The following is a 109,738-nucleotide window of genomic DNA, read 5'->3' as shown; positions in this document are numbered from 1 at the left end:
CCCCCACCGGCTGCATATTTCAGGCTGGAGATGTCCGCATTGCCAGGCGGTACCGCGAGCGTCGCGGCGAGTACCGTGGGGACGCTCGACAGCGCCTCCGGCTTGAAGCGCTCGACCAGTTGCCAGATGTTCTTCACCGCACTCGGGTTGCGCCATCCGCTCGGCGACAGCACGACCAGCGAACCGCCAGCCGACAGCGTCGTCAGCACCTGCGTCAAGGAGCCCCCGACGTGAAACAGCGGCATGCCGAACAGCATGTTGGCGCCCGGCTTCGACTTCAGCAGCAGATTGAGCGCCCAGGCCTGATAGACCTGGTTGGCATGCGTGTGCCGCACCAGCTTTGGCGTGCCGGTGGTGCCGCCGGTGTGGAAATAGGCGGCGATGTCGCTGCCGAGAATCTTGCGTCCGCTGATAAGGCGGTCCGAAGGCTGCGGCTTGATGAGGTCGTTGAAGGCAAAGATTCCTCTCGCCGGATCGCCAGCACCGAACACCTGCACGATCGCCTTGAGCTGCTTGAGTTGCGGCCTGATCTGCTCGACTTTCTGCCAGATGTCGGTGCCCGGCATCGGCCCGAGCGCCACCAGGATTTTCGTATTCGTGGCCTCGAGGATCTCCGCGATCTGGTGCGGCTCCAGGAGCGGATTGACGGGATTGGCGATGCCGGCGGCTTCCGCGCCGAACAGCGTTACAAAGGCGTCCGGCACCAGCGGCAGCATGAAGCTGACGACGTCGCCCTTCTCCACGCCCAGCGCGTGAAGCATGTTGGCGGCCTGCGTGACGCGCGCGATGAAGTCGCGGTACGTGACCACGACAGGCGTGTCGGCGGGATCGGCATTTTGCAGGAACTGGATCGCCGGCCCGTTGGGGTTGCGGACCGCACCCAGCCTGATGGCGTCATAGGTGCTGTCGGCCGCGACGCGATCGGCGTAAGGGACCTGCTCGAAGGCTCGAACCTCGGCGTCCGTCGCCAGGTCCGGATAGTCGCTGCCGATGAGCCGATCGAGCGCGTGGATGCCCGCCATGGAATTCCGTCCTCCCTCAGATGCATGTCCGCGCCCCCTGTCTTTTGACATTTTGGTTTGGCGTGGCCTCGACCGATGGGCCGGCCGAGCACGGGCAGAATGATGGATGATTTGGCGTTCGTCCATGACCTAACGGCCTCGGGCTGTGGTGAGAGGCTTTTGAACCTGCGCGCCCGATCCGGGGACCAAGAACTGGCATAGGACTCACATGCCGGCGTCCTCGCCAGCGCCCTGGCGCAAGACTGAGGTGATCATGACTACGCCCCCGCGGGATTGCGCTACCCGGCTGTTCATCGCGCTCGCCGTGACAGCGGGGATCATGACATCGGTGATCGCCCTGCCCCGCGCGGCACTCGCCGAGGACGGCCAGCTCGACAAGATGCGCGCCAAGATCTCGGCCTTCATCGGCGACAAGATGGAGAAGCTCGGCGGGTCACGCATCGTCTACAAGGTGGACACCGATGGCCTGCGCGAGAGCGTAGTCACGGATTTGCGCGACGACGTCTACAAGAACCTGCGCGAGGGCAAGATCGCCTTCTCCGGTCTTGCGATCCGCGACGGCGGCGTCGAGTTGAAGATTGCCGACGTCAAGGGCCGCGAGCAACTCGCGCGCAAGCTCGCGTCGGCCGCGGAAGGATTGCCGTCGCATGCACTCGCCGTGACCGACGGCGACGGACTGGTCAGGCTCGTGCCGACCAATGCGGCATCCGCCGCGCGGTTGCACGAACTCGTCGAAGATGCCATCGCCATGATCGAGCAGCGTCTGAAGGAGGCCGGCGTCCAGCTGGCCAGCGTCCAGCCCGATGGGACCGACCGCATCCGCATCTTCCTGCCCGGTGTGATGGAGCCCGAGCGCGTCACCGCGGTCTTCGCCCGCAGGGTCAAGGTCGGCTTCCGCCTGATCGACCTCTCGGTGCCGCCGGAGCAGGCGCAATCCGGCACGCCACCGGCAGGCACGGAAGTCCTGCCCGGCTTCAAGGACAAGAGCCTTTATCTGGTCGCCAAGGACAGCGTGCTCGACGGCGACGACATCAGCTATGCGGGCCCGGGGTTTGCGAGCGCCACGAAAGAGCCGATCGCCTCGTTCCGCTTCAACGGCCGCGGCACGCGGCGCTTTGCCCACATCACCGAAGAGAATATCGCAAAGCCCTTCGCCATCGTGCTCGACGGCAAGGTGATCTCCGCCCCCATCATCCGCGAGCCCATCACCGGCGGCTCGGGCCAGATCTCCGGCAATTTCACCCTGGAGGAAGCAAACAGCGTCGCCATGCTGCTGCGCGCTGGTTCACTGCCGGGGCACCTCGGCTTGGTCGAGCAGGAGGTCGTGCCGCCCGCCAAGCCCTAAGGCGGGGGATCGCCCCACGCCCACGCCTGGTCCCCCTCGCCCGGTCGGCCGCCGAGGTCGACCACGCCGAGGCTCGTACCCACTGGCCCCCGAATCGCGGGCGCGCCACGGCCATATGCACCGCCAAACAGGCAATTGCCGAAACGCCCGATCAGGCTAAAATTTGCCTCTTGCGGCACGGCGGCCCAAAACTTCATTCAAGCGGTCGTCGTTCGATTTCGGCTATAGGTGTCGAGAATACCGACCGGGACTGAAGGCCTTACGCGGGGATAGTACCATGCCGTCCGGCAGCGCAGACATTTCGTCGATCCTCGACCGCATTCTCGAGGCGGCGACGGATAACCTCAGGATCGCGAAGATCCTGGTCCAGATGGGCCTCGATCCGAACAACGTCACCTATGACTCGATCTTCAATCGGATGCTGGAGATCTTCGTCCAGAATATCACGTTGGCCAATATGTTCGCCGCGGTCGGCGCCGGCTTCTTCGTCGCTACCCTTCTGATGCGGACCATGGTGCCGCTGCGCGTCGCTAACATGGTCGGCTGCGCGTTCTTCGCCGTCTTCGGCGCGCTCTCCGCCAACGTGTCGACCTTCCTGCTCTATCTCCTGCTGCTACCGATCAACGCCTTGCGCCTGCGGCAGATGCTCAAGCTCGTCAAGAAGGCGCGCCATGCAGCCGAAGGCGACATGTCGATCGAATGGCTCAAGCCGTTCATGACCGAGCGCAAATATCGTCGCGGCGATACGCTGTTCAAGCTGCGCGATCCGGCTAACGAGATGTTCCTCACCGTCACCGGCAAGTTCCTGGTCAAGGAGATCAACATCGAGATCCTGCCCGGAACGCTCATGGGCGAACTCGGCTTCCTCACGCCGGACAACCGGCGCACCGGAACGGTCGAGTGCATCGAGGACGGCCAGGTGCTGACGATCACCTACGACCGGCTGCTCGAGATCTACTTCCAGGACCCGCAGTTCGGCTATTACTTCCTGGTGCTGACTAGCCAGCGGCTGCTGCAAAACATCGAGCGCCTGCAGAAGCAGCTGGCAACAGAGAGGGCCGCCACCACGAACAGGATCGCGTGAGCGATCGCCTCGCCGCTCAGTCCAAGAGCAGCGCCATGCCCGGGTCGCCCTTCTCCATCGCACGCCGATAGCCCGCCCGCGCACTGATGCGGCCGAGATATTTGACCACGTTCGGAGAGCGCTGGAGGTCATAGGGCTGGAAGTAGCGCATCGTGGTCAGCGAGAAAACTGTCATGATGTCGGCGGTCGTGAAGGCGCTGCCCGCAAGATATTCGGCCTCGCGAAGCCTTGCGTCGAGAAGATCGTAGGCCCGATCGAGACGCCCCTTCATCGCGAGCAGGGTCGGATTGTCCTTGGCGAGATCGAGCCGGTTCAGGATCATCATCCGTCCCATACCGGGTTGCAGGCTGCCATTGGCGAAATGAACCCAATATAGAAACTGCGCGAAGGCGGGATCAGTGGGACCGAGCACGAGTCGGCCGTTGCCATATTTTGCAACGATGTAATCGACGACGGCGCCGGATTCCGCGAGCACCAGCTCGCCATCCGTGATCACCGGCGCCGTGCCGGCCGGATGCAGCGCCTTGTACTCGGCCGGAGCCAGCATGGTGACGGGATCGCGCGCATAGCGCTTCAACTCGTAGGGAATCCCCAGCTCCTCGCACAGCCAGACGATACGCTCGGACTGCGACTTGCCGAGATGATGGACGGTGAGCATGAGGCCTCCTGCGACGCAATTGGATGTTTCGTGACCCCACACCTTACTCCGTCATTGCGAGCGCAGCGAAGCAATCGCGGGCGCGATGCTTCCTCCCATGTCCGCCCTACCCCGCCTCGTCCGTCACCATCCGCGCCACAATGCGGTCGCGGCGGATGAAATGGTGCCACACGGCGGCGATCACGTGAATCGCGATCAAGGCGAGCAGCACATAGGCAAAGAGGATGTGGCGGTCTTCATAGACGCCAGCCGCCGCGCGGTCGGGAGCCGTGAATTGCGGCACGTGAAACAGGCCGAAGAAGTTCGAATAATCAGGTGCGTGCGCACCGGAATGCGCCCAGCCGAGCATGGTGACGATGATGACGGCGAGGTAGAGCGCGCCGTGGCTGAAATGGGCGGCGACCTTCTGCCAGCGCGAGGTCCCGGCCGGCATGATCGGCGTCGGGTTGACGAGGCGCCACACCAGGCGCAGCACGGTGAGCAGCAGGATCACATAGCCGATATCGGCGTGGATCGAGCGGTAGAAGAAGCGGTCGGGACGCGCCGGGATGTGGTTCATCCACCACCCGAAGCCGATCATGCCGATGATGATCAGCGCCAGACTCCAGTGCAGCCATCGGGAAATGCTGCCCCAGCCGTGACTGGTATTTCTGATCATGTCGGTGCTCCGGAGTTTTGCGGGCCTGTCCCTATCCGCACCGCCGTACGGCAGCTGATACCGGGAACATGTGGCCGTCGCGAAATTGAATCGCTCCAAAATAGCCCTAAGTGCCCTTGCCGCAAAACCGCCCCAAAAACCGAATGGTAACGATGGCGGGCTAGAGTGTTCACGTGACCCATTCTCCGACGATTCTGGTGTTCGATTCCGGCCTTGGCGGCCTCACGGTCCTGCGTGAGGTCGTGGCTGCGCGCTCCGACGCGCATTACGTCTACGTCGCGGACGACGCCTTCTTCCCGTATGGCCACCACAGCGAGGACGAGATCATCGCCCGCGTGGTGCCGCTTATGGGGGAATTGATCGGCATGCACGATCCTGACCTCGTCGTGATCGCCTGCAACACGGCGTCCACGCTGGTCCTATCGCATCTGCGCGCCGCTTATTCCCTGCCCTTCGTCGGCACGGTGCCTGCGATCAAGCCAGCCTGCGCGCAGTCGAGGAGCCGCCGCGTGTCGGTGCTCGGCACCAGGGGCACCGTGAAGCGCGAATACACCAAGGCGCTGATCCGCGATTTCGCGCAGGGTTGCGAGGTGACACTGGTCGGCTCGCCCGAGTTGGCCGCGCTGGCTGAATCCGAGCTCAGCGGCTCTCCCGTCAGCGACGACGCCATCCTCGCCGAGCTCGCCCCTTGTTTCGTGGGCGATGCCGGGGACGCAGGCGCACGCACCGACACCGTGGTGCTCGCCTGCACGCATTACCCGCTGCTGCTCGACCGGCTGAAAAAGCTCGCCCCCTGGCCGGTCGACTGGATTGATCCGGCGCCCGCGATCGCCCGCCGCGTCTCGGATCTGCTCGGCCCGCACACCGGTGGCATCGCGCAATCCGGCGCCGAAATGATCTTCACCTCGAACCGCGTGCATGGCCTTTCGACCATGCTGACGCCGTTCTTCGGCGGCCGCATTCCAGCCTGATCTTGCGCCTCGACGCCCCGCTGCTAGGGTCCGCCGTCGTCGTTTCCTACAGGTTCTTCCCATGTCCGTCCCGACCACGCCGCTCAACCGTCTTCGCCAGCTCTGGCGCGAGGGTCGTCCTGCCTTCGGCGCGATCGCGACGATCCCGAGCGTGCAGACCGTGCAGATCATGGCGCGCTCTCTCGACTGGATCATCGTCGATCTCGAGCACGGGCCGATTGGACTGACCGAAGCACATGCGATGATCGCGGCCACCACCGGCACCCCATGCACGCCGCTGGTGCGCATCGCGGCGAACGAGCCATGGCTTGCGAAGGCACCGATGGACATCGGCGCCTTCGGCATCAATTTCCCGATGATCACCAATAGCGCGGAGGCCGAGAAAGCGGTGCGCAGCGTGCGCTATCCTCCACGCGGCGATCGGCTCTGGGGTCCGTTCCATGCGCCATTCCGCTGGGGCCAGTCGATGCCGGACTACATGGCCAGCGCCGACGACGAGATGATCTGCATGATCACGATCGAGCACGTCGACGCCGTCAACCGCATCGACGAGATCATGGCCACGCCCGGCATCGATGTAGCTGTGATCGGCCCCGGCGATCTCGCCACCTCCATCAACAAGCGCGGCCAGATGGACGATCCGGAATTGCTGGAGCTGGTGGCGCGGGCCGAGGCCGGCATCCTCAGAAGCGGTGTGCCGATCGGCGGTGTGGCCCGTACCGCGGACCAGGCCAACGCCCTGGTCGACCGCGGCTACCGCGCGATCGCGCTCGGCTTCGACTGGTCGCTATTCCAGCGCGGCATCATGGCAGCGTTCGAGGGGATCAAGCGCTAGCCATTGAGTCTTGCCGGGAACCGCGGCGCTGCTAGGCTCAGCCGTTCCAGGGAGGAAAAACCATGCTCAAAAAGACTTTGCTCGCTCTCGCCTTCACCGGCCTCGCTGTTGCGGCCTTCGCCCAGCAGCCCGGCATCAAGCGCACCCCGCTCCAGAAGGTCGAGTTTCCGGATGGCTACAACACCATCACGGCCATCGCGGAGGTCCCGGCGGGCGGCGCGGCCGGACGCCATACCCATCCGGGCATCGAGACCGGCTACGTGCTCGAAGGTGAACTCAATCTCCTCATCGACGGGCAGCCGGAAAAGAGGCTGAAAGCCGGCGATTCCTACCAGATCCCGGCGGGCGTCGTGCATGACGCCAAAGCCCACGGCGACAAGGCTATGAAAGTGCTTGGAGTTTACGTCGTCGACAAGACCAAGCCGCTGGCCTCGCCGGCGCCCTGATGCGGCGAACCGACCGGCCCCACGCGGGTTGGTTCGTGCTAGAGCAGGCGGCGAGCGGGAACCCCGCTCGCTGCACAAACTTTAATCAGGGGAAACCAAAGAGCGATGCGCGGGACGCCCAAGACCATTTCGCTGCCGCGTCGCCTGATTATCGACCTCATGCACGCCTCGATGGGCGTGCCCTTCGTGTCGCTTTCCCGTTCGCTCGATATCGGCCCCCTGCTGGAGGCCCGCGCGGGCGCGATGGCGCCAGCCGGCTGGGCGGCCATGTTCGTCAAGGCTTTTGCCCTCGTCGCCAGGGACGAGCCGGTCCTGCGTACCGTCTATGCCAAATGGCCCTGGCCGTCGCTTTACGAGCTGCCGAAGAGCGTAGCGTCGGTGGCCATTGCCCGGGTCGAGGGCGGCGAGGAATGCGTGATCCCGCAGCGAATCGCGGCTCCCGAGGCCATGACGCTGACTGCGGTCGACGCCGAGATCCGGCACGCAAAGACCGCCCCGATCGACGAAATTCCCATGTTTCGCAAGATCATGCGGGCGACCCGCCTGCCGCTGCCGTTGCGGCGGCTGTCCTGGGCGATCGGGCTGAATTTCGGCCGGCAGCGCGGCAACTGGTTCGGCAGCTTCGCGGTGAGCTCGGTGGCCGCCTATGGCGGTGGCGAGCTTCACCCGATCACGCCCGGCCCCTTCATCGTCAGCTATGGGGTGGTCGGGCCTGACCAGACCATCCATGTCGTGATCCGCTGGGATCATCGGGTCACCGACGCCGCCCCGATCGCCCGCGTCCTGACCCGGCTGGAACAGGTCCTGAACACTGAAATCGCTGCCGAATTGCGTGCGGCCGGGTCGAAGTCGATCCGGGCAGTCGGAACGTGATTCCGGGCCATTCGCATTGACAGCGAGCCCCAAATCCCCCTAAAAGCCGCTTGCTCGCGGGCCGATTTCGGCCCGCGAAGCGTTTCGCGACCCGTGGTCCTGTCCCTTAAGCTTTGGGATCGGACCTGTCAGTGCCGGGCTAGCCCGTCACACAGGAGGGCGCGTTTCCTCAAACCAAGTACCTGAAGAGGACGCGATGACTAAGCGCAGTGAGGCGAAGTACAAGCTCGATCGCCGTATGGGCCAGAACATCTGGGGCCGCCCGAAGAGCCCCGTGAACCGCCGCGAATACGGCCCCGGCCAGCACGGCCAACGCCGCAAGGGCAAGCTCTCCGACTTCGGCGTGCAGCTCCGCGCCAAGCAGAAGCTGAAGGGCTATTACGCCAACATCTCCGAGCGTCAGTTCCACAGCATCTACGTCGAGGCCAGCCGCCTCAAGGGTGACACCGGCGAGAACCTGATCGGCTTGCTCGAGCGCCGTCTCGACGCGGTTGTGTACCGCGCCAAGTTCGTCTCGACGATCTTCGCCGCGCGCCAGTTCATCAACCACGGCCACGTCAAGGTGAACGGCCGCAAGGTCAACATCTCGAGCTATCTGGTCAAGCTCGGCGACGTGATCGAGGTCAAGGAATCATCCAAGCAGCTTGCCCACGTCCTCGAAGCCAGCCAGCTCTCCGAGCGTGACACCCCCGACTATCTCGAAGTCGACCATGGCAAGATGACTGCGAAATACATTCGCATCCCGCACCTCTCCGACGTGCCGTTCCCGGTGCAGATGGAGCCGCATCTGGTCGTCGAATTCTATTCGCGCTAAGATCTGAATATCGAAAGGCCCCGGTTCGCCGGGGCCTTTTTTGCTTAAAGAGCCACACTTCAGCGGCCGTTTACCTTCAGGAGGCGTCGCATGCTCTATACCCCTCCCCCGATCGATCCCAAGGCGCCGCCGGTGCGCATCAATCTGCTCTCGGACACGCAGACAAAGCCGACACCTGCGATGCGCGAGGCGATGGCGCGGGCGGAGGTCGGCGACGAGCAGGTCGGCGACGATCCGACCGTGAACGCCCTGTGCGAGCGCGTGGCCGAGCTGCTCGGCAAGGAAGCCGCGGTGTACATGCCGTCAGGCACGATGTGCAACGTCACCGCGACGCTGGTGCATTGCCGCCCCGGCGACGAGATCCTCGCCCATGAGAGCGCCCACATCATCGCGCGCGAAGGCGGCGCGCATGCCGCGATCGGCGGCTTCCAGGTCACGCAGCTGAAGGGACCCGACGGCCAGTTCACGCCGGAGACCTTTCGCAGAGCGCTGCATCCGCGTACCCGCTACCAGCCGCCGCAGACGGTGGTCAGCGTCGAGCAGACCGCCAATATCGGCGGCGGTACGGTCTGGAAGAAGGCCGCGCTCGACGAGATCGTCGCGATCGCGAAACAACATGGCCTCGTCACCCACATGGACGGCGCGCGCCTGCTCAATGCCACAGTTGCGAGCGGCATCTCTCCGCGCGACATGACCGCGGGGTGGGATTCGGCCTGGATCGACTTTTCGAAGGGCTTGGGCGCGCCGATCGGAGGCGTGCTCGCGGGCTCGCGCGCCTTCATCGATGCGGTCTGGCAGTGGAAGCAGCGCCTCGGCGGCTCGATGCGACAGGCCGGAATCTGCGCGGCGGCTTGCATCTACGCGCTCGACCATCATGTCGATCGGCTCGCCGACGATCACGCCAACGCGCGCGCGCTCGCCCGCGGACTGTCGCAGATCGCAGGCATCGAGGTGCAGGAGCCCGAAACCAACCTGGTGTTCTTCAAGCCCGATGGTACCGGCATTCCCGGCGACAAGATGGTCGCGGCGCTGCGCCAGCGCGGCGTGACGCTTGCGATGATGGATGGCCGCATCCGCGCCTGCACGCATCTCGACGTCAATGCGAGCCAGGTCGAGGAGACGATCGGATATATCCGCGAGATCGTGCGCGGAGCGTAATCACCGCCCCATCGCCTGGTAGATCAGCGTCTTCAGCGCCAGTTGAATCCGGCCGCGCTGCGTCGGGGTCTGCACCATGAAGATCCCGAACAGATCGTCCTCGGGATCGATGAAGAAGAACGTGCCGCCGACGCCGTCCCAGCGATATTCGCCAAGCGGCCACGTTGTTCCAGGAGGCACCGAGGTGCGCACGGCGAAGCCGAGGCCGAAGCCGGAAGACCCGCCCGGATAATAGTTCTGGTCGCGCGCGATCTTCGTCTCCGAACCGATATGATCCGACGCCATCAGCGCAATGGTCTCCGGTTTGAGATAGCGTCGGCCGTCATAGGTGCCGCCATTCAGCAGCATCTGGGCGAAGCGGGCGTAGTCGCCGATCGTACCGACCATGCCGCCGCCGCCCGATTCCCAGGTCGCAGGCCGCCTGATGTCGCGGACCTGCGTCGTCGGATTGATGTTGCGATCCTCCGGCATCGGCTCGGCGATGCGCGGGAATTTGGCGGGATCGGCGACGAAGAAAGCCGTCTCGGTCATGCCGAGCGGATCGAGCAGCCGCTCCTTCTCGAACTGCAGCAGCGTCTTTCCCGCAATGATTTCGACGACGCGGCCGAGCACGTCGGTGGAATAGCCGTAATCCCACACCGTGCCGGGCTGCTCGACAAGCGGCAGCGTGGCGATCTTGGCGGCGAATTCGGCGTTGGTCAGATCGCTGTTGAAGAGATTGGCGTTCGCATAGAGCTCGCGCACCATGCCGCCGCCGTAATAGCCGTAAGGCAGCCCCGAGGTGTGGCGCAGCAGATCCTTGATCGTGATGGGTCGCTCCAGCGGCTCCAGCACCAGGGCGACTTTGCCGTCCTCGGCCTTCTTCTCGATGCCGACCTTCATGCCGGCGAAGGCCGGAATGTATTTCGAGACGGGATCGTCGAGCGACAGCTTGCCCTCCTCGACCAGCATCATCGCCATGACTGAGGTAACCGGCTTCGACATCGAGTAGAGGCGGAAGATCGTGTCCGCGCTCATCGAGAGTTCGGTCGCGACGTCGCGGACGCCGAAATTCTGATAATAGACCGGCTTGCCGTGCTGCTGAAGCAGCAGGATGGCTCCGGGGATCTTGCCGGTGGCCACCTCGTTGCGGATGTAGTCGGAAACCTTCGCCAGCCCCGCGGGCGCGAGCGTGTGGACCGCAGGTCTCTCGGAACCTGCCTTCGCAACGATGCCGCCGGCGAGAAGGACGAGCGCCGCGATCAATGCGCGGCGCCCGAACATGTCAATTCTCCATCGCTTCATAAACCAGCTGCTTCAATGTTCGCTGCACGCGCTGGCGCTCGGTCGGGGTCTGCTCCAGCAGCACGAAGAACATGTCCTGCTTGGGGTCGACCACGAAATAGCAGCCGGAGGCGCCATCCCATTTCAATTCGCCGAGATCGCCGGGCGGCGGCGGTTTTGCGTTGCCGGGGTCGGTGCGCACCGCAAGTCCGAGACCGAAACCAAAACCGTCACCGGGGAAATAAAAATAATCGCGATCGACGCCCGACTTGAGGCCGATCTGGTCAGTCACCATCAGCTTGAACGTCTCGGGCTTGAGAATCGTCTTGCCGTCGAGATTGCCGCCCTGTAGCAGCATCTGCGTAAAGCGCTCATAATCGGCCATGGTCGTGACCATACCGCCGCTGGCGAACTGGATCTTCTTGACGACTGTCGGATCGTTGATCCGCCCGACCCGGAAATCGCTGTCGTTCGGCACCGGCTGCGCCAGCAGCTTCTGCTTCTCGGGATCGGTGACGAAGAAGCCGGTGTCGACCATGCCGAGCGGGTCGAGCAGCTTCTCCCGTTCGATCTCGATGAGCGGCTTGCCGGCCGCGACTTCCATGACCCGCGCCAGGATGTCGGTGGAATGGCCGTATTGCCACAGCGCGCCCGGCTGGTTGTGCAGCGGCAGTTTTGCGATGCGCTCGGCGAACTCCGCGAGGTCGAAATCGCCGGCATAGATGTTGGCGTCGCGATAGGCCTTGCGGACCAGGCTGTCGCCATAGAAGCCGTAGGTGACGCCCGAGGTGTGCGTCATCAAATCGTGCACCGTCATCGGCCGGTTGGGCGGCACGAGCTCGAGCGACTTGGTGCCGTCCTCGGCCTTCTTCTCGACGCCGACTTTCACATTGGCGAAGGAGGGAATGTATTTCGAGACGGGATCGTCGAGCTTGATCGTACCTTCCTCGATCAACTTCACTGCAACGACGGAAGTGATCGCCTTGCTCATCGAGAACAGGCGGAAGATCGTCTTGTCGGTGATCGGCGCCTTGCTGACGGCGTCCTGCACGCCGAAGACTTCGTGGTAGACGGGCTTGCCATGTTGCTTGATGAGGACGTTTGCCCCTGCGATCTTGCCGGTCGCGACCTCGTTCTTGAAGAACTCGGTGATCCTCGCGAGCTTGTCCGGATTGAAATGCGCGCCGGCCGGAATCTCGTAGGTGCCCTCCGCCCGCGCGAACGACATCGTACCTAACGATACAAGCGCGGCGCAGACAAGCGCGCGCAGTCCAGACTGTGAAATCATATCCCCTCCCCGGAACATGGCCCGGCGGAGTGTACCGACCACGTCATCAGGCACAAGGGCCGCCGTACCGCGCCAAAGCGTCCGCGTGCAGAGCCGCGCTCTTTTCCGAGAAACAGCAAAATATGACGTCGACGACCAACGGCGCGGCCGGCAGGGCCTCAATGGTCGCATGGACCGCAATCTTCGCGGCCTGGTCGGCTGGAAAGCCGTAAACCCCGGTCGAAATCGCGGAGAACGCCACGGAGGTCAGCTGATTGGCCCCGCAGAGCTCAAGCGCACGGCGATAACAGGAGCCCAGCGCCTCTGCCTCACCGCGAGTGCCGCCGTGCCAGACCGGACCGACTGCATGGATGACATGACGCGCAGGGAGAAGGTAGCCCTTCGTGATCTTGGCATCGCCGGTCGGGCATCCTCCGAGCTTCCGGCACGCGGCTAGAAGCTCGGGCCCGGCCGCCCGATGGATCGCGCCATCCACGCCGCCCCCACCCAGGAGCGACGTGTTGGCCGCGTTGACGATGGCGTCAACGCTCAGCGTGGTGATGTCAGCAACGATGACCTTGAGCTCCGCGCCGCCGATCCGGCGCGTCAGCTGGGTCACGTATCAGGCCGCGACAGCGACGCCCTTTTCGGAGAAGAGCTGCTGCAATTCACCGGCTTGGAACATCTCGCGGACAATGTCGCAGCCGCCGACGAACTCGCCCTTCACATAGAGCTGCGGAATGGTCGGCCAGTTCGAATAGTCCTTGATGCCGTTGCGCAGTTCGGCGGATTCGAGAACGTTGAGGCCCTTATAGCCGACGCCGATGTGGTCGAGGATCTGGACGACCTGGCCGGAGAACCCGCACTGCGGAAATTGCGGTGTGCCCTTCATGAACAGAACCACGTCGTTCGACTTCACTTCGTTGGCGATGAATTCCTCGATGCTCATATCCGTGTCCTTATGGGGCGGAGCCCACTCCAATTGCTTCGGGCTGGCTCCGCCGATCTAACCCGATACCTGGGTATATATGTAGCCCAAACCGTTGTGCATCCAAAGTAAAATGGCGGCGAGCTGCCTCTTGTGGACCGCTCTCGGCTGCACCGGCCCATTGCATGATGCCACGAATATCATCGTCAGGGAGGACTTTCATACCGTCACGGAGCCCCTATCTAGGACGAACCCGGCGTTTTGGAACCCGTCCACACCAACAACGTTCTCTTGTCCTGTCTGGAGAAAAACGTGACGAAACAAGCCTCCGCTCCGGCCCCCGCTCCGTCACTGTCGGTCGATTTGGGCGGCCTTGCCCAGAGGCTGGAAGACGCGTTTCTCGCCGTTCGCGACGAGACGGAGCGCCGGGCCGCGCCACTGTCGCCGGAGGACCAGCAGATCCAGTCCATGCCGGATGCGAGCCCGACGAAATGGCACAGGGCGCACACCACGTGGTTCTGGGAGCAGTTCGTGCTCGGCGAGCACTGTGCGGGCTACCGGCCCTTTCACCCTGACTTCGCCTTCCTGTTCAATTCCTATTACGTCAGCGCCGGTCCGCGCCATTCCCGCAATCACCGCGGCGACATCACCCGTCCGAGCGCCGATCAGGTCGGCGCTTATCGAAAACATGTCGACGCTGCCGTCGTGAAATTCTTCCGCGACGCCGGCGAGGACAAGCTTCGCGAGATCGCGCCGCTGGTCGAGGTCGGCCTCAATCACGAGCAGCAACATCAGGAATTGATGTTCACCGACATCCTGCACGCCTTCGCGCAGAACCCGATCCCGCCGGCCTATGATCCGGACTGGCGCTTCCCGGCCGCGACGCCGGCCAGCGAGGATTGGCTGACGCTGAACGAAGGCATCCACACCGTCGGTCACGTCGATGATAGTTTTCATTTCGACAACGAGAAGCCGGCGCACCGCGCCCTCGTCGGCCCGGTCAAGCTCGCACGCAATCTCGTCACCAATCGCGAATGGCTCGCCTTCATGCGTGACGGGGGCTACCGGACCGCAACGCTGTGGCTGATGGACGGTTTTGCGGCCGTGAACAACGAGGGCTGGGACTGCCCCGGTCATTGGCGCGAGATCGACGGCCAATGGCATGTGATGACGCTGGCCGGCCTCAAGCCGGTCGATCCCGACGCGCCCGTCTGCCACGTCAGCTATTACGAGGCTGACGCCTTTGCGCGCTGGGCCGGAAAACATCTGCCGACCGAGATGGAATGGGAGGTCGCGGCCCGCTCGGGCCAGCTCAACGATGCCTTCGGCATCGTCTGGCAGTGGACGCGATCGTCCTACTCGCCCTATCCCGGCTATCGCGCGATCGAAGGCGCGCTCGGCGAATACAACGGCAAGTTCATGGTCAACCAGCTGGTGCTGCGCGGCTCTTCGCTTGCAACTCCGGAGGGGCACAGCCGTATCACCTATCGCAACTTCTTCTATCCGCACCACCGCTGGCAATTCACGGGACTGCGGCTCGCCGACTACGAGTAAAATTCTCATCCGACGACAAATGCGCGCCGGACAGCGCGTTCAGGAGAGTATCATGAATGTGCACGCTAGCGCCTTGGCCGAAGCCCATCTTCCCGACGAACAGACCACCGCCTTTGCCCGCGAGGCCATCGAGGACCTGTCGCAGCAGCCTAAAAAGCTGTCGCCGAAATATTTCTACGATGCGGCCGGATCTGAATTGTTCGAGGCCATCACGCGGCTGCCGGAATATTACCCGACGCGCACGGAGCTAGCGATCCTGAAGGAGCGCGGCAGCGAGATCGCGAAAATCATTCCGGAGCACGCGGCCCTCGTCGAATTCGGCGCAGGCGCGACCACAAAGGTCCGCCTGCTGCTCAACCACTGCAAGTTCGCGGCCTATGTGCCCGTCGACATCTCCGGCGACTTCCTGACGGCGCAGGCAAACGGACTGAAGCGGGATTTTCCGTCACTCGGCATCTACCCGGTGGCGGCCGACTTCACCACGCCGTTCGAGCTGCCCAAGGCGGTGGCGACCATGCCCAAGGTCGGGTTCTTCCCAGGCTCGACCATCGGCAATTTCGAGCCGCATGAAGCGCAGGCCTTCCTGAAGAGCGCACGCGCCATTCTGGGCCGCGGCGCGCAGATGATCATCGGCGCCGATCTCGAGAAGGAGGAGCGCCTGCTCCACGACGCCTATAACGATGCCGCCGGCGTCACCGCTCGCTTCAATCTCAATGTGCTGGTGCGGATCAACCGCGAGCTCGGCGGCAATTTCGACCTTTCCGCCTTCACCCATCGCGCGATCTACAATCGCGAGCGGCACCGCATCGAGATGCACCTGATCAGCAAGAAGAGCCAGACCGTGCGCCTGCTCGGCACCAGCTTTTCGTTCCGCGCCGGCGAGAGCATCCACACCGAGAACAGTTACAAATACAGCATCGAGCGCTTCGCGACGCTGGCGCAAGGCGCGGGTTGGCGGGTGCGCGAGAGCTGGACGGATGCGGCGAAGATGTTCTCAGTGCACGCGCTGGAGGTGGCGGAGTAAGCGCTCCGGCGCCAATGGCGGCGGCTCAATGCTCCTCGGCTTCTTCCGGCGTCGATCCCAGCGAAACCGACTCCCATACCGCAACAACGATCATGATCACCGTCGCGGCGACCGACAGCCATAGCGGCGACAGTTCGGCGGCAAACCACCACAGTGCCGCGAGCGCGATGATGCCAATCCCGTGCGAGAGCTGGAGGAAGCCGCGGATCGCGTGCTTGAAGAGGATGGTGCCGACCAGGAACAGCAGCGGCCCGCCGATCGTGCTCACGATGATCCTGACATCTGAATGCCCCACCGGATGCTTCAGCACGAGTTCGTCGGAGACCGCGGTCAGGATGATGCCGGCGACGATCGGCATATGCAGGTAGGTGTAGGCGAGCCGCGCCAAGCGGCCGGATTCGGCGGATCTCGAGATGCGCTCGGCTCCGGCCTCGGCGCCCTTGTGGAAATAGACCCACCACATCGCGATGCTGCCGACCAGCGCGGAGACGAAGGCCGAAATGTTGTCCGCGGTCCAGTCAAGCTCGGCAAACGTCGCGCCGTTGACGACAACGGCCTCGCCAAGCGCGATGATGACGAACAGCGAGCAGCGCTCGGCCATGTGGCCGCCTTCGACCGCCCAGGCCTCGACCGACGAGAAGCCCAGCTTGGGGACCCAGAAGCGCACCGCCGGCGAGACATATTCGATCGTCAGCGCCACGATCCAGAACCATAGCCGCGCCTCGTCATGGGCGAGGCCGCCGAGGATCCAGAAGATCGCGGAGACCGAGAGCCACGTCAGGATGCGGATCGCATTGTGCCGGACCGCAGTTCGATGCCGCGGCGTGGCAATCATCCAGAAGGCGGTGCGCCCGACCTGCATCGTTGCGTAAGCGATCGCAAACCACAGGCCCCGCCCCTCGAAGGCGGTCGGGATCGTCGTCGACAGCACGAGGCCGCCCAGCATCATCAGGAAGAGCAGGATCCGGACCGGCGTCAGCTCGGGATCGAGCCAGTTGGTGACCCAGGCGGTGTAGACCCACACCCACCATACCGCGAGAAACAGCACCGCGACGTGCACGGCACCGAGCGGCGTGAAATGGTGCAGCAGTGTGTGCGAGACCTGCGTGATCGCGAAAACGAAGACCAGGTCGAAGAACAGCTCGGCATTGGTGACGCGGCTGTGCTGGTTTGGCAGGATGACGCGAAACATCGCGCCGCGCGGATTGTCCGCAGCCATCGTCATCCCCCCGTCACGATCAGATCAAGCGCCCGGCACCCCGGTTTGCAGCGCCAGCGCATGCAGCACGCCGCCCATTTGGCCGCGGAGGGACTGATAGACGATCTGGTGCTGCTGGACGCGGGACTTGCCGCGGAAGGTCTCCGAGATCACGGTCGCGGCATAGTGATCGCCGTCCCCGGCGAGGTCACGGATGGTCACCTCGGCATCGGGGATCGCCGCCTTGATCATCGCCTCGATATCGTGGGCGTCCATTGGCATTCGGGTCGTGCTCCTGTCTCGGCTGCAATCAGTCTTGTCGTCGAATCGCTGCCGGGGTCCGGTTCTACAAAGCCAACCTTCCGGCGCGGCCAAACTTAGCGTGAACGGCCTTCTACGTCACGCCTTCCGGCACTATATCGGTGATCCGATCTGGATAAAGCCACGACAAAGTGCCGCGCGCGGCAGAGTGATCGAAAAAGGCGTGAAATCATGAAGCTTCCAGGGCCCGACCACCCCATCACCATCACCCCAAATCCCCGGCGCGTCCGCGTCACAGCCGGCGATATCGTGATCGCCGAGACCACCAAAGCGCTGACGCTGAAAGAGGCGAAATATCCGGCGGTGCAATATGTGCCGCGGCAGGACGCCAACATGGCGCTGCTGGAGCGCACCGACCGCGTCACCCACTGCCCCTACAAGGGGGATGCGAGCTATTACAGCGTCAAGGCGGACGGCAAGACACTGGACAACGCGATCTGGACCTATGAGGCACCCTTTCCCGCGATGACCGAGATTTCGGGCCATCTCGCCTTCTATCCGGACAAGGTGAAGATCGAGGAATTGGGGTAGCTGCTTCCGTCATGGCCGGGCTCGTCCCGGCCATCCACGTTTTGGGCAATCGCGGATACAGAACAACGTGGATGCCCGGGACCCGGCTCCGCCGAGGCTTCGCCGGGCTATAATGTTGGGCCGGCGAAGCTTCAGCGAAGACGGCAAGCCCGGGCATGACGACTGTGTGCGTGGGCAGCGCCCCCGCTACGCCCTGAATATCGTCAGCCCCAGGATCAGCAGCACCAGGAAGATCGCGACGAACACGTAGAACAGGAAGCGGGCGATGTCGGCGGAGGCGGCCGAGATCCCGGTGAAGCCGAGCACGCCGGCTACGATCGAGATAAGTAAGAAGATCAGTGCCCATTTCAGGATCGTCATCGCCAGCTCCGAAATTGTACCGCCTGCCGCGGTCCTCAAGCCCTTTTGGCGAACGCTAACTTCGTCGCAGGGAACTGGTTCCTGGCGGTCTCAGGCCTGCGGGCGTCCCAAACGACCCTTGCTGAATCCGGTTCCCGGCGGCAAAGTCCGGGCGGGACAGAAGCGCGACCGGGGCGGCCACGATGACGATGTCACATTCAGCGACGATCGGGGCAGAGGCGCACGCGGCGCCGAGGGCCAAGGCGCGCAATCTGTCGCTCGATCGCGCCCGCACCTTCCTGACGCTGGTGGTGCTGCTGCACCACGCCGTGATTCCCTACACCTATTTCGGGCACACCGATCCGGCGTCCTGGGCCGGTTTCGACGTGGTCGTGCTGGCCACCGACAGCTTCTTCATGGCAATGTTCTTCTTCCTGTCGGGACTGTTCACCTGGCCGGGCATCGCGCGCAAGGCGCCGTCAGTTTTTCTCCGCGACCGCCTGTTGCGGCTCGGGCTGCCGTTCGCGATCGCGGCGCTCACCGTCATCCCGCTCGCCTATTACGCGATCGCGCTGCGGCACGATCCCGGGCTGAGCTTCACGGCGTTCTGGTGGAAGACGATCACGGTTGGCCCGTGGCCGAGCGGCCCGATCTGGTTCGTGTGGGTGCTGCTGGCATTCGACCTGACCGCGAGCCTGCTCTACCGGGTCTCCGCGCGTCTGGTCGACCCGGGCAACCGGGTGTCGCTGCGCGGATTCGACCAGCCGGCCGTATTCTGGCTGCTGCTCGTCGTCGTCACGGCAATCGCCTACGTGCCGGCGCTGCTCTATTTCGGCGGCGGCAAATGGTTCGAGCTCGGGCCGTTCTCGGTGCAGGCGAGCCGCATCCTGCTCTACTTCGCCTATTTCTTTATCGGCGTCAGCGTTGGAGCGGCCAACTTCGATCGCGGCATCCTCAGCGCCGGCGGGCAGTTGCCGAAACAGCGCTGGCTGTGGGTGATCGCCACGCTGATCGCCTACTGCCTGATGTGGGGCATGATCTACATCAAGCGCGAGATCCTCGGTAATCCCGACCCACAACCGCACTGGTATCAGGCGATCTACGGTACGTTCTTCGTGCTGTTCTCAGGCTCGATCCTGCTCGCGATTCTCGCGTTCTTCCTGCACCAGAAGTCGCCGGGCCCGAACCTGCTCGACCGCATGCAGGCGGATGCCTACGGCATCTTCCTGGTGCACTACCCGATCGCGTTGTGGATCCAGTACGCGTTGTTCGACTACAGCCTGCCGGCGATCGTGAAGGCTGCGATCGGCTTCGTGCTTACGGTGATCCTGAGCTGGGGTCTGACGGCGGCCTTACGGAAGATTCCGGGAGCGTCGCACGTGTTGTGAGGCGCGATACCCGTAGCCCGGATGAGCGTAGCGATATCCGGGAAACCTCACGACAAAGACCCGGATATCGCTTCGCTCAACCGGGCTACCGGTTCAGCCCCTCAGGCTGCCTTCCCGCCCATATATTCCGGCAGCCAGCGCTCGAACGAGGTCCGCAGCGCCTCGATCGTTACAGGCGCCTCGCCCGCGATCGCGATCGCGTCGCCGCCGGTGGTGCCGATCCGCACGCAGGGCACCTCGCAGCCGCGCATCTTGGCGAGCACGCGGCCGGCCTCGGTTTCAGGCACGGTGACGAGATAGCGCGCCTGGTCCTCGCCGAACCAATAGGCCTGAGGCACCAAGGAGGTCGGCGCCGCGAGCAGTTTGGCGCCGATGCCGCCCGCCATCGCCATCTCGGCCAGCGCAATCAGCAGGCCCCCGTCGGACAGATCGTGCACGGCGGTCGCGGTGCCCGCATGGATCATGCCGCGCACGCAGTCGCCGTTGCGCTTCTCAGCCGCGAGGTCGACCGGCGGCGGCGCGCCCTCCTCGCGACCGCAGATGTCGCGCAAGTAAACGGACTGGCCGAGCCAGCCATGAGTCTCGCCGATCAGGAGGATCGCCTCGCCTTCGGCCTTGAAGGCGAGCGACGCGGACTTGGTGAAATCATCGAGCAGGCCGACGCCGCCGATCGAGGGCGTCGGCAAGATCGCGCGGCCGTTGGTCTCGTTGTAGAGCGAGACGTTGCCGGACACGACCGGGAAGTCGAGCGTACGGCAGGCTTCCGAGATGCCCTTCAGGCAGCCGACGAACTGGCCCATGATCTCGGGCCGCTCAGGATTGCCGAAATTGAGATTGTCGGTGATCGCAAGCGGCTTGCCGCCAACCGCGGTGATGTTGCGCCAGGCTTCCGCCACCGCCTGCTTGCCGCCTTCAAACGGATCGGCCTCGCAATAGCGCGGCGTCACGTCGACGGTCAGCGCCAAGCCCTTCGGGCCGTCCTGCACGCGCACAACCGCGGCATCGCCGCCGGGACGCTGCATGGTGTTGCCGAGAATGACGTGGTCATACTGCTCCCAGACCCAGCGCTTGCTGCACATATCGGGCGTTCCGATCAGCTTTTCGAGCGCGGCACCGAGACCCATCGGCGCCGCCACCTCGCGCGCATGCACGACCGGCAGCGCGGCGGAGGGGACATGCGGGCGATCATAGAGCGGCGCCTCGTCGCCGAGCTCCTTGATCGGCAAATCGGCCATGACGTCACCGCCATGCTTGACCACGAAGCGCTTGCTCGGCGTGGTGTAGCCGACCACGGCGAAATCGAGGCCCCACTTCTTGAAGATCGCCTCGGCCTCTTTCTCCTTCTCGGGCTTGAGCACCATGAGCATGCGCTCCTGGCTCTCCGAGAGCATCATCTCGTAGGCGCTCATGCCGAGCTCGCGCGTCGGCACCGCGTCGAGATCGAGATCGACGCCGAGGTCGCCCTTGGCGCCCATCTCCACCGCCGAACAGGTCAGGCCCGCCGCGCCCATGTCCTGGATCGCGATGACGCAGCCCTTCTCCATGATCTCGAGACAAGCCTCTAACAGCAGCTTTTCGGCAAAGGGATCGCCGACCTGCACGGTCGGACGCTTCTCTTCGGACTTGTCGTCGAACTCGGCCGAGGCCATCGAGGCGCCGTGGATGCCGTCGCGGCCGGTCTTGGAGCCGAGATAGACGATCGGCATGTTCACGCCGGAGGCGGCGGCATAGAAGATCTTGTCGGTATCGGCGAGGCCGACCGCCATCGCGTTGACGAGAATGTTGCCGTCATAGCGGGTGTGGAAACGGACCTGGCCGCCGACCGTCGGCACGCCGAACGAGTTGCCGTAGCCGCCGACGCCAGCGACGACACCGGAGACGAGATGCCGCGTCCTGGCATGCTCCGGTGCGCCAAAGCTCAGCGCGTTGAGGCAGGCGATCGGCCGCGCGCCCATGGTGAAAACGTCGCGCAAGATGCCCCCGACACCGGTGGTCGCGCCCTGGTAAGGCTCGATGTAGCTCGGGTGGTTGTGGCTCTCCATCTTGAAGACCACGGCCTGGCCGTCGCCGATGTCGATCACGCCGGCATTCTCGCCCGGGCCCTGGATCACCCAGGGCGCCTTGGTCGGCAAGCCCTTGAGATGGAGGCGCGAGGATTTGTACGAGCAGTGCTCGTTCCACATCGCCGAGAAGATGCCGAGCTCGGTGAAGGTCGGCTCCCGCCCGATCAGCTTGAGAATGCGCTCATACTCGTCGGGCTTGAGCCCGTGGGCGGCAATCAGCTCGGGGGTGATCTTGGGTTCGTTCTTCATGGAATTTGGGCTTTCGACGGCGGTTGGCCGTTCTTAGGAACATCGGACGGCTTGGAAAAGCCCTTTATGGCGCATTTTCCCGCTGTCCCACGTTTTGCGGCCGGGGGCTGCGGGAACAGGAATTGCACAGCGCGGACAGATCGGATTTAAGGACAAAAGACCCGCAATTGAAGGCCCATTTCCTTGCATGAATTGACCAAAGCGCCCCCGCCTCGCCGCCCCGACCTCCACGTCGCCACCGATGGGGAATTCCAGGGCTGGCGAACCTGGATTCGTGACAGTTTTGAGAGCCATATCGGCCCGTTCTGGCACAAGATCGAGGACGACGGCAGCGTCCGCTCGGCGTTCCGGGTCGAGAAAAAGCACCTCAACGGCTCCGGAAACGTCCATGGCGGCTGCTTCATGGCGTTTGCCGACTATTGCCTGTTCGCGATCGCCACCCACGAACTGGATGGGCCGGCGGTGACCACCAATTTTGCCTGCGACTTCCTCGACGCGGCGCGCGAAGGCGAGCTGATCGAATGCGTCGGCGAGGTCTCCCGCGCCGGCGGCTCGCTGATCTTCCTGCGCGGCAAGCTGACATCAGCCGGGCGGCCTCTCTTCACCTTCTCCGGCACAATCAAGCGGGTGAAGCGGAAGCCGGCACCGCAGCCAAACGCATAGCTCGCCGCCTTCCCTTTTGGCGCCCCCTCGCCCAGACTTGTGTCCAGCGCTGTCGCGCCGGGGAGCAACATCAAGGTGCCGCAGAGCACATCGCCGACGGGGCGGGCCACAGTCTCGCAATTGCCGTCCATGCCCGCCACAGGCGCGCGCAACTGGCGCGACTATGCGCTGCTGTTCGCGCTGGCCTGCTGCTGGAGTTCAACCTATCCGCTGGCGAAGCTCGCGCTGGATACGATCCCGCCCGTGACCTTCATCTCGGCGCGCTCGCTGATCGCGGCCGCCTTCCTGTTCGCGATCCTGTGGATGCGCGGCGTCAGGATCCCGACCGACGCCAAGGCGTGGAAGTTGTTCGCGACCCAGCAATTGATCAACTCGACCTTTCCGTTCCTGATCATCACCTGGTCTCAGCAATATGTGCCGGCGTCGAACACGGTGGTGCTGGCCTCGACCACGCCGATCTTCGCCTTCCTGATCACCTCGCTGATCACGCGTCACGAGCCGGCAACGCTGTTGAAGCTCTTGGGCGCGCTCCTCGGCCTCGCCGGCACAATCGTCATCGTGGGCCTGGATGCGCTGCGCGGCTTCGGCAGCGAGATCGTGGCCGAGATCGCCATCCTGCTCGCCACCATCTCGTTCGCCTGCGCCACGATCTTCGGCCTGCGGCTGTCCGAATACGATCCGATGGTGGTGGCAGCCGGCTCGCTGCTGTTCGGCGGCCTCGTGCTGCTGCCGCCTTCGCTGATCGTCGACCAGCCCTGGACGCTGCACCCGACGCCGACCGCGATCACAGCCACCATTGTCATGGGCATAGTCTCCAGCGCGTTGGGGCTGATGCTGTTCTACATGTGCCTGGGACGGCTCGGCACGCTGACGACGAACGCACAAGGCTATTTGCGTATCCCGATTGGCGTCGGCCTCTCCGTGCTGCTGCTCGGCGAGAGCGTGCCCTCGAACCTGGCGCTGGGACTGGTGCTGGTCATGGCGGGCGTCGCCGCGATGACGGTGCCGACGGAGCGGTTGAAGCTGCGGTGACCCGCTGCTTCCGCCGTTCGGCACGAGGCACTCAATGCGGCTTGCGCAACAATCCGCTCGCCAACGCTTGGAAGGCGTCAACGGCCTTGGTCAGGACGCCTGGCGGATCGTCGGCTGCGGCGACCCACAGCGCTGCGCTCAGCGCAGCCCCGTTCAGCAAGCGTCCCGCCGCTTCGACATCGACGGGCTTCACAATCCCCTGTTCGATCAGCGACCGAATGGTTCGCATGGTAATCTCAAGACAGGCATTCTCGCCGGGCCACTTGGATGGATCACCGAGCACGGCCGGTCCATCCAGAAGCATGACGCGCTGAATTTCAGGATCGAGCGCCATCTCGATATAGGCGGTCCCCTCTGCAAGCAGTCCTTGCCACAAGCTCGGCGCTTGCTCGCGGGCCGTGCGGAGCCGTTCCGCCATTTCGCTGTCGATCTGCTCAACGACGGCCCAGAGCAGCCCCTTCTTGTCTTCGAAGTTGTGATACAGCGCGCCCCGCGTCAGTCCGACGGAAGCAGTCAGCTCGTCCATCGACGCGGCTGCATAGCCTTGTGTGGCAAACGCCCTGCGCGCGGCCCGGATGAGCTTGGCCCGACTTTCCGCCATCGCCTCGGCGCGCTTGCCCTTCGCCATGCTTCCCAACTCCATTTGCCGACCCCATTGACATACGGTCCGTATGTGATCCATATTCCACATACGCTACGTATATGAACAGCTCGTGGAAATCCAGTGGCAGGCCCTGCCCACCACAGCTGCGACCGCCATCCATCAATCAAGGATCCAGACATGCCCAAGCGCGACGCAATCTTCCCGGCCGGCCGCCACGCCCTCTATGAAGCGCACCGCTATTCGGCCGCGATCCGGTCCGGCGACCTGCTCTTCGTCTCCGGGCAGGTTGGAAGTCGCGAGGACGGCTCGCCCGAACCGGTGTTTGAGGACCAGGTCCGACGCGCGTTTGCCAATCTGCGTGCCGTTCTCGCAGCGGCCGGATGCACGCTGGACGATGTGGTGGACGTCACCACGTTCCATACCGATCCGGCCACGCAGATCGAGAAGGTGGTGGCAATTCGCGCTGCGGAGATCGGGGAGGCACCCTATCCGAACTGGACGGCAGTCGGAGTGAATTGGCTTGCCGGGTTCGACTTCGAGATCAAGGTGATCGCCCGCATTCCTGCTGCGGGGTAAGCGTTCTCGTGGCGATGATGCCAACCGTCAGGAGCCTCGCGCTATTACTTGGCGTCGTCGGCCAGCATCTTGCGGTACTTCTCGACGTCGCGCGTCACGAGCTTTTGCAGCACCTCGGGCGTGTGCTCGTCGGGATCGGGGGCAACGGTCGAGAGGTCGGCGAACCGTTTCTTCACCGCGTCGGTTTCCACGGCCGTACGCGCGGCGGCATTCAGCTTGGCAATGACCGCCGGCGGAGTGCCCTTGGGCGCGAACAGGCCGTTCCAGCCCTGCGCCTCGAATTCGGGCAGGCCGGCTTCGGCCGACGTCGGCAGATCCGGCAGGGTCGCGAGCCGCACGGTCGAGCCGACCACGAGCCCGCGCGCCAGCTTCTCGTTGATCGACTGCGAGACGGAGGCTGCCGCATCGCAGACGCCGTCGATCTGGCCGCCGATCGCATCCGTGAGCGCGGGGGCGGCGCCGCGATAGCCGACCAGCGTCGCGTCGATCCCGGCGGCTGTGACGAAGCTCTTGCAGATCAGGTAGTTCGAGGACCCGACGCCGGCATGGCCGAGATTGATCTTGCCCGGATTGACCTTGGCGTAGGCGATGAACTCTTTCAGGTCCTTTGCCGGAAAATCCTTGCGCACGGCGATGATGCCGAACGTCTTCGCCACCATGGCGATCGGCACGAAGGAGTCCGGCGTGAACGGCAGCTTTGGATAGATCGTATAGGTCGCGGCGTTGGTGCCGGCATTGCCGATCGCAATGGTGTAACCGTCAGGCTCGGCACGGGAGGCGCGCGCCAGTGCGGTCGATCCGCCGGCGCCGGCGACGTTCTCGATGACGATGGTCTGGCCGAGCGCGATGCCCATCTGCTCGGCAACCGTGCGCGCGATCACGTCGGACGTGCCGCCGGCCGCGAACGGCACGATCATGGTGACGGGACGCTTGGGGAAATCCTGTGCGAACGCGGCCGTCGCGAACGCAACGACGGCGACAGCGGCCGGCAGCCGCTTCAGCACGAACGCAATCACGCGGCTTTTTCCAGATGCGCGGTGAGGCCGGCGAACAGGCCGCGACCGTCGGTGCAGCCCATGATGTCTTCGACGTGGTTTTCCGGATGCGGCATCATGCCGAGCACGTTGCCCTTGTCGTTGACGATGCCGGCGATGGATTGCGCGGCGCCGTTGATGTTGCTGATATCGTCGATCGCGCCGTCAGCCGAGCAATAGCGGTAAAGGACGCGACCCTCGCCTTCGAGCCGCTTGATGGTCTCCGCGTCCGCCGCATAATTGCCCTCGCCATGCGCGATGGGCACGCGGATCACCTGCCCGGCATTGTAGCCGCGCGTGAATGGCGTGTCGGAGCGCTCCACGCGCAGATGCACGTCGTGGCAGATGAATTTCAGCCGCGCATTGCGCATCAGGACGCCAGGCAAGAGGCCGGACTCGCAGAGGATCTGAAAACCGTTGCAGACGCCGAGCACGAGGCCGCCGTTGGCCGCATAGTCGCGCACCGCGTCCATCACCGGCGCCCGCGCCGCAATCGCGCCGCAGCGCAGATAATCGCCATAGGAGAACCCGCCGGGCACCACCACGAGGTCGGTGCCATCAGGCAGCGACGTCTCGGCATGCCACACCATCGCGGGCTCGCTGCCCGAGATCAGCCTCAAGGCACGCGCCATGTCGCGCTCGCGGTTGATTCCGGGAAAGACGAGGATGGCGGCTTTCATGGCAGAGGTTCCGAACGAAGATTGAATGGGGCTGGCACGGCTGCCAAATCGTGAGCAGACATATCCATTTGACGGGGATTTTACCAGTGCTAGCCTCGGCCGCGAGCGTTGTGCACAGGCCATAGCCCGCCATCGGCCGATCGATTCGCCCGGGATTAAAGCCATGAATGTCCCCTCGCTGCCCGCATCCCTCTCCGAGCCGGTGTCCACCGAGGGCGTGATCGCCGCCGGTGCCTATGTCGACGGCCGGCGCGTCGCCAATATTGCCATCAGCGAGGCCTCGAGCTGGCGGGCGAAGCCCGGCCACGTGGTCTGGATCGGGCTGCACGAGCCCGACATGGCGCTGCTCAGCGCGGTGCAGAAGCAGTTCGACCTGCACGAGCTTGCCATCGAGGACGCCAACCACGCCCATCAGAGACCGAAGATCGAGCAATATGGCGAGGCCCTGTTCATCGTGGCGCGAACCGCGCAACTGATCGAGGGCCGGATCGCCTTCGGCGAGACGCACATCTTCGTTGGCGAAGGCTATCTGGTCTCGGTGCGCCACGGCGCGTCGACATCCTACACGCCGGTGCGCGAACGTTGCGAAAGCTGCCCGCGAGCGCTCGCGCGCGGCGAGGACTACATCCTCTACGCCATCCTCGATTTCATCGTCGACAACTACTCGCCCGTGCTCGAGAGCATTCACGAAGAGGTCGAGAGCATCGAGGATGACGTGCTCTCCAAGGCGATCAGCAAGGCGCAGATCGAGCGGCTCTATATGCTGCGCCGCGACCTCTTGCGGCTCAGGACCGCGATCGGGCCGCTGGTGGAGGTCTGCCGCCGTCTGGAGCACGACGAGCTTGCGATGGTGCGCGCGACGATGCAGCCGCTGTTCCGCGACGTCACCGACCACGTCCGCAACATCCAGGAGCGGATCGATTCCATGCGCGAGGTGCTGGCCTTCGCCTTCGAAGCGAGCCTGCTGGTCGGCCAGGCCCAGGAGACGGCGGTCTCCAAGAAACTTGCCTCCTGGCTCGCGATCATCGCGATCCCGACCGCGCTTGCCGGCATCTACGGCATGAACTTCAAGCACATGCCGGAGCTGGACTGGGAGTACGGCTATTACACGCTGCTCGGCGTGATGCTGACGGCGTGCGGCGCGCTGTATTGGCGTTTTCGTCGGGTCGGATGGCTGTGAGCCATCCCGTTCACCCGATCAGCTCGACCCGGTAGTTCTCGATCACGGTATTCGCCAGCAGCTTGTCGGCGGCATCCTTCAACGCCGCCTCCGCCTTCGCCTTGTCCGTGCCCGCGAGCTCGATGTCGAACACCTTGCCCTGCCGGACGCTGGCGACGCCGTCGACGCCGAGCGACTTCAACGCACCCTCGATCGCCTTGCCCTGCGGATCGAGGATGCCCGTTTTCAACGTCACGGTAACACGTGCCTTCACGTCAGATTCCTCTTAGCTCTTCACCAGCACCGGGCCGGAGCCGGCCGGACGCTCGTTCTCCATGAGAATGCCGAGACGCTTGGCGACTTCGGTATAGGCCTCGAGCAGCCCACCGAGATCCCTGCGGAAACGGTCCTTGTCGAGCTTCTCGTTCGACTTGATGTCCCACAGGCGGCAGCTATCCGGCGAGATCTCGTCGGCGACGATGATCCGCATCATCTCGTTCTCGAACAGCCGGCCGCACTCCATCTTGAAGTCGACGAGGCGGATGCCGATGCCGAGGAAGAGACCGGTGAGGAAGTCGTTGACACGGATGGCAAGTGCCATGATGTCGTCGATCTCCTGCGGTGTCGCCCACCCGAAAGCGGTGATGTGCTCTTCCGACACCATGGGATCGTTGAGCTGGTCGTTCTTGTAGTAGAACTCGATGATCGAGCGGGGCAGCTGCGTGCCCTCCTCGATGCCGAGGCGCTGCGACAGCGAGCCGGCGGCAACGTTCCGCACCACCACTTCCAGCGGCACGATCTCGACTTCGCGGATCAATTGCTCGCGCATATTGAGGCGGCGGATGAAATGGGTCGGCACCCCGATGTCGTTGAGGTGCTGAAACAGGTACTCCGAGATCCGGTTGTTGAGGACACCCTTGCCCTCGATCACCTGATGCTTTTTCGCATTGAACGCGGTGGCGTCATCCTTGAAGTGCTGGATCAGGGTACCGGGCTCCGGGCCTTCGTAAAGAACCTTTGCCTTGCCTTCATAAATGCGACGCCGACGGCTCATGGGGATGTACCGTGTTTTGTTGAAATCCATGTATTTGGTGTGCTCCGGTTGACGAGACTACGACCCACAGCGGAGCTGCCGTGAACGGCCCGGAACCCCTAGAAAACAGAACGGGAACCCAGCCTGAGGCAACCTATCCGATTGGCTGTCCCAGCACAATCGATCCGGCCGTCCGGCATCAAACTTATACCGCCTTGCCTGCGGCTTAACGGCTCGTTGTTTTGCCGATTCCTGCCCCCTATCTAGGCATGCACCGGGGCTCTCGCAACGAGGGCCAGCCGGGTCCAGTCAGCAGGGAATTGGAAAAGGCATGAGCACGTTGGACAAGCGCGAGGAAGGCTTCGAGAAGAAGTTTGCCCTCGACGAGGAGCAGAAATTCAAGGCGGAAGCCCGCCGCAACCGGCTGCTCGGGCTGTGGGCGGCCGAAAAGCTCGGCATCACGGGTGATGCCGCCACGGCCTATGCCAAGGAGGTGGTCGCGGCCGATTTCGAGGAAGCCGGTGACGCCGACGTCCTGCGCAAGGTCATGGCCGATTTCGCCGCCAAGAACGTGGCCGTCACCGAACAGGCAATTCGCGCCAAGATGAACGAGCTGATCGCGGTGGCGGCGGCCGAGGTGAAGGCCGGGAAATAAGGCGAAGCATCATTCCGGGGCCACGTCTGCGACGCGCCCCCGGAATGCCAACCAGCTATCCCTCCTTGAACCCATATTCCGGCACGTTGCCGCTGGCGCCGTAATATTTGTACGGCAGGAATTTGCCGCTCATCGTGAACTTGACGCGGTCGCCCTTCGGATTCGCCACGCGCTCGATCGCCATGTCGAAGTCGATCGCCGACATGATGCCGTCGCCGAACTCCTCCTCGATCAGCGCCTTCCAGGCCGGGCCGTTGACCATCACCATCTCGTAGAAGCGGTAGATCAGCGGGTCGGTCGGCGGCATCGGCGTGCCGGTGCCGCGCATCGGCACCTCGTTCAGCATGGCGGTCTCCGCCTTCGACAGGCCGAACAGTTCGCCGGCGTTGGCCGCCTGCGGCTTCGTCAGTTTCATCTGGCCGAGGATCGCGCCTGTTATCAGCACCTCGGAATAGCCGCCGATCTTCTCGCAGATATATTTCCAGCTCCAGCCCTTCTCGCGCTTGATGTCGAGCAGCTTCTCGGTGAGGTCTTCGCGTTTCATGTCAGGGTCTCCTTGGCTAAGACTATGTCGCGCCGGCTCATTTCCTCGAGGCAGCGGATAGACGCGACGCTTTTTGTGCCACTTTGGCAGGCACGAAACGTGCCAATGACCGGGGCTACGGATTTACGTGCCTCGCCTCATCGCCTCGGCAATGCTTCCGTAAATCCCCTGATCGCATCGAGCACCGGCTGCTGATCGCCCGCGAAGAACCAGTGATCGTTGCCGTCGAGCTCGACGAATTGCGCACCTTTGATCCGGCTCGCCACATCGCGGCCGGCCGCGATCCGTACGGCCTTGTCGTCCCGACGATGCAACACCAATGTCGGCATGGCAATTTGCGGCAAAAGCTGCCGCACGTCGGCGTCGCGAAACGCCTCGAGCACGGCCGAGATGCCGCCGGGACTGGAGGCCGCGCGCAATAGCCCCGCCCACCATGCGCGGGCCTGGGGATCGCCGGCAAGGCTGGGTGCGAAGGTCTCAATCCCCACCGGACCTCCCCATTGCGCGATGAGGTGCTTGCTCCAGGCGTCGTACTGGCTGGCGCGCAACGCGTGCGGATAGTCCTGCGACCAGCAGCCCTTGGCCAATGCACCGAACAGGATGAGTCCGGCCACGAGACGCGGCTCGTCGACGGCGAATTTGATGCAGGCCGGCCCGCACTCGGATGCGCCGAACAGCACAACGCGGCGCGCATCCGCGGCGCGCAGCACGGTGCCGATATCCTCCGCGGTGACGTCGATATCAGGCGCCGACCCAACCCGGTCGGACAACCCGATCCCGCGACGATCGAACACGATCAGACGCCCCAGCTTCGTCAGTGAGGCCAGAAAGGTTCGGCTCGCCGGATGCTCCCAGGCGCGTTCCACATGCGATACGAAGCCGGGCATGACCAGGATGTCGAGCGGACCGCTGCCATAGGTCTGATACGCCAGATGCACACCGGCGCCCTTGACGTAGCGCGTCGCTGGTACAGAGTGTGCCGCCGCAGGACTCATCAACGCCGCGGTCTCGGCTTCCGGCGTAACACCAAGCTCGTCACGCAGCCGCCGCGTCAGTGCCGCATGGTGCCGCTCTGCCGCGCTGCGGTCGCCCGCCAGCAGCAGGCTGCGGATCAGATGCCGGCCATAGACCTCGCTCAAAGGATCGAGCTCGGCCAGACGGGTCGCATGCGCGGTCGCGGCGAAGTAGTCTCCGGCAGCGGTCTTGTCCTGCACCAGACGCTCCAGCGCGTGCATCAGCCGTCCCCGCAGCGCCTCGCGGCGGAAGAACGCCCAGTCGTCGAATTCCGGACAGCCCTCCGGCGAGAAGCCTGCGAGGAAATCTCCCCGATAAGTCTGGCAGGCTTCGTCAAAGTCACCGCGATCGCAGGCGCTCTCGAAAAAATGTGCATCGACCTGCAGCGCGACTGCCGGAGACCATCGCAGACTGATGCGGTCGGTCTCGAACACCTGCTGACCGAGCGTCAGCTCGATTCGGTGAAGCAGCCGCCGCAACCGCGCAAGGCCGGTCTCGCGGTCAGTTTCAGGCCACAGCAGCGTCGCCACGATTTCGCGGGCCACAGCGCCCTTGGCCTCCGCGAGATAGATCAGCAGCGCGAGGCCCTTGCGCAAGGCCAACTTGATCGGGCGGCCGTCGGCGTGGACCTCAGGGAACCCGAATGTCCCCAGCGAGAAAGCCGTCATGAAAGTCCTCCCTCCCCTTGCGGCGCCCCCCGGGGGACGCACAGGGGACGGTCCGGCAATAGCAGTCGGGGCAGATCGAGCCTGCTCGCGGGCGAGCAATTCAGGCTCCTGAATGCGGCACGGCTGCATCAGGCACAATAGGAAAAAACATGATCTCGCGCCTCCTGATCCTGCTCTACGCCATCGTGAGCTACGTCATCTTCACGGTCTCATTTCTCTATGCGCTCGGTTTCGTCGGCAATTATGTCGTGCCCAAATCGATAGATATGTCGATCGATAAGTCGATCGATGTCGGCAGCCCGACGGACCTGAGCGTGGCCGTCGTCGTCAACCTGCTGCTGATGAGCCTGTTTGCGATCCAGCACAGCGTGATGGCGCGGCCGGCCTTCAAACGATGGTCGGCCAAATTCCTTCCCCTCGCCTGCCAGCGCAGCACCTATGTGCTGCTTTCCAGCCTGATCCTGCTGTTGCTGTTCTGGCAGTGGCGTCCGATCCCGACGCCGGTCTGGCAAACGAGCGGAATAGCGGCCTGGTTGCTGATCGGCGTGCATTGGCTCGGCTGGCTGATCGCGTTCGCCTCCACCCACATGATCGATCATTTCGATCTGTTCGGCCTCCGCCAGGCCTTCGTCGCGTTCCGCGGGAGCGAGATACCAGGTCAATCGTTCAGAACACCGCTGCTCTACAAGATCGTGCGGCACCCAATCATGCTGGGTTTCCTGCTCGCGTTCTGGGCTACGCCCGAGATGACCGCCGGCCATCTGCTGTTCGCGCTCGCGAACACGGCCTACATCCTGATCGCCCTGCAGTTCGAGGAGCGCGATCTGATCGCCGAGTTCGGCATGACCTATCAGCAATATCGCCATCGCGTTCCGATGCTGGTGCCGCGTCTCTTCACGCGCCGCCCGGCGGACGAGCGCCAGCCCCCTCGCTCCGCTGGTGCACCCCGATGAGCGCAGTGCCATGCCGCGCATTTGCGGTCGAGCGGGGGCCCGTTCAGGTGGCAGCAAACGCCGCCGTGTTCGCTGATACCCTCGATGGGCTCGACGCCAGCCTATTTCTCGTCGACACAGACGGACGTCTGATTCACGCCAATACCGCCGGGCAGGCCATGCTCGATGCGAGCGACGTCCTCCTCGAGCTCCGTGGGGTTCTGATGGCCTGCGATAGCACGGTCAGCCAGACGTTGCGGCAAGTCTTCGCGGCAGCGGGACGCGGCGACCAGGCGCATGGCATCAACGGACTTGCGATCTCGATGATCGGGCTGGACGGAGAACGCCACGTCGCCCATGTCCTGTCGCTCACATCGGGCATGCGCCGCAATGCGTCTGCCGCCTGCAGCGCGGTTGCCGCACTGTTCGTCCGCAAGGCGGCGCTGACAATATTGCCTCGTTCGGAAGCTCTCCGTAACGCGTTCAAACTGACGCCAGCCGAACTGCGTGTGATGCTCGCGATCGTCGAACTCGGCGGCGTTCCCGAAGTGGCGGCGGCACTCGGCGTCGCCAATACGACGATCAAGACGCATGTCCGGCGCCTGTTTGAAAAGACCGGTGCAGCGCGACAGGCAGATTTCGTCAAGCTTGTCGCGGGATATGCGACGCCGTTACGCAAACCTGCCGAATGCAGACAATCCGTTGGAGCGACACGATGAGAGCAATTCTATGCAGCTCATTCACCGGACCCGGCGATTTGCGCCTTAGTGAAATCGACGAGCCGAAGCCGTCCGGCGACGAGATTCTGATCGCCGTCCATGCGGCCTCGGTCAGTTTCATGGACCAATTGGTGGTCTCGGGTCTCTATCAGATGCGGCCGCCGACGCCCTTCGTGCCCGGCACGGAAGCATCCGGTGTCGTCGTCGCGGTCGGCGACAAAGTCACGGGATTCGCGCCTGGCGACCGCGTGGCGTGCAGCGCCTGGACCGGCGGCTACGCCGAACGGATGATAGCGAAGGAATCGAAAACCGTGCGACTGCCGGATGGCGTCGCATTCGAAGCCGCGGCGACGGTGCTGCACAATTACGGCACGGCCTATTATGCGCTGGTCGAGCGGGCCCGGGCGCAGCGCGACGAAACGCTGTTCGTCACCGGTGCGGCCGGCGGAGTTGGCCTTGCCGCGGTCGACCTTGGCCGCCACCTGGGCCTGCGCGTCGTCGCCGGTATCGGCTCCGATGACAAGGCGAACCTGGTGCGCGCCTACGGTGGCAGCGAGGTCATCAACTATCGCACAGAGAATCTGCGCGACGGGATCAAGGCGATCACCGGTGGCGAAGGGATCGACATCGGCTTCGACAATGTCGGCGGCGCGATATTCGAGCAGATGGCCCGGTCGATGAAATGGGGCGGACGGCTGATGCCGATCGGCTTCACCAGCGGCGAAATTCCACAGCTCCCGATGAACCTTCCGCTGCTGAAGAACTATTCCATCCTCGGCGTCTTCGTCGGCGCCTGGGCGGAGAAATTCTCAGCTGATGCCGCGCGTATGAACGCCACGCTGATGCAATTGCTGGCCGAGGGAAAAATCCGTCCGCACATCGATCGCGTCCTTCGTTTGGAGGAGGCCGGAGAAGCCATGCGCGCCGTGGCCAACCGAACGGCTCAGGGGCGAATTGTCCTCAAGATCAGGTAAGGTGAGCCGGAAAGAGAGAACAAAACCGATGACACAGATCATCATCGACAAACGCTTTTGCGGTCCTCCGAACTCCGGCAACGGCGGCTATGTCTGCGGCCGGCTCGCCCGCCACATTCCCGGCGCCGCGGAGATAACGCTGCGCGCGCCGCCGGCGCTGGACACTCCGCTCGATGCGGTCGCAACCGACGACGGCACATGGGAGCTTCGCGACGGCAACAAGATCGTCGCGACCGGGCAGCCGGCAAGCGTGGAGCTTTCGCGACTGGAGACAGCCAGCTTCGAGGACGCCTGCGCCGCCGAATTGCTGACGCCGGTCAAGCCGCACGAGCATCCATTGCCGACATGTTTCGTGTGCGGTCCGGCAAGGGCGAAAGGCGACGGCTTGCGCATTTTTGCCGGCTCGCTCCGTGGTCACAACGCCGTTCTCGCGGCGAGCTGGACGCCGGATCAGAATCTCGCCGCCGACGACGGCCTCGTCGCGCCGGAATTCCTCTGGTCGGCGCTCGACTGCCCCACCGGTTTTGCCTGCAATTGCGATCCACAGAGCGGCGGCTTCGACAAGGCACCGCTGCTGCTGGGGCGAATGTCAGCACGGATCGAAGCCCGCCCGCGCCCGGGAGAACGCTGCATCATCACGGCCTGGCCCATCGGCCGCGACGGCCGCAAACGCGCGGCCGAAGCTGCGCTTCACGATGAAGCCGGGAGATTGCTGGCGGTGGCGCGAGCGACATGGATTGCGGTCCAGCGCGAAGTGCAGCTCGGACGTCCTTCGTAAGGTGGCCGAAGGCGCGCAGCGCCATGCCCAGCACTTCCGTCTCGGTACGTGAGATGGTGGCACGCTTCGCTTTGCCCGCCTTAGGAAGCCTGATCGAGGTCAGCGGCTCGCTCGCAGCGAAAGGAGCTCAACGTCGGCCGCCTGCTTCTCGATGAAGGTCTTCGGGCAATCGGCCGCCGCCTGATCCAACAGCCTAAGCGCCTCTTCCTTGGAGCCGCCCTGCAGTGCGCGCTCGGCAATATAGAAATTTGCCTCGCAGAACTGCCACTTTCTCTTCATCGGGTCGGCGTCGTCCGCCGCGCTGAGCACTTGCTCCGGCGTCATCTTGCCGAGAAAGAGATTGACGATCGGCGCGGGCCATTTCGTCGCGTCCAGCTGCTTCGCAGCCTCGCTCAGCCGGCTCTGTTGGTCGCTGCGCTTTGCAACGATTTCGCGCCATAAAACCGGATAGGCATCCTTTGGATTGAGCTGGATTGACTGATCGAGGTCAGCCAACGATTTTGCAAAAGAAGCGCTCTGCCAATAGACCCTTGCACGATGAAAGTAGGCGCGCGCATCCCTGGCATCGAGTCGTACAAGTTGATCGTAGTCCGCAAGCGAGCGGTCGAAGTCTCCTTTGGCCCTGTACGCGTTGCCGCGAGACGATATTGCATCCTTGTCCTTGGGATTTAGGCGAATCGCCTCATCGTAATCTGCGATAGCGCGGTCAAGATCGCCTTTCGCGTAGTAGGCTACCCCGCGAGCGCGGAGCACAGGGCCGTCCCCTGAAGCGAGTGCAATTGATTCACCCGCGACGGACGTGGAAATGGGGTCACCGTCCTGACCTTGAATCCGCGTCTGCCGACCACCCGAGATCCCTTGATCCTGATGTAGCAGCCGGATCACCTGGTCGTAATCGGCGATGGCGCGATCATAGTCGCCCTTTTGAGCATAGACGACACCGCGGCAGCCGTAGGCAGTCCGGCTTTGTGGATTCAGCTCGATGACCCGGTCGTAGTCGGCGATAGCGCGGTCGAGTTCGCCCAGCTGAGAGAAGGACTCGGCTCGGAAGTAGTAGAAATTCTCCTTCGTTGGCCTGATCGGCGTGGTTTGATCGAGTTCGGCCAATGCACGTTCTCTATTGCCCTTGGCGAAGTAAACCCGACCCCGGCACAGTTGGCCGCCGCCGGTTTGGGGGCTGATCTCGACCGCTCGATCACAGTCGGCCATGGCCCGATCCGGATCCCCCTTGCTAATGTAAGCAAGGCCTCGCTCGACATACGCTATGACATTGTCCGGATGGATCAGGAGAGCCTGATCATAGTCGGCGATGGCGCGGACGAAGTCTCGTCTCGCCCAATAGACGTGAGCACGTCCGATATATGCGTAGGTACTCTTCGGATCGAGCTCGATTGCCTTGGCGTAATCTGACAGCGCGGCCTCGGGCTGTCGCTTTTGAATAAACGCAGACGCCCTCGCGATACGGGCGTTCAGATTGCCCGGATCGCGCTCGATGATCTGATTGTAGTCCGCGATCGCAAAGTCGATCTCGCCCTTCTGGCGGTAGAACATGGCGCGGCGGAAATGCGCCATGATCACAGCTGGCTGCATACCGGTCGCTGCCTCGATCATGGCGGTGCAGCCCGCAATGCGGTCATCGACACTGAAATTGCCGCCGCGTTGCACTTGGCGCTCAAGGCCATTTCCGCACGAGCGCCCGATATTTCGAGCAAGGTCGCCAACGCCAACGCGCTTACGCCTGCTGCCGCACAAACGAGCGCGCGGCCTGTCATTCCGAACATGCAGTCCCCAACTCAATTCCCGGGGACGACATTAGCAACCGGTCATGCTCTTGCACAGCCCTCGGTTGCGGCGCTCGCAAACCGGCGGCGTGCCCAAAGTTATGTTGTTTCCGCCATCATCCCTGCAACCGTACCAGCTCCGCCTCGAGATCCCGCTCCACGTCCGCAGCCCGCATCTCGATCACGCGATAATCGCGCGCCTCGAGCCACGCCCGCCGCGACGCGCGATCCGCGACGATCGTCTCATTCTCGCCCGTGTTCACCAGTTCGATCGCGATCCGTTGCGGGAACGAGACGAAGTCCGGGATATGCCGCCCCACAGGAGTCTGGCGCTTGAACTGGCCTGCGAAGCGGCGGTCGCGTGTGAGGGCCTGCCAAAGCAGCCGCTCGGCATCGGTTGGGTTGCGGCGGAGCAGACGGGCGAGGCCGCGCACGGTGGAGCCGCTGTCGGGGACGCCGCCGCCCTGACCGTGCTCGGCCAAAAGCGCACGCAGCCGCGTTGCCTGCTCGCCGTCGAGCACGCCGCCTTTGGCCGGGCCCTTGCGCCCTTCCGCGATCGCCATCACGACCCCATGGAGGGTGTGCATGTCCTGTTTGGTCGGCTCCATCCGGCTGAAGATGTTGCGCAGGTTCACCAGCATGGTGTCGCGCTTCTCGGCCGGGCGCAGAAATTCGACCCGGTCGAGTTCGCGGATCAAATTGTCGAAGAAGGCCTGCATCTGGTGCTGCGAGGCGCGCTCAGAGCGCTCCGGCATGGCGTGCGGCAGCTCGCCGGAGGTCGCCCGCTTGAACCATTCGTAGCCGACCAGCAGCACCGCTTGGGCGAGGTTGAGCGAGGCAAAGCCCGGATTGACCGGGAAGGTAATGATGCGGTTGGCGAGCCCGACCTCCTCATTGGTCAGGCCCCAGCGCTCCCGGCCGAACAGGATACCGGCCTTGCCGCCGGCGGCGACGTGCCCGGAAATCTCGCTAGCTGCGGCTTCCGGCCCCACCACCGGCTTGGCTTGGTCATGGGGGCGCGCGGTGGTGGCGAACAGCAGGTCCAGGTCGGCGACGGCCTCACCGACCGTGTCGAACAATTCGACCTTGTCCAGAATATAGTCGGCCCCGGCCGCGGCGCGCTGGGCGGCGATGTTGGGCCAGCCGTCGCGAGGGTTGACGATGCGCAATCGGCTCAGCGCGAAGTTGCCCATGGCGCGCGCGGCCATGCCGATGTTTTCGCCAAGCTGCGGCTCGACCAGGATCACGATGGGACCGTCGAGGGAAAGGCCCGCTTTGCTCTTGTCAGTCCCGGACATCTCGCTTCGCTTTCACACTGGTTCTCAAGGTCTTGGACAGGCGCTCTTCATGAACTGATTCAAGGCCGGTCCTGACCTGGTCTCGACCTGCTCTCGGGCCGGCTGCCCGTTCGCCTGTCGTTTGCCTGTCCTGACGAAATTCTCAAGGGAAATAACGGGTTGGATTCGACTTTTGAATCTTGCCTGAACCCTCTGCCCGGCCCCCGCGGCAGGGCTCCTCCCGCCCCCCATCTGCGGAGGCTGGATGAGCTAAAAGTGCATAATCCCTTGGCTTTCGCCCGCTGCTATCAGGTGCTAAGAGGCGGCGGATATTCCCGTGGCGCGCCACAAGCGCCGTTCCCAAGAGGCTTCCCCGATCATGGCAAAAATCAAGGTGTCCAACCCCGTCGTCGAACTCGATGGCGACGAGATGACCCGGATCATCTGGCAGTACATCAAGGACAAGCTGATCAACCCGTTCCTGGATGTCGAGCTGCAATATTTCGACCTGGGAATGGAGTACCGCGACCACACCAACGATCAGGTCACGATCGACGCCGCCGAGGCGATCAAGAAGGTTGGCGTGGGCGTCAAGTGCGCCACCATCACCCCGGACGAAGCGCGGGTGAAGGAGTTCAACCTCAAGCAGATGTGGAAGTCGCCGAACGGCACCATCCGCAACATCCTCGGCGGCGTGATCTTCCGCGAGCCGATCATCTGCAAGAACGTGCCGCGCCTGGTTCCTGGCTGGACCAAGCCGATCATCATCGGCCGCCACGCCTATGGCGACCAGTATCGCGCCACCGACATCAAGTTCCCGGGCAAGGGTACGCTGACGATGAAGTTCGTCGGCGAGGACGGCACCGTCATCGAGAAAGAAGTGTTCAAGACCCCGGGCGCCGGCGTCGCGATGCAGATGTACAATCTCGACGATTCCATCATCGACTTCGCCCGCGCATCGTTGAATTACGGCCTGCTGCGTAACTACCCGGTCTATCTCTCGACCAAGAACACGATCATGAAGGTCTATGACGGTCGGTTCAAGGACATCTTCCAGGACATCTACGAGCGCGAGTTCAAGAAGGAATTCGACGCCAAGGGCCTGACCTACGAGCACCGCCTGATCGACGACATGGTCGCCTCCGCGCTGAAATGGTCCGGCGGTTATGTCTGGGCCTGCAAGAACTACGACGGCGACGTGCAGTCCGACACGGTGGCGCAGGGCTACGGCTCGCTCGGCCTGATGACCTCGGTTCTCCTCACCCCCGACGGCAAGACGGTAGAAGCCGAAGCTGCCCACGGCACGGTCACCCGCCACTACCGCGAGCATCAGAAGGGCAAGGAGACCTCGACCAACTCGATCGCATCGATCTTCGCCTGGACCCGTGGCCTGTCGCACCGCGCCAAGCTCGACAACAATGCCGAGCTCGCCAAGTTCGCAAACACCCTGGAGAAGGTCTGCGTCGACACCGTCGAGGAAGGCTACATGACCAAGGACCTCGCGCTCCTGGTCGGCGCCGACCAGCGCTGGCTCTCGACAACCGGCTTCCTCGACAAGGTCGCCGAGAACCTCGGCAAGGCGCTGGCGGCGTAAGCCGTCTGCAATTTCGCCCGACTGGGCCGGACATCATCACGGGCCGCGTCGCAAACGCGGCCCGTTCGCTTATTTGGACCTTTGCGCGGAGATGCGACCATGTCGATCAAGCTTGCCGTCCCCTGCCTGTTGCTGCTCGCTGGACCGGCTGTGGCCGCCGACCCGCTTCCCGACGCCATCGCCGCGCCCGGCGAGAGCATCGTGCTCAGCGTCCACGCCGAGGGCGCGCAGGTCTATGAATGCAAGGCCGGCACCGACGGCAAGCTCGCCTGGGCTTTTCGTGAACCGATCGCCACCCTGCTCGCCGAGGGCAAGACGATCGGCCGGCACTATGCCGGACCGAACTGGGAGCATGCCGACGGCAGCGCCGTGGCCGCCAAGGCCGCCGGCAATGCGCCGGGTACCACTGCCGCCGACATTCCCTGGCTGAAGCTGGAAGTGACCGCCCACCGCGGCAGCGGCGTCCTCACGCCCGTTACCACGGTTCAGCGCATCAACACCCATGGCGGCAAGCTCGACGGCGCGTGCGACAAGGCCGGCGACTTCAAGAGCGCGCCCTATTCAGCCGACTACGTCTTCCTGAAGAAGGGCTGAGCGCTCAGCGGTCGGTGCCGTCGCGCTCCGCCTGCGCCAGCTCCGCCACCGCAAGGTCACCGCTGCCCTCCAGTCGCGCCTTTGCGGTCTTGTGGACGTGCGCGGCCAGCGTCGGCATGCGTTCGATCAGGGCGTGAAAGTCGTGGGCGTCGAGCACCAGCAGCCGGGTCTTGCGTGTCGCCGTCACCGTGCCGCTGCGTTTTGTCTTATGCAGCAGCGCGATCTCGCCGAAGAACGTGCCATCCGCGAGCCGCACCTGCTGGTTCGGCAGCGCGATCTCGACCTCGCCGGCGGTGATGAAATACATCGACGAAGCCGCATCGCCCCGCCGCACCAGGATCTCGCCCTGCTCGATCGTGCGCGCCCGCAGCAGCCGCATGATGTCGGCGATCTCGGATGCGCTGAGATGCGAGAACAGCGGCACCCGCGCCAGCATACCCCAGGTGACCACGAAGTCGCGCCGCTTCACCTCTTCCGCAAACGCCGTCGAGATAATCGCGACCGGCAGCGCGATCATGGCAAAGCCGCTGATGATGGTGAAGACGGAGATGAACTTTCCGAGCGCCGTCACCGGCACGACGTCGCCGTAACCGACGGTGCCAAGCGTCACGATCGCCCACCACATCGCCTGCGGAATGGTTCCGAGCTTGTCCGGCTGCACGTCGCGCTCGATGGCATAGAGCAGCGAGGCAAACGTCAGAACCGCGCCGATCAGGATGACGATGCAGCCGATCAGCGCCCGCCGCTCCGCGTGCACGGCCGCGAGCAGCGACCGCATCGCCGGCGAGTAGCGCACCAGCTTGAAGAACGGCAGCACGCCGAGCGCTGCCAGCGTCGCATGCCGGCCCGTGGCTAGCACGACCGCGGCCGGCAGAAACGCGAGCAGATCGATGATGCCGAGTGCGGAGAAGACATAGCTGAGCCGGTCGGACAGCGCGGACGCTGCGCGCTGGGTATGGCCCGCCACGGTCCACAGCCGCGCCGCATATTCCAGCGCGAACACGATCACGGACAGGATGGTGATCGCCGAAAACAGCGCGCCGAATTGCGCGTCCAGCTCCGGCACCGAGGCAAGGATCATCGCGGCGACATCGAGCACGATGACGCCGATGATCAGCTGGATGAAGCGCGACCCGACCGAGTAGGCCAGCGGATCATGCTCCAGCAATTCGTAGAGGCGATCCCTCAGATTGGGATCGCGAAGCCCAATTCCTCGCGGAACGGGGCGCACCTGCCTACGCGCCGGCCGATTTTTGTTCAGCCATGGCTTTCTCGATCGCCGTGAGCGCCGCGGCCGCATTGGCGCCATCAGGGCCGCCGGCCTGCGCCATGTCGGGCCGCCCGCCGCCGCCCTTGCCGCCGAGCGCTTCGGAGGCGACCTTCACCAGATTGACTGCATTGAAACGCGAAGTGAGGTCCGCGGTGACGCCGACCACGACGCCGGCCTTGCCATCCTCGGTGACGCCGACGATAGCGACGACGCCGGAGCCGATCTGCTTCTTGCCGTCGTCGGCAAGGCTCTTGAGATCCTTCATCTCGATGCCCTCGACCGCGCGCGCCATCAGCTTGACGTCGCCGACTTCGCGCACACCTGAGGCCGCGCCGTTGCTCGAAGCTGCACCGCCGCCCATCGCCAGCTTCTTGCGGGCGTCGGAGAGTTCGCGCTCGAGCTTCTTGCGCTCCTCCATCAGAGCGGCAATGCGCGCCGGGACGTCGTCGATCGAGGTGCGCAGCTCGTGGGCCGCGGTCTTCGCCAGCGCCATGGTGTCGTTGGCGTGTTTTCGCGCGTAGTTGCCGGTTAAAGCCTCGATGCGGCGCACGCCGGAGGCGACCGCGCTCTCGCCCGTCAGCGTGATCAGCCCGATGTCGCCGGTCCGCCTGACATGCGTGCCGCCGCAAAGTTCGACCGACCAGCCGAGTGCGTTGGCGCCGCGCTCGCGCGCGGTCCGGCCCATCGAGACGACGCGAACCTCGTCGCCATATTTCTCGCCGAACAGGGCGCGTGCGCCGGCCTCACGGGCCTCGTCCACGCCCATGACGCGGGTCGAGACTTCGTCATTCTCCAGCACCACCTCGTTGGCGATGTCCTCGACGCGCGCGAGCTCTTCCGCCGTGATCGGCTTCGGATGCACGAAGTCGAAACGCAGCCGATCCGGCGCGACCATCGAGCCGCGCTGGGCGATGTGGTCGCCGAGCACCTGGCGCAGCGCCTCGTGGATGAGATGGGTCGCCGAATGATGCGCGCGGATCGAAAAACGCCTGCCGTGATCCACTTCGAGCTGCAGCGCGGTGCCGAGCTTCAGCTCGCCGCTCTCCAATGTGCCGACGTGAACGAAGAAATCACCGAGCTTCTTCTGGGTGTCGGTGACGCGGAACTTGATGCCGCCCTCGCCGGTCAATACGCCGGTGTCGCCGACCTGGCCGCCGGACTCCGCGTAGAACGGCGTCTGGTTCAGCACGATCGCGCCCGTCTCGCCGGCCTTGAGGCTCGTGGCTTCCTTGCCGTCCTTGACCAGCGCAGTCACCACGCCTTCAGCGCTCTCGGTCTCGTAACCCAGGAATTCGGTTGCGCCCAGCTTCTCACGCAGCGGGAACCAGATCGCCTCGGAAGCCGCTTCGCCCGACCCCTTCCAGGACTCGCGCGCCTTGGCCTTCTGACGCTCCATCGCGTCGGTGAAGGAAGCCTGGTCGACGCTGATGCCGCGCGACTTCAGCGCGTCCTGCGTCAAATCGAGCGGGAAGCCGTAAGTGTCGTACAGCGTGAAGGCGACGTCGCCGTCGAACATGTCGCCCTTCTTCAAGGACGCGCTCTTCTCGTCGAGAATGGCGAGGCCGCGCGTCAGCGTCTTGCGGAAGCGGGTTTCTTCCAGCCGCAGCGTTTCCTCGATCAAATTTTCCGCGCGCATCAGATCCGGATAGGCCTGGCCCATCTCGCGCACCAGCGCCCAGACCAGGCGATGCATCAGCGGTTCTTGCGCACCGAGCAGCTGCGCATGGCGCATCGCGCGGCGCATGATCCGGCGCAGCACATAGCCGCGGCCCTCGTTCGAGGGCAGCACGCCGTCGGCGACGAGGAAGGCCGACGAACGCAGATGGTCGGCGATGACGCGGAACGAGGCCACGGTCTTCTCGTCCGGTCCGCTTCCGAGCGCCGACGCCGTCGCGTCGATCAAATGACGGAACAGGTCGGTCTCGAACACGCTGTCGACGCCCTGCATGATGCAGGCCATGCGCTCCAGCCCCATGCCGGTGTCGATCGAGGGACGCGGCAGCGCCACGCGCTCCTCCTTCGTCACCTGCTCGTACTGCATGAAGACGAGATTCCAGAATTCGAGGAAGCGATCGCCATCCTCCTCAGGCGAGCCCGGAGGCCCGCCCCAAATGTGCTCGCCGCGATCGATGAAGATCTCCGAGCACGGCCCGCACGGGCCGGTGTCGCCCATCGCCCAGAAATTGTCCGAGGTCGGGATGCGGATGATGCGGTCCTCGGAGAAGCCCGCGATCTTCTTCCACAGCCCGGCCGCCTCGTCGTCGGTGTGGTAGACCGTGACGAGCAGCTTGTCTTTCTTGAGCCCGAACTCCTTCGTGATCAGCGTCCAGGCCAGCTCGATCGCGCGCTCCTTGAAATAGTCGCCGAAGGAGAAGTTGCCGAGCATCTCGAAGAAGGTGAGATGGCGCGCGGTGTAGCCGACATTGTCGAGGTCATTGTGCTTGCCGCCGGCGCGCACGCATTTCTGCGAGGTGGTGGCGCGCTGATAGGGCCGCTTCTCGACGCCGGTGAAGACGTTCTTGAACTGCACCATGCCGGCATTGGTGAACATCAACGTCGGATCGTTGCGCGGCACCAATGGCGAGGACGACACGATCTCGTGGCCGTTCTCGGCAAAGAAATTCAGAAAGGTCGACCTGATCTCGTTGACGCCGCTCATGTTCATCCAATCGGGTGTGCTTGCACCCGCCTTCCAGCCATCCAAACCGCAAGTTTGGGCTGATATCTGCGGGCCAATGCGCTTTTAGACAAGGCCAGCTTGGCTGTCCAGAAACTGTGCAGCCAGATCAAGGCGTTGCCGCAGTCGCGTAATCCGTTGGAAAGCCGCCGATGCCGCGTTGACAGGCTTGGCCGGCCTGTGGTCTTTACCTATCTGTATCGTACGGCCACGTCGGGAGAGACCGGCACTGGTAGCCGGCGCCGAAGGAGCAACCGCCCCGGAAACTCTCAGGCAAAAGGACCGCGTGGCTTTGACAGCATCTGGAAAGAGGCGCCGACGGGCCAAGACCTTTTAAAGGGTAGGTTCGGACAGCGTCCGCCGACGGGATAATACTCTCAGGCACAGCGACAGATGGGGCTTCGACTGGTGTCCACGGGAAATCGTTCCCGGGGAACCGCCGAGGGCCCCCCGATGCTTGCGCGCGACGACAAAGACTCCCTGAAACGCACCCCCTTTACGACCGGCATGTCTCGCTCGGCGGCAAGATGGTGCCGTTCGCGGGCTATGACATGCCCGTGCAATATCCGGCCGGAGTCCTGAAGGAACACCTTCATACCCGCAACGCAGCCGGCCTGTTCGATGTCTCCCACATGGGCCAGATCGCACTCAGGCCGAAATCCGGCAAGGTCGAGGACGCCGCCCGCGCGCTGGAAGGACTGGTGCCGCAGGATATCTTGGCGATCGCGCCGGGCCGGCAGCGCTACGCCCAGTTCACCAATGCCGAGGGCGGGATTCTGGACGATCTGATGGTCGCCAATTTCGGCGATCACCTCTTCCTGGTCGTCAACGCCGCCTGCAAGGCCGAGGACGAGGCGCATCTGCGCGCGAATCTCTCGGACGACTGCATGATCGATTCGCTTGCCGACCGCGCGCTGATCGCGCTGCAGGGGCCGAAGGCGGGATCGGCGCTGACGAAATTGTGTGCAGAAGCACCCGCCATGAAATTCATGGATTCCGGTCCGCACAAGGTCGCCGGCCTCGACTGCTTCGTCTCGCGCTCCGGCTATACCGGCGAGGACGGCTTCGAGATTTCGGTTCCTGCCGGCGATGCCGAACGGCTCGCCAAGGCCCTGCTGGACAATCCTGACGTCATGCCGATCGGGCTCGGCGCCCGTGACAGCCTGCGGCTCGAGGCCGGGCTTTGTCTTTACGGCCACGACATCGACACCGCGACCACGCCGGTCGAGGCCGCACTGGAATGGTCGGTGCAGAAGAGCCGCCGCACCGGCGGCGCGCGAGCCGGGGGCTTCCCCGGCGCGGCAAAGATTCTCGCCCATTTCGACCATGGCGCATCCCGCCGCCGCGTCGGCCTGCGCACCGAGGGCCGCGCGCCGGTGCGCGAAGGCGCGCTGCTGTTTGCGGATGCGACCTCCGCCGAGCCGATCGGAAAGGTCACCTCGGGCGGTTTCAGCCCGAGCCTGAATGCGCCGGTCGCGATGGGCTATGTGCCCACCGCATCGAGCGCGATCGACACAAAACTCTTCGCCGAGGTGCGCGGCCAACGCCTGGCCGTGCAAATCGCCGCCATGCCCTTCGTGAAAAACACCTACAAACGCTGAGGACCGAGAAAATGACCACGACGCTGTACACCTCCGACCACGAATGGCTCGCGATCGACGGCGATGTCGCCACCGTCGGCATCACCGACTACGCGCAATCGCAGCTTGGCGACGTCGTGTTCGTCGAATTGCCCAAGCTCGGCCGCACGCTGAAGAAGGCCGAACCCGCCGCGGTCGTGGAATCGGTGAAGGCCGCATCGGACGTCTACGCGCCGGTGACGGGCGAAGTGCTCGAGACCAACGCCGCGCTCGCCGCCGAGCCCGCACTGGTGAACTCGGATGCGCAAGGCGCGGCCTGGTTCTTCAAGATCAAGATTGCCGACAAGAGCGAGCTCGGCGGTCTGATGGACGAAGCCGCCTACAAGGCCCACACGGCGTGAGATGATGCGAACTCTGACCTCATATTCGGTGTCATCGTCCGCGAAGGCGGACGATCCAGTACGCCGCGGCCAATCGGCCCTAGCCGAAGCGGCTGCGTTTACTGGATGCCCCGCCTTCGCGGGGCATGACGGCGACAAGAACATCTGAAGCGAGGACCCATGATGACCGCGCACCGCAAATCCAACGGCGACACCACCAGCTTCGTTCGCCGCCACATCGGCCCCTCCGCGCGCGACGTCACCGCGATGCTCGAGGCCGTCGGCGCGAACAGCGTCGATACGCTGATGGCGCAGACGCTGCCGGCCTCGATCCGGCAGGCCGCCCCACTCGATCTCGGCAAGCCCTTGAGCGAGACCGAAGCGATCGCGCATATGGCCGAACTCGCCGCCCAGAACCAGGTCTTCACCTCGCTGATCGGCCAAGGCTATTCCGGCACGATCCTGCCCGCGGTAATCCAGCGCAACATTTTGGAGAACCCGGCCTGGTACACGGCCTACACGCCCTACCAGCCTGAAATCAGCCAGGGCCGGCTCGAGGCGCTGCTCAACTTCCAGACCATGATCTGCGACCTCACCGGGCTCGACGTCGCCAACGCCTCGCTGCTCGACGAGGCTACCGCTGCCGCCGAAGCGATGGCGCTCGCGGAGCGGCACTCACGGGTCGAAGCAAAGGCCTTCTTCGTCGACAAGGACGTGCATCCGCAGACGCTCGCCGTGATGCGCACCCGCGCGGAGCCGCTGGGCTGGACCCTGGTCGTGGGCGATCCTCTCACCGATCTCGACAAGACCGACGTGCTTGGTGCACTGCTGCAATACCCGGGCAGTTCAGGCGCTGTGCGCGACCTCAGGCCCGCGATCGCCAGCCTGAAGGCCAAGGGCGCACTCGCGATCATCGCCGCCGATCTGCTGGCGCTGACACTGCTCGCCTCGCCCGGCGAGCTCGGCGCGGACATCGCCATCGGCTCGGCGCAACGTTTTGGCGTGCCGATGGGTTATGGCGGGCCGCACGCGGCCTATATGGCGGTGCGCGATGCGCTCAAGCGCTCGCTGCCCGGCCGCATCGTCGGCCTCTCCGTGGATCCGCGCGGAATGCCGGCCTACCGTCTCGCGCTGCAGACCCGCGAGCAGCACATCCGCCGCGAGAAGGCGACCTCCAACATCTGCACCGCGCAGGTGCTGCTCGCCGTGATCGCCTCGATGTATGCAGTCTATCACGGCCCCGAAGGCCTTTCGCAGATCGCGCGCAATGTGCATCGCCGCGCCGCGGTGCTGGCGGCCGGCCTGCGCAAGCTCGGCTTTGCGCTGCAGTCCGACAGTTTCTTCGACACGCTCAGCGTGGATGCAGGGGCGAAGCGTACCGAAGTCGTGGCGCGCGCGGCGGCCGAGAAGATCAATCTCGGCGCTGGCGAAACTGCATTGCGGATCGCGCTCGACGAGACCACCACGCCCGCAACGGTGGAAGCAGTCTGGCGCGCCTTCGGCGGGCAGCTTGCATACGCCGAGATCGACGCCACCACGCGCGAGGCGCTGCCGGAGACGCTCAAGCGTGCGACCTCTTTCCTCACCCACCCCGTCTTCCACGCGCATCGCTCGGAAACCGAGATGCTGCGCTACATGCGCAAGCTCAGCGACCGCGACCTCGCGCTCGACCGCGCGATGATCCCGCTCGGCTCGTGCACCATGAAGCTGAACGCGACCACCGAGATGATGCCGCTGACCTGGCCGGAATTCGGCAGCCTGCATCCGTTCGCCCCGCCTGAGCAGGCGAAGGGCTACTACGCGCTGTTCGCGCGGCTGGAAAAATGGCTGTGCGACATCACCGGCTATGACGCGATCTCGCTGCAGCCGAACTCGGGCGCGCAAGGCGAATATGCCGGGCTGCTCGCGATCCGCGGCTATCACGCGGCGCGTGGCGAGACGCATCGCAAGATCTGCCTGATCCCCTCCTCCGCGCACGGCACCAACCCGGCCTCGGCCGCGATGGTCGGCATGGACGTGGTGGTGGTCGCCTGCGAGAAGAACGGCGACGTCGACGTCAATGATCTCCGCGCCAAGGCCGAGAAGCATTCGAACGACCTCGCCGCGGTCATGATCACCTATCCCTCGACCCATGGCGTGTTCGAGGAGCACATCCGCGAGATCTGCGAGATCGTGCATGGCCATGGCGGACAGGTCTATCTCGACGGCGCCAACCTCAACGCGCAGGTCGGCCTTAGCAGGCCCGGCGATTACGGCGCCGATGTCAGCCATCTCAACCTGCACAAGACCTTCTGCATCCCGCATGGCGGCGGCGGCCCGGGCATGGGCCCGATCGGCGTCAAGGCGCACCTCAAGCCGTTCCTGCCCGGTCATCCGGCGACGGATGGGAAAGCGCCTGTGGGGCCGGTCTCGGCCGCGCCGTTCGGCTCGGCTTCGATCCTCACCATCTCCTACATCTACATCCTGATGATGGGCGGCGAAGGCCTCAAGCGCGCCACCGAGATCGCGATCCTCAACGCGAACTACGTGGCTGCAAGGCTCGATGCGCATTTCCCGGTGCTCTACAAGAACGAGAAAGGCCGCGTCGCGCATGAGTGCATCGTCGACCCCGGCGCGCTGAAGACGACCTCAGGCGTCACCGTCGACGACATCGCCAAGCGCCTGATCGATTACGGCTTCCACGCGCCGACCATGAGCTTCCCGGTGCCGGGCACGCTGATGATCGAGCCGACCGAATCGGAATCCAGGGCGGAGCTCGATCGTTTCTGCGATGCCATGATCGCCATTCGGAAGGAGATCGCCGAGGTCGAGGCTGGCCGCTTCAGGATCGAGGCGTCGCCGCTGCGTCATGCCCCGCACACCGTGCATGACATCGCGGACGACGATTGGAAGCGCGCCTACACCCGCGCCGAGGGTTGCTTCCCCGCGGGCACCTCACGAACCGACAAATATTGGTCCCCGGTCGGGCGCGTGGACAACGTCTATGGCGACCGCAACCTGGTGTGCTCCTGCCCGCCGGTGAGCGATTACGCGGAGGCGGCGGAGTAACCGTTTTGTAGGGTGGGTTAGCCACCGGCTGCGCGAAGCGCAGTCGCTGGCGTAACCCACCACTTCTGTCTCTGGCGAAATGGAAGAGGTGGGCTACACTTCGCTAACCCACCCTCCGGCACGGAACACGCATTTAGGGCGCAACCAACGAGCGGGTCTCGGGGTCCCACCGCCAGAGTCGCTCGTTGGTCAGGTGAGTGCCGCCCCACCAGCGATCAATCCGGTTGTGCCGGCGAAAATCCTGGTCGCCTCCCAACACCGCCTTTCCGAACTCGGTCAGCGTCAATTGCGACCGCTCGTACCGATCGAACTGACTTGAATCGTCGTGCATCTCTAGCGAAAACGGACCTTGATCCAGTCCCGACACGGCCGGCCTCTCGCACCGCGCAAGGCCGTCAAGCAGCGCTCCAACTTCCCAATAACCATACACATCCAGCCCGTTGCACTTCTGATGGCCCGGAAAGACATCGAAAGGCTGCATGCCGCCTCGCGCGATGAGCTGGAGTATCCGCGCTTCCGTGGCTCCAAGGCCTGAGGCGGGACGCGGAAGTTCGTTGAGCAGAGCCCTCACGTGAGGGGCGAGTTGTGGCAAACAGCTCAAATTGGTCTTGAAGAGATCCCTCCAACTTTGCGGGGTCGGCGCGCGATAGGCCCGCCATGCACGCTTGGCCGATTTGAGTTGACGAGGTGTGATCGCAACAGCCGGCGGGTAGAGTTCGCTTCGCGGTGGGTCGACATCCCTGACACCCAAGGACAGGGAGCGCACGACAAAGTCGGGATTTGCATCGTGTTGGCGGCCCCAATGATCGAGCAGCCAGAGCAGGATCAATTGCGCATTTGGCTCCGGCCCTCGCCAAAACTCGACCGTGTCATATTCCGCGAGCAGTTCAATCAGTCCTCGATCCTTCACGCCTGATTCCTCGAGACGCCAGGACGGCGTATCGTCGAGCCAGTGAAGCCCGCGGGGCTGTGTCGTACGCGGCGCAAAGAATGCGTCCAGCTCTGCATCGGCTGGCAACGGTCCCCAGACCAGCCGGCGCTCGATGGCAATCACGAGGTCGGCAAGGCCCGCCTGTTGAATAGCGCCGGCGATGGACGAGTCGGTCGTGACAATGAGCCGCGTCATGCCGTGGCCTCAAGGCTTCGTCAAAACATTACCGTAACGCCACAGCCGATCATTGGTCAGGTGCGTGCCGCCCCACCAGCGGTCGATCGGATTGTGGCGACTGAAATCTTCCTGATGGGCCAGGACGGCCCTGCCGAACTCGGTCAACGACAACCGGCTGCGGAGATAGACCTCGTGCCGAGCTCTTAAATTTTCGCGATCGATCGTGCGCAGTTCGTCGCCCAACCCGGCCACTACGGGCTTGGGGCCGAGCGCGAGCCCCTCGAGCAACGAACCCAACTCAAATTCTCCGAACACATATGTGCGCCGTTGCGAGCGCAGGTGAAACAACCGCAGCATCAGCAATGCACTGAGATCCTGGTGAAGGAGATCGACGCACGCCTCAGGGGTCATCGCGCGGTAGGCCGACCACGCCAACCGGGCAGTCTCGAACTCTCGAGCCGTGATACGCACGACATGAATGTGCGGCTCGGACGCAGCGAGATCCTCACCGCGTTCTGTGGTCAGCTCGGATGCCACAAGTCGAAGTTTAAGCTTTCGCACCAGCGAGGAGCAGGAGCTGAGGTGGTCCAGCAGCCAGACGAGCTGCAATTGATCCCGGGGAGCTGGGTCGAACCAAAGTTCAACCACGTCATATTGCTCGCAGAAGTTCGCAAGGGACAAGTCTTTGCGGGCCTTGATGTCCTTGGGCCACCGGATGCCCCAGTCGGACCAATGATCACCCGGCCCGAGATTCGCCGAACGCGCGGCGAAAAAGGCTGCGAGCTTCTCGGGCGAGGGCAGCGGTCCCCACTCAAAGTGAAACGAGGATGAGATGACAAGCTCCGCCAAGCCCGATCGGGCGAGCCCGCTTCCGGACGAACTGGTCAAGATCAACCGCTTCATCGCGCCCCCCGAGCATGACCAATCCCAAACGAAACAGGCGCCGAAGACGTCGGCAACTCAACGTCCTCAGCGCCCGCTCCTCGCGAAAAACTTTACTGCTGAAGCTTACTCGTCCGCCGGCTCCTCGCCGTCGGCGTCACGCTCGGGGCTGCCGGCGAGAATTTGCTCGGCGATCAGGCCGGAGTTCTGGCGGATCGAGGTCTCGATCTTGGCGGTGATGTCGGGGTTGGCCTTCAGGAACGCTTTCGAATTCTCGCGGCCCTGGCCAAGACGCTGGCTGTCGTAGGAGAACCATGCGCCGGATTTTTCGACGATGCCGGCCTTGACGCCGAGATCGAGGATCTCGCCCATCTTGGAGACGCCCTCGCCGTACATGATGTCGAACTCGACCTGCTTGAACGGCGGCGCCAGCTTGTTCTTGACGACCTTGACGCGCGTGGTGTTGCCGACCACTTCGTCACGCTCCTTGATCGCGCCGATGCGGCGGATGTCGAGGCGGACGGAAGCATAGAATTTCAGCGCGTTGCCGCCGGTGGTGGTCTCCGGCGAGCCGTACATCACGCCGATCTTCATGCGGATCTGGTTGATGAAGATCACCATCGTATTGGACTTGTTGATGGACGCCGTCAGCTTGCGCAGCGCCTGGCTCATCAGACGCGCCTGCAGACCCGGCAGCGCATCGCCCATCTCGCCCTCGAGCTCGGCCTTCGGCACCAGCGCCGCGACCGAATCGATCACCAGCACGTCGACCGCGCCGGAGCGCACCAGCGTGTCGCAGATTTCCAGCGCCTGCTCGCCGGTGTCCGGCTGGGAGATCAGGAGCTCGTCGATATTGACGCCCAGCTTGCGCGCATAGACCGGGTCGAGCGCGTGCTCGGCGTCGATGAAGGCGCAGATGCCGCCCTTCTTCTGCCCTTCCGCCACCGTGTGCAGTGCCAGCGTGGTCTTGCCCGAGGATTCCGGCCCGTAGATCTCCACAACGCGCCCCTTCGGCAGGCCGCCGATCCCGAGCGCGATATCAAGCCCCAACGAGCCCGAAGAGACCGCCTCGACATCCATCGAACGGTCGTTCTTGCCAAGCTTCATCACCGAGCCCTTGCCGAACTGACGCTCGATCTGGGAGAGCGCGGCGGCGAGAGCTTTACTCTTGTCCATGGAGGATCCTTCGACGATACGCAGGGCAGTGGTGGACATCGGGTCGTGCTCCTTATGACGAGGATTCGCGTGAGGGACAAACGATTGGCGAGGCGGCGCGGCGATAAAAGCAATGTACCCTATTTGTTCTAGGTTCGCAATATGTTCTTTTACGATTTTGGCTGCCTGAAGCGCATCAAAGACGGATGCGCTGTGCGCCGTCAGAATTCCGCAATCGTCCGGCACCGAACCTTTCGCGGTCTGCGGCCTTCTCCTCTTGGACGAGACCGCAACTCTGGGGACTTCAGTCATGACGGACAACACGCATCACGATACGATCCGGCGCACTCCGCTGCTGGAGGCGGCGCGGGAGGAGCTGAGCAAGTTCGAGCGCAAGGAAAACGAGTTCCGCAAGAAAGACCGCGAAGAGCGTGCCGCCGAACTCCGTTTGCCGCTGGACGCGATCAAGGTTCATTAGGCCGCTGGGCCCGCGCTGGCGACGGTGCCGGAGCGGCCGCCCGTTGATCTCAGGAATCGGCACGGGAATCGGGATTCGGATGGCCGTGAAAGGCAAATCCGAGCCGATATGGTATCTAAATACTACCAGTAAGCCATTGATTGGGCGGGGGAATTTGTAGGCACGCTACTGTGCATGGGGTTGTTTTCGCGTTTTTGAAAGGCGCGCACGGGCCTTTCCACCCTCGGAGCCATCTTCCGCACCCAACAGCGCCTACAGCAGAACCAGCAAGCCGATGCCGATTACCAGCACGACGAAGCCAGCCGCCGTCGCGGCGGCGAATGACCGCTCTACGTTGTCCATGATGCCACCCCGTTGCCGGCACGCCACGTTTTCCCCTATGGCAGCACCGTCGCCGCGAAATCTCGCCTGCGGTTGTGTCCTGAGTTGTGCGAACGGATGTCGAAATTGGGACCGGTGCGGGGCCAGTCTGCGGCCCCCGCGCTCCGGCTTTTGCTGCCATCATTGGGCCTTGTCAGGCTGTCGTAAGCTGAACCGGCTAGGGTCGCCCGGCTATGGTGTTGCAGCCCAGCACCTCAGCCTCCAATAACCTTCTCCCCGCTTGGTTCTCCCAAGCGGGGTTTTTTCATTCCGATTTTCATGCCGGCCGGCCGGTTTGCGAACCGCCCTCCTCCTGCGTCAGCCGCAGCGAGAAGGCGCGGATCGCCGGCGCTGCGAGCAGCACGATCGGCAGCATCGCCGCCCATGCGATCAGCCACGACACCATCCAGTGCGCCAGGAAGTCCAGCGCGTTCCCTGCGGGAAAGCTGGCGATGCCCGCGGCGATCAGCGAGGTCAGTCCGGACTGGATGATTCCGAACACGAAATGAGAATAGCGGCGGGGAATGCCCGGCATGACGCGTCCATGTTGCTTAGCCGCATCGGGCCAAGCAAGGCACATGCCGCCGCGTTCCGGAAGGCGCCCTTACCCATTCTCGGAACTCTGTTCTTGGCCGGAGAACCACGGGCATGAGGTCTCGCGCCGACGCGCGCGGCCGACGTCTTTCGAATTTCGATTTCGTATGTTCCGGAGCACGTGCGTTTGCGCGATAGCCCTGAGCGATCCGGGGCTTAACGACAGGTTTGGCTTTCCCTTGGAATATTATGCCGCCCAGCATGTTCTCAGCATCGGCGAGCAGATCAAGACCGGCAAGACCGAGACCAAGATCGATCTCTTGGCGATCCGACGGGTGCAGCTGCGCATCGATCGGGAGCTGAAGGCGATCGGGCGCAAAACCGCCTGAACGGCCGGACCGAGATCGTCGGCGGCATGGCGCCCCTGCGCGCCGCAGCCGCCATGACTTGAGCGCAGCATGGCTTGCAGGGCGCAAGCCGCGCCCATGGGGCTATTCCGTAGCCGCCCGGAATTGATCTGCCGATGGTTTGGGATTGGACTGCCCGCGATTATGGCCGAGGGGACGGAGCCATCAGGCGCGATCGGTGCGAACCATGCCGCTCTACTTCTTTCAGAATCCGGAACGGCCGCTATTCCGGCTGTGCCGACCAGGCGTCGGAATTTGCCGATCGCGATCTGGCTTGGAAGGAGATGACCAGCGTCTGCGCCGACATGGCCGCCGGCATCGCCCGCAAGCTCCAGGAAAATTCCGAATGGAACATGGAGCTGCTGGACGAGGCCAAGGAGCCCGTATTCCGGATCCGCATCACATCCGAAACCTTCGAATAGGAGCCGGCCTTAATCCGCGCTGGGCAGCCGCCGCGTCGTGAATTCGATGTCGCCGCCGGGCAGCTCGCGCCAGGTCTCGACCGCGCTCATATAGCCGGCCTTGGGGTAGCGGGCGAAGAAAGCCTGTGCCCTCTCCCGTGCCGCCGCGCGCGGCAGCGTGAAGGTCTCGCGCAGATAGCCGTCGCCGGCCGTCGGGCCGGGCTTGCCGCCCATCTTGCGCCGGCGCGCCATCCGCTCGGCGAGATCCCGCGGACGATCGGCCATGTTCTGCTCTCCTCGACGCGATACACTCCCGCGCAATGTAGGAAGCAGGCCGATCAAGAGGGTCCCGGCCGGAGGCATCAACCGCCGCCGATCGGGCGGAAGGTCAATTGGCAGTCGTGCCGGACTTCTTCTTCGGCGCACCGGTTGCGGCCGACGCCTTTGGCGCCGCCGACGGCTTCGGCGGGTCGGAGCGCATGCCACCCCAGGGATCGTTGGACGCCTTGGAGTCTGGAATCTTCTTCAGCGTTTCCTTGTAGGCCCTGTCACGCTCGGCCTCCGCGGCCTTCTCCTCGGGGGTCTTGCCAGGCCCCTCCTGCAGCAAATTGAGATTGGGCATTTGCGCATAAGCCGGTCCCGCCAGCACGGTCGGTCCCGCCAGAACAGCCAGCACCGCGGCCATACGGAAAAGCTTCATCATTGACTCCTTGATCATCCATGGCGGCGCGGGTCGCCCGCGCCTTGTCACCCCTGCCACAACCGCAGGGGCCGCTCGGCCCGCTAGAGCCGGTCCGATCTGCACGATTTCGGCGCGTGGAGCCAGTCGTCCCAGATCGGGCCGCACTTGGTGCACCCGTTCAGCAACAGGCCGAGCCCGGCCAGACAAAACACGAGGACATACCTACGCAACATCACCCACCCATACCCACTCCATGGCATCATACCGGGCGAAGTCAGGCATTTTCAAGCCGACGGGACCCGCGGCAGACCGGCGACTTTGCCGCGCCGGTCCGCTCGAAATGCCGAACATCCGGCAATACAGGAGGGAACGACAGCAATGCCATCGCAGCCAGAAGCCGAGTTCGGCATCAGTGAGGCCCGACGCATCCTCGGCGAAGTCTTTGCGCCCTGGGTCCAGGATCTCAACCTGTCGGTCGAGCGCATCGATCACCTGCCGCCGCCGGACGTGCCGGACTGGCAGCCGGCAGCGCTCCTGCGCATGCCGTTCTCGGAGCGGCTGTGCCGCAACGGTGGTGTGGTCTGCGGCCAGGCGCTGATGGCGCTCGCCGACACCGCGATGGTGATCGCGAACCTCGCCGCCAACCGCGGCTATCGTCCGATGACGACGGTCGACCAGACCACGCATTTCATGCGCGCCGTCTCCTCGTCGGACGTGCTGGCCGACGCCCGCGTGGTGCGACTCGGACGCACCATGAGCTTTGGCCGGGTCACGCTGCTCTCGGCCACCGACAACAAGCCGGTGGCGATGGTGTCGAGCGCGTTCGCGATGCTACCGGGGTGAGCATCATCCGAAAGAAGAAAGCCGCGTGAGCGCAAAGCGCACCGCGGCTCTCAATGGCGTCATGTCGAGACGGGAAGCGCGGTTGTGATCGCGCGCCGTGCCCTCACGCGGCAGAAGTTACTTGCCGAGCACTTCGTCAGCCGCGGTGACAATGCTGACGTTGGGATTTTTTTCCGCAATAGCTGCCGAACTGCTTGGCGTTCTCGACGAATACGTCGGTGTCGATGATCGCGTTCTCTTCATCGCCCTTGTACCAGCCGTCCATCCAGGTCAGCACCATCTTGATGGTGTCGTCGCCGCTCTCCAGGAACTGCTTGCAGCTCATGGTCGCGAGATCGAGCTTGGTGGCGTGGGCGGGCATGGACGAGAGCGAGAGCGCTGCGGCGAACAGAAGCGAAAACGTGGTCTTCATCAATATCTCCATCGGCGCGTAGCGCCACAAAGGAACGGCTTGGGGGAAATCCGCGGGTGACTCCGCTTCGACGTCGTAAACGAAATCTGAAGCGCTGTGCAAGTAGCGCCAGTATTGAGTTTAGTTCAACGTAATTTCTATGCACTACTTCACAAAGATCATTATGGATTAACGCGGATGATCGAGAAGCGTGCAGCGCAGCGTTACCGTGTTTTCAAGGGTGGAAAGATCACCTTTGAAAACAGCGGCATCACATGCACGGTGCGAAACATGTCGGCTGACGGCGCCGCAATCGACCTCGATGCCCTCGTCACATTGCCGCAATCATTCACACTCGCGATCGCGCGCGACAATTTCGTGCGCAAATGCCGCCCCGTCTGGCGTAGCGACAGGCGCATCGGCCTCGCCTTCGTACAGTAGTGCATACAGTGTGAACGATCATTCGCATCGCGCGCGCGATGCTGCGTCATGTTCGCACGACACGACGTCGGCGACGCCAGCGCAGGCTTGCAACCACGAGCGCGACCATCGCGAGCGCGATCGCCGATGATGCCGCAAAAAATCGTCCACCGGGGCGATCGATCGTACGCGACCACAGCGACGGCCCCTCGCCCGGCCGTGCCAGGCGAAACACAACGAAGCTGTCGCCGATTGAGGTGCCTGCCTCGGAGTGGCCGCCGGCGCCGATCGCGACATACTGCTCGCCCTTCCAGAGATAGGTCATGGGATTGGCGACGCCGGGCACGGGCAGCCGACCCTGCCACAGCTCCCTGCCGCTGCGCGCATCGAAGGCGCGCAAATAGGCGTCCATCGCTCCGGTGAAGACGAGCCCGCCTGCCGTGACCGCGAGCCCGTTGACGAGCGGCGCACCCCACGGCAGCGGCACGCCGAGCGGGGCGAGATCCTCGGTGGTGCCGACCGTCGAACGCCAGAGGATCTTGCCGGCCTTCAGATCGACCGCGACCATCTCGCCCCAGGGCGGCTTGTTGCAAAGAAGCCCGAGCGGCGACATTGCCACCGCACGCGACATCGCAAACGGCGCACCCGTCTGCTGGCCGAAATCATGACCGGGCGGAGGATCGAACCCGGCCGCCTCCGCCCGCGGAATCAGCTTGATGAGATGAACGGCCCGGCTGGTGTTGGCATAAAGGACCTGGTTGACGGGGTCGAAGGCCGCACTTCCCCCAGTTGACGCCGCCGCCGGTGAACGGAAACTCCAGCGTGCCTTGGGTTGAGGGGGCGTGTACAGGCCCTCGTTGCGTGCCTCCGCAAACTGCTTCTCGCATGCTGAGCGGCGCAGGCCCGGAACGAGCGAGAGCGCATCCTGAGCCGAGATTTTTTGCGACATCAGCTGTGGCACATGCGTCGGGAATGGCTGCGTGGGCGACAGCCGTTCACCTTCCGCGGCCCCCTGCGGGACGCTGCGCTCCTCGACCGGCCATACCGGCTTGCCGGTGTCGCGATCGAGCACGAAGACAAAGCCCTGCTTGGTCGGCTGGATCACGACATCGCGCTGACCATCGCCGGTGTCGATGCGCGTGAGCGTCGGTTGCGCCGGCAGATCGTAATCCCAGACGTCGTGATGCACGGTTTGGAATGCCCATACGAGCTCGCCCGTCTCGATGCGCAGCGCGACCACCGAATTGGCATGTTCGTTGTTGCCCGGCCGCTTGCCGCCCCAGAAATCCGGCGACGGCGAGGACGTCGGCAGGAATACCAGTCCGCGCGCCGCGTCGACCGACATCGGCGCCCAGACATTGGCGTGACCGGCTTCGATGCCGTCGCGCTTGAGCGGCTCGAACGTCCAGCGCGGCTGACCGCTACGCGCATCGAACGCACGCACCACACCGCTCGGCGCGTCGACGCGGCGGTTGTCGCCAATCGCAGAGCCGACCACGACGACCCCGCGGCCGACCGCCGGCGGCGAGGTGATCTGGAATTCGCCGGGCCATTCCAGCTTCATGCCAATGTCGGGCCTGACCTCACCGCCCTCGCCGAAGCCGGCACAGGGGATTCCCGTCTTCGCATCGAGCGCGATCAGGCGAACATCGTTGGTGCCCATGAAGATGCGCGATCGACATGCGGCATCTACAGGCGCCTCATCGTCGATCCAGTAAGTGACGCCGCGGCAGACGTAGCGGTTGGCGGGACGCTGATTCATCGCGATCCTGGGATCGTAGCGCCATTTCTGCGCGCCCGTACCGGGATCGAGCGCGATCACCTCGTTGAAAGGCGAGCAGAAGACCAGGCTGTCCTCGACGAACAGCGGCGTCGCCTGGAATTTGGTTCGCCGCATCACCCCGGGCGGCCGCGCCGCGAGATCGCCCGTGTGGAATTCGAAGGCCCGAACCAGGTTGCCGACATTGTCGGGCGTGATCTCTCGCAATGGCGAGAAGCGCGAGCCACCGGGATCGCCACCCCAGCTCTCCCAGGCGATGCCTGGCCGCGACGAAAACAAGAGGAGCGTGATGAGAGCGGCCAAATAGCAGGAGCGGGTCGCCAAGGCCCGCCTCACCTATTTCGGCTTCTTGCCAGGTTCAGGCGGACGCGCCCCGCTCCACGGATCGTACTTCTCCTTGGACTCGGGAATGCGCTCGAGTGCGGCCTTGTAGGCCTTCTCGTCGACCTTGGGCTTGTTGTCCGCCTTCTGGCCGCCCTCGTTAGGCTGACGCCTGCCACCGCCCATCTGCGCCTGCGCGGAGGCAACCGCCAGCGCAAGCACGGCGGCCGCTATGACCAAAATCCTCATGGGCGCAATCCCCCTCGTCTGGGGTACAAACTAGCCGGCAATTATGGAATAGCCAATGCCGCGGGCTCCAGGGCTTCAGGAAATCTTGGCTTCAGTAAATCTTGGCTTCAGGAAATCTTGGCTCCAAGAATCCTGGCTCCAAGGAATTCTGGCTTCAGCAAATTTTGATCGGCCGGGTCTTCGTCGGATCGCATTCGTGCCTATGTTTTGGCCCGCAGGGGACCTTCACGGATGTTACGGATTATTGCTCATGCCGCGCTGCTGGGCAGCGCGCTCGCGCTCGGGGCCTGCGGGTTTGCCGACAGCCGCGCACCGGTGCCCGAGTTCATGCGCATGAAGGAGGCCGAGCAGCCGCCGCCCGAATCGCCCCCCGACGTCAAACGCGTCGTGCGCGAGCAGATCGAAGTCGTCTTCCTCAGCACGTCCTATCCGCGTGAGGTGCATGTCGCCACACCCCATCGTGAGGTACGAGGACCGGGCTGGACAGCTTGCGTCCGCGCGCAGCTCACCTCGGCGACCGGATCGCCGCTCGGGCCACAGACCTACATCGTGACCATATCAGGCGGAAAGGTGGTCGATCGCCGCCGCGCCGAAGCGGACGACATCTGCGGATCGGAAAGCTACGAGCCGATCTAGGAAACGGATCAAGCCGACGTCCGATCCGGTTCCGGGAAAAACCTGTAATTTTGCCGGAACGATCATGGCCTCCCCTTCTTGTTACCGCCGAGGGCAGTTTCGAGGAGGACATGATGAGGACATTCACGATTGCGTTGCTGGCTGGCGTCGGAGCCTTGGCAGCGGTGAGCGGCGCGAAGGCCGCCGACGTCTATACGACCAGCGAATACACCAGCCCCGATCTCGTCCAGCAAGTGCGGCTGGTCTGCGACGATTCCGGCAATTGCTATCGCACCCGCGGCGGCTCGCGTGTGATCGTGCGCGACTCCTACGCGACGATGCCGCGTGACCGCTACTATGAGCGCCGCACCTATCGCGACTGGGACGATGGTCCGCGCGGCGGCGTCGGCATCCGCGCACCCGGCGTCAGTGTTGGCGTTGGTGTCGGCGATCGCTGGTAGTCGATGAAGCCATGAAATGCAGGACCGGACGAGATAACTCGCCCGGTCCTGTCCATGTCAGATCTCGAGCGGTTTTCCCGGCGTGACAATACGCGTTGCCGACGAGAGCTGCGCGATGAAGCGGGCGAGCACCATGCCGGCACACATCGCGGCGACGAAGATGAAGGCGGAGGCCGAGCCAAATCCGAGCGCGGTCAACGCCGGGCCTGGGCAAAAGCCTACAAGGCCCCAGCCGATACCGAAGATGGCGGGACCGGCGATAATCCTCGGATCGATGTCTTTTCGCGTTGGGACATAGAAGCGATCGGCGAAGACAGGCCGCGCCAATTTCAGGACGCGGCTGAAGCCGATGAAGGTCACCGCGACCGCGCCAGCCATCACGAATGCGAGGCTTGCGTCCCACGTTCCTGCCGGGATGCCGCCAACGTCCAGGAAATTCAGGACCTTTGCCGGGTTCGACATACCTGAGACGATGAGGCCAAGCCCAAAGACCACACCGATCCCGAATTGAATGAGGATTGTCATCGCGGTCAGCTCCAGTGCCGCATCACGAATACGGTCGCCATGCCGGCCGCCATGAAGGTCATGGTCGCGACCAGCGATCGCGCCGACAACCGCGACAAGCCACAGACGCCGTGGCCCGAGGTGCAGCCGCTGCCCCACACCGCGCCGAAGCCGGTGAGCAATCCCGCGACGATCAGAAGCGGCGTTCCGGCGCCGATCGTTTGCGCCGGCAGGCCTCCCGTGACAAGGCGCACCAGAACGGGCGCGACGATAAGGCCCGCGACGAAGGCGAGCCGGCCGGCGAATTGCCGATCCTCATAAGGCGGAAACAGCCGCGCCGCGATACCGCTGACCCCGGCGATCCGTCCCGTCGTCCACATCAGCAGCACGGCGGACAGGCCGATCAACGCGCCGCCAAGGAGCGACGCAATCGGCGTAAAAGATGTGGCGACCATGATGATCCTCCGGGTCGAGAGCAATTCTGGCGTATCCATCGGCGCATCCGGCCGGCTCGCGGCCGGATGCTCAACGAAACGTTAATATTACCACTCGAATTGAGACGGTGTCCCAACTGTATTTTCCAATCTTTGCGCTAAGCATGGCCTCCTGAACGGAGACGACGGGACGTGGTCGATATCGCGCACCAGGCTGCGATCAATCCGGCATCGGCAAAGCATGCCGCAACGGCGCGCGCGCGCGTCCCGCTCACGGCGATTGAACCCGGCCAGTGGCGCACACTCGCGCAGCGCGCGATCGAGCCGAACGGATATTACCTGCCGGGCTGGGAGCTCGCTGTCAGTGCAACCGCGCGCGGCCGCACCGATGCCTCGGCGCTTTCCGCATACGATGGATCGCGGCTGATCGGGCTGATGCCGGTGATCTCGCTCTGGCGGGCATGGAAGATCCCCCTGCCCGCGCTGGTGAGCGCGCATCCCTATGGTACGCTGTGCAGCCCGCTGATCGACCGCGATGCCCCGATCGAGGCAGCGGCGCGCCTGTTGCAGCAGGCCCGCGCAACCGGGGCGCATGCGCTCGTGCTGAACGATGTCGCGCTCGATGGGGCGGCAATGACCGCCCTCAGCCAGATTCTGAATCGCGACGGCCTGAAGCCGCGCCTCCTCAACTCCTACATCCGCGCCAGCCTCGACGCGACCCAGGACGGTGAGACGCTGCTACGCGACGCGCTCGGCACCAAAAAGCTCAAGGAGCTACGCCGCCAACGGCATCGCCTCGAAGAACACGGCGCAATCGTGTTCGACGTCGCGCGCAGCCCCGACGAGATCGGGCCGGCGCTCGAGACATTTTTGCAGCTCGAAGCCAGCGGCTGGAAGGGGAAGCGCGGAACCGCGCTGGTCCAGCATGCCGGCGATGCAACCTTCATCCGCCGCGCCGTTTCCGCGCTGGCAGAAACCGGGCAATGCGAGATCGTCACCCTTCGCGCCGGCGCGACGCCGGTGGCCGCCGGCATCGTGCTGCGCCACCAGGATCGCGCTTTCTTCTTCAAGCTCGGCATCGACGAGCGCTTTGCAAGATATTCGCCGGGCGTGCAGCTCACGCTCGAGCTCACCCGCCGCCTCTGCGCCGATCCAGCCATCGCCAGCGCGGATTCCACGGCGAGCGCCGATCACCCCATGATCAATCCGATCTGGCGCGGGCGCTTCGCCGTCGGCGACGTGCTGATACCGTTGCGGCGGAACGACCTCATCGTGGCGCTGGTTCACGGAGCGCTCGCGGCGCACGGCATCGCCTACGCGGCGGCGCGTCGCGCAGTTCGCCTGCTTCGTAAATAGATGGCTCCTACTCCGCCGCCTGGGCGTTGATCTCCGCCGAGACCTCGCGGATGGCGCGCGCGAGCATGTTGGGATCCTGCGCGCCGGAGACGGCGTATTTTTGCGCGAACACGTAGGTCGGCACGCCGGAGATGCCTTTCTCGGCGGCTTCCTGCGCGTCCGCCGATACGCGCGCGACGTCCTCGTCGGTGGCGAGGCGCCGGCGCACGTCGTCGGCATCGAGGCCGACATCGGCAGCCGCCTGCACAAGCACGTTCAAATCGGTGAGGTCGCCGCCGTCGCGGAAGTAGAGCTCCATCAGGCGCTGCTTCATCTCGGGCGCCTTGCCGATCGCCTCGGCCCAGAGGATCAGGCGGTGGCAGTCGGTGGTGTTGGGCTGACGCGCGACAAGCTCGGGCCGATAGACGAGCCCCTCTTCGCCCGCGGCCGCAACGACGCGTCCCGCAATGCCCTTGTAGGCCTCGACCGAGCCGAACTTCTTGGTGAGATACTCCTCCCGGCTGATGCCCTCGGACGGCACCCAGGGATTGAGGAAGAAGGGACGGAAATTGAGCTTGACCGGAACATCGGGCACCAGCGCCAGCGCACTCTCGATGCGGTGCTTGCCGATATAGCACCAGGGGCACACCACGTCGGAAACGACGTCGATCTGAAGCGGTTTCAACGTGCTCATGTCGGACGTCTCCTTCGGACGGTACGGGTTCGTCGGAAGATAAACCGAACCGGAGGCGGCGCAAGGCACCGGTCCTGCATGGCTCACGACTTCACCTCTGCGGTTATTGTGACAGGCCTCACCCGACCCGATACTCGCGGCCACGATCAAGCACGAGGGGAAACCGCGATGACCGCTATTTTCAAGCCGGAAGGCCAGCAGTTCCGGGCTACGGAGCATGCCGGCGGCCCGTGGTCGCCTGACATGTTGCAGGGAAGCGCCACCACCGCCCTGATGACCCGCGACATCGACCGTCTCGCCACCGAATCCGGCTTCGCGGTGCGGCGCCTGACCTTCGACCTGTGGCGACCGGCGGGCCTGCGCGTCTTCCAGACCACCACCGAATTGTTGCGCGACGGCCGCAAGGCCAAGACCGCCCAGGTGCGGCTGATGGACGGAGAGACCGAGATCGGCCGTTGCACGGCGCTCTTGACGGCGCCGAGCGGAGAATCGCCCGTCGATCCCTTCGCCAGGCCCGCGACTATCGACAAGACGCCTGAGACAGGCGCAGCACCGGCGGCCTTCGCGCAGAAATGGAGCCGGTATTTCCAGAACGTGTCGGTGCGGCTGATCGAGGGCGCGCTGGAGAAGCCCGGCCCGGCCGCCGCCTGGATGCGACTTGATGCACCCCTGGTCGAGGGCGAACCGAACACACCACTGCTCCAAGCGGTGCAGGCCGCGGACTTTTCGAGCGGCGTTGCGCAGATCGTCGACATGCGCAACTGGACCTTTATCAATCCCGAGATCAGCCTCTACTTCTTCCGACCGCCGGAGAGCGAATGGATCCTGATCCGCGCCGCCACGCGCGTCGGCACCAACGGCGCGGGCCTGACCGTGGCGACACTGAGCGATCTCAAAGGTCCGTTTGCGGAGGTGATGCAAGCCATGAGCTTTGAGCGCCGCGACGCCGAGCGAGCTCAGGCCTCCTGAGCCGCAAGCGCGATCAGAGTGGTCTCGGACACGGCATCCGCCGGCATGAACATTTCAACGCGAAGCTCCTGAAGCGTCACGTCTTGCGGGGTCCCGAGCGTCAGCACCGCACCGATCAGACCGATGCGGGCGTCGCCCTTTCGTAAGCGCACTTCGCAGAGCGGCCCCGGCGCGACGTTGTCCTCGATCCTGAGTGCGGGAAGCTCCGGCAGCCGCGTCAATTCGCGCCACGTCGATTGCAGGGCCTCGTCGAGCGGTGCAGCCATCGCTTCGTGCCGCGCACGCGACAACAACGCGGTCGCGACGATGGGCCAATTCTCGACGAACGGCTTGAGCTCGTCCGGCGCGAGGAACATGCGCATGTGATTGAGCGGCCGCTGCATGCGTTCTTGCCCAAGCAGCATCGTCATCAGCCGCGACGCGGCGCAGTTGGCCTCCATCACGTTCCAGCGCCGATCGGTCACGATCGCGGGAAACGGTTCGTGCCGCCGGAGCAGAAGATCGATCGCGCGCCGCGCGTCGGCAAGCTCCGGCGCTGAAAGATCGCGCTCGCCGTATAGTCGCGCGAAACCCCCGGCCTCCAGCAGCGCATTGCGATCACGCAGCGACAAACCGAGGGCGGTCGCGAGCTGCAGGAGGATCTCCCGGCTTGCCGCCGACTTGCCGGTCTCGACATAGCTCAGATGCTTGATCGAAATGCCGGCCTCGAACGCCAGCTCCGCCTGGCTCAATGCACGGCGCATGCGCCAGCCGCGCAAAAGGTCGCCGACCGGATTGGCCGACCGTAATGGCCGGGACGAGCGTGTCATCCGGGGATTATGCGAGCGCCACCGGCTCCTGTAAACGGCACTACTGCAAGCCAGCCGCCATCTGCTTCAGCCGCTCGGCAGTGCGCTCGTCGGCCGGGAAGAAGGTTTCCAGAGCCAGCTCCGACAGCGTGATGTCGACGGGCGTACCGAATACCATGGTGGTGGAGAAGAAACTTAGTATCTCCCCCTCGTGGCGCAGCTTGAAGGGGATCGCGACATTGTCGCTCGACAGCGGCGCCGCGCGCGCCGGGATCGGATAACTCTTCAAGTCGTTATACAGCTTGATCAGCTCGGGATCGGCCGTGGCCTCGCATTGCCGGTGCAGCCGCTCCAGGAGATGTCCGCACCATTCCGCGAGATTGACCGTGCGCGGCGCCAGCGCCTCGGGATGGAAGGCAAGCCTCAGCACGTTGAAGGGCTGACCGAGCAGCCGCTGCGGGATGCCGGCGAGCAGCGGCGCCAGCATGCGGTTGGCGGAGACCAGATTCCAGTGCCGGTCATAGGCCAGCGCCGGATTCGGCTCATGCGCCCTGAGGACGAGGTCGATCGCCTGGCGGGCTGATTTCAAGGCGGGATCCTCCAGCGTGCGTTGCGGAAAGGCCGGGGCATAGCCGGCGGCGACCAGCAGCACGTTGCGTTCGCGCAGTGGCACGTCGAGACGTTCGGCGAGTCTGAGCACCATGTCGCGCGAGGGCGCGGCGCGGCCGGTCTCGACGAAGCTCAAATGCCGCGCCGAGATTTCGGCCTCACCGGCGAGATCGAGCTGGCTCATGCGGCGGCGCTGCCGCCATTCGCGCAAATGGTCGCCGATATGGACCGGCTGGCTGCGTTCGGCCTGTGCGGTGGATGCATGTGCGTTCATGGTCGAAAACCTAGCACGCAGATTTCGGCCCTTCCATTACGTCGGAGGTAATCGAATTGGTGCTCGGGCCGGCGCATCTTGGGTCGCAACAGGAGACGACCATGATCGCATTGCTGCTCTACCGGACCGTCACAGACCAGCTAGTTCCCTGGGCCATGGCGCTCGCAACCCGGATGCTGGCGCGCAGCCTCAACATGCCGGAGCCGCTGGTGCATTCGACCGGCGACTACGTCGTCGCGCAGGTCACGGCCTTCGAGCACAGCGTCGGCAGGAGCCTCTGCCCGTTCCGCCTCGCCCGCCTGCTCCGCGCCTGGTGGCGTGGATTGCACTGAGTTTCACCTCGAGCCCACCCCAACCATGGAGACCCACGATGATCGACGCATCCACCTTCCTTCGCCGCGCGCTTCTTGCCGACGCGATCTTCAGCGGCGTGGCCGCTCTCGGTTTCACGTTCGGCGCCAGCGCGTTCGCCTCGCTGTTCAACCTACCCGAAGCGCTGCTGCGCGAGACCGGCCTGTTCCTGATCGCCTACACGGCGCTGGTCGGCTGGCTCGCCTCACGCGCCTCCGTGGCAAAGCCGCTCGTGCTGCTGGTCGTGGTCGGCAACGCGGCCTGGACCGTCGGCAGCATTGCGCTGCTGCTCTCGGGCGCGGTGTCGCCGAACCTTGCCGGCGAGCTCATGGTCGTGGCGCAGGCGATCGCGACCGGCGTGTTTGCCGAACTGCAATATGTGGGATTGCGCAGGAGCGGGAGTGTGCTGGCTGCCTGAGGCCACATCACTCGCTGTCGTTGCCCGGCTGGACCGGGCGACCCAGTATTCCAGAGGTAGTCGTCGCATACGGAGCTGCGGCGTACTGAATGCCCCGCTTTCGCGGGGCATGACAGTTATGCCAGAAGCTCGAACTCAGGCTAGGCCCGCGCGCGGCCCTTCGCCTTGCCGACGGCATGACCATTAAGCTTCTTCTTTTTGGCGGACTTCACGCTCGCCTTCTCGGCTTTGCGCTCCGCGCGCGCCTTCACCTTGGCGCGTTCGGCCCGCGCCTCGGCGCGCAGCTTCTTGCGCTTCTTCTCGCAAGATTCGCACTTGCAGCCGATCGGCTTCAGGTAGGCTTTGAAATAATCGGTGCCGTAGTCGTAATTGATCTCGTCGCCCGGCTCGATGTTCTTGATGGCGCGGATGAAAACCTTGCGCTCGCGCGGCCGCACGTCGGATTCGGCGTTGGGCCTGCACGAATGGTTGATGTAGCGCGCGAGGTTCTTGCGCACGGAGCCGTCAATGGTCCAGCGACCGTTGAGCTCGAACAGGTATTTGTTCTCGATGTCGTCGTGCTCGGGAATCCGGGAGTCCAGGATCGGTCCGTAATAACGGATGATCCGGGTGCCCTTCTTGATCGGCTTGGTGGCGAAGAGGCCGAGCCCGGTTTTCGAGCGGCCGACGCGATAAGGTTTGTTGGACGAGGTGGCTGGCATGATCACGAAAAACGAGGACGCGAACGAGGCTGAAAGAGCCCAAGCGAAGCCGCTCTTCTAGAACGATTCCGCGCCGCTGTCAGGTGTCTGTTGACCCCGTTTGAACCTTGCCCACAATCAAGACGTCTGATGGTACGGAGTTCCCACTCGATCAAAGGCGTCGTCATGTTCCGCATCACCACCGCAGGCTTGGCCTTATTGCTCTTGGCCATGTTGCTGATGTGCAGTGGTCTCGACCGAGCCGACGCCCGATCCGTGGGCAGCCAATATACCTCGACGGCCCCGAAGGATTGCCGCCAGATCGGAAAGCCCAGCGAGCTCGACGGCAGCACCACGCGGGTCTGCAAGGGCAAGGATGGCCTCGTGGTCCTGATCGCCGAAGACGATCTTCGCGAAATCGTCTCCGTCGGCCGCAATCGCGAGGCCGCGGCCGAGGAACCGGCGGCTAAAGTCTGGTTCGCTCCGTTCAGCTCGTCCGAAACCACCGTCGAATGGCGCACCGCTGGGGCCAAGCCGTTCGCGATGATCCAGCGCTGGCACATCGCCGATGGCACCGATCCCGACAAGCAGGGGCGGCCGAACACCAAGGCCATGCTCATCGTGACCCGGCTGCCACCCGGCCCCGTCTGCCACGTCGCCTATGTCGACGCGATCGCCAACCCGAACGCCAATGAGCTCGCGCGCAAGGCCGCGGACGAGTTCGCCCGCAGCTTTACCTGCGGCAAGGACGAGGTGAAGATCATAGGCGCACGCGGCCGCGCGGTCGAGCTCGCGACGATGCGCTAGGCGCTCGCCGGCAATCGATCAGGGGCCCGGCGGCTTCCCCGTCACGGGCGACATCAGCATGGCCTCGAGCAGGCGTTCGGGAGTCGTGCCCTCGGGCAGACGCCCCAGAATATCCTCCAGCCGTCCATCGAGCAGCAGCATCGTAAAACCGTGCACCATCGACCAGGCGCGCGCGATCGCAGCGCCCTGATTGAGCGTCAGCGCGTCGCCGCGGATCTGCTCCTGCCGCATCATGCCGACGGCATTGGCGAGTCCCGCAAAGGACGCCTCGGCGGCCTCGTGCAGCGACGGCCTGGAATAGTCGAGGCGCTCGGTGCGGAACATGATGCCGTACATGCCGGGATGAGCCTGGGCATAGGCAACATAGGCTTTCGGCCGCGCCAGCGCGTGCTCAAGCGGGGTGGTGGCGGTGTCAGAGGACGACGCCATCGCCGCATTGAACTGGCGGAAGCCGACCGCCGCGAGCTCGCTGAGAAGCCCGGTGAGGTCACCGAAATGATGGGTGGGCGCGGCATGCGAGACGCCCGCCTCGCGCGCCACCGCGCGCAATGTCAGGCCGGCGAGCCCGTCACGCTCCAGCACCCGTTCGGCGGCCTGGAGCAGCGCCTCGCGCAGCGCGCCGTGGTGATAGGGCGCCTCGGACTTGACGCTCGCCGGTCGTCGCGCGGAACGCGCCGGCGCGCTCGCCTTCTTCGAAATGCGCCCACCGCGCGCGGTTTCTGTCCTGATCTCACTCTTGCCCATGGGCCAGCTATAGGACGCAATATTGACAGTGTAAAGATTTCACTTGACCAAAACCCCTCGTACGGCTATTTGATCTTTACGATGTAAAGATAAGGAAGGGATACGCCGTGCAGCAGGACGCCGAACGCCGCCACAACCTCGGTCCGATTCCGTTCGAGGCCGACGCGCCCTTCCTGAAAATCATCGGTGAATTGCCGCGCGAACTGAACGGCACGCTCTATCGCAACGGCCCCAATCCGCAGTTCGACTCGCCCGGCGCGCACTGGTTCGTCGGCGACGGCATGCTGCACGCCTTTCACCTCGAGAACGGCCGCGCCAGCCATCGCAATCGCTGGGTCCGTACGCCGAAATGGCTGGCCGAGCACGATGCCGGCCGCGCGTTGTTCGGGGGCTTCGGCCGCAAGCTGCCGGATGCGCCGCAAGACCTCACCGACGGCGGCGTCGCCAACACCAACATCATCTTCCATGCCGGCAAGCTGCTTGCGCTGGAAGAAGCCCATCTGCCGACTGAGATCGATCCGGGCACGCTCGCAACCCGCGGCTATCACAATTATCAGGGCCGTGTCGCCGGCAGCTTCACCGCGCACCCGAAGATCGATCCCGTCACCGGCGAGCTGGTGTTCTTCGGCTACAACGCCGCGGGTCCGCTGACGCCTGCCCTCTCCTACGGCTCGATCGACGCGTCCGGCAAGGCGACGCGCTTCGAACGTTTCGAGGCGCCCTATGCAAGCATGGTGCACGACTTCATCGTCACCGAGAACCACGTGCTGTTTCCGATCCTGCCCGTCACCGGCAGCATGGAGCGCGCGATCAGCGGGCGGCCGCCCTATGCCTGGGAGCCGGACAAGGGCGCCTATGTCGGCGTGATCAAGCGCAAGGGCAGCGCGAAGGACATCGTCTGGTTTCGTGCTGAAGCCTGCTACGTCTTCCACGTCATGAATGCTTGGGAGGACGGTGACCGCATCATCGCGGACGTCATGCAGTTCGAGGAAGCACCACTATTTACGCATCCCGACGGCACGCCCACCAATCCCGAGAAATCCTTCGCTCGCCACTGCCGCTGGACCTTCGATCTTGCCGGGAAGACCGACCGCTTCCAGCAGACCTATCTCGACGATCTTACCGGCGAATTCCCGCGCATCGACGACCGCCGCGCCGGATTGAAGAGCCGTCACGGCTGGTACGCCTGCGCCAATCCGAAGCTGCCGATGTTCGGCGCGCTGTCCGGCGTCGTCCATGTCGATGGCAATGGAACGCGCCTCGGCCATTATCTGCTGCCGGCCGGCGACACCATCTCCGAGCCGGTCTTCGTCGAGCGGTCGAAAGATGCGGCGGAAGGCGACGGCTGGCTGCTGGCGGTGGTCTGGCGCGCGCGGGAAAACCGCAGCGACCTCGCCGTGTTCAATGCCAAGGATGTCGAGGCCGGCCCCGTCGCGCTGGTGCAGCTCGGCCATCGCGTGCCCGACGGTTTTCACGGCAATTGGGTCGGCGCGCGGTAGCTCTCCTCTCGACATCGCTGATGTCACCAAAAGGTCTCTCATGCATATGCCCTCGATCACCGCGGACCGCCTCGCTGTCCTGATCCTGTTCCCGATCTGCGCCGGGATCACGCTCCCGATGATCCGGCCGCGGCGGAGCGGCCAAACCATCTTCAACGGCGGTATCTTGCTCGCCTTCGTCCTCTCGATCGCCTGTGCGTTACCTGTGCTGCCGCACCTGTCCCGGGCCGGCTTCATTGATGAGATGGCCGACCAAGCCGTTGCAGCAATCCAATTTTTGGAAGTCGCTTACGTCATTTTGACACTGTAAAGATTCTACTTGACCTCGCCTCGCTCCTGACATATTGATCTTTACACCGTAAAGATAAGGCCTGACCGAGGCGAACCATGGCGATTTTCCTGATCCTCGCGCCCTACGGCGCCTTCACTTTCCTGATGCTGATGACGTCTGCCACGATCAGCGTATTCGTAGCCTCGGCAACCTGTCTGGCCACCGTGGCGATCGATGTCGTGCGCGGTCGCTCGCTGAAGATCCTGGCTATGGGCTCGGCGCTGCTATTCGCCGCAATCGGCCTCCACCTCGCGCTGTTCGACCCGGCGCTTGGCACGCTCGGTGTCAAGCTGTCGGTCGACATCGGCATCTTCGTCATCTCGCTCGGCTCGATGCTGGTCCGGCGTCCCTTCACGCTGCAATACGCGGTCGAATCCGTGCCGGCCGAGACCGCGGCAATGCCCGGCTTTCTCTATGCCAATTACGTCATCACGGGCGCTTGGACCGCGGCTGCGCTGCTGATGGCGGCCGCCAATCTCGTGCTGCTCTATGTCCCCGGCCTGCCGCTCTGGTCGAGCCTTGCGGTCGCCTTCGCCGCCCGCAACAGCGCGATCTATTTCACAAAATGGTATCCCGAATATCGGCAGATCAAGTACGGTGCGCCGGCCAGCCCAATGTCCAACTCCCGCTGAACAGGATCGACGATGAAGGACGTATTCGCCCGCCTCGCCTCCGACCTCTTCTCTGCCATCGTCTTCCTGGTCATCTATATCATCACCGACAACGTCGTCCTGGCAACGTCGGTGGCGATTGCCGGAGCGATCGCGCAGGTGATCTACGCGCGCGTCAAGGGGCAGCAGCTCAATTACATGACCTATGCGAGCGTCGCGCTCGTCGTCGTGCTCGGCACGGTCACGCTGCTGACCAACGATCCCCGCTTCATGCTCGCAAAGCCCTCGATCGCGCATTTCGCGATCGGCGCCATCATGCTCAAGCGGGGCTGGATGCTGCGCTACATGCCGCCGATCGTCGTCGAGACCGTTCCGGAATATGTGACGGCTGCAGGTTATGCCTGGGCCGCGCTGATGTTCGTAATCGGCGCCGGCATGATCGCCGTCGCCTCCACAGGCGATCTGAAGCTGTGGGCGTTCTACATCACGGTGGTCGCGGGCGGCGCCAAGATCCTCGCCTTCGCCGTGCAATACGTCGTGCTTCGCCTCATCGTCACCAGCCGACGACGCGCCGCCGCCCGCGCCTAAATGCCTCCAACGGAGCGTTAGGCGCGAGCGGCGAGTTGCGCTATACGCTCGGCCGGGACTGGCCCGCGGATCGTCGCGGTCCGCCGGGATCTTGGGAGACGCGAATGGCCGTCGACGGCAACTGGACTCTGACCCTGACGACCCCCATGGGCGAGCGCAAGGCGACGCTGAGCCTGACGGCTGCCGGCGGCACGCTCACGGGGACGCAGGGCGCGGAAGGCGATACAGCCGAGATTTTCGATGGCACCGTCAGCGGCGATGCCGTCAACTGGAAGGTCTCGATCACCAATCCGATGCCCTTGACGCTCGAATTCATCGGAACCGTCTCCGGCGACAGCATGAGCGGTGAGATGGGCATCGGCCCGATGGGCAGCTTCCCGTTCACCGGCACGCGCGCCTAAGCCGCGCGGCAACGGTGCGCGCGCTCGGTCTCATCGCGGCGACGATCCTGTGTGTCGCGACACAAGCGGCTAGCGCGGACGACGCCGAACCGGCGTGGCGGGCAAGCGCGCTCGCCATGCTACCGGCCGGCTATGTCGCCGGCACGGCCTATCGAACCGAAGGGCCGACGGGCTACCTCGCCGTCTATCCGATCTCGTCGAACGATCCGAAGTCACCTGCAAGCGTGTTCGCCACGCGCCAGGCTCTCGTGGTCGCGCTGACGCCGGATGCGACGCGCGCAATCTCGGCCGAATTGAAGCCGCGTAGCGGGCCCGATTCTGACAACGACGACACCGACTTCGCAAAGCTGCATGCCGATCTCGCCGCCAGGCGCTCAACGCTTCCCGACGGTACCGAGCCCTGCGATTTCGGCGCATGGTCCGTCGACAAGGATCCTGATGGCCTCAACGTGCGTGCCGAACCATCGATCAAGGCGCGTGTGCTCGGCACGCTTCCGCCGCCTTACCGGCTCAAGCTCGGCGGCAGCGAGAATACGCCGGATGGCGGCTGGCTTACCGAATTCCGCATCATCGGCTTCAAGAACGGCTGGTTTCTGATCGAAGGCGCCAAGCCGCCGGGCAAGGACTACGAGGACGACAAGAAATATCCGCGCAGCGCGCCAAAGCCCTATGCCGGACGCGGCTGGGTCGCCTCCAACAAGGTCGGCGCGTCCTACGCCAATGGCGCGACACGCATGGGCGGCCTGTTCCAAGCACCCTTCGTCGATGCGAAATGGACGCCCGCCCAGCGCGAGCTCGGCGGCGCGATCGACACCGACGGCGGACCGAAGCACATCTTTGCCTGCAGCGGCCTCTGGGGCTTGGTCGAGAGCCAGGACGGCGTCCGCGGCTGGTGGCGCGGGCTGTGCTCCAACCAGGTCACGAATTGTAGCTGACGAGAAAATCCCGCTCCGCGACAGTCGCCGCCCTTGCCTTCTTAACAATTCAGGGTTGTAGTTAAGCATTGCACGCGGGAGGGAAAAATGCCGCACAACGACACGCTTTCATTTCATCGATCACTGACCGCCGCCTTCGTTTGCATTGTGCTGGCAGCTACGGCGTCGGCCGGCCGCGGCGAACCGTTGCCGCCGAAGATTTCGCCGGAGGCGACTGCCTGGAAGCCTGCCTCGATCTTTGAGAAGGAAGACAAGGACGACAACTTCGAGGATCAGCCGCGCATGAATCTGAGCGGCGCGGCGTGCGTGCCGACGACACCAAAATTCACGTCGTGCCTGATTGCCAATGATGAGAAGAAATACGCGCAGTTCTTCTCGATCGAAGGAAACGTCCTCGTTCCACGGAAGCTCATCCGGCTTTCCGATGAAGACAAGGATCCCGATGCCGAAGGCGTCGCCTACGAAAAGGGTTTCTTCTATGTGACCGGCTCGCACGGCCGCAGCCGCAAGAAAGACAAGGAGAACCTGTCGAGCTACGTCGTGTTTCGGATCGCCGTGGATCCGCAAACCGGTATTCCCAAGACCGAACCCAACGCTAAGAAGGTCGATGGCGTGGAGGCGAGCCCGCGGATGCGCGAGGTTATTGAAAACGACAAATATGTAAAAGCGAAATTCAACAAGCCTCTTGCGGAGGGCGGCGTTAATATCGAAGGGATCGCGGTCAGGAACGGACGCATGTACTTCGGGCTGCGAGGACCGTCGCTCGACAAGCAAGCCTATGTGCTCAGCGTCGATGCGGGAGCACTGTTCACAAAGGCCGACGACCTCAAGCCGGACTCGATCCCGTTAGAACTCGGGGAAAATACCGGGATCCGGGACCTTGCCGCGGTGAACGACGGCATCTTGATTCTCGCAGGCCCGACGCGGAATGAAAAGGTTTCCTATACAATTTGGTTGTGGGACGGCAGCAGCAAGACGGCAAAGCCGTTGGCAACGCTCGACCTCAGCACCGTCACAGCGGACGCCAAAGCGGAGATTCTACTTCCCCTCGAGGAAGACTCAGCCAGCATTCGCGCCCTCGTCATGTTCGACAGCGTGGAAAATGGCGGCGCTGTATCGTTCAGCATAAAGCGCTGAGCGCAGGCTGCGTAAATCCTCCGCCGGTCCAAGAACCGGCGGAAGGACGCAGGACCTGGCTAGCCGAGATTCAACTCTTTGAAGAAGTCATTGCCCTTGTCGTCGATGATGATGAACGCCGGGAAGTCGACGACCTCGATGCGCCAAATCGCTTCCATGCCGAGCTCGGGATATTCGAGCACCTCGACTTTCTTGATGCAGTGCTCGGCAAGATTCGCCGCGGCGCCGCCGATGGAGCCGAGATAGAAGCCGCCATATTTCTTGCAGGCCTCACGCACGGCTGGCGCGCGGTTGCCCTTGGCGACCATCACCATCGAGCCGCCGGCGGCCTGGAACTGATCGACAAAGGAATCCATACGGCCCGCAGTGGTCGGGCCGAACGCACCGGAGGCATAGCCCTCGGGCGTCTTGGCCGGGCCCGCGTAATAGACCGGATGGTTCTTGAAATAGTCCGGCAGCGGCTCGCCCTTGTCGAGCCGCTCGCGCAGCTTGGCATGCGCGGAATCGCGCGCGACGATCATGGTGCCGGTCATCGATACCCGCGTCTTGGTCGGGTACTTCGAGAACGTGGCAAGGATATCCTTCATCGGCTGGTTGAGGTCGATCTTGACGACCTCGCCGCCGAGCGACTGCTCGACCTCGGGCAGATACTGCGCCGGGTTGTGCTCGAGCTCTTCGAGATAGACGCCCTCCCTGGTGATCTTGCCGAGCACCTGGCGATCGGCCGAGCAGGACACGCCGAGCCCGATCGGGAGCGAGGCGCCATGACGCGGCATGCGGATCACGCGGACGTCGTGGCAGAAATATTTTCCACCGAACTGCGCGCCGACGCCGAGCGACTGCGTCATCTTCAGAATTTCCTGCTCCATCTCGAGATCGCGAAACGCGTTGCCGTCGGGCGAGCCGTGGGTCGGCAGCGCGTCGAGATAGCGAGCCGACGCCAGCTTCACCGTCTTCATGCAGAGCTCGGCCGAGGTGCCGCCGATGACGATCGCGAGGTGATAGGGCGGGCACGCCGCGGTGCCCAGCGTCAACACCTTCTCCTTCAGGAAGGCGAGCAGCCGGTCCTTGGTCAGCACCGAGGGCGTCGCCTGGAACAGGAAGCTCTTGTTGGCGGAGCCACCGCCCTTCGCCATGAACATAAACTTGTAGGCGTCATCGCCTTCGGCGTAGATCTCGCACTGCGCCGGCATGTTGTTGGCGGTGTTCTTCTCCTCGTACATCGACAGCGGCGCGACCTGCGAGTAGCGCAGATTGCGGCGCAGGTAAGCATCGCGCGCGCCTTCCGACAGTGCCGCCTCGTCGCCACCATCGGTGATGACGTTGCAACCCTTCTTGCCCATGATGATCGCGGTGCCGGTGTCCTGGCACATCGGCAGCACGCCGCCTGCAGCGATGTTGGCGTTCTTGAGGAAGTCCAGCGCGACGAACTTGTCGTTCGGGCTCGCCTCGCCATCCTCCAGGATCGCGCGGAGCTGCTTCAGATGACCCGGTCGCAGATAGTGGTTGATGTCGCCAAAGGCCGCTTCCGACAGGGCCCGCAGCGCGTCGCGGGACACCACCAGCATGTCCTTCCCCAAAACCTTCTCGACCCTGACGCCCTCGGACGAGACCTTCTTGTAGGGCGTCTCGTCCTTGCCCAGCGGAAACAGCGGCGTGTGCTTGTAGGGCGGAACGGGCTTTGCGGGATCGGGAAAGGCGGTAGGAGCGTTCATGGGCGGGAATCTCGGGGTTTTGGAGCCCTCGCATGGGCCCCTTTCATAGAACTGTTCTAAGCTTTTTTGCTGCAAAGGGAAGGCGCTCTGGTGCGGTCGGGGCATCCCGATTCGGCGACACGGCGACCTATTTTCGGCGGCTGTCGGCGGACACCAAGCTCTCATGATGCCGGTGAAGACCCTGGGTGCACCCCTTGCGCTACGCGCCCGACGACGGTTGAATGCGCCCGCTAAGGGGCCTTTCATCATGACATTGAACTTGCACGTCCGCGGCGCGATCCTGGTCGCCGCCGCCATCACCGGCCTTGTGACCATCGCCTCGCCCGCCCGCGCGGACCGCTGCGATGACAGCGCCAAGGAGCTGGCGAACCAGGTCGATCGCCTCAAGGTGAATTTCCGCGCCGCCAACGTCGTCTACCTGACTCATCCGGCGGCCAAGGAATTGTCCGTGGCCTGCCGTGGCGACAAATATTCGATCGAGCTCTATGCCAAGGGCGATCGCAAGCCCAAGCCGGAGTTCTTTGCGCTGGTGGGGTCGATGGCCGCGATCGTCTTCACCGTGACCAAGGACGATACGACGACGGGCGCGACACGCTGCCTGAAGCGGATGGGGCTCTTGCGCGGCGACAAGATCAGCATGCGTTACCGGCGTCTCAACATGGAATGCGCCCGCACCAAGACGGATGCGTCCATCGCGATCACGCGCGGCAAGGACGAATAGGCGGTCCCCGCGCGGTGTGCGCCTGACAGCACACCGCCCACTACAGACCGTCATTGCGAGCGTAGCGAAGCAATCCAGAATCCCTCCGCGGAGACAGACTGGATTGCTTCGCTTCGCTCGCAATGACGAGGAGGAGAGGTCTGTCCTCTCGCGGAAACAGCGCGTGTGGCGGCACGAAAGCGGCCTCTCCACCGCACCGGATCCCTCGCATTTTAACGATTGGCTTGAAGGAAATTTTGCGTCTCGCGGCGCAGGGTCAATTGTTCCATATGTGAGGATTTGTGGATGAGCGTTTCTACCGTTACGCCGCCGCCGATCGCGATCGTGGTGCCGAGCTACGACACGACCAAGCAGCAGGACGATCAGACCAAGACCAAGGACAACGACCCGACCTATAAGCCGCCGCCGCCTGCGCCGCTGCCGCCGGGTCAGGGTACGCGGATCGATCAGCTCGCCTGATCAGCCGTGTCGAAGATGAAATGCCCGATCCGGTCGATCGGGCTTTTCGCGTGTCCGGCCGCAACTTCGCCGGATAGCGGGACCAATATCGTGCGCGGCTACCCTGAGACCTGCATGATCGCAAGACTCCTGTTGCAGAGCACGATCACCACCGCCGCCATGGGCGCGCTGCTGTTCGCGTCCGCCGGCACCCTGCATTGGCCGTCGGCCTGGGTGTTCCTCGCGACCTCCGCCCTGCTCGGCCCGCTTTGCGGCTGGTGGCTTTACCGGGTCGACCCCGCACTGCTCGCCGAACGTCTGCGGCCGGTCCTGCAAAAGGACCAGCCCGCTGCCGACAAGGTGTTCATGACCGTCTTCGTCGTCGCGATGCTGGTCTGGCTGGCGGCGATGGGGCTCGACCGGCGTACGCGGTCCTCCGACATGCCGATGGCGCTGCAGGTGCTCGGCCTCGCCCTGTTCCTGCTCTCGACGCTGTTCATCCTCTGGGTTTTCCGCGAGAACTCGTTCGCGGCGCCCGTGGTGAAGCTGCAAGCCGAGCGCGCGCAGCACGTGATCTCGACGGGGCCTTATGCCCATGTGCGCCATCCCATGTACAGCGGCATGATCCTGTTCTTCGCCGGCGTGCCGCTGCTTCTGGGCTCATGGTGGGGACTTCTGATGGTGCCGCTATTCCTCGTCTTGTTTGCGGGCCGCATTCGCATCGAGGAGCGCACGCTGCGTGAGGGCCTGCCGGGCTATGCCGACTATGTGACGCACGTGCGCTATCGCCTGCTGCCTGGCGTGTGGTGAGCGCGCGCATCACTCTGTAAATCGCAGAAAAAGTGTTCCCTCCGATCGACTGACGTCGGCGGAAGCGTTCGCAGGCGCTCTAGCCATCCAATTCGCGGTAGCGGCGGAAGATGCCCTGCTCGTTGAAGGGAATACGGCGCTCGCTTTCGAGATAAGCCTTGATGTTCGGGCGCGCCGACACGCGGTCGTGCATGCCGACGAGGGCCGGGATATCTGTCTCGAACGCCTTCATCCGCTTCGGAAACGCATAGCGTAGTCCCGCGACGAGCTGGAACAGCGAGAGATCGACATAGGTCAGCTTGCGGCCGGTGACATAGGCGCCGCCATTGTCCTGAAGGAGGTGCTCGAAATAGCCGAGATATTTCGGCACGCGCTCGCCCCAGAAGTCGGCGGTGCGCTTCTTTGCCGGCGGTTTCTGATCTTCGTAGTAGAGCGAGGGCCCGAGCGGGTGATGGGTGTCGTGAATCTCGACCATGAAATCGGTGATCGTCAGCTGGAGCTGATGCACCCAGAGTTGACCCGCTTCCGACTTCAGGGCGAGGGCGTGGCGGGCGCCGAGATAGAGCAGGATGTTCGCGGTCTGGCCGATGACGAGCTTGCCGGCTTTGAGGAACGGCGGCGCAAAGGGCGGCGTGCCCTTGTGTGCGTCCATCATCTTCATCATCGCAGCTGTACCGCGTGGGCCACGCGCCACGTCGATGTAAGCCGCGCCAGCCTCCTCGAGCGCGAGCCGCACATATTCACCGCGGCCCTGGATCTCGGGCCAATAATAGAGCTCGTATTTCATGGAAGGGTCCGTGAGCGTGGAAGCGACAGGACCAATCTATCACGCGCGACAAGGTTCCGTCAGGATGGGGCGGAAGGGCGGCACCACACGCTCCGTCATTGCGAGCGCAGCGAAGCAATCCAGACTGTCACCCTGGAGGGACTCTGGATTGCTTCGTCGCTGCGCTCCTCGCAATGACGGAAGCCTCAATTCGACGCGAAGCAATACAGCAGGCCGTCGCCGCCGGTGCTCTTCAGATCGGCCTGCGAGCAGCCGCCGTCGGGTCCGCGCGAGGGGTGTGCGGTGTTCCAGGATTTGACCGTCGGGTTGGTCGCAGGGCCGTTGATGTCGGAGTGGCCGAGCATCGCCGCGCCTTGCGTACTCGACGTCCAGTTTTTGCAGGTGCGGTCGTCGGGACCCGCAAACGCGGTGCCGTCGGACTGCGATCCCGTGAGAATGTCGTGCCGGTTAGGCTGGTCGCCATAGCCGTTTACAATCTCGCCCTTCTCGGTCAGCGCTGTCTCCTTGCTGATCTTGTTGGCGCTGTGCAAATCGGCCACGTCCTTGGCGATTTCCACGCCCTTGGCGTTCTGCCACGGTCCCTTGCCGATGCGGTCGCGCGCGTTGACGGCCGGCTTGCCGTCGGCGGCCTGCGTGGAGAGATAGGCGCGCCAGGTCTTACTGCCGGCGCCGCCGGCCTGGGCCAGCTTCTGGCACTGCGCATCGGCCCCCTCCAGACCGCCGAGATCGGCGCCTTTGCCAGGACCGTTGGAAGTCACGAAGAACGTCATGTTGGCCGACTGCGCCTGCGCCGATGGCGCCGCAAGCAAGGCCGCAGCGAGCGCGAGGCCTGAAATCGTCATGGTTCTCTCAATGCGGATCATCCTGTCCTCCATTTGTGTTGTCGTTGGCCGCCAGATTTCAACCCGACGCAAGCCCGCTTATTCCGATGCCGCGATGCGAGACGCCCAAAGAAAAAGGCCCCGTGCAAGGAGCACGATGCCCTGTTTTTTTCATGTCGTCTGCGATCAGTTGGTCGACGGGATCGCCGACGATTCCCAGCCGCTTCCCGACTGCCATGTCGATTAATTGCTTCCCGGGACAATGGTGCCGGGCGAGCATACCAAATGGGCCGATCCTCAAGTGATCGTCCAGGGGAGGACGCGGGGGACTGTGGCGGGACCGTTCAGGGCGGCATCCGCGATGACATCGGGGCTGCGTAGCGCGCGGCGCAAGGGGAGATCGTTCATGCACCGGACCACAATCCGCCCAATCACGACAATTGCCGGCCGCGCCACCCTTTGCTGCCTTGTCGTCGGTCTTGCCCTGGGTCCGAACTGCGCCTTGGCCGCGGAACTGCTCAAAGCCCGGCTGGCGGAAAATCTCGCACCGATCTCCGGCCTTGCGATCGTCGCCAAGTCGAAGGGAATCTTCGAAAAGCACGGTCTGGACATCACGGTTTCGAACTTCACGTCCGGCAAGCAGTGCCTGGACACCGTGATCGGGGGCGGTGCCGACATCGCGACCACGGCGGAGGCGCCGGTCACCGCATCGACGATGGCAAACCAGCCCATCGCCTTCATCGCCGGGATGGAATATTCCGATCTCAAGACGCTCGTCGCGGCCAAGGCCGGCGTCAAGACCAAGGCAGATCTTCGCGGCAAGCGAATCGCCTTCACTGCCGGCACCGGTAGCGAGGTTTACACGGCGACCTTGCTGAAGTCGGCGGGATTGACGCCCAAGGATGTCACCCTCGTCAATCTGCGGCCGCAGGAGATGCTGCCGGCACTCGCGGCCGGAAGCATCGACGCGATCGACACCTGGGAGCCCCACGTCGCCAACGCGAAGAAGGCAATGGGCGAAGCCGTCACTGAGGTAGATACAAAAGGCACCTATTCCGAGACGTTCAATATCGTCGTCATGAAGCCGTACCTGGACGCCAACCCAGTGCTGGTCGAGAAATTCATCGCCGCACTGATCGATGCCGAGATCTGGATGAAGGCACAGCCGGATGAAGCAATCACGACAGTCGCGGACGCAGTTGGAATGAAGCGGGACGAACTCGCCCCCATCTGGGCCGACTATGTTTACCGGGTGCGTCTCGACGACCGGCTCATCGAGATTCTGAAGACCCATTCCGCATGGCGCCTCGAGAGCGGCAACCATCCTCCGGGAGCGGCGATGCCCGACTTCAGCAAGGTCGTCGTCACCGAGCCACTGAAAAAGGTCGATCCCGCACGCGTCACCCTGTCGTGGAAATAGGCACCCGCGCGGCCATGCAGGAAGCCACGTCAGCAGGACGCGATATTGCCATCCGCACTGGCGGTCGCGCTCGGCCGAATTCAGTTCGGCTTCGCCGCCTCAATATTCTGGTCGGGGCGCTTTCGCTTCCCTTGTTCATTGGGTTCTGGGAACTGGTCTCCCGTTCCGGGACCGTCAACATGGTGCTGTTTCCACCGCCGACGGTGGTTGCTGCGGCCGTGCTTGAGTGGATACGAAGCGGACAGTTCTTTAGCGATCTGTTGGCCAGCCTCTTTCGCGTCACCACGGGATTCATCATAGGCGGCGCGCTCGGCATCCTGCTCGGTGTTCTCACCGGCCAATTCCCCGTTATCTCGAGCTTGCTGTCCCCGCTATTCCATATCTTGCGGCCAATTCCGCCGATTGCGTTCGTGCCGATCGTCATCCTCTGGTTCGGCCTGTCGGAGGCGGGAAAATTGTTCCTCGTCGTATGGGGCGTATTCTTCACGGTGTGGCTTTCGACTCACATCGGCGTGCAGAAGGTCGACCGCGGCCTGATTCGGGCGGCATTGATGCTCGGCACGCCCCGACGGCAGATGCTGCAGGAGATCGTGCTGCTGGGCGCGCTTCCCTACATTGTCGTCGGGTTGCGCACCGCCGTCAGCATCTCCTTCTACACGCTCGTCGCGGCTGAACTGGCCGGCGCTTTCGCCGGCATTGTCTACAGGATCGAGATTGCGCAGCAGAATTTGCAAACGGGCCAGGTCATGGGCGGGCTCGCAGCGCTCGGGTTGATGTCGTTCATCGCCGACCGGCTGTTTGCGGCTCTTGCCGAACGTATCGTCTGGTGGCGCTGATGTCGGGATCTCGATCGGGCATGAAACTGGCACTGGCAAGTTCGCCTGCCTCCGTCGAATCGGCGCGAAAACAACCGGCCATTCAAGTCTCGAACCTGAGCATCGTTTTCGACACCAAGCGCGGGCAGATCATCGCGGTCGATCGCGTTTCGTTTGACGTGGCGCCTGGCGAGTTCGTTTGCATCGCCGGTCCCTCCGGCTGCGGCAAGTCGACGGTGCTCAATACGATCGCCGGGCTGGAAGTGCCGTTCGAAGGCGAGATCCTGGTCGAGGGTGCGCCCGTCTACAGTCCGCGTCCCGATGTCGGCATGGTGTTCCAGCAGCCGCATCTTTCCCCTGGAAGTCCGTCCGCAGCAACATCGCCCACGGTCCCAGGATGCTCGGAAAGTCCACGACGGAAGCGTATGCCATCGCCGACGATCTGATCGCGATGGTCGGCCTCAAGCGTTTCGCCGACGCTTATCCGATGACGCTGTCCGGCGGCATGCAACAGCGCGTGGCGATCGCGCGAGCGCTGGCCAATCAGCCCCGTGTGCTGCTGATGGACGAGCCCTTCGGGGCGCTCGACGCGCAGACCCGCGCCGTGATGCAAGACAATCTGCTGGCGCTGCGCGACCGGATCAAGGCGACGATCGTGTTCGTGACGCATGACATCGATGAAGCCATCGTGCTGGCCGACCGCGTTCTCATCATGAGCGCGGGACCTGGCCGCATCCTGCGCGAAGTCGCGGTCAAGCTGCCGCGCCCGCGGTCGAGTTCTGTCATGGTCGAGCCAGCATATCTTTCGCTCAAGAAAGATTGTCTCGACGTCATCCGCGCAGAAGGGTTGCGGGCATTCAATCAGTCGGACGCGGACTGATGACGCGGAGTCCGCGTCTGAGGCGAACGCAGGGAGCTGGCATGGTTCTTGAATAGCCGATGCCAGGTCTCACATGCGGAGCCGGCCATGCACAGGGCGAACAGCGCGATAGCGGCAGGTGTGATGCTCGCGGAGTCGGACGATCTCGTCAGACCGCTGCCCGGCTTATTGGATGGTCTCAACCGGGCTGATTGCAATCGCTTGCGTGCGATCGGACGCGAAAAGTTCCTGGAAGCCGGCCAACTGGTGTGGTCCCAGGGCGACGCACAGGCCGGGATCTACCTGATCAGCGAGGGGCGCATACGCAGCTACTATGCCGCACCGTCGGGGCGCGAAGTCACGCTCGCCTATTGGTTTCCAGGCAACTTCGTCGGCGGGCCCGACATCTTCGGGACAGGCCCGCATATGTGGACATCGGTTGCGGCCGAGCGCAGCCGGTTGACGTTCATGCCCGGACTGGCATTGCGGCGGCTTGCGCTCGAATCGCCGGCAATCGCCGTCGCCTTGCTGGATGCCCTCGCATTCAAGGCGCGATGCTATTCGGCAATGGCCCAGATGCTTGGGACGCGCTCGGTCACCGAGCGGCTGCATAGCCTGCTGATCTTCCTGTCGCATGTCTACGGCGTGAAACGCGACGGCGAGATCGTCGTCGGCATGCCGTTTACGCACGGCGACCTTGCCAATCTGATCGGATCCACCCGCCAATGGGTGACCGTGCAACTCGCGCGGCTCCAGGATGAAGGCGTGATCAGATACGAAAGATCCGTGATTGCGATCCTGGATGTTTCTACACTTGGGCAGGCGATGGGATAATGTCCGCCCGTTAGCCGCCAGACTTCAATTCGAATGCCGATCCGTCTGCGCCGGCCTCGAACCGCCGTGCGAGTCCGATCAGCGCGCGATCGTGCCAGGCCGGCGCCAGCAGGGTCACGCCCATGGGCATGCCGTTCGGCAATTTCGTATTCGGAACGGCGACGCCGCAGAGATCGAGTAGATTGGCAAAGTACGAGTAGTAGCCCAGACGATTGTTGAGGGTGATCGGATCACGATGCATCTCCTCCAGTGTGAACGGCCGCGGTGCAGTCGGAACCACCAGGGCATCGATGCCGGCAAAGATTGCTTCGGCGTCGCGGCGAAGCCGGTGCAGCCGGTGAATGGCGCCAAACGTGTCGATCGCCGAATACCCGGCGGCTGAGCCCAGCACGGTCCTCGTGACATCAAGCAAGGCGCCGGATTCGACGTCGATGAGCGAAGCGATGGCCGAGTGCCGCTCCGCGACCCAGGGACCGCTGAACATCAACTCCCCGGCCTGGCGGAATGGGGCGAAGTCCACCTCGATCGCCGTTCCTCCGATATGAGCAAGACGTTCGCAGGCACTCTCGTAGAGTTCGCCGCATTCCGACATGCCGAAGCATTCGAGATCTGCTGGCGCAACGCGGCCGAACCGGAATGATGCCGCCGCACCGTTGGCGGGGAAAAAGGTTCTGGGCAGGCGGCTGTAGGGATCTTCGAAATCAAACCCTTCGATGATGTCGAGGATTGCTTCGCCGTCGCTGACGGTATTGCAGAATACCGACACGCAATCGATCGTCGGACAATTCGGCACCAGGCCACGTGATGACACCAGCCCAACGGTCGGCTTGATTCCGACGATGTTGTTGAACCCGGCAGGTATGCGCCCCGAGCCGCCGGTATCGGTGCCGAGCGCAAAGGCGACGTGCCCCGCCGCCACGGCGACCGCGGAGCCGGAACTGGAACCGCCCGCAACATAGCGCGCATCGGCAACCGACGCGCAGGGGCCATGGGGCGAGCGCACGCCGGACAGGCCTGTGGCGAACTGATCGAGATTGGTCTTTCCGAGGCAAATTGCGCCGGCTGCGGTGAGGCGTTCGACGCTATGCGCGGAATGCCAGGGCGTATAGCTGAACGCCGGACATGCGGCAGTGGTCGGCATTCCCGCGACGTCGATGTTGTCCTTCACACCAAATGGAATGCCGAGCAGCGGAAGATTTTCGCCCGTCCGCGCGCGCGCCACCAGCTTATGGCATTCTTCGAGTGCCTCCTGCCGCGGGCGAAGATAGATCCAGCAATTGCGGTCGCGCTCGGCCTCGATCCGGTCATACGCCGTTCCGATCGCCTCCAGCAGCAGGGACGAACTCCTGGCAATGCCTTCGTAGTTTGTCCTGAGGCGCGCGACACACTGGCTCACGGAATATCTCCTCATCCAACCGGCAGGCGCGAAATTGCGGCAGCTCTGCGCGGCCAACAAGCAATTAAGTGCTTCCCCCAAATGGCCGCGTGACCGGAAACGCGCCGCTCAAACAAAAAGGGCGCCGTGCCGAAGCACGACGCCCTCGTTTGTCGCTATACGGGCGATCAGTTGGTCTGCTGGATCGCCGACAATTCCCAAGTGCCGCCCGGACGTCGGGCAAAGGTCCAGACTTCGGTGGCCTCGCCCGGCTGCTCGCTGCCGGCGACAATCGCGCCGGTATTGCGGTCGAGCGTCTTGTCGGTGAGCGCGAAGCGCAGCGCCACCGTCGCGTAATCGGTCTCGCCTTCGCGCCAGGATTCCGCGAGGTCGCCCTGCAACAGCTTCACACCGCTGACCTTGTTGACGACATTGCGCGCGCGGTTCTGGCCGAGGTCCTGCTCGAAATAGGAGACCATTTCCGGCGTCGCGAGCGTGTGCAGCTTGGCCACGTCCTCGTTGGACCAGGCCGACTGGACGTCGCTGAGCAGGCGCTCGAACGCTTCATAGTCGTCCGGCTTGATCTCGAGCGGTGCGTTGTTGGCGCCGAAGCCGAAGCCACCGCCAAGACCACTACGATTGTTCGCCTGCGGTCCCGGACCGGCACCGGCGTCAGCATTGGCATAGGCCGCCTGCGGGGTGTGGCGGCGCTGCCACCAGGACATCGCCAGCCGAACCACGAGCACCACGAGGACGATCTGGATGATCAGGCCGATGATCGACGACAGGCCACCGAGGCCGCCGAACAGGCCACCGCCGAACAGCATGCCGAGCAGGCCCGCGCCGAGGAACCCGGCCGCAAGGCCGCCCATGAAGCCGCCGGCCCGGCCGAACAGACCGCCACGCGCGGGTGCGGCGGCAGCCGAATTCATGCCTGCGCCCGGCTGGGTGTAGGTCCGATTGAACTGCGAGGTCGAGCCCGGCGCGGTCGTGGTCGATGGCGGGGCCGAATAGGTGCGCGAACCGCGCGAACCCGACGACATACCGCCACCGACGCGCGCGTCGGCGGACGAGATCGCCAGCGCAGTCGGCAGCGCAAGCGCCAGCACGACGGCAATCGTCTTGAAGAGACTGCGGGAGCGTTGCGAGAAATTCATGTTGGTTTCCCAGATCCCCGGCATGGGGATGTGCCCCTAAGATGGGCAGCCTTCCGTAAAAAGGAAGCCACTATCGGAACTTATGGCTGCGGCCCTCAGTCGCGGGGATGTGGCAAAAGCCCATATTTGGCGGCGGCTTGGCCGGGTGTGCAAAAGGAGCCGCGGTCGCCGGCTACCGGTCGGTTTGGCGACAGCAGTTCAGCTTTTTTCCGTCATTGCGAGCGAAGCGAAGCAATCCAGGCTGTTTCCGCGGAGGCAACTGGATTGCTTCGTCGCTTCGCTCCTCGCAATGACGGAGAATGTGGAGCCCGCGCCCTCACCCCGCCTTCGCCATCGTCTCCTTCACGGCCGCCACGAGCTGGCTAAGTGTGAACGGCTTGGGCAGGAAGTCGAACTGCTGGCCTTCGGGCAGGCTCTTCTCGAACGCGTCCTCGGCGTAGCCGGAAACGAAGATGAACTTGATGTCGGGGTTCTTCTCGCGCATCGCCTTGAGCAATGTCGGGCCGTCCATCTCCGGCATGACGACGTCGGACACGACGAGATCGATTCCGCCGCTCTGCTCTTCCAGCACCTCCAGCGCCTCGACGCCGTTCTCGGCCTCGACCACGGTGTAGCCGCGCGAGCGCAGCCCGCGTGCGTTGAGCGCGCGCAGACCCTCCTCGTCCTCGACCAGGAGGATGGTGCCCTGTCCGGTGAGATCGGTGCGGGGCTTGGCGTCCGCCACGGACCCGGCCTCCTTCGCGGCACCATTGCTGGCGCCAACGACCGGCGCCGGCTGCTCGACCTGCACCTCCGGCTCGGCATGATGGCGCGGCAGGAAGATGTGGAACGAGGTGCCCTGCCCGGGCTCGGAGTCCACGTAAATGAAACCGCCGGTCTGCTTGACGATGCCATAGACGGTGGAGAGCCCGAGGCCGGTGCCCTTGCCGACCTCCTTGGTCGAGAAGAACGGCTCGAAGATCTTGCCGCGGATGTCGGCGGGAATGCCGGTACCGGTGTCGGCGACCTCGATCCGCACATAGTCGGCGGCTGGCATGCCCTTGTAGGCCAGCCTGGCCGCTTCCTCGGTGGTGACGTTTGCGGTGCGGATGATCAGCTTGCCGCCGTCGGGCATGGCGTCGCGCGCGTTGACCGCGAGGTTGACGATGACCTGCTCGAACTGGGAGACGTCGACCTTGACCGGCCAGAGATCTCGGCCGTGGATGGTCTCGTGCTTGACCTTCTCGCCGATCAGCCGGCGCAGCAGCATGGCGAGATCGGAGAGCGCATCGCCGAGGTCGAGCACCTGCGGCCGCAGCGTCTGCCGGCGCGAGAACGCCAGCAACTGTCGCACCAGCGTGGCGGCCCGCGTCGCGTTCTGCTTGATCTGCATGATGTCCTGGAACGACGGGTCGGTCGGCTTGTGCGCGTTCAGCAGGAAGTCGTTCGCCATCATGATGGCGGAGAGCACGTTGTTGAAGTCGTGGGCGATGCCGCCCGCGAGCTGGCCGACGGTCTCCATCTTCTGCGACTGGTTGATCTGGTTCTCCAGCGCGCGCCGCTCGGTGGTCTCGAGCATGTGCACAATGGCGACTTCGGCGTCGTTCTCGGCCGCATCCACCGGCGTGACGAAGAACTGGCCCCAGCGCTCTCTGGTTCCTTCGAGCGCCACTTCGACCGGCGCGACGTCGGCCTGGCCCTCCGCAGCCTGGTTGATGGCCGCGATCAAAGGTGCCGGTCGCGCGAATTGACGGCGCGGAAGATCGACTTGCTGGCGCTGTCGAGCCCCAGTGCCTGCCCGAGCTTGGCGTAGCGCGCATTGGCGCGCACGACGTTGCCGCCGCGGTCGACGGTGGCGATCGCCATCGGGGTATGGTCGAAAAAGCGCATGAAGCGCACTTCGGCGGCGCGGTCGGGATCGCTGCGCTCGTCGCGGGCACGGCTGATCACCAGCGTGCGCGACGGGCCCGGCGCACCGTCGGCGCCGAAGGCGAGCTTGTGATAGAGCCGAACCGGCATGGTCTTGCCGGTACGCATGCGCAGGTCGATGTCGAAGACTTCCGTCTTGACCTCGCCCGGCACCGCCACGATCGCGGTGAGCAGCGAAGCACCGTCGCCGGAGACGATGTCGGTGAGCTTCAGCCCGCCCGAGCCGATCTCGGCGAGGTCGTAGTCGAGCCAGTTCGCCAGCGTCGCGTTGACGTAAGCGAGCTCCCCGGCCGGATTGACCGAGAAGAAGCCGCAGGGCGCGTGATCGAGATATTCGATCGCGTGCTGGAGTTCCTGGAACACGTCCTCCTGGCGCTCGCGGTCGCGGGTGATGTCTGCGATCGACCACACCGCGTATCTCGTCTCGCGCTTGCCGGTGCCGAGGGGCCGCACCCGCATGCGGAGCCAGCGGCCCTGGCTGCCATCATTGCCGGAGATGCGGACCTCTTCCTGCTGCCGCTTGCCTTCGCGCGCGGCTTTCAAGAGGCGGAACACCGCCTCGGAGACGTCGGGGTTGCCGATGAAGACGCGCTCCACGGGGCGCACGTCCTGCGGACCGGCGGCGCCGGTCAGCGTCAGGTAGGCCGCATTGGAATAGACCACATGGCCGCGCGGGTCGGTCACGGCGAGGCCGTCGAAGGCGTGGTCGGCGATGCGCCCCATCACGGGATCGTCGAGATTGCGATCGGCGAAGCGGATGATGCCGGCGGCGAAGGCGAACAGGTTGAACAGGCCGACCATCGCCAGCACGGCGAGGATACCGAGGATATAGGGCTGGGCCTGCGCGCGCCCGAGCGTCATCAACCCGACGGCAACGGCGACGAGGCCGGCGGCCACCAGCAGCACCAGCGCAATGCTGCCCGAGCGCGGCGACGGCTCGTGCGCCGCAACGGGCTCGCGTGTGAGGTCGTGGTCGGTCTCGGCAGTCATCTCAAGCTGGCACAAGCCTGTCGGCAGAGAATCAACGCGCTACAGGGCGCGCAGGGTCCTCCCTGCCTGAATCGGACCCGCAGGCGCAAGGGCAGCAGGGGCGAAAGGTACGCTGATTCCCAGATTACGGCCATTTCCAGTACTTTTCAGGGGTTTTATTGCCGGGTGGCACCGAATCCGCTCTTTAGACGCATGACGTAGCCGATGACTTCGGCGACCGCATGGTAGTGCTCGGTCGGGATTTCCTCGTCGATCTCGACGGTGGCGTAGAGCGCGCGGGCGAGCGGCACGTTCTCGACGATCGGGATGTCGTGCTCGCGCGCGATCTCCCGGATCTTGAAAGCGAGGTTGTCGACGCCCTTGGCGACGCAGATCGGCGCCGACATGCCGCGCTCGTAGGACAACGCGATCGAATAGTGGGTCGGGTTGGTGATGATCACCGAGGCCTTGGGAACCGCCGCCATCATGCGCTTCTTGGAGCGCTGCTGGCGCAGTTGCCTGAGCTTGCCCTTGATGTGCGGGTCGCCTTCGGACTGCTTGTACTCTTCCTTGATCTCCTGGAGCGACATCTTCTGCCGCTGGAACCAGCTGCGATACTGGAAGAAATAGTCGCCGATGGCGATGATCGCGAGCGCCGCGACCACCGCGCCGAGCAGATGAATGGTCAGGCTGGTGGAGGCGCCGAGCAGGGCAGCCGGATCGAGCCTGACCATCGCCTCCATGCGATGCCGCTCCGGCCACAGGATCACGGTCATGACCGCGCCGAGCACGATCAGCTTGCCGAGACCCTTGAGGAAGTTCGCCGCCGCTTGCTTGCCGAAGATGCGCTTGAGGCCTTCGGCAGGCGACAGCTTGCTGAACTTGGGCTTGAGGGATTCGGCCGACCAGACCAGTCGGTGCTGCAGCACGTTGCCGGCAATTGCCGCCAGCACCAGCATCAGTAGCGGCACGCCCACCGCCGCCAGCACCGCGACTTCGATCTGCTGCATCAGGGCGAGCAGAGCCCTGCCGTCGGTCTTGATCATCCAGGAATTGGCGAGCAGGTTGCGCATCGGCGCCAACAGCCCGCTGCCGACCGATCCCGAGAAGCTCGAGACGACGAGCGTGGCGCCCGCGATCATGAACCAGGTGTTGATCTCCTGGCTCTTGGCGACGTCACCGCGTTCGAGCGCCTCTTCGAGACGTTTTTGCGTCGGGTCTTCTGTTTGACTCTCTGGATCGTTGTCTTCCGCCATCGATCACCCGGTCACTTGAGTGGCATCATCTGGTGCATGACACCGATGAAGTAGTCGAGAAAGGTGCCCATCATCGCCGTGAGCACGACGGCAAGCACCAGGAAGCCGGCGAAGATCGACAGCGGCACGCCGACGAAATAGACCTGCATCTGCGGCATCAACCGCGCCAGCACGCCGAGTCCGATGTTGAAGACGAGGCCGAACACCAGGAACGGTCCGGAAAGTTGCAAGCCCAGGCGGAACGCGGCGGCAAAGGCGCGCGTCGCCAGTGCGGCGACATCGCCGCTCGACACGGTCTCGCCCGGCGCGAAGATCGTGTAGCTGTCGTTCAGCGCCGCGATCACCAGATGATGGCTGTCGGTGGCGAACAGCAATGTCACCCCCAGTATCGTCAGGAAGTTGCCGACCAGCACGCCCTGCTGTCCCTGAGTCGGATCGACCGAAGTGACGAAGCCGAGCCCCATCTGCTGCGCGATCACGGCACCGGCAACCTGCAGCGCCGACAACGTCACCCGCGCGGTCGCTCCCAGCACGATGCCGATCACGATCTCATGCAGCATCAGGACCAGCAGCGGCGCGATCGAGCCCATGTCGACCTGATAGGCATTGCGATGCAGCGGCAGGATGATCAGCGTGAGCAGCAGCGCGATCGACAATTTGATCCGTGTCGGGATATTGGTCTCGCCCAGGCCCGGCAACAGCATCACCATCGCGCCGACCCGGGCAAAGGCGAGCATGAAGGAGGCGGCAAGCGCCGGCAGCAGCGAGACGTCGATGCGCATGATAGGCGCATAGTGCCTCAGCCGCCGATGATTCGCGACGATATCCGCAGCATGTGGGAATGCAGTGCGTCTGCCATGAATGGCAAGGCCAACAGCATTGTGGCAAAGATGGCCAGGATTTTCGGCACGTAGATCAGCGTCTGTTCCTGGATCTGCGTCAGCGCTTGGAACAGCGACACGACGACGCCGACCACGAGGCCGACCACCATCAGGGGCGACGACACGATCACGATCGTCCAGATCGCATCACGCGCGACGTCGAGGGTTTCCGGTCCGGTCATTTCGCAGTTCCTTTATTCAACTCTCATCCCCACCTCTTGATGAGGACACACGAACCAGAAAAATCAGATCGGCATCTTCATGATGTCTTCATAGGCCGCGATCACGCGGTCGCGGACAGAGACCAGCGTGGACACGGCGACGTCGGTATCTGCGACCGCCGTCACCACGTCCATCACGTTGGCCTTCCCGGCGGCCATCGCCACCGTCTGTGCGTCCGATTTACGGCCGGACTCCAGGACGCTGCCGACAGTATCTTTCAGAAGAGAGGCGAAGGACTGCCCGCTCGGCTCGCTGCCCTTGCCGGCACCGCTGTTCTCCAGCACGCGAGCGAGGTTTGCATAGGCGTTGGCGGCAATTGTCGGTGTTGCCATGGTTCAAATGTCCTGTTCAGCTCTTGAGGATGTCGAGGGTGCGCTGGATCATCCGGCGCGTCGCGCTGATGATGTTGAGGTTGGCCTCGTACGACCGCTGCGCGTCGCGCATGTCGGTCATCTCGACCACCGAGTTCACGTTGGGATATTTGACGTTACCGGTCGCATCCGCCGCCGGATTGTTCGGCTCGTATTTGGTGCGGAAATTGGACTGGTCGGGCTTGATCCTGCCGAGGGTGACGACCTGCGCGTCGAGTGTACGGTCGAGCGCGGAGGAGAAGGTCGGCACCTTGCGCCGGTAAGGATCGCCGCCGGCGGTCTGCGAGGTCGAATCCGCATTCGCGATATTCTCCGAGATCACCCGCATGCGCCCGGCCTGCGCCCGCAGACCGGAGGTCGCGATCGCCATTGAACGGGCAAAGTCGCTGCTGTCATTCGCCATGGTCTATCTCCAGCCCTAGCCCTTGCCGATCGCGGTCTTGAGCAGGTGCAGGCTCTTCGAATAGAGCGAGGTCGCCGCCGCATAATCCATCTGGTTGCTGGCGGCCTTCATCATCTCCTCTTCGAGATTGACGGCGTTGCCGGCGGGGCGTGTCTCAAAACCCGCATTCTTGTTCTGGTCGAATCCGGAGGCCGCGCCCGACGGCGCCATATGGGAACCGCTGGTGCGGGTGAGCGCCAAGGGACCCATCGAACCCGTGACGGCGCCGCTCCTGTCCAGCTTCGGCTCGACCAGGTCGCGCGGACGGAATTTGGGCGTGTCGGAATTGGAGACGTTCTCGGACAGGACGCGCTGGCGCTCCTGGTGCCATTGCATCTTGGTGCGAAGCGCCGATAGCACCGGAAGATCGTTGATGGACATCGTTGCGGCTCCTTCCGCCTCTCGGACCAGGTCCGAAGCTAGGCAGAATTTGCCGCCTGTATGGTTAACAGCCGGTTAAGGAGGTCGCAGGCAGCTGTCCCCCGGCGGGACACCACTGCGCGTGCCCCGTGATTCTACGCCTCCAAAAGCGGCATTAACCCAACCGCTTGGCGGCGCATTCACAGGTCAAGAAGTCGTTTTGGATCGAGCGATTCATGGGTTATTAAGAGTTGGGGACGGCAAAACTTGCCGTGGGACGTTAAGAAATCGCAGTTTGGGGCAACGTAAGCCGGTGGTTGGCGCATCTGACCACTGGCCCGAGACAAGCGCCATTTGTCGGGGACAAGTATGCAAGGCAGCCCTATCACCTTCATCGTCGCGTTCATCGTCGTTCTGGCGTTGATCGGCGTCGCTGCATGGCTGGTTCGCCGATTCGCCACCAGCCGGCTTGGCGCAAACACCCAGCGCGGCCGGATGCCCCGGCTCGCCGTGATCGATGCCGCCGCGGTCGACGGCCGCCGCCGTCTGGTGCTGGTCCGGCGTGACAATGTCGAGCATCTTCTGATGATCGGTGGCCCCACCGACATCGTCGTCGAACCCAACATCGTGCGCGCAGCACCCGGCCGCGACCAGCTCCCGCAGCGTTCCAATGCCGCCGAGCCGCCGCGTCTTGCGCCGATGCATGATACCAGCAGCTGGGCCGACGAAGCACCGCGGCCCGAGCTGCTCGATCATCCCGAGCCGCAAATGCCCGAGCCGCCACCGCGGCCCGCGCGTCCCTCCTTCGCCGACGAAGTGCGCCGGCCCGCTCCCGGGCTGGCCGAACGCCGCAACGAGCCGCCACTGGCCGGCTTCACCTCCGAGCCGCTCGCGCCGCGCCCCGAGCGCGAGCCGCGTCCCGAACCTATTCCGCCGCGCGTTGCGCGCAACGAACCCCCTCTGATGCCGCGCCCGCCCCGCCAGAGCGAGCCGGTAAAGGCGCCTCCGGTGCGCTCCGAGCGCGTAGCCGCGCCTCCTCCGCCTGTGCCGCAGGCTCCGCCCGTTCCGCCGCCGGCGTCCGCTCCTGGGGGGCCATCGAGCGCCGAGCAGAATCTCGCCGAGATGGCGCAGCGGCTCGAAGCTGCGCTGCGCCGCCCCGCCGGCGAGACGCTTGCCCCACCGGTCGCCCCGGAGCCCCCGGCCGCTCCTCCGCGTGTGGCCCGCAGCGAGCCGCCGGCGCCACCGGCACCTGCCGCAAAGCCGGCTCCGGAAAAGACCAGCTTTGAAAATCTCGAAGACGAGATGGCCTCGTTGCTCGGCCGTCCGAAGCCGTCTTCGTGAGGCTGCCGGCCCTCCCGCGTAGAGTTTTTCTTCTTTCTGTCCTGATCGGCGCGGCTTCGCTCGCGATGCCGGCACATGCGCAGGACATCAGCATCAATCTCGGCGGCGGAGGCGCTGGCGGTGGCGGCGTCACCGAGCGCGCGATCCAGCTGATCGCGCTGCTCACGGTGCTGTCGATCGCACCGTCGATCCTGATCATGATGACGTCGTTCACGCGCATCGTGGTCGTGCTGTCGCTGCTGCGCACCGCGATGGGCACAGCGACCGCCCCGCCGAACTCGGTGATCATCGCCCTGGCGATGTTCCTCACCTTCTTCGTGATGGGACCCGTCCTGCAAAAATCCTACGACGAAGGCATCCGTCCGCTCGTCGCAAATCAGCTCGGCGTCGAGGACGCGCTTCAGCGCGCCTCCGTCCCCTGCGCGGCTTCATGCAGAAGAACGTGCGCGAGAAGGACCTCAAGCTGTTCCTGGACCTCTCCGGCGAGCCGCCGCCGGCAACCCCCGACGAGCTCGGCTTACGCATCCTCGTCCCCGCCTTCATGATCTCGGAGCTGAAGCGTGCCTTCGAGATCGGCTTTCTGCTGTTCCTCCCCTTCCTGATCATCGACCTCGTCGTCGCGTCCGTGCTGATGTCGATGGGGATGATGATGCTGCCGCCGGCAACGATCTCGCTGCCGTTCAAGTTGATCTTCTTCGTGCTGGTCGACGGCTGGTCGCTGGTGGCAGGCAGTCTGGTGCAGAGTTACGGGGGTAGCGGTCCTGGGCAGCGGTCAGCGACCCTATCCTCTCTAGCCCGATGCTTGTAGGCGTGCACTTGAGCTTACCAGCGTAAGGCGGAAGCCTGCCATCGTCAGCGCGTTCGGCGGCTCGTGACATATCGGAATATGCTCAGGTTGCGCATTCATTGGGTCATTGATATGATGGTCATCATCCCTAGATCCGAAGCGGCTTATGACCAGCAACGTCGAAAACCATCTGCTCGCTCGGGTCGTGCCGCTTGGTCTTCAGGTCGCCGTTCTTGCTGCGTTGTCTGCGAGTGGCACGTTGGCCACCAACATTCTGTTGCCTTCGCTACCGAGTATCGCCGTCGCGGTAGGCGTCACCAGCGCTCAGGTAACGTCAACTATCACCATATTCCTCGCCATGTTCGCGGTCGGACAACTCGTTGTCGGTCCGTTGTCGGATCGTTTCGGCCGGCGCATACCCGTGATGATCGGGTTTGCTGTATTTTTCGCAGGTAGCATATGGTGCGCGTTAGCCAATGATTTGGCGGCACTATTGATTGGTCGCGTTGTGCAGGCCGGTGGCGCATGTGCCACGTCTGTCCTTTCGCGAGCTATCGCAAGAGATCTTTTCCAGGGCGAAAAGCTAGCGCGCGTGCTCACCTTTGTTATGGTTGCGATGGCAGCGGCGCCCGGATTCTCGCCCCTGGTCGGTGGCGCGCTGGATCATTTTTTTGGCTGGCGTTCAGCCTTTGTGTTCGTCGGAATCTTCGCCGTCGTCGCCGCTTTAGCATTTCTTGCGGCTTTCGGAGAAACGCACCACGCGCCACGAGCCGAGTTCGATTTCTCGACGATCTCCAAGAATTACTGGTTGCTATCGACTGACCGCCGTTTCCTGGTTCCTGTCGCAACTGTTAGCCTCATCTTAGGTGCGCTGTTTGCAATGTTTTCGGCGTTGCCGCGTGTCTTGATAGAAGGCCTCGACTTCACACCCATGCAACTCGGCCTGTTCTTCGCAGGCACTGTCATGATCGTCTTTAGTGCTGGCATTATCGCTACCAGAATTGTTCCGCACCTTGGTCTCGACCGATCGATTTGCATCGGTCTCGCGCTGGCCTGTGTCGGCGGCGGCATGGTGTTGCTATTCGCGCTTTTCGACGGGCGCTTTTTGCCATTTCTTGTCGGCGCATGTGTATTCCTGCTGGGCATGGGCATGGTCAATCCGCTCTGCAGCGCGCAAGCTCTTTCGCCATTCGGCGATCGCGCCGGTGCTGCCTCGGCCCTGTTAGGTTTCTGGCAGATGTTGGCCGCGGCGCTAGGCGTATCGCTTGCGGCGGTGATCGCAAGCAACCCCATGATCGGGCTTGGTCTTGTGCTAGTGCTTGCCTCGAGCTTGGCCTCGGCAATTTATCAGGTGCGGGGAAAGCTCAATTAAGCCCGTTAACGTCGCTTGCTGGCCTTAGCTGCTTCCCTGTTTCCACGCCCTACGATCGGTTCACGGGGCATATGTTTCTCACAAGGGACCTGGAGCCCTCAGCCGACTAGCAAAGGCAAACGGGCCATGTCCGGTCTCAAAGACTGAATGGACAAGGCCTACGTCCTCGCGGACTGATCGGGTTGATGAGTACGCGGGCGATAGTCTTCGGCCCTGCCCGTCACTTGAGAGCTGGCTCACGGGTCCCTGTCGCGAGGCCAAGAAGGAGCGGCGATCCTATCGCGGCATCTTGATCTGGCGCACGACGGGGATCGTGGGCAGCGAGCCGGTGTGGTCGGACTCGTCCTTGGCCTGTGGAGAGGCCGGCGCGCGGGCGGTGGCGTCGGGAAAGCGCTGCTTCATCTCGCGCAGGAAGCCGTCGAGCGTGTCGACGCTGGCAGCCAGCTTGGCGATATCGGCAAATTCGGCGCTGGAAGCACCGGTCGGTTTGCTCGCGATGTCGAAGGCGAGCCGATCGGCGCTCTCGCTCATCAGCGGCGCATATTTCTCGCGGAAGCGCGACATGCCGATCGAGTCGTCGGCGAGCGCATAACCGACGGCGGCGCGGATGATGTCGCTTTTCTCCACCGCGTTGAGCGGCTTGAAGTCACGGAAGCGCTCGCCGTAATAGAGCTCGATCTGCTCGGCGGATTCACGCCAGCGCCGCGCCGCCCAGAAGATATCCGAGCGTAGGCGCAGCACCTCGCGGCCTGTAACGTTGGAGACGATATCGAGCGCAAGATCGTGGCGGCCGACGTCGCTCTGTGCACGCGCCTCCAGCAGCAGGCGTTGCTGCCTGAGCTCGCCTGAGAGGTCGCTGATCCGGCTCGCGCGCAACGCCGTGATCGCCATGTCGGGTCTGCGATTGGCGAGATAGATCATGGAGAGGCGCGCGGCGACTTGCGCACGCGCCGCGCCTTCGAGGCGATGGTCGACCTGGTATTGCAGGAGCTCGGCGGCCTGGTCGAGCAGATCGATCGAGGCGAGACGGTCGGCGAGGCGTCGGATCAGTTCGTCGCCGCGGCGGCCGATCGGCGTCAGCTCACGGAACTCGTAGAACATCCCGAGCGATTCGATCGGCGGCAGCTCGTCGCCCTTGGGTCCCAGGAAGAGCTGCGTAAACAGGTCGGAGGCGAGGTCTTGCGCCTGGCGCGAGGCTTCCGCGTTCGGCTGCAGCTTTGTCGCGGTGCGCGCCGCGGTGAGCGCGTCCCGGTAGCGTCCGTTCTCTGCAAACATCTGCGACAGCATCTGCAGCGTCTTGACCTCAATCGAGTCGCCGCGCCAGGTCATCGAGAGCGTTTCGAGCTCGCGCAACGCGTCTTCCTTACCGATCTCGTCGCGCTTCTGCCGCAGCGCGACCTCGAGCTGCTTGGCCTCGGCCGCAGCCGGCCGATCGGACGAGCCGCCGGCGAACTTGTAGTCGTCGAGCGCGTCCTTGTCGTGGCCGAGCGCCTCGGCAAGCCGGCCGCGCAGCACGGCAAAGCCGGGCGCGGCCTCGGGCGAGACGCCGACCACCTCGAGCTCGCTGCGGCGCTTGGAGGCGCCCGCATAGTCCTTCACCTCGAGCGAAGCGCGCATCGCCTCCATCGTCACGATGCGCTGGATGTCGAGCGGTAGCGAGGCGATGGCGAATTCGACGTTCTTGAACTTCTCGCGCGCGTCCGCCCATTTGCCTTGGCGCGCATAGGCGAGCGCTTTCCAGAGCTGGGAATCGTGGCTGTTGCCGATCACGGGGTTGGCGAGGTCCTTCAGGCCCTGCGCCGGCCGACCGATCAGGATGCTCGCGATCGCATGCATGATCAGCGCACCGCTCTCCTCCTTGTTGAGAGGATCGGCGAGCATCAATTCGGTGACGGCCTTCGCCTCGTGATACATCGCGCGCGACATGTAGAATTGCGCGAGGTCGAGCCGCGGCAGGGAACGCATCGCCGGTTCGAGGTTGGCGATCGCCGTGATCAGCTCGTTCTGGCGCGCTATGAAATTTTCCGACTGGCCCTTGCGCCAACCTTCGGGGCTGAAGACCGGCCGCACTGCGGTCGGCGCGCGCTCGGCCGAGATGTCGACCGGGGACAGCGTCAGCCCGCCCTTTTTGCCGAGGATGACCTTGTCAGCCCCGACCTCGACGCCGACCTCGTCGGAATTCGGCCGGATCGCGATGCCATGCGCGGATTCCAGCAGCGCGAGATCGACGAGGTCCTGCCGCTTGATGAAGCCGCGCACCGGCCGCTGCGCGGTGATGACATAGAGCGTGTCGCCGGCATCGGGATCGGTGAGCTTGTGCAGGAGCCCCGGATTGGCGAAGGGGATCGCGATGTTGGCGAGCGCCGGGTCGGTGATGTTGCGCGAGATCATCAGCGGCAGCGGCGTCGCCTGGATCTTGTCGGCGAGGGTCAAGAGCCAGTTGGTCTGCTTGCCGACCTCCTCGCTCGACAGCGAATAGACCAGCGGCCGGGTGAGACGGATGCGCACCGCCTGTCCCTTCTCGAGCGGGACGCGGCCGACCTCGCCGATCATCGCGCCGCCCTTGGTGCGGATCGCCTCGACGTCGATCGGCTTTGCCGTATCGAACACCAGCCAAACGGTGTCGCCGCGGCGGAACGCCGCCGCAGGGGTTGCGACCTGAAGCGGGAAAGTTACCCGCAGGCCGTCGCTGTCGCGGCGGACATCGACGCTGGCACCAATCGGCTGCGGCGCAGCGGGCGCCTCTGCTGGCGCGGCCTTGACGGGCTCCTTGACCGGCTCTTTGGCAGCATCCTTCACGACCTCTTGAGGCGCTTCGGCCATGACCGGCTTGGCGGGCGCGACCGCAGCGTCTGCAACTGGCGCGACAGACTTCGAAACTTCCTTGGGCGCTTCCTTGGGCGCTTGCGCAGCGGGCGCGGCTTCGGATGCAGGAGCCGGCACCGATTTCGGCGCTTCAGCGGGCGGCATGGCGGCGGGCGCTTCCGGCTTCACCTCGGGCTTGGCATCGATCCTGGCTTCGCGCGCGATCGTCTCGGACGTCGGCGGCGCGATCTCACGATGCGCGTCCTTCGGCTTCTCGGCCGCCGGCTTTTCAGGCGCAGGCGCCGGTCCATGAGCGGCGGGCTTGGCCTGCGCGATCGCAGCTTCCGCCGACGTGGCCATCTTGCCCTTGTCCGGCTGGAAGGAGATGTCGACGACGTAGTTCTTCTCGTCGCGGAACGAATGCACGTCGGAATCGCCGATCAGCGCGATCTCGACACTGGTCTGGTCGATGTCGGCCTTCTGCTTGATCGAGGCGACGTTCGGCGGCGCTGCGACGACCGCGTCCGCCAGATCGAAATTCAGGTTGGCGTTGAAGGCGAGCGTGAGCTTCTGTTCATTGAGCACGGAGGATACGCCGACGCCATCCGGCATCTCGAACACGAAGCGGACGAAGGTCGGCTGCACCGACGCGCGCACGCGGATCTGCGGCCGTTTCTTACTCTCCGCCGCGGCGCGCTGGGCGCGCAGCGCGCGTTCGGCGACGCGCGCGCGCTCGGCGAGTTCCTTGACCACGTCCATCGGCAAGCTCGGCGGTGGCCCCTTCCAACCCTCCGGCAAGAGGTCGATGAAGGTACGTTCGCCGGCATTCATGGTGTTGACGGTGACGCGCCGCGCCAGCGACAGGCGGATGGCGCCGCCATCGGGATCGCGGCGGGCGGAGTTGACGTAGTCGGGCGCGCCTTCCGGGACGCGATCGACGGGAACGTCGACCGCCCGGTCGAAACGGATGACGAGAATGGAGCCGGCCGTCGTAACCTCGGAGGGGACGTCCTCCCCGAGCTTGATCACGAGACGGGCAAAGCCGCCGCTGGCCGAGAAAGTCGCCTCGCCCCTGATCGCGTCGGCCGCCCGGACAGGCGCCGTGAAGCCGATCAGCAGGCTGGCTGCCAGCAGCGGCGCCGCGCGGACATGACGCGACAGCCTCCGCGCCAGGGCGCGGGCTCGCGACACAAATCCAGCGGCAGCGTCTCGCGCCATTGGCGGCATTACTTCCGGTTCGACGGTCCACGCCGGCATTGCTGCCGGCCCCTGCCCCAGACTGTAGATTTTGGCAATTAAGGACTTCTTAAGTATGAGCCCTCAATTCGGCTTTTGCGTCGGCTTGCCGTCGATCTTGGGCAGCTCGCCGGCCGAGGCGGACTGATCGCCGCCGCCATTGGCCCTGCGGGCCATCTCGACCGTCAGCCGCTCGGCGGCCTCCGGGGACATCAATCCCATGATGTCCGACATTTTTCGCGGCGCGATCTGCGAGGCGATCTCGATCAGCACGCCCATCTCGAGCCGGTCAAAGACCCGCGCGGCGTCCTTGGGCTTCATGCCCTCATACATGGTGACGAGGCCCTTCATGCGCTGGGCTTCGGCGGCCTTCTGCTCGGCCTGCGTCGCGGAGATACGGGTTTCTACCGCCTTCATCTCCTCGACCTTGTTTTCGATGCGCTTCTCGGCGGATTTCAACAGGCTCTCGCGGATGTCGATCTCGCGCTGGCGGGCCTCGATCTCCTGGCGACGCGACTGCAGGCGTTCCAGGATCGCCCGTTCCGAGGCGGAGATCTGCGGCTGGGCTTCCTCCTTGACCGCGGCGCCTTCGGACTTGGTGTCGGGTGCGGCCGGCTTCGGCGCCTCCTTCGGCGCGCCATGGGTCGAGCCCGTGATATCGGGATCCTCGCGGCTGGCCGGGAAGTTCAGATTCTCCTGCGCCCACGACTTCTTGGTCTGGCTCGGCTTGTAGTCGAAGACATAGCCGCCGTTGATCACAAGACCCGTGACCTTCAGCGTGGCCAGGCCAGCGACGGCAACCAGCACGATCGGAATGACGCGGATGTTGCGAAAAGACTTCATACCCTGACTTTATGCCGCAAGACCGTTGGATCGTCGGCGCTCGGAGAAGGCTTCGGCCGCAGCCGCCACCGCCTTCGCCGATGAAGGCTTGGCTGCGGGCGCGGCGACCGTTTCCGGGTTCGTCACGGGGCGCGCAGCGATTGCGATCTTGGACAGGCGCCGCACCACGTTGTCGGCTTCGCCGAGCTGCTTGTAGAGCTGCTCGGACATCTGGGTCGCCGCCGCAAGCTGGCTGCCGAGGTTCTCGTTGACGTCGCGCACGGCGAGCTTCAGCCCGCCGATCGCGCGCTCGGCGATCTCGGTTGCGGTGATCAGCTCGCCGATGACCGCCTTCAGCGAATGCTCGTCCGCCTTCAGCCGCGTCAGTCGCTTGTTGAGCGTGACGCAGTAGACGATGGTCAGCATCAGCAGGATAGCCACCAGCGTCTCGATCGCCATTCCCAGGGAGTGGTTCATGGGGCCTCCATCATCTTGTTCTGCTCGTCGACCTTTTCGAACATCGCAAGTGTCGTACTTGGCTTGCGCAAGGGTTTCGTCACCCGTATCGCGACGCGGTCGCCGACCCGGCCCATGCGTCCTTCGGTGATGGTGACGTCGCCGCAGCGAACGGTGACGCTGGCATCCGCGCGCATGTCCAGCGGCAGCGTGTCGCCGACCTTTAACCGCATCAGCTGCTTGAGCGGAATGTCGGCTTCGTAGAGCACGGCGTCGACGGAGATCTCGGCCTGGACGATCTCGGTGGCGAAATGGCCTTCCCAGATCTGGTCGCGGCCGAACTTTTCGCCCATGAACATCTGGAGCAGGACGCCCCGGATCGGCTCGATGGTCGCGTAAGGCAGCAAGAGCTCGATGTTGCCGCCGCGATCTTCCATGTCGATGCGCAGGCGCACCAGGATCGCGGCGTTGGCAGGACGGCTGATCGCGGCGAAACGTGGGTTGGTCTCGAGGCGGTCGATGGTGAAGGTCACCGGCGACAGCGGCCGGAACGCCTGTTCGGCATCGGCCATGACGACTTCGACCAATCGCTTGACCAACTCTGTCTCGATCGTGGTGTAGGGCCGTCCCTCGATGCGCAGCTGGCTCGAGCCGCGACGGCCGCCGAGCAGCACGTCGATCATCGAGTAGATCAGGCTGGAGTCGACCACGGCCATGCCGAAATTGTCCCACTCTTCGGCCTTGAAGACGGTGAGGACGGCGGGCAGCGGGATCGAGTTCATGTAGTCGCCGAAGCGCACCGAGGTGATGCGGTCGAGCGAGACTTCGACGTTGTCGGAGGTGAAATTGCGTAAGGACGTCGTCAGCAACCGCACCAGGCGGTCGAAGACGATTTCGAGCATCGGCAGACGCTCGTAGGAGACCATCGCCGAATCGATGATGGCGCGAATGCCGGAATGATCGTCGAGCGTGACGTCGCCGACCGCGAAGCCGAGGAGGTTATCGATCTCCTCCTGCGACAGCACGCGTTCGCCGGAATTCTTGCCGGCGCCGAGATCGCGGCTGCCATCCTCGACCATGGCCGCCCATTGCAGGGCCATGGTCTCGGATAGTTCGTTTTCCGCAGCAGCCTTCGCGGCCTCAGCGGGATCCTCGGAATCGAGCGAGGCCTCCCATTGGGCGGCAATTGCATCCTGGTCTGGTTGGTCGGTGCCTGCCATGATCCCTAGCCCGTCATGCTCACTGGATCACAACTTCCTTGAACAGCACCGCGCTGACCTGGACCGGAGCAACCGCGGCGTTGACGCGCTTGGTCAGCTCTTCCTTGAGGCGGAAGATGCCGGCGGAACCGTTGAGGTCGGACGAGCGGAGCTCGCGCGCATAGGTCTGGAAGATGTCGGTGATGCGCGGCATCGTCGGCTTGATCGCCTCGACCTGCTTCTCTTCCTTCAGCTCCAGCACGATCTTGAGCTTCAGATATTGCACGCGCTCGCCCGGCGCGCCGGCGAGGTTGACCATGATGTCGGGAACCTCGACGAAAGACGGCGGCTTCGGCGGAGGCGCCGCCTCGGCGTGATGCTCGTCGTCGCCGTGACGGAAAAAGAAGAACCAGGTCGCGGCGCCGCCGCCGAGAACGGCGAGCAGGCCCACCACCATGATCATCAGCTTGAACTTGTTCTTGGGCGGAGCGGCTTCCGCGCCGTCGGCGGCTGCGCCGCCTTCCGCTTCATTCTCTGCCATGATCGCCGCGCTCGCTCATCTCTCAAAGGGGTCGAAAGAGCGAAGCTCCTGGCAGACAGTGACGCGATACAAATGCCCCAGCGCAGTGCTCCTCTTACGCGCAAACGCTACGGTAATAATGGTTAACGGAACCTTTCGATTGGGCCTTCGCTAGGAAAAATCTGCCGGGTAAACATGGCTAACAGACCCTTTCTGCCGCCTCTCCGCGCCCTCGAAAAACAATCAAGATCCTGAAATTACACAATTTTCCAGCTTGGCACGAGTTTCGCTGAGAAAGGACCGGACCCAGGGTTTGGGAGAACCCGAGGTCTCGTTCACGGGATCGGCCAATGCGCTTGGGAGAGCGAGCTGGCAGATCTCACTCAGGGGAGATTTCCGATGCAGAACGCGCTTCTGATCGGCTTGTCACGACAGATGACGTTGGAACGGCAGATGGATGTCATCGCCAACAACGTCGCCAACGCCAACACCAACGGCTTCAAGGCCGATCATTCGCTGTTCGAGGAGTACCTCAACTCGAACGCGCGTGAGGACAATTTCGTCGGCTCCGACCGCCGGGTCTCCTATGTGCAGGACCGCGGCACCTTCCGCGACGTCGGCCAGGGGCCGATGGAGCCGACCAAGAATCCGCTCGACATGGCGATCAGCGGCAACGCCTATTTCGCGGTTCAGGCCAATGGCGCCGAGCGCTACACCCGCGACGGAAAATTCTCGCTCAACAGCACCGGCCAGCTCGTCACCTCCGACGGCAACCTCGTGCTGGGCACCAGCGGCCCGATCACCTTCCAGCCGACCGACCACGACATCAACGTCGCGCCGGACGGCACCGTCACGGTGCTCGAGGGCACGGCCAAAAACGATTCGATCCGCGGCAAGATCCGCATGGCCTCTTTCGACGATCCGGCCAAGCTGACCAAGCTTGGCGCCAACCTTTATGACATCGGCTCCGCGGTCCCGCAGGCCGACACCAAGTCGACCGTGCAGCAGGGCTATGTCGAGAAGTCGAATGTGAACTCGGTCAGTGAGATGAGCCGCATGGTCGAAGTCATGCGCAGCTACACCGCCATCGCCAACCTGCTCCAGCAGCAGAGTGACATGCACAAGTCGGCGATCGAGAAGCTCGCCGACGTTCCGGCCTGATTGAGGGAGAACTGACATGCAGGCGCTTCACACCGCAGCAACCGGAATGGCGGCACAGGAACTCAACGTTCAGGTGATCTCCAACAACATCGCCAACCTGCGCACCACCGGCTTCAAGAAGCAGACCGCGGCGTTCCAGGACCTGATCTACGAACACGTCCGCCGGGTCGGCGCCCAGTCGTCCGACCAGGGCACCATCCTGCCGGTCGGCGTTGACATCGGCGGCGGCGTCAAGACCGTCGGCACGCCGCGCAGCATGACCCAGGGCACGCTGTCGCAGACCGGCAACGACCTCGACATGGCCATCACGGGCGAAGGTTTCTTCAAGATCCTGATGCCCGACGGCAGCTACCAGTACACCCGCGACGGCACCTTCCAGATGGACAATCAGGGGCGCATCGTCACGGCGCAGGGCAACCCGGTGCAACCGACGATTACGATCCCGAACAACGCCTCGGGCCTCACCATCAACGTGCAGGGCCAGGTCTCGGTGACGCTGCCAGGTTCGTCGACCTCGGCCGTCCAGGGCCAGATCGGCCTGACCCGATTCATCAACAAGGCGGGCCTCCAGCCGGTCGGCAACAATCAGTTCACCGAGACGCCCTCCTCCGGCCCGCCGCAGGACGGTACCGCGAGCTCCGAGGGCTTCGGCAACATCACCCAGAGCAGCCTCGAGCAGGCCAATGTCGACGTCGTCTCGGAGATGAGCGACCTGATCGCCGCCCAGCGCGCCTACGAGATGAACGCCAAGGTGATCAGCGCCGCCGACCAGATGATGCAGTCGACCACGGCGTTGTTCCGCTGAGGTGATGACGATGATCCGCACCACCCTCGCCACGATCTCCGCTCTCCTCGTGCTGGCGCTGCCCGCACGGGCCGCCGACGACTTCATCGCGACGCCGACGCTGCGCGCGAGCATCACCGTGACCTCGGACGTGGTGCGGATCGGCGATCTCATCGACAATGCCGGCTCGGCCGCGCTGATCCCGGTCTACCGCTCGCCCGATCCCGGCACCACCGGGGCGCTGCCGGTCGCCCACGTGCTGGCGGTGTTGCGCGCAAAGCAGGTGATCGGCGTGATGACCGGCGACATCAAGGAGGTCCAGGTCACCCGTCTCGCCCGCACGCTCGTGAACAAGGACCTCGAGACCGCGGTCGCCTCGGCGCTCGAGCGCCGCTTTGGACTTGGCGATGCCGCCAACATCACCGTCACGTTCGACCGCGGCATTGCCGACATGCGGCTGGATGCCTCCAACACCGGCGTGCTGCAGCCGGTGGCAACCCGCTACGACGCCCGCAGCGGCCGTTTCGACATCGCCTTCGAGATCAACAACGACAATAATCCGGCACCGACCAAGCTGCGTTTCACCGGCACCGCGACCGAAACGGTGGAAGTGGCCGTGCTGACGCGCGACATCGACCGCGTCGATCTCCTGAAGGCGTCCGATGTCGCCATGGAGCGGCGGCCGAAGGCCGAGGTCACCGGTGAGGCCGCCTCGCGCGATCGCACGCTCGGCATGCAGTTGCGCCGGCCGATGCGGGCGGGGACGCCGATCCGCGTCGCCGACATCGTCAAGCCCGACTTCGTGCAGCGCGACCAAAACGTCACCGTCATCTACCAAGTTCCCGGAATCTATCTCACCACGCGCGGCAAGGCGATCGAGAGCGGCGCCGAGGGCGATACCATCAGCGTGCTCAACCTGCAGACCAAGCGCACGCTCAGCGGCGTCGTCACCGGCCGCGGCCAGGTGACGGTCCAGGGCGCCAGCCAGGCCGCGCCGATGCCGGCCGCGGTCGAGCAGACCTCCTCGCTCAAGCGCGACGAGGCGCCCGCCCCCGTCGATACCGCAGCCCTCGTCCGGAACCTGGTCCAGACCCCGGCATCCCCGGCCCAGATCGCACAAGCCCAGATCCCGCAAGTTCGCGTCTCGCAAGCTCCAGCCAAGTCAGAGTAAGTCATGTCCACGTTCAGTTCGGCTTTTCGTCCCCGTCGCATCGCGATCTCTGCCCTGCTGCTGGCGACGTGCGCGCTGGCGAGCGGCTGCTCCTCGATCGACCGTCTGTCGCAGATCGGCGAGCAGCCGAAGTTGTCGGCGATCGACAATCCGACGACGCAGCCCGGTTACAAGCCGGTGCAGATGCCGATGCCGAAGCCCGAGGTCGCCTCCTACAATCCGAACTCGCTGTGGCGCAGCGGCAGCCGGGCCTTCTTCAAGGACCAGCGTGCCCATCAGGTCGGCGACATCCTGACGGTGGCCGTGAACATCACCGACAAGGCCAATATCGAAAACGACACCCAGCGCAGCCGCACCAACAAGGAAGATTCCGGGATCACCGACTTCATCGGCGCCAAGACATTGGGGGCCCAAGCGCAGAAGGTGTTGCCCGGCCGTATCCTCACCGCCGACTCGACCGCGTCCAGCGAGGGCAAAGGAAGCGTGGACCGCAAGGAAGCGTTGCAGACCAACGTCGCGGCGGTCGTCACCCAGGTCCTGCCCAACGGCAACCTCGTGGTCGAAGGCAAGCAGGAGATCCGCGTCAACTACGAAATCCGCGAGCTCATCGTCGCCGGCATCGTCCGTCCCGAAGACATCCAGAGCGACAACACAATCGATTCCACCAAGATCGCGCAGGCCCGCATCGCCTACGGCGGCCGCGGCCAGATCATGGACGTGCAGCAACCGCGCTACGGCCAGCAAGTCATGGACGTGCTGCTGCCCTTCTAGCTTCTCCCGAGCTCCCACATCGTGTTCGCGAACCTAGGCGCGGACGACGATGTACGACGCGGCCCTCGCTAGCTCCCCTGGCGAGGGCCGCATGTATTTTGGCGATGGCTGCATACAGCGCTCAGCGACGCGCGATTGTAGCGACGCCGCTATCCCCTCTCCGCCCCCTCGACTGTCATCACCCGCGAAGGCGGGCGATCCAGTATTTCGAGACGTCAGCGATGAACCGAGAAGCCGCGGCGTACTGGATTCCCCGCCTTCGCGGGGAATGACGACGCAGTGCCCGCGGCGCCTACGTAAACTCCGCCTCCACCGTTCCCAGCCCGTCCAGCTCCATCCGCACCTTGTCGCCGGCCTTCAGCCACAGCGTCTTGACCAGGCTCCCCGTCAGCACGAGCTCTCCCGCGTGAAGGCCCTTGCCCTCGGCGGCCAGATGGTTGGCGAGCCAGGCGAGTGCGTTGTGGGGATGGCCGAGCACGTCGGCGCCGGTGCCGTGGCTGACCTCTTCGCCGTTGACGATAGCGCGGCCTTTGATGGCCTTCAGGTCCGGCACCGACGAGCGCGGCACGATCTCGCCCAACACGCAGCCGGCGGCGAAGAAATCGTCGGCGATCAACGTCGGCGCGCCCATCGTTTCCCACTTCACATAGCGGTCGTCGACGATCTCGATCGCGGGATGATAGGCCTCGACGGCTTCGCCGACCCATTCGGCCGTGAACGGCGCCTCGCCGGCCGCGAGATTGCGCTTCAGCCGCACCGCGATCTCGCATTCGACGCCGACGCGGACATAGTCGGCAGCCGCGAGCTGCACGCCGCTGTCGTGCACGCCTTTCTGGAACACGCCGCCGCCGCATGGGTGTGGAATCCCGATGTAATCCTGCATCACCTGGCTGGTGCAGCCGATCTTGTAACCGACCAGCGGGCCGGCATGCGGCAGCAGCAGATCGTGCAGCGCCCGCTGGACCTGATAGCCCTCGGCTTCATCGGCCGGAGGAACTTCGAGCGCCGCGAGCGGCGCATGGTTGCGGCGGGCCAGCGCGATCGCCTTTGCGGCTGCGAGAATTCTGTCCATCGGCGCCGGCTCCTACACACCACAATCGAGGGCGGCACTTCAGCATCCCCGCCGGGGCGTGACAAGCGCAGGGCGCGCGCGGCAGCAGGTCATGCCAGCCCAGGCTGGATGAGATGCGGACGCTGATCGTCCACATCATGGCAAGCCTCACGGGCGGCGCCGGCGTTTAAGGAAATATTGAGCTGGTCCGGGCTTTATGGGGATGCACGCCTTGTAGCGTCGCAACAGGCCTGATTGCAGCAATGTATGAAGCTGCTGGATCAGCGCCTCAGCATTCGAGTCGATGTCCTTGATGCGACTCGCAAAACCTCTCGCACCTGAAGTGAAGGCTGTTTCTCATCCGAACTCACGTGAGTTCGGAGGAGTTGAGTCTAGCCCATTGATCGCGATTCACTTTTCGCGATTGCGCCCGCGCGCCTAAACGCGCGGTTGCAAGCGACAGGCAAAATGCTGATCACGGCGCGAAAAGGCGCACCTTGCGTTCAAAAAACAAAGAGCCGCATCGCTGCGGCTCGCACTCTATTCGTCGCGATAGACCTTCTCGCGTTTCTCGTGGCGCTCCTGCGCCTCCACCGAGAGCGTCGCGATGGGACGGGCCTCGAGCCGCTTTAACGAGATCGGCTCGCCGGTGTCCTCGCAATAGCCGTAGGTGTTGTCCTCGATACGCTGGAGCGCGGCGTCGATCTTGGCGATCAACTTGCGCTGGCGGTCGCGGGCACGGAGCTCGATGGCGCGGTCGGTTTCGGACGATGCCCGATCGGCGAGATCGGGGTGGTTCACATTCTCCTCCTGCAGGGCTTGCAGGGTGAGCTTGGACTCTTTGAGGATCTCATCCTTCCAGGCGAGGAGCTTCAGGCGGAAGTACTCCTTCTGCCTGTCGTTCATGAAAGGCTCTTTTTCGGTCGGTCGGTAGTTTTTCAACTTTTCCAAGGGCGGCCTATCTGTCTAAGCAACGACTCGTACACGGAACGGGGTCCGCTGAGCGGGGCGTTATATAGCGGCCTCCTGTGACAGACAATGTTTCCCTGATCGCCCGACCGGCGCCCCCAAGCCCTTGCACAGGAAGCTTTATCCTGGAGGGCCCGGGAGCGGCCGACGGCCTAGTAGCCGACCGTGAAACGCTGCCTCTCATGGGCCGGCCGCTCGATCTCGTCGGCGAGCGCGATGGCGTAATCCGCGAAGGTGATCCGGCTCTTTCCGTTCGCATCTGCGAGAAGCTGATCCGTCCCAAGCCGGAATTTGCCGGTGCGCTCTCCCTCGATAAACAGGGCCGACGGCGAGATGAAGGTCCAGTTCAGCTCCTTTTCCTGCCGCAGCAGGTCGAGAAAGGCTGAACCCGCCTCCGCCTCAGCCTTGTACTGAGCCGGAAAACCGGGAGTTGTCACCAGCTTGACGCCCGGAGCGACCTCCAGACTGCCGGCCCCGCCGACGACGAGGTAACGGCCGACCTTGGAGTCCTTGGCCGCGCCGATCAGCTTGAGCGCGTCGCTGGCCAGGAAGTGCACGGAACTCACGGCGACGTCGTGCCCGGCCCACAGCTTGGCAAGGGCTGGCTGGTCGAGCACATCCCCCTTGGTCGGCGTGGCGTTCGGCAGGACCGCGATCTTCTCCGGGTTGCGGGCGATGGCC

Annotated in this window: 113 protein-coding genes, 6 pseudogenes and 1 riboswitch (2 of these 120 running past the window's edge); of the genes and pseudogenes, 59 read left to right on the top strand and 60 right to left on the bottom strand. The window is 64.1% G+C overall.

The window, feature by feature from the left end:
* On the bottom strand, positions 1-1,022 hold the 5' portion of the coding sequence (locus AB3L03_RS31355) for an acyl-CoA synthetase (RefSeq protein ID WP_368507655.1). 886 nt of this gene lie to the left of the window's left edge; 1,022 of the gene's 1,908 nt are visible here — the first part of the coding sequence; it begins with the start codon at positions 1,020-1,022; its stop codon lies beyond the left edge, outside the window.
* 253 nt (positions 1,023-1,275) lie between these two features.
* Here AB3L03_RS31355 and AB3L03_RS31350 point away from each other — a divergent pair, with 253 nt between their 5' ends.
* A complete protein-coding gene (locus tag AB3L03_RS31350; protein ID WP_247297286.1) occupies positions 1,276-2,367 on the top strand; it encodes a preprotein translocase subunit SecD in 1,092 nt (363 codons plus the stop codon).
* Positions 2,368-2,644: 277 nt separating this feature from the next.
* A complete protein-coding gene (locus tag AB3L03_RS31345) occupies positions 2,645-3,451 on the top strand; it encodes a Crp/Fnr family transcriptional regulator (RefSeq protein WP_027518831.1) in 807 nt (268 codons plus the stop codon).
* A 16-nt stretch (positions 3,452-3,467) separates the two neighbouring features.
* Here AB3L03_RS31345 and AB3L03_RS31340 read toward each other — a convergent pair whose 3' ends face one another.
* Together AB3L03_RS31340 and AB3L03_RS31335 are read right to left on the bottom strand one after the other, a co-directional pair.
* The gene (locus AB3L03_RS31340; protein WP_085349352.1) at positions 3,468-4,109 is read right to left on the bottom strand and encodes a glutathione S-transferase family protein; all 642 of its coding nucleotides are present in this window, start codon (positions 4,107-4,109) and stop codon (positions 3,468-3,470) included.
* 106 nt (positions 4,110-4,215) lie between these two features.
* Positions 4,216-4,767 carry a cytochrome b gene (locus AB3L03_RS31335; RefSeq protein WP_247409380.1) on the bottom strand — a complete coding sequence of 184 codons (552 nt, stop codon included), beginning with the start codon at positions 4,765-4,767 and terminating at the stop codon, positions 4,216-4,218.
* 173 nt (positions 4,768-4,940) lie between these two features.
* Here AB3L03_RS31335 and murI point away from each other — a divergent pair, with 173 nt between their 5' ends.
* The 6 genes from murI to AB3L03_RS31305 all read left to right on the top strand — a co-directional run bounded on the left by murI (position 4,941) and on the right by AB3L03_RS31305 (position 9,864).
* Positions 4,941-5,738: a glutamate racemase gene (gene murI / locus AB3L03_RS31330; protein WP_085349354.1), complete on the top strand. Its 798-nt coding sequence runs from the start codon at positions 4,941-4,943 to the stop codon at positions 5,736-5,738.
* A 61-nt stretch (positions 5,739-5,799) separates the two neighbouring features.
* Complete coding sequence (locus AB3L03_RS31325; protein ID WP_085349355.1) at positions 5,800-6,573, top strand: HpcH/HpaI aldolase/citrate lyase family protein; 774 nt, start codon at positions 5,800-5,802, stop codon at positions 6,571-6,573.
* 62 nt (positions 6,574-6,635) lie between these two features.
* On the top strand, positions 6,636-7,019 hold the full coding sequence (locus AB3L03_RS31320) for a cupin domain-containing protein (RefSeq protein WP_018455542.1): 384 nt from the start codon (positions 6,636-6,638) through the stop codon (positions 7,017-7,019).
* Between the two features lie 105 nt (positions 7,020-7,124).
* Positions 7,125-7,892, top strand: coding sequence for an acyltransferase (locus AB3L03_RS31315; protein WP_018455541.1), 768 nt, complete (start codon positions 7,125-7,127; stop codon positions 7,890-7,892).
* Between the two features lie 196 nt (positions 7,893-8,088).
* Complete coding sequence (gene rpsD, locus AB3L03_RS31310) at positions 8,089-8,706, top strand: 30S ribosomal protein S4 (protein ID WP_007602315.1); 618 nt, start codon at positions 8,089-8,091, stop codon at positions 8,704-8,706.
* Positions 8,707-8,796: 90 nt separating this feature from the next.
* Complete coding sequence (locus AB3L03_RS31305; protein ID WP_247337337.1) at positions 8,797-9,864, top strand: low specificity L-threonine aldolase; 1,068 nt, start codon at positions 8,797-8,799, stop codon at positions 9,862-9,864.
* Here AB3L03_RS31305 and AB3L03_RS31300 read toward each other — a convergent pair whose 3' ends face one another.
* From AB3L03_RS31300 to grxD, 4 genes are read right to left on the bottom strand one after another with little or no spacing between them, the layout of a single operon-like run.
* A complete protein-coding gene (locus AB3L03_RS31300; protein WP_368507654.1) occupies positions 9,865-11,127 on the bottom strand; it encodes a serine hydrolase domain-containing protein in 1,263 nt (420 codons plus the stop codon).
* Position 11,128: 1 nt separating this feature from the next.
* Positions 11,129-12,415: a serine hydrolase gene (locus AB3L03_RS31295; protein ID WP_026232971.1), complete on the bottom strand. Its 1,287-nt coding sequence runs from the start codon at positions 12,413-12,415 to the stop codon at positions 11,129-11,131.
* A 46-nt stretch (positions 12,416-12,461) separates the two neighbouring features.
* Positions 12,462-13,013, bottom strand: coding sequence for an O-acetyl-ADP-ribose deacetylase (locus AB3L03_RS31290; protein ID WP_018455537.1), 552 nt, complete (start codon positions 13,011-13,013; stop codon positions 12,462-12,464).
* A gap of 3 nt (positions 13,014-13,016) precedes the next feature.
* Entirely contained in the window at positions 13,017-13,343 is a 327-nt protein-coding gene (gene grxD, locus AB3L03_RS31285) for a Grx4 family monothiol glutaredoxin (protein WP_007602294.1), read from the bottom strand.
* A 240-nt stretch (positions 13,344-13,583) separates the two neighbouring features.
* On the opposite strand from grxD, the gene egtB reads away from it, so the two are divergent.
* Positions 13,584-14,876 carry an ergothioneine biosynthesis protein EgtB gene (egtB, locus tag AB3L03_RS31280; protein WP_162496424.1) on the top strand — a complete coding sequence of 431 codons (1,293 nt, stop codon included), beginning with the start codon at positions 13,584-13,586 and terminating at the stop codon, positions 14,874-14,876.
* A gap of 52 nt (positions 14,877-14,928) precedes the next feature.
* Positions 14,929-15,900, top strand: coding sequence for an L-histidine N(alpha)-methyltransferase (gene egtD / locus AB3L03_RS31275; RefSeq protein ID WP_085384329.1), 972 nt, complete (start codon positions 14,929-14,931; stop codon positions 15,898-15,900).
* A gap of 25 nt (positions 15,901-15,925) precedes the next feature.
* On the opposite strand, the gene AB3L03_RS31270 is transcribed toward egtD, so the two are convergent.
* Entirely contained in the window at positions 15,926-17,119 is a 1,194-nt protein-coding gene (locus AB3L03_RS31270) for a low temperature requirement protein A (protein WP_368509097.1), read from the bottom strand.
* 24 nt (positions 17,120-17,143) lie between these two features.
* Entirely contained in the window at positions 17,144-17,380 is a 237-nt protein-coding gene (locus AB3L03_RS31265) for a BolA/IbaG family iron-sulfur metabolism protein (protein WP_007602284.1), read from the bottom strand.
* A 210-nt stretch (positions 17,381-17,590) separates the two neighbouring features.
* On the opposite strand from AB3L03_RS31265, the gene AB3L03_RS31260 reads away from it, so the two are divergent.
* Complete coding sequence (locus AB3L03_RS31260) at positions 17,591-17,950, top strand: DUF427 domain-containing protein (protein WP_018455532.1); 360 nt, start codon at positions 17,591-17,593, stop codon at positions 17,948-17,950.
* Positions 17,951-18,136: 186 nt separating this feature from the next.
* On the opposite strand, the gene AB3L03_RS31255 is transcribed toward AB3L03_RS31260, so the two are convergent.
* The gene (locus AB3L03_RS31255) at positions 18,137-18,310 is read right to left on the bottom strand and encodes a DUF1328 domain-containing protein (protein WP_368507653.1); all 174 of its coding nucleotides are present in this window, start codon (positions 18,308-18,310) and stop codon (positions 18,137-18,139) included.
* 188 nt (positions 18,311-18,498) lie between these two features.
* Between AB3L03_RS31255 and AB3L03_RS31250 the strand changes: the two genes are divergently transcribed.
* The gene (locus AB3L03_RS31250; protein WP_368509096.1) at positions 18,499-19,677 is read left to right on the top strand and encodes an acyltransferase; all 1,179 of its coding nucleotides are present in this window, start codon (positions 18,499-18,501) and stop codon (positions 19,675-19,677) included.
* Positions 19,678-19,778: 101 nt separating this feature from the next.
* Here AB3L03_RS31250 and purL read toward each other — a convergent pair whose 3' ends face one another.
* The gene (gene purL / locus AB3L03_RS31245; protein ID WP_247297271.1) at positions 19,779-21,989 is read right to left on the bottom strand and encodes a phosphoribosylformylglycinamidine synthase subunit PurL; all 2,211 of its coding nucleotides are present in this window, start codon (positions 21,987-21,989) and stop codon (positions 19,779-19,781) included.
* A 183-nt stretch (positions 21,990-22,172) separates the two neighbouring features.
* Between purL and AB3L03_RS31240 the strand changes: the two genes are divergently transcribed.
* Together AB3L03_RS31240 and AB3L03_RS31235 are read left to right on the top strand one after the other, a co-directional pair.
* Entirely contained in the window at positions 22,173-22,652 is a 480-nt protein-coding gene (locus AB3L03_RS31240; protein ID WP_368507652.1) for a PaaI family thioesterase, read from the top strand.
* A 75-nt stretch (positions 22,653-22,727) separates the two neighbouring features.
* Entirely contained in the window at positions 22,728-23,684 is a 957-nt protein-coding gene (locus tag AB3L03_RS31235; protein WP_026232967.1) for a DMT family transporter, read from the top strand.
* Positions 23,685-23,715: 31 nt separating this feature from the next.
* Here AB3L03_RS31235 and AB3L03_RS31230 read toward each other — a convergent pair whose 3' ends face one another.
* Positions 23,716-24,312, bottom strand: a complete 597-nt coding sequence (locus AB3L03_RS31230; protein WP_085349363.1) for a TetR/AcrR family transcriptional regulator — start codon at positions 24,310-24,312, stop codon at positions 23,716-23,718.
* Positions 24,313-24,465: 153 nt separating this feature from the next.
* Between AB3L03_RS31230 and AB3L03_RS31225 the strand changes: the two genes are divergently transcribed.
* Positions 24,466-24,864: a RidA family protein gene (locus AB3L03_RS31225; protein WP_368507651.1), complete on the top strand. Its 399-nt coding sequence runs from the start codon at positions 24,466-24,468 to the stop codon at positions 24,862-24,864.
* A 44-nt stretch (positions 24,865-24,908) separates the two neighbouring features.
* Here AB3L03_RS31225 and AB3L03_RS31220 read toward each other — a convergent pair whose 3' ends face one another.
* Both AB3L03_RS31220 and purQ read right to left on the bottom strand, forming a co-directional pair.
* Positions 24,909-25,880 carry a tripartite tricarboxylate transporter substrate binding protein BugD gene (locus AB3L03_RS31220; RefSeq protein WP_317246114.1) on the bottom strand — a complete coding sequence of 324 codons (972 nt, stop codon included), beginning with the start codon at positions 25,878-25,880 and terminating at the stop codon, positions 24,909-24,911.
* Entirely contained in the window at positions 25,877-26,578 is a 702-nt protein-coding gene (purQ, locus tag AB3L03_RS31215; RefSeq protein ID WP_368507650.1) for a phosphoribosylformylglycinamidine synthase subunit PurQ, read from the bottom strand. Before purQ ends, AB3L03_RS31220 begins: the two co-directional genes overlap by 4 nt.
* Positions 26,579-26,741: 163 nt before the next feature.
* Between purQ and AB3L03_RS31210 the strand changes: the two genes are divergently transcribed.
* Positions 26,742-27,758 carry a magnesium and cobalt transport protein CorA gene (locus AB3L03_RS31210; RefSeq protein ID WP_018455523.1) on the top strand — a complete coding sequence of 339 codons (1,017 nt, stop codon included), beginning with the start codon at positions 26,742-26,744 and terminating at the stop codon, positions 27,756-27,758.
* Between the two features lie 10 nt (positions 27,759-27,768).
* Here the strand turns inward: AB3L03_RS31210 and purS are convergent, their stop codons facing one another.
* Both purS and purC read right to left on the bottom strand, forming a co-directional pair.
* Positions 27,769-28,011, bottom strand: a complete 243-nt coding sequence (gene purS, locus AB3L03_RS31205; RefSeq protein WP_026232966.1) for a phosphoribosylformylglycinamidine synthase subunit PurS — start codon at positions 28,009-28,011, stop codon at positions 27,769-27,771.
* A gap of 12 nt (positions 28,012-28,023) precedes the next feature.
* Positions 28,024-28,791 carry a phosphoribosylaminoimidazolesuccinocarboxamide synthase gene (gene purC, locus AB3L03_RS31200; protein ID WP_008974302.1) on the bottom strand — a complete coding sequence of 256 codons (768 nt, stop codon included), beginning with the start codon at positions 28,789-28,791 and terminating at the stop codon, positions 28,024-28,026.
* A gap of 310 nt (positions 28,792-29,101) precedes the next feature.
* On the opposite strand from purC, the gene AB3L03_RS31195 reads away from it, so the two are divergent.
* Positions 29,102-29,425 (top strand): DUF1476 domain-containing protein, encoded by a 324-nt coding sequence (locus tag AB3L03_RS31195; RefSeq protein ID WP_018455521.1) that lies wholly within the window; start codon positions 29,102-29,104, stop codon positions 29,423-29,425.
* Between the two features lie 55 nt (positions 29,426-29,480).
* Here the strand turns inward: AB3L03_RS31195 and cynS are convergent, their stop codons facing one another.
* Both cynS and AB3L03_RS31185 read right to left on the bottom strand, forming a co-directional pair.
* A complete protein-coding gene (cynS, locus tag AB3L03_RS31190) occupies positions 29,481-29,969 on the bottom strand; it encodes a cyanase (protein WP_018455520.1) in 489 nt (162 codons plus the stop codon).
* 137 nt (positions 29,970-30,106) lie between these two features.
* Positions 30,107-31,651, bottom strand: a complete 1,545-nt coding sequence (locus AB3L03_RS31185) for an alpha/beta fold hydrolase (protein ID WP_368507649.1) — start codon at positions 31,649-31,651, stop codon at positions 30,107-30,109.
* 149 nt (positions 31,652-31,800) lie between these two features.
* On the opposite strand from AB3L03_RS31185, the gene mddA reads away from it, so the two are divergent.
* From mddA to AB3L03_RS31165, 4 genes are read left to right on the top strand one after another with little or no spacing between them, the layout of a single operon-like run.
* Positions 31,801-32,604 carry a methanethiol S-methyltransferase gene (gene mddA, locus AB3L03_RS31180; protein ID WP_368507648.1) on the top strand — a complete coding sequence of 268 codons (804 nt, stop codon included), beginning with the start codon at positions 31,801-31,803 and terminating at the stop codon, positions 32,602-32,604.
* A complete protein-coding gene (locus tag AB3L03_RS31175) occupies positions 32,601-33,302 on the top strand; it encodes a LuxR C-terminal-related transcriptional regulator (RefSeq protein WP_051112990.1) in 702 nt (233 codons plus the stop codon). Before mddA ends, AB3L03_RS31175 begins: the two co-directional genes overlap by 4 nt.
* Positions 33,299-34,276: an NADPH:quinone oxidoreductase family protein gene (locus tag AB3L03_RS31170; RefSeq protein ID WP_368507647.1), complete on the top strand. Its 978-nt coding sequence runs from the start codon at positions 33,299-33,301 to the stop codon at positions 34,274-34,276. The genes AB3L03_RS31175 and AB3L03_RS31170 overlap by 4 nt, the downstream gene beginning before the upstream one ends.
* Positions 34,277-34,304: 28 nt before the next feature.
* The gene (locus AB3L03_RS31165) at positions 34,305-35,054 is read left to right on the top strand and encodes a PaaI family thioesterase (RefSeq protein ID WP_368507646.1); all 750 of its coding nucleotides are present in this window, start codon (positions 34,305-34,307) and stop codon (positions 35,052-35,054) included.
* 99 nt (positions 35,055-35,153) lie between these two features.
* Here the strand turns inward: AB3L03_RS31165 and AB3L03_RS31160 are convergent, their stop codons facing one another.
* Complete coding sequence (locus tag AB3L03_RS31160) at positions 35,154-36,719, bottom strand: tetratricopeptide repeat protein (protein ID WP_368507645.1); 1,566 nt, start codon at positions 36,717-36,719, stop codon at positions 35,154-35,156.
* Between the two features lie 232 nt (positions 36,720-36,951).
* Positions 36,952-38,133 (bottom strand): TrmJ/YjtD family RNA methyltransferase, encoded by a 1,182-nt coding sequence (locus tag AB3L03_RS31155; protein WP_368507644.1) that lies wholly within the window; start codon positions 38,131-38,133, stop codon positions 36,952-36,954.
* A 358-nt stretch (positions 38,134-38,491) separates the two neighbouring features.
* Between AB3L03_RS31155 and AB3L03_RS31150 the strand changes: the two genes are divergently transcribed.
* Both AB3L03_RS31150 and AB3L03_RS31145 read left to right on the top strand, forming a co-directional pair.
* On the top strand, positions 38,492-39,706 hold the full coding sequence (locus AB3L03_RS31150) for an NADP-dependent isocitrate dehydrogenase (RefSeq protein WP_018456365.1): 1,215 nt from the start codon (positions 38,492-38,494) through the stop codon (positions 39,704-39,706).
* A 99-nt stretch (positions 39,707-39,805) separates the two neighbouring features.
* Positions 39,806-40,300: a DUF3455 domain-containing protein gene (locus AB3L03_RS31145; RefSeq protein WP_247337317.1), complete on the top strand. Its 495-nt coding sequence runs from the start codon at positions 39,806-39,808 to the stop codon at positions 40,298-40,300.
* Positions 40,301-40,304: 4 nt separating this feature from the next.
* Here AB3L03_RS31145 and AB3L03_RS31140 read toward each other — a convergent pair whose 3' ends face one another.
* Both AB3L03_RS31140 and alaS read right to left on the bottom strand, forming a co-directional pair.
* A complete protein-coding gene (locus AB3L03_RS31140) occupies positions 40,305-41,531 on the bottom strand; it encodes a cyclic nucleotide-gated ion channel (protein ID WP_368507643.1) in 1,227 nt (408 codons plus the stop codon).
* Positions 41,532-41,535: 4 nt separating this feature from the next.
* On the bottom strand, positions 41,536-44,229 hold the full coding sequence (gene alaS / locus AB3L03_RS31135; RefSeq protein ID WP_026233155.1) for an alanine--tRNA ligase: 2,694 nt from the start codon (positions 44,227-44,229) through the stop codon (positions 41,536-41,538).
* A gap of 222 nt (positions 44,230-44,451) precedes the next feature.
* Positions 44,452-44,541: riboswitch (glycine riboswitch) on the top strand.
* 233 nt (positions 44,542-44,774) lie between these two features.
* Between alaS and gcvT the strand changes: the two genes are divergently transcribed.
* The 3 genes from gcvT to gcvP all read left to right on the top strand — a co-directional run bounded on the left by gcvT (position 44,775) and on the right by gcvP (position 49,255).
* Entirely contained in the window at positions 44,775-45,848 is a 1,074-nt protein-coding gene (gene gcvT, locus AB3L03_RS31130) for a glycine cleavage system aminomethyltransferase GcvT (protein ID WP_368507642.1), read from the top strand.
* Between the two features lie 11 nt (positions 45,849-45,859).
* Positions 45,860-46,228, top strand: a complete 369-nt coding sequence (gene gcvH / locus AB3L03_RS31125) for a glycine cleavage system protein GcvH (protein WP_027567642.1) — start codon at positions 45,860-45,862, stop codon at positions 46,226-46,228.
* Between the two features lie 162 nt (positions 46,229-46,390).
* Positions 46,391-49,255, top strand: a complete 2,865-nt coding sequence (gene gcvP, locus AB3L03_RS31120; protein WP_368509095.1) for an aminomethyl-transferring glycine dehydrogenase — start codon at positions 46,391-46,393, stop codon at positions 49,253-49,255.
* Positions 49,256-49,388: 133 nt separating this feature from the next.
* Here the strand turns inward: gcvP and AB3L03_RS31115 are convergent, their stop codons facing one another.
* The 3 genes from AB3L03_RS31115 to recA form a co-directional block, all read right to left on the bottom strand.
* Entirely contained in the window at positions 49,389-50,381 is a 993-nt protein-coding gene (locus AB3L03_RS31115) for a hypothetical protein (RefSeq protein WP_018456372.1), read from the bottom strand.
* Positions 50,382-50,390: 9 nt separating this feature from the next.
* The gene (locus tag AB3L03_RS31110; RefSeq protein WP_247474189.1) at positions 50,391-51,266 is read right to left on the bottom strand and encodes a hypothetical protein; all 876 of its coding nucleotides are present in this window, start codon (positions 51,264-51,266) and stop codon (positions 50,391-50,393) included.
* Between the two features lie 105 nt (positions 51,267-51,371).
* Entirely contained in the window at positions 51,372-52,460 is a 1,089-nt protein-coding gene (recA, locus tag AB3L03_RS31105) for a recombinase RecA (protein WP_026233157.1), read from the bottom strand.
* A gap of 250 nt (positions 52,461-52,710) precedes the next feature.
* Between recA and AB3L03_RS31100 the strand changes: the two genes are divergently transcribed.
* Positions 52,711-52,878: a hypothetical protein gene (locus AB3L03_RS31100; RefSeq protein WP_085349377.1), complete on the top strand. Its 168-nt coding sequence runs from the start codon at positions 52,711-52,713 to the stop codon at positions 52,876-52,878.
* 637 nt (positions 52,879-53,515) lie between these two features.
* Here the strand turns inward: AB3L03_RS31100 and AB3L03_RS31095 are convergent.
* Positions 53,516-53,773, bottom strand: coding sequence for a DUF2798 domain-containing protein (locus tag AB3L03_RS31095; protein WP_018456377.1), 258 nt, complete (start codon positions 53,771-53,773; stop codon positions 53,516-53,518).
* A gap of 238 nt (positions 53,774-54,011) precedes the next feature.
* Between AB3L03_RS31095 and AB3L03_RS31090 the strand changes: the two genes are divergently transcribed.
* Together AB3L03_RS31090 and AB3L03_RS31085 are read left to right on the top strand one after the other, a co-directional pair.
* Entirely contained in the window at positions 54,012-54,161 is a 150-nt protein-coding gene (locus AB3L03_RS31090) for a hypothetical protein (protein ID WP_368509135.1), read from the top strand.
* A gap of 205 nt (positions 54,162-54,366) precedes the next feature.
* Positions 54,367-54,601 (top strand): annotated as a pseudogene (locus tag AB3L03_RS31085) (hypothetical protein).
* A 9-nt stretch (positions 54,602-54,610) separates the two neighbouring features.
* Here the strand turns inward: AB3L03_RS31085 and AB3L03_RS31080 are convergent.
* Both AB3L03_RS31080 and AB3L03_RS31075 read right to left on the bottom strand, forming a co-directional pair.
* Entirely contained in the window at positions 54,611-54,865 is a 255-nt protein-coding gene (locus tag AB3L03_RS31080; protein ID WP_368507641.1) for a hypothetical protein, read from the bottom strand.
* Positions 54,866-54,968: 103 nt separating this feature from the next.
* Positions 54,969-55,280: a hypothetical protein gene (locus AB3L03_RS31075; RefSeq protein ID WP_026233159.1), complete on the bottom strand. Its 312-nt coding sequence runs from the start codon at positions 55,278-55,280 to the stop codon at positions 54,969-54,971.
* Positions 55,281-55,640: 360 nt separating this feature from the next.
* Here AB3L03_RS31075 and AB3L03_RS31070 point away from each other — a divergent pair, with 360 nt between their 5' ends.
* Positions 55,641-56,105 (top strand): PaaI family thioesterase, encoded by a 465-nt coding sequence (locus AB3L03_RS31070; protein ID WP_018456381.1) that lies wholly within the window; start codon positions 55,641-55,643, stop codon positions 56,103-56,105.
* 117 nt (positions 56,106-56,222) lie between these two features.
* Here AB3L03_RS31070 and AB3L03_RS31065 read toward each other — a convergent pair.
* A pseudogene (locus tag AB3L03_RS31065) lies at positions 56,223-56,517 on the bottom strand (HdeA/HdeB family chaperone).
* Between the two features lie 177 nt (positions 56,518-56,694).
* Here AB3L03_RS31065 and AB3L03_RS31060 point away from each other — a divergent pair.
* Positions 56,695-56,937 (top strand): PilZ domain-containing protein, encoded by a 243-nt coding sequence (locus tag AB3L03_RS31060; RefSeq protein WP_247297240.1) that lies wholly within the window; start codon positions 56,695-56,697, stop codon positions 56,935-56,937.
* A gap of 46 nt (positions 56,938-56,983) precedes the next feature.
* Here the strand turns inward: AB3L03_RS31060 and AB3L03_RS31055 are convergent.
* Both AB3L03_RS31055 and AB3L03_RS31050 read right to left on the bottom strand, forming a co-directional pair.
* Positions 56,984-58,999: pseudogene (locus AB3L03_RS31055) on the bottom strand (pyrroloquinoline quinone-dependent dehydrogenase).
* Positions 59,000-59,032: 33 nt separating this feature from the next.
* Positions 59,033-59,266 carry a hypothetical protein gene (locus AB3L03_RS31050; protein WP_018456385.1) on the bottom strand — a complete coding sequence of 78 codons (234 nt, stop codon included), beginning with the start codon at positions 59,264-59,266 and terminating at the stop codon, positions 59,033-59,035.
* A 231-nt stretch (positions 59,267-59,497) separates the two neighbouring features.
* Between AB3L03_RS31050 and AB3L03_RS31045 the strand changes: the two genes are divergently transcribed.
* On the top strand, positions 59,498-59,902 hold the full coding sequence (locus AB3L03_RS31045; RefSeq protein WP_085349384.1) for a hypothetical protein: 405 nt from the start codon (positions 59,498-59,500) through the stop codon (positions 59,900-59,902).
* Between the two features lie 110 nt (positions 59,903-60,012).
* The gene (locus AB3L03_RS31040) at positions 60,013-60,342 is read left to right on the top strand and encodes a hypothetical protein (RefSeq protein ID WP_018456387.1); all 330 of its coding nucleotides are present in this window, start codon (positions 60,013-60,015) and stop codon (positions 60,340-60,342) included.
* Between the two features lie 57 nt (positions 60,343-60,399).
* Here the strand turns inward: AB3L03_RS31040 and AB3L03_RS31035 are convergent, their stop codons facing one another.
* Positions 60,400-60,867 (bottom strand): DUF6691 family protein, encoded by a 468-nt coding sequence (locus AB3L03_RS31035; RefSeq protein WP_085349385.1) that lies wholly within the window; start codon positions 60,865-60,867, stop codon positions 60,400-60,402.
* Between the two features lie 5 nt (positions 60,868-60,872).
* The gene (locus tag AB3L03_RS31030; protein ID WP_085349429.1) at positions 60,873-61,301 is read right to left on the bottom strand and encodes a YeeE/YedE family protein; all 429 of its coding nucleotides are present in this window, start codon (positions 61,299-61,301) and stop codon (positions 60,873-60,875) included.
* Positions 61,302-61,472: 171 nt separating this feature from the next.
* Here AB3L03_RS31030 and AB3L03_RS31025 point away from each other — a divergent pair, with 171 nt between their 5' ends.
* On the top strand, positions 61,473-62,636 hold the full coding sequence (locus AB3L03_RS31025; RefSeq protein ID WP_368507640.1) for a GNAT family N-acetyltransferase: 1,164 nt from the start codon (positions 61,473-61,475) through the stop codon (positions 62,634-62,636).
* Positions 62,637-62,643: 7 nt separating this feature from the next.
* Here the strand turns inward: AB3L03_RS31025 and AB3L03_RS31020 are convergent, their stop codons facing one another.
* On the bottom strand, positions 62,644-63,309 hold the full coding sequence (locus AB3L03_RS31020) for a DsbA family oxidoreductase (protein ID WP_085349430.1): 666 nt from the start codon (positions 63,307-63,309) through the stop codon (positions 62,644-62,646).
* A gap of 168 nt (positions 63,310-63,477) precedes the next feature.
* Here AB3L03_RS31020 and AB3L03_RS31015 point away from each other — a divergent pair, with 168 nt between their 5' ends.
* Positions 63,478-64,278, top strand: a complete 801-nt coding sequence (locus tag AB3L03_RS31015) for a thioesterase family protein (protein ID WP_368507639.1) — start codon at positions 63,478-63,480, stop codon at positions 64,276-64,278.
* On the opposite strand, the gene AB3L03_RS31010 is transcribed toward AB3L03_RS31015, so the two are convergent.
* Both AB3L03_RS31010 and AB3L03_RS31005 read right to left on the bottom strand, forming a co-directional pair.
* Positions 64,266-65,021: a helix-turn-helix domain-containing protein gene (locus tag AB3L03_RS31010; protein WP_368507638.1), complete on the bottom strand. Its 756-nt coding sequence runs from the start codon at positions 65,019-65,021 to the stop codon at positions 64,266-64,268. The genes AB3L03_RS31015 and AB3L03_RS31010 overlap by 13 nt on opposite strands.
* A 106-nt stretch (positions 65,022-65,127) precedes the next feature.
* On the bottom strand, positions 65,128-65,949 hold the full coding sequence (locus tag AB3L03_RS31005) for a helix-turn-helix domain-containing protein (protein WP_204511671.1): 822 nt from the start codon (positions 65,947-65,949) through the stop codon (positions 65,128-65,130).
* Positions 65,950-66,050: 101 nt separating this feature from the next.
* Here AB3L03_RS31005 and AB3L03_RS31000 point away from each other — a divergent pair, with 101 nt between their 5' ends.
* Complete coding sequence (locus tag AB3L03_RS31000; protein ID WP_026233166.1) at positions 66,051-66,281, top strand: hypothetical protein; 231 nt, start codon at positions 66,051-66,053, stop codon at positions 66,279-66,281.
* Positions 66,282-66,319: 38 nt separating this feature from the next.
* Positions 66,320-66,718: a hypothetical protein gene (locus AB3L03_RS30995; protein ID WP_018456396.1), complete on the top strand. Its 399-nt coding sequence runs from the start codon at positions 66,320-66,322 to the stop codon at positions 66,716-66,718.
* Positions 66,719-66,858: 140 nt separating this feature from the next.
* Here the strand turns inward: AB3L03_RS30995 and AB3L03_RS30990 are convergent, their stop codons facing one another.
* A complete protein-coding gene (locus AB3L03_RS30990) occupies positions 66,859-67,419 on the bottom strand; it encodes an SET domain-containing protein (RefSeq protein ID WP_085358931.1) in 561 nt (186 codons plus the stop codon).
* 165 nt (positions 67,420-67,584) lie between these two features.
* Between AB3L03_RS30990 and AB3L03_RS30985 the strand changes: the two genes are divergently transcribed.
* Positions 67,585-68,205, top strand: coding sequence for a hypothetical protein (locus AB3L03_RS30985; RefSeq protein ID WP_018456398.1), 621 nt, complete (start codon positions 67,585-67,587; stop codon positions 68,203-68,205).
* An 18-nt stretch (positions 68,206-68,223) separates the two neighbouring features.
* Here the strand turns inward: AB3L03_RS30985 and AB3L03_RS30980 are convergent, their stop codons facing one another.
* Positions 68,224-68,949, bottom strand: a complete 726-nt coding sequence (locus AB3L03_RS30980; protein WP_085349392.1) for a TetR/AcrR family transcriptional regulator — start codon at positions 68,947-68,949, stop codon at positions 68,224-68,226.
* A 107-nt stretch (positions 68,950-69,056) separates the two neighbouring features.
* Here AB3L03_RS30980 and AB3L03_RS30975 point away from each other — a divergent pair, with 107 nt between their 5' ends.
* From AB3L03_RS30975 to AB3L03_RS30945, 7 genes are all read left to right on the top strand, one after another.
* The gene (locus AB3L03_RS30975) at positions 69,057-70,448 is read left to right on the top strand and encodes a carotenoid oxygenase family protein (protein WP_368507637.1); all 1,392 of its coding nucleotides are present in this window, start codon (positions 69,057-69,059) and stop codon (positions 70,446-70,448) included.
* 40 nt (positions 70,449-70,488) lie between these two features.
* Complete coding sequence (locus tag AB3L03_RS30970) at positions 70,489-70,758, top strand: hypothetical protein (RefSeq protein WP_085396041.1); 270 nt, start codon at positions 70,489-70,491, stop codon at positions 70,756-70,758.
* 77 nt (positions 70,759-70,835) lie between these two features.
* On the top strand, positions 70,836-71,411 hold the full coding sequence (locus AB3L03_RS30965; RefSeq protein WP_085396039.1) for a hypothetical protein: 576 nt from the start codon (positions 70,836-70,838) through the stop codon (positions 71,409-71,411).
* A gap of 12 nt (positions 71,412-71,423) precedes the next feature.
* Positions 71,424-71,978, top strand: a complete 555-nt coding sequence (locus AB3L03_RS30960; RefSeq protein ID WP_085349396.1) for an inner membrane-spanning protein YciB — start codon at positions 71,424-71,426, stop codon at positions 71,976-71,978.
* A 104-nt stretch (positions 71,979-72,082) separates the two neighbouring features.
* Entirely contained in the window at positions 72,083-72,379 is a 297-nt protein-coding gene (locus AB3L03_RS30955; protein WP_007602176.1) for a hypothetical protein, read from the top strand.
* 14 nt (positions 72,380-72,393) lie between these two features.
* Positions 72,394-73,314: an SH3 domain-containing protein gene (locus tag AB3L03_RS30950; RefSeq protein WP_085396037.1), complete on the top strand. Its 921-nt coding sequence runs from the start codon at positions 72,394-72,396 to the stop codon at positions 73,312-73,314.
* 87 nt (positions 73,315-73,401) lie between these two features.
* Positions 73,402-74,451: a DUF3616 domain-containing protein gene (locus tag AB3L03_RS30945; RefSeq protein WP_247440462.1), complete on the top strand. Its 1,050-nt coding sequence runs from the start codon at positions 73,402-73,404 to the stop codon at positions 74,449-74,451.
* Positions 74,452-74,510: 59 nt separating this feature from the next.
* Here the strand turns inward: AB3L03_RS30945 and AB3L03_RS30940 are convergent, their stop codons facing one another.
* Positions 74,511-76,166 carry a fumarate hydratase gene (locus AB3L03_RS30940; protein WP_368507636.1) on the bottom strand — a complete coding sequence of 552 codons (1,656 nt, stop codon included), beginning with the start codon at positions 76,164-76,166 and terminating at the stop codon, positions 74,511-74,513.
* A gap of 247 nt (positions 76,167-76,413) precedes the next feature.
* Between AB3L03_RS30940 and AB3L03_RS30935 the strand changes: the two genes are divergently transcribed.
* The 3 genes from AB3L03_RS30935 to AB3L03_RS30925 all read left to right on the top strand — a co-directional run bounded on the left by AB3L03_RS30935 (position 76,414) and on the right by AB3L03_RS30925 (position 78,135).
* Positions 76,414-76,887, top strand: coding sequence for a hypothetical protein (locus AB3L03_RS30935; protein WP_026233168.1), 474 nt, complete (start codon positions 76,414-76,416; stop codon positions 76,885-76,887).
* Positions 76,888-77,172: 285 nt separating this feature from the next.
* Positions 77,173-77,346, top strand: a complete 174-nt coding sequence (locus AB3L03_RS30930) for a hypothetical protein (RefSeq protein WP_166517615.1) — start codon at positions 77,173-77,175, stop codon at positions 77,344-77,346.
* A gap of 114 nt (positions 77,347-77,460) precedes the next feature.
* Positions 77,461-78,135: an isoprenylcysteine carboxylmethyltransferase family protein gene (locus tag AB3L03_RS30925; RefSeq protein ID WP_026233169.1), complete on the top strand. Its 675-nt coding sequence runs from the start codon at positions 77,461-77,463 to the stop codon at positions 78,133-78,135.
* 79 nt (positions 78,136-78,214) lie between these two features.
* Here AB3L03_RS30925 and AB3L03_RS30920 read toward each other — a convergent pair whose 3' ends face one another.
* Together AB3L03_RS30920 and AB3L03_RS30915 are read right to left on the bottom strand one after the other, a co-directional pair.
* Entirely contained in the window at positions 78,215-78,922 is a 708-nt protein-coding gene (locus AB3L03_RS30920; RefSeq protein WP_085349401.1) for a glutathione S-transferase, read from the bottom strand.
* Between the two features lie 185 nt (positions 78,923-79,107).
* Positions 79,108-79,785, bottom strand: a complete 678-nt coding sequence (locus AB3L03_RS30915; RefSeq protein ID WP_085349432.1) for a lectin — start codon at positions 79,783-79,785, stop codon at positions 79,108-79,110.
* Positions 79,786-80,149: 364 nt separating this feature from the next.
* Between AB3L03_RS30915 and AB3L03_RS30910 the strand changes: the two genes are divergently transcribed.
* The 4 genes and pseudogenes from AB3L03_RS30910 (at position 80,150) to AB3L03_RS30895 (ending at position 83,671) form a co-directional block, all read left to right on the top strand.
* A complete protein-coding gene (locus tag AB3L03_RS30910; RefSeq protein ID WP_368507635.1) occupies positions 80,150-81,163 on the top strand; it encodes an NrtA/SsuA/CpmA family ABC transporter substrate-binding protein in 1,014 nt (337 codons plus the stop codon).
* Positions 81,164-81,342: 179 nt separating this feature from the next.
* Positions 81,343-81,999, top strand: a complete 657-nt coding sequence (locus AB3L03_RS30905; RefSeq protein WP_240543214.1) for an ABC transporter permease — start codon at positions 81,343-81,345, stop codon at positions 81,997-81,999.
* Positions 82,000-82,019: 20 nt separating this feature from the next.
* Positions 82,020-82,858 (top strand): annotated as a pseudogene (locus AB3L03_RS30900) (ABC transporter ATP-binding protein).
* A gap of 87 nt (positions 82,859-82,945) precedes the next feature.
* Positions 82,946-83,671, top strand: a complete 726-nt coding sequence (locus AB3L03_RS30895) for a Crp/Fnr family transcriptional regulator (protein ID WP_368507634.1) — start codon at positions 82,946-82,948, stop codon at positions 83,669-83,671.
* 10 nt (positions 83,672-83,681) lie between these two features.
* Here AB3L03_RS30895 and atzF read toward each other — a convergent pair whose 3' ends face one another.
* From atzF to flgB, 11 genes and pseudogenes are all read right to left on the bottom strand, one after another.
* The gene (gene atzF, locus AB3L03_RS30890; RefSeq protein WP_085349433.1) at positions 83,682-85,067 is read right to left on the bottom strand and encodes an allophanate hydrolase; all 1,386 of its coding nucleotides are present in this window, start codon (positions 85,065-85,067) and stop codon (positions 83,682-83,684) included.
* A 167-nt stretch (positions 85,068-85,234) separates the two neighbouring features.
* Positions 85,235-86,227, bottom strand: coding sequence for a Tim44-like domain-containing protein (locus AB3L03_RS30885; RefSeq protein ID WP_085349406.1), 993 nt, complete (start codon positions 86,225-86,227; stop codon positions 85,235-85,237).
* 292 nt (positions 86,228-86,519) lie between these two features.
* Complete coding sequence (locus tag AB3L03_RS30880) at positions 86,520-87,635, bottom strand: response regulator (protein ID WP_368509094.1); 1,116 nt, start codon at positions 87,633-87,635, stop codon at positions 86,520-86,522.
* Positions 87,636-87,794: 159 nt separating this feature from the next.
* Positions 87,795-87,929: pseudogene (locus tag AB3L03_RS30875) on the bottom strand (hypothetical protein); the annotation flags it as partial.
* Complete coding sequence (locus tag AB3L03_RS30870) at positions 87,908-88,834, bottom strand: PAS domain-containing protein (protein WP_368509093.1); 927 nt, start codon at positions 88,832-88,834, stop codon at positions 87,908-87,910. The pseudogene AB3L03_RS30875 and the gene AB3L03_RS30870, both read right to left, overlap by 22 nt.
* A gap of 422 nt (positions 88,835-89,256) precedes the next feature.
* Positions 89,257-90,336 (bottom strand): flagellar biosynthesis protein FlhB, encoded by a 1,080-nt coding sequence (gene flhB, locus AB3L03_RS30865; protein WP_085349408.1) that lies wholly within the window; start codon positions 90,334-90,336, stop codon positions 89,257-89,259.
* Positions 90,337-90,347: 11 nt separating this feature from the next.
* Positions 90,348-91,118 (bottom strand): flagellar biosynthetic protein FliR, encoded by a 771-nt coding sequence (gene fliR / locus AB3L03_RS30860; protein ID WP_007612283.1) that lies wholly within the window; start codon positions 91,116-91,118, stop codon positions 90,348-90,350.
* Positions 91,119-91,135: 17 nt separating this feature from the next.
* Positions 91,136-91,399: a flagellar biosynthesis protein FliQ gene (fliQ, locus tag AB3L03_RS30855; protein ID WP_007612284.1), complete on the bottom strand. Its 264-nt coding sequence runs from the start codon at positions 91,397-91,399 to the stop codon at positions 91,136-91,138.
* Between the two features lie 63 nt (positions 91,400-91,462).
* On the bottom strand, positions 91,463-91,771 hold the full coding sequence (fliE, locus tag AB3L03_RS30850; RefSeq protein ID WP_007612285.1) for a flagellar hook-basal body complex protein FliE: 309 nt from the start codon (positions 91,769-91,771) through the stop codon (positions 91,463-91,465).
* Between the two features lie 16 nt (positions 91,772-91,787).
* Positions 91,788-92,213 carry a flagellar basal body rod protein FlgC gene (gene flgC, locus AB3L03_RS30845; protein WP_007602149.1) on the bottom strand — a complete coding sequence of 142 codons (426 nt, stop codon included), beginning with the start codon at positions 92,211-92,213 and terminating at the stop codon, positions 91,788-91,790.
* A gap of 15 nt (positions 92,214-92,228) precedes the next feature.
* On the bottom strand, positions 92,229-92,633 hold the full coding sequence (gene flgB, locus AB3L03_RS30840; RefSeq protein WP_085349409.1) for a flagellar basal body rod protein FlgB: 405 nt from the start codon (positions 92,631-92,633) through the stop codon (positions 92,229-92,231).
* 348 nt (positions 92,634-92,981) lie between these two features.
* Between flgB and AB3L03_RS30835 the strand changes: the two genes are divergently transcribed.
* The 3 genes and pseudogenes from AB3L03_RS30835 (at position 92,982) to AB3L03_RS30825 (ending at position 96,112) form a co-directional block, all read left to right on the top strand.
* Complete coding sequence (locus tag AB3L03_RS30835) at positions 92,982-93,953, top strand: flagellar biosynthetic protein FliO (protein WP_085358955.1); 972 nt, start codon at positions 92,982-92,984, stop codon at positions 93,951-93,953.
* Positions 93,950-94,761 (top strand): annotated as a pseudogene (fliP, locus tag AB3L03_RS30830) (flagellar type III secretion system pore protein FliP). The gene AB3L03_RS30835 and the pseudogene fliP overlap by 4 nt, the downstream one beginning before the upstream one ends.
* Positions 94,762-94,906: 145 nt before the next feature.
* A complete protein-coding gene (locus AB3L03_RS30825; RefSeq protein ID WP_368507633.1) occupies positions 94,907-96,112 on the top strand; it encodes a multidrug effflux MFS transporter in 1,206 nt (401 codons plus the stop codon).
* Between the two features lie 276 nt (positions 96,113-96,388).
* On the opposite strand, the gene AB3L03_RS30820 is transcribed toward AB3L03_RS30825, so the two are convergent.
* The 5 genes from AB3L03_RS30820 to fliL all read right to left on the bottom strand — a co-directional run bounded on the left by AB3L03_RS30820 (position 96,389) and on the right by fliL (position 103,171).
* On the bottom strand, positions 96,389-100,135 hold the full coding sequence (locus tag AB3L03_RS30820) for a tetratricopeptide repeat protein (protein WP_368507632.1): 3,747 nt from the start codon (positions 100,133-100,135) through the stop codon (positions 96,389-96,391).
* 102 nt (positions 100,136-100,237) lie between these two features.
* Positions 100,238-100,996, bottom strand: a complete 759-nt coding sequence (locus AB3L03_RS30815; protein WP_018456418.1) for a MotE family protein — start codon at positions 100,994-100,996, stop codon at positions 100,238-100,240.
* 9 nt (positions 100,997-101,005) lie between these two features.
* Complete coding sequence (locus AB3L03_RS30810) at positions 101,006-101,452, bottom strand: DUF6468 domain-containing protein (RefSeq protein ID WP_026233172.1); 447 nt, start codon at positions 101,450-101,452, stop codon at positions 101,006-101,008.
* The gene (fliM, locus tag AB3L03_RS30805) at positions 101,449-102,651 is read right to left on the bottom strand and encodes a flagellar motor switch protein FliM (protein ID WP_018456420.1); all 1,203 of its coding nucleotides are present in this window, start codon (positions 102,649-102,651) and stop codon (positions 101,449-101,451) included. The genes AB3L03_RS30810 and fliM overlap by 4 nt, the downstream gene beginning before the upstream one ends.
* A gap of 19 nt (positions 102,652-102,670) precedes the next feature.
* Entirely contained in the window at positions 102,671-103,171 is a 501-nt protein-coding gene (gene fliL / locus AB3L03_RS30800; RefSeq protein WP_018456421.1) for a flagellar basal body-associated protein FliL, read from the bottom strand.
* Positions 103,172-103,549: 378 nt separating this feature from the next.
* Here fliL and flgF point away from each other — a divergent pair, with 378 nt between their 5' ends.
* Genes flgF through flgH form a run of 4 tightly spaced genes read left to right on the top strand, consistent with a single transcriptional unit; the run spans position 103,550 to position 107,037 of the window.
* On the top strand, positions 103,550-104,311 hold the full coding sequence (gene flgF / locus AB3L03_RS30795; protein ID WP_368507631.1) for a flagellar basal-body rod protein FlgF: 762 nt from the start codon (positions 103,550-103,552) through the stop codon (positions 104,309-104,311).
* A gap of 16 nt (positions 104,312-104,327) precedes the next feature.
* A complete protein-coding gene (flgG, locus tag AB3L03_RS30790) occupies positions 104,328-105,116 on the top strand; it encodes a flagellar basal-body rod protein FlgG (RefSeq protein WP_007602131.1) in 789 nt (262 codons plus the stop codon).
* A 10-nt stretch (positions 105,117-105,126) separates the two neighbouring features.
* A complete protein-coding gene (gene flgA / locus AB3L03_RS30785; RefSeq protein WP_368507630.1) occupies positions 105,127-106,266 on the top strand; it encodes a flagellar basal body P-ring formation chaperone FlgA in 1,140 nt (379 codons plus the stop codon).
* Between the two features lie 3 nt (positions 106,267-106,269).
* Positions 106,270-107,037 (top strand): flagellar basal body L-ring protein FlgH, encoded by a 768-nt coding sequence (gene flgH / locus AB3L03_RS30780; RefSeq protein ID WP_018456424.1) that lies wholly within the window; start codon positions 106,270-106,272, stop codon positions 107,035-107,037.
* A 292-nt stretch (positions 107,038-107,329) separates the two neighbouring features.
* Here flgH and AB3L03_RS30775 read toward each other — a convergent pair whose 3' ends face one another.
* The 3 genes from AB3L03_RS30775 to AB3L03_RS30765 form a co-directional block, all read right to left on the bottom strand.
* The gene (locus AB3L03_RS30775) at positions 107,330-108,109 is read right to left on the bottom strand and encodes a 2-keto-4-pentenoate hydratase (RefSeq protein WP_085349416.1); all 780 of its coding nucleotides are present in this window, start codon (positions 108,107-108,109) and stop codon (positions 107,330-107,332) included.
* Between the two features lie 519 nt (positions 108,110-108,628).
* Positions 108,629-108,994, bottom strand: a complete 366-nt coding sequence (dksA, locus tag AB3L03_RS30770; RefSeq protein WP_008554760.1) for an RNA polymerase-binding protein DksA — start codon at positions 108,992-108,994, stop codon at positions 108,629-108,631.
* Between the two features lie 215 nt (positions 108,995-109,209).
* Positions 109,210-109,738, bottom strand: partial view of an NAD(P)-dependent oxidoreductase gene (locus AB3L03_RS30765; RefSeq protein WP_085349417.1) — the 3' portion only. 83 nt of this gene lie beyond the right edge of the window; only the last 529 of its 612 coding nucleotides appear in the window; its start codon lies beyond the right edge, outside the window — the gene reads right to left on this strand; its stop codon occupies positions 109,210-109,212.

The sequence above is a fragment of the Bradyrhizobium lupini genome, from assembly GCF_040939785.1.
In the GTDB taxonomy this organism is placed as follows: domain Bacteria; phylum Pseudomonadota; class Alphaproteobacteria; order Rhizobiales; family Xanthobacteraceae; genus Bradyrhizobium; species Bradyrhizobium canariense_D.
This window is presented reverse-complemented; position numbering and strand designations above follow the sequence as displayed.

Coding starts and splice junctions, on each gene's coding strand:
- AB3L03_RS31350 (WP_247297286.1), top strand. CDS start 1,276: ATGACTACGCCCCCGCGGGATTGCGCTACCCGGCTGTTCATCGCGCTC.
- AB3L03_RS31345 (WP_027518831.1), top strand. CDS start 2,645: ATGCCGTCCGGCAGCGCAGACATTTCGTCGATCCTCGACCGCATTCTC.
- AB3L03_RS31340 (WP_085349352.1), bottom strand. CDS start 4,109: ATGCTCACCGTCCATCATCTCGGCAAGTCGCAGTCCGAGCGTATCGTC.
- AB3L03_RS31335 (WP_247409380.1), bottom strand. CDS start 4,767: ATGATCAGAAATACCAGTCACGGCTGGGGCAGCATTTCCCGATGGCTG.
- AB3L03_RS31325 (WP_085349355.1), top strand. CDS start 5,800: ATGTCCGTCCCGACCACGCCGCTCAACCGTCTTCGCCAGCTCTGGCGC.
- AB3L03_RS31320 (WP_018455542.1), top strand. CDS start 6,636: ATGCTCAAAAAGACTTTGCTCGCTCTCGCCTTCACCGGCCTCGCTGTT.
- AB3L03_RS31315 (WP_018455541.1), top strand. CDS start 7,125: ATGCGCGGGACGCCCAAGACCATTTCGCTGCCGCGTCGCCTGATTATC.
- rpsD (WP_007602315.1), top strand. CDS start 8,089: ATGACTAAGCGCAGTGAGGCGAAGTACAAGCTCGATCGCCGTATGGGC.
- AB3L03_RS31305 (WP_247337337.1), top strand. CDS start 8,797: ATGCTCTATACCCCTCCCCCGATCGATCCCAAGGCGCCGCCGGTGCGC.
- AB3L03_RS31300 (WP_368507654.1), bottom strand. CDS start 11,127: ATGTTCGGGCGCCGCGCATTGATCGCGGCGCTCGTCCTTCTCGCCGGC.
- AB3L03_RS31295 (WP_026232971.1), bottom strand. CDS start 12,415: ATGATTTCACAGTCTGGACTGCGCGCGCTTGTCTGCGCCGCGCTTGTA.
- grxD (WP_007602294.1), bottom strand. CDS start 13,343: ATGAGCATCGAGGAATTCATCGCCAACGAAGTGAAGTCGAACGACGTG.
- egtD (WP_085384329.1), top strand. CDS start 14,929: ATGAATGTGCACGCTAGCGCCTTGGCCGAAGCCCATCTTCCCGACGAA.
- AB3L03_RS31270 (WP_368509097.1), bottom strand. CDS start 17,119: ATGGCTGCGGACAATCCGCGCGGCGCGATGTTTCGCGTCATCCTGCCA.
- AB3L03_RS31265 (WP_007602284.1), bottom strand. CDS start 17,380: ATGCCAATGGACGCCCACGATATCGAGGCGATGATCAAGGCGGCGATC.
- AB3L03_RS31260 (WP_018455532.1), top strand. CDS start 17,591: ATGAAGCTTCCAGGGCCCGACCACCCCATCACCATCACCCCAAATCCC.
- AB3L03_RS31255 (WP_368507653.1), bottom strand. CDS start 18,310: ATGACGATCCTGAAATGGGCACTGATCTTCTTACTTATCTCGATCGTA.
- AB3L03_RS31250 (WP_368509096.1), top strand. CDS start 18,499: ATGTCACATTCAGCGACGATCGGGGCAGAGGCGCACGCGGCGCCGAGG.
- purL (WP_247297271.1), bottom strand. CDS start 21,989: ATGAAGAACGAACCCAAGATCACCCCCGAGCTGATTGCCGCCCACGGG.
- AB3L03_RS31230 (WP_085349363.1), bottom strand. CDS start 24,312: ATGGCGAAGGGCAAGCGCGCCGAGGCGATGGCGGAAAGTCGGGCCAAG.
- AB3L03_RS31225 (WP_368507651.1), top strand. CDS start 24,466: ATGCCCAAGCGCGACGCAATCTTCCCGGCCGGCCGCCACGCCCTCTAT.
- purQ (WP_368507650.1), bottom strand. CDS start 26,578: ATGAAAGCCGCCATCCTCGTCTTTCCCGGAATCAACCGCGAGCGCGAC.
- AB3L03_RS31210 (WP_018455523.1), top strand. CDS start 26,742: ATGAATGTCCCCTCGCTGCCCGCATCCCTCTCCGAGCCGGTGTCCACC.
- purC (WP_008974302.1), bottom strand. CDS start 28,791: ATGAGCCGTCGGCGTCGCATTTATGAAGGCAAGGCAAAGGTTCTTTAC.
- AB3L03_RS31195 (WP_018455521.1), top strand. CDS start 29,102: ATGAGCACGTTGGACAAGCGCGAGGAAGGCTTCGAGAAGAAGTTTGCC.
- cynS (WP_018455520.1), bottom strand. CDS start 29,969: ATGAAACGCGAAGACCTCACCGAGAAGCTGCTCGACATCAAGCGCGAG.
- AB3L03_RS31185 (WP_368507649.1), bottom strand. CDS start 31,651: ATGACGGCTTTCTCGCTGGGGACATTCGGGTTCCCTGAGGTCCACGCC.
- mddA (WP_368507648.1), top strand. CDS start 31,801: ATGATCTCGCGCCTCCTGATCCTGCTCTACGCCATCGTGAGCTACGTC.
- AB3L03_RS31175 (WP_051112990.1), top strand. CDS start 32,601: ATGAGCGCAGTGCCATGCCGCGCATTTGCGGTCGAGCGGGGGCCCGTT.
- AB3L03_RS31170 (WP_368507647.1), top strand. CDS start 33,299: ATGAGAGCAATTCTATGCAGCTCATTCACCGGACCCGGCGATTTGCGC.
- AB3L03_RS31165 (WP_368507646.1), top strand. CDS start 34,305: ATGACACAGATCATCATCGACAAACGCTTTTGCGGTCCTCCGAACTCC.
- AB3L03_RS31155 (WP_368507644.1), bottom strand. CDS start 38,133: ATGTCCGGGACTGACAAGAGCAAAGCGGGCCTTTCCCTCGACGGTCCC.
- AB3L03_RS31150 (WP_018456365.1), top strand. CDS start 38,492: ATGGCAAAAATCAAGGTGTCCAACCCCGTCGTCGAACTCGATGGCGAC.
- AB3L03_RS31145 (WP_247337317.1), top strand. CDS start 39,806: ATGTCGATCAAGCTTGCCGTCCCCTGCCTGTTGCTGCTCGCTGGACCG.
- alaS (WP_026233155.1), bottom strand. CDS start 44,229: ATGAGCGGCGTCAACGAGATCAGGTCGACCTTTCTGAATTTCTTTGCC.
- gcvT (WP_368507642.1), top strand. CDS start 44,775: ATGGTGCCGTTCGCGGGCTATGACATGCCCGTGCAATATCCGGCCGGA.
- gcvH (WP_027567642.1), top strand. CDS start 45,860: ATGACCACGACGCTGTACACCTCCGACCACGAATGGCTCGCGATCGAC.
- gcvP (WP_368509095.1), top strand. CDS start 46,391: ATGACCGCGCACCGCAAATCCAACGGCGACACCACCAGCTTCGTTCGC.
- AB3L03_RS31115 (WP_018456372.1), bottom strand. CDS start 50,381: ATGACGCGGCTCATTGTCACGACCGACTCGTCCATCGCCGGCGCTATT.
- AB3L03_RS31110 (WP_247474189.1), bottom strand. CDS start 51,266: ATGAAGCGGTTGATCTTGACCAGTTCGTCCGGAAGCGGGCTCGCCCGA.
- recA (WP_026233157.1), bottom strand. CDS start 52,460: ATGTCCACCACTGCCCTGCGTATCGTCGAAGGATCCTCCATGGACAAG.
- AB3L03_RS31100 (WP_085349377.1), top strand. CDS start 52,711: ATGACGGACAACACGCATCACGATACGATCCGGCGCACTCCGCTGCTG.
- AB3L03_RS31095 (WP_018456377.1), bottom strand. CDS start 53,773: ATGCCGGGCATTCCCCGCCGCTATTCTCATTTCGTGTTCGGAATCATC.
- AB3L03_RS31080 (WP_368507641.1), bottom strand. CDS start 54,865: ATGGCCGATCGTCCGCGGGATCTCGCCGAGCGGATGGCGCGCCGGCGC.
- AB3L03_RS31075 (WP_026233159.1), bottom strand. CDS start 55,280: ATGAAGCTTTTCCGTATGGCCGCGGTGCTGGCTGTTCTGGCGGGACCG.
- AB3L03_RS31070 (WP_018456381.1), top strand. CDS start 55,641: ATGCCATCGCAGCCAGAAGCCGAGTTCGGCATCAGTGAGGCCCGACGC.
- AB3L03_RS31060 (WP_247297240.1), top strand. CDS start 56,695: ATGATCGAGAAGCGTGCAGCGCAGCGTTACCGTGTTTTCAAGGGTGGA.
- AB3L03_RS31050 (WP_018456385.1), bottom strand. CDS start 59,266: ATGAGGATTTTGGTCATAGCGGCCGCCGTGCTTGCGCTGGCGGTTGCC.
- AB3L03_RS31045 (WP_085349384.1), top strand. CDS start 59,498: ATGTTACGGATTATTGCTCATGCCGCGCTGCTGGGCAGCGCGCTCGCG.
- AB3L03_RS31040 (WP_018456387.1), top strand. CDS start 60,013: ATGATGAGGACATTCACGATTGCGTTGCTGGCTGGCGTCGGAGCCTTG.
- AB3L03_RS31035 (WP_085349385.1), bottom strand. CDS start 60,867: ATGACAATCCTCATTCAATTCGGGATCGGTGTGGTCTTTGGGCTTGGC.
- AB3L03_RS31030 (WP_085349429.1), bottom strand. CDS start 61,301: ATGGTCGCCACATCTTTTACGCCGATTGCGTCGCTCCTTGGCGGCGCG.
- AB3L03_RS31020 (WP_085349430.1), bottom strand. CDS start 63,309: ATGAGCACGTTGAAACCGCTTCAGATCGACGTCGTTTCCGACGTGGTG.
- AB3L03_RS31015 (WP_368507639.1), top strand. CDS start 63,478: ATGACCGCTATTTTCAAGCCGGAAGGCCAGCAGTTCCGGGCTACGGAG.
- AB3L03_RS31010 (WP_368507638.1), bottom strand. CDS start 65,021: ATGCGCCGTGCATTGAGCCAGGCGGAGCTGGCGTTCGAGGCCGGCATT.
- AB3L03_RS31005 (WP_204511671.1), bottom strand. CDS start 65,949: ATGAACGCACATGCATCCACCGCACAGGCCGAACGCAGCCAGCCGGTC.
- AB3L03_RS31000 (WP_026233166.1), top strand. CDS start 66,051: ATGATCGCATTGCTGCTCTACCGGACCGTCACAGACCAGCTAGTTCCC.
- AB3L03_RS30995 (WP_018456396.1), top strand. CDS start 66,320: ATGATCGACGCATCCACCTTCCTTCGCCGCGCGCTTCTTGCCGACGCG.
- AB3L03_RS30990 (WP_085358931.1), bottom strand. CDS start 67,419: ATGCCAGCCACCTCGTCCAACAAACCTTATCGCGTCGGCCGCTCGAAA.
- AB3L03_RS30985 (WP_018456398.1), top strand. CDS start 67,585: ATGTTCCGCATCACCACCGCAGGCTTGGCCTTATTGCTCTTGGCCATG.
- AB3L03_RS30980 (WP_085349392.1), bottom strand. CDS start 68,949: ATGGGCAAGAGTGAGATCAGGACAGAAACCGCGCGCGGTGGGCGCATT.
- AB3L03_RS30970 (WP_085396041.1), top strand. CDS start 70,489: ATGCATATGCCCTCGATCACCGCGGACCGCCTCGCTGTCCTGATCCTG.
- AB3L03_RS30965 (WP_085396039.1), top strand. CDS start 70,836: ATGGCGATTTTCCTGATCCTCGCGCCCTACGGCGCCTTCACTTTCCTG.
- AB3L03_RS30960 (WP_085349396.1), top strand. CDS start 71,424: ATGAAGGACGTATTCGCCCGCCTCGCCTCCGACCTCTTCTCTGCCATC.
- AB3L03_RS30955 (WP_007602176.1), top strand. CDS start 72,083: ATGGCCGTCGACGGCAACTGGACTCTGACCCTGACGACCCCCATGGGC.
- AB3L03_RS30945 (WP_247440462.1), top strand. CDS start 73,402: ATGCCGCACAACGACACGCTTTCATTTCATCGATCACTGACCGCCGCC.
- AB3L03_RS30940 (WP_368507636.1), bottom strand. CDS start 76,166: ATGAACGCTCCTACCGCCTTTCCCGATCCCGCAAAGCCCGTTCCGCCC.
- AB3L03_RS30935 (WP_026233168.1), top strand. CDS start 76,414: ATGACATTGAACTTGCACGTCCGCGGCGCGATCCTGGTCGCCGCCGCC.
- AB3L03_RS30930 (WP_166517615.1), top strand. CDS start 77,173: ATGAGCGTTTCTACCGTTACGCCGCCGCCGATCGCGATCGTGGTGCCG.
- AB3L03_RS30925 (WP_026233169.1), top strand. CDS start 77,461: ATGATCGCAAGACTCCTGTTGCAGAGCACGATCACCACCGCCGCCATG.
- AB3L03_RS30920 (WP_085349401.1), bottom strand. CDS start 78,922: ATGAAATACGAGCTCTATTATTGGCCCGAGATCCAGGGCCGCGGTGAA.
- AB3L03_RS30915 (WP_085349432.1), bottom strand. CDS start 79,785: ATGATCCGCATTGAGAGAACCATGACGATTTCAGGCCTCGCGCTCGCT.
- AB3L03_RS30910 (WP_368507635.1), top strand. CDS start 80,150: ATGCACCGGACCACAATCCGCCCAATCACGACAATTGCCGGCCGCGCC.
- AB3L03_RS30905 (WP_240543214.1), top strand. CDS start 81,343: ATGGTGCTGTTTCCACCGCCGACGGTGGTTGCTGCGGCCGTGCTTGAG.
- AB3L03_RS30895 (WP_368507634.1), top strand. CDS start 82,946: ATGCACAGGGCGAACAGCGCGATAGCGGCAGGTGTGATGCTCGCGGAG.
- AB3L03_RS30885 (WP_085349406.1), bottom strand. CDS start 86,227: ATGCCGGGGATCTGGGAAACCAACATGAATTTCTCGCAACGCTCCCGC.
- AB3L03_RS30880 (WP_368509094.1), bottom strand. CDS start 87,635: ATGGCGAACGACTTCCTGCTGAACGCGCACAAGCCGACCGACCCGTCG.
- AB3L03_RS30870 (WP_368509093.1), bottom strand. CDS start 88,834: ATGGGGCGCATCGCCGACCACGCCTTCGACGGCCTCGCCGTGACCGAC.
- flhB (WP_085349408.1), bottom strand. CDS start 90,336: ATGGCGGAAGACAACGATCCAGAGAGTCAAACAGAAGACCCGACGCAA.
- fliR (WP_007612283.1), bottom strand. CDS start 91,118: ATGCGCATCGACGTCTCGCTGCTGCCGGCGCTTGCCGCCTCCTTCATG.
- fliQ (WP_007612284.1), bottom strand. CDS start 91,399: ATGACCGGACCGGAAACCCTCGACGTCGCGCGTGATGCGATCTGGACG.
- fliE (WP_007612285.1), bottom strand. CDS start 91,771: ATGGCAACACCGACAATTGCCGCCAACGCCTATGCAAACCTCGCTCGC.
- flgC (WP_007602149.1), bottom strand. CDS start 92,213: ATGGCGAATGACAGCAGCGACTTTGCCCGTTCAATGGCGATCGCGACC.
- flgB (WP_085349409.1), bottom strand. CDS start 92,633: ATGTCCATCAACGATCTTCCGGTGCTATCGGCGCTTCGCACCAAGATG.
- AB3L03_RS30835 (WP_085358955.1), top strand. CDS start 92,982: ATGCAAGGCAGCCCTATCACCTTCATCGTCGCGTTCATCGTCGTTCTG.
- AB3L03_RS30825 (WP_368507633.1), top strand. CDS start 94,907: ATGACCAGCAACGTCGAAAACCATCTGCTCGCTCGGGTCGTGCCGCTT.
- AB3L03_RS30820 (WP_368507632.1), bottom strand. CDS start 100,135: ATGGCGCGAGACGCTGCCGCTGGATTTGTGTCGCGAGCCCGCGCCCTG.
- AB3L03_RS30815 (WP_018456418.1), bottom strand. CDS start 100,996: ATGAAGTCTTTTCGCAACATCCGCGTCATTCCGATCGTGCTGGTTGCC.
- AB3L03_RS30810 (WP_026233172.1), bottom strand. CDS start 101,452: ATGAACCACTCCCTGGGAATGGCGATCGAGACGCTGGTGGCTATCCTG.
- fliM (WP_018456420.1), bottom strand. CDS start 102,651: ATGGCAGGCACCGACCAACCAGACCAGGATGCAATTGCCGCCCAATGG.
- fliL (WP_018456421.1), bottom strand. CDS start 103,171: ATGGCAGAGAATGAAGCGGAAGGCGGCGCAGCCGCCGACGGCGCGGAA.
- flgF (WP_368507631.1), top strand. CDS start 103,550: ATGCAGAACGCGCTTCTGATCGGCTTGTCACGACAGATGACGTTGGAA.
- flgG (WP_007602131.1), top strand. CDS start 104,328: ATGCAGGCGCTTCACACCGCAGCAACCGGAATGGCGGCACAGGAACTC.
- flgA (WP_368507630.1), top strand. CDS start 105,127: ATGATCCGCACCACCCTCGCCACGATCTCCGCTCTCCTCGTGCTGGCG.
- flgH (WP_018456424.1), top strand. CDS start 106,270: ATGTCCACGTTCAGTTCGGCTTTTCGTCCCCGTCGCATCGCGATCTCT.
- AB3L03_RS30775 (WP_085349416.1), bottom strand. CDS start 108,109: ATGGACAGAATTCTCGCAGCCGCAAAGGCGATCGCGCTGGCCCGCCGC.
- dksA (WP_008554760.1), bottom strand. CDS start 108,994: ATGAACGACAGGCAGAAGGAGTACTTCCGCCTGAAGCTCCTCGCCTGG.